We start from the raw sequence: 115,343 nt of genomic DNA, 5'->3' as shown, positions 1-115,343 counted from the left end.
TTTACCCTTTGGATACTTCTTATGTGACATGATTATGTTTTGCTACTGCCACAAATTAAATTAGGCTTCCAAAATTATTTAAAATGTGCCTTACCACCAAGTAATTTTGCAAGTAGAATCCTAAAAGCCACGTTTTTAAAGTATGTCTCCAAGATTACTGCGGTTTACGCATAAAAAAATCCATTTAAGACTTTGCCTAAATGGATTTTGTTTTTTTGTAATTAGCGTATTCGCAACTTACTAAAATGTTTTAAGCTTATGCAAGCACCTCTTTTTCAATGATCACCTGTCCTTTGTAGTACAGTTTACCGTCTAGCCAGTAAGCTCTGTGAGGAAGGTGGTACTCGCCAGTTGTTGGGCATTGTGCCAAACCAGGAGCGGTCAACTTATAGTGCGTTCTTCTCTTGTCTCTTCTGGTTTTCGAAATTTTTCGTTTAGGATGTGCCATCTCTATACAATTTTTAGATTAATCTTTTTTCTTAATACTTTTTAATGCTTCCCATCTGGGATCTACAAGGTCATCTGTGTTTTCAGGTTGGGCTGTTTCGTCAGCATCTCCCTCTTCTTCATCCGACCAATATACAAACTCGCCTTCACCATCCATTTCATCTTCCTCGTCCCTGAAGTCAGGATGAAGTTTCTTGGCTGGTAAGGCAAGAATAATAAACTCATAAATCAATTGGGCAACATTGATACTTGGAGTGTCCCTAGTGATCATGAATATTTCTTCATTGATCTCCTGCTCCTCAGGGCCATATTTGTAGATGATTTTTTGTTCTGTTTCCAGTATTTGGTCAAATTTTTCCAAACTCCTGTCACAGGTGAGTTCTACCGTGCCCTCTATTTTATATATTGCCTCAAGTACGTTTGCTTGCTTATTAAGCAAAACCGTGACTGTGATGTCACCTTTTTCTGCCATCTCATTATCCTTGAAATGGGAGAAGAAATCATCATCAATGTTGAAGGTAAATTCATGCTTTCCTTCATTTAGTTTGATGATCTCAATATCAAAAGCTCTCCAGAATTTCACTATTCCTCCTGCTAATTTAAGACCGCAAATTTAGTGAACTATTTTATAAATATAAAATATACCACTGATTTATTTATTTTACTCTTCTTCCCAATCGGTTTTTTGGGAGATTATATCTATAGCTGTAAAGATCGCAGCACGCATAGAACCTTCGTCAGCAACGTTTTTTCCTGCAATATTGTAAGCAGTTCCGTGATCAGGTGATGTTCTGATAACAGGCAAACCAGCGGTAAAGTTTACCCCGGATTCAAATGCCAATGTTTTGAATGGAATAAGACCTTGGTCATGGTACATGGCTAGTATGCCGTCAAACTTCATCTGATGCATCATCCCAAAGAAACCATCAGCTGCATATGGTCCGAAGATCATGTGTCCTTGGTCTTTGAATTCACGGATAGCTGGTTTGATGATTTCTTCTTCTTCTTTACCTAAAAGCCCGTCTTCACCGGCATGGGGATTGAGTCCCAATACCGCGATTTTAGGTTTTTGGATGCCAAAGTCATCTTTTAATGACTTTAACATTATTTTTAATTTTTGTTTGATTTTCTTGCCAGTCACATTATTGGCTACTTCTGCCAAAGGGACATGTCCGGAAACCAAACCCACTCGGATGTCCTCAGCGACCATAAACATCATGCTCTCCTTTGTCTCAAAAGCGTGGGTCAAGTACTCCGTATGGCCAATGAATTTGAGCTCTTCTGAGTTGATGTTGTTCTTGTTTAGAGGGGCAGTGACGATGCCGTTGATCTTTTCTGATTTGATATCTTCGATGGCTTTGTCCAGGGCTGCAAGTGCCATCTTTCCTGATTCTTGGGTTTCGACACAGGGCATGACCTCAGGACAATTTTCTGCTACGTTAATGACATTGATCTTTTTAGGATGGATTTCATCTATATTTCTAACTTGCATAAAATTGAAATCCTCCATCTTAAGCAACTTCCTGTAAAAGGTAATTGCTTTTCCGTGGGCATAAATAACAGGGGTGATTTGCTTTAATATCCTGTTATCCATCAAAGCCTTCATGGTGACTTCCGCACCTATGCCATTGATATCCCCGATAGTAATGCCAATAACGGGTTTATTTTGTTTCTGATTCATTCGTGATCAATTAGAAATGTTTTTCAAAAACTGGGTGATTAACCTTACGCCAAATCCAGTTCCGCCGGTTGTTCTATAATCTTCACCGGATTTTATGAATGCGGGTCCTGCAATATCTATATGTACCCAATTATAATCAATAAAATGTTCCAGGAACTTGCCTGCAGTAATTGCTCCTGCCGTAGGCCCTCCCAGGTTTGTGATGTCTGCAACGGATGATTTTAATTGCTTCCCATATTCCTCCCAAAGTGGGAATTCGACCAATCGCTCGAAGACTTCCTGACTGGCGATTTTGAGGAAACTTTTTTCTTCGTCATAAGCCTTGCCCATCATTACAGCACCTTCTTTTCCCAATGCACCTGCTGCAGATCCCGTTAAGGTCGCTAGGTCAATGACCAATTTGGGATCATACTTTTGGGCATAAATCAAGGCATCTGCTAAGATCAACCTTCCTTCAGCATCAGTATTAAGTATTTCAACTGTTTTGCCGTTTGCAAAGGTAATGATATCTCCTGGAGTTACGGCATTAAAACCCGGTCTATTATCAGTTGCGGGGATCAATCCTATCACTTCCATTGGTAGCTTTAATTGAGCCACGGCACAAATTGCCCCAATTACTGCGGCAGCTCCTGCCATATCCGCTTTCATGAAGTCCATAGCGTTAGGAGTTGGTTTGAGACTTAATCCACCAGTATCGTAAACTACTCCTTTGCCAACTAAGACAATGGGTTTTTTGAATTTTCTGCCGGTTTTGGGTTTATAATGTAAAATGGAAAATGTCGGAGGTATTTCACTTCCTGCATTTACCGCCATTAAACCTGCCATCTTCAGAGAATTGATTTGGGACCTGTCCAGAACTTCGGTTTCAAAGCCGTATTTTTCCCCCAGTCGTTTGATTTCCTCGCCAAGCTTGAGTGCGTTAAGATAGATAACAGGTTCATTGACTAGGTTTCTGGCCTCAAAAGTGGCTATGGTCAAATGCAGTAATTCCTCAAGATTACAGTCTTCAGAAATTGGAGAGTGGATTCCAAGCGTGTTGTTTGATTTTTTCTTATCACTTTTATATTTGTCGAATTGATAGGAAGCCAAAACAAGTCCCTCGACGAAAGCGAGGAATAATTTCTCGGATTTACCGAAATAGTAGAGGTTTGTTTGGCCGATATCCTTGAGGAAAGCCCAGCCCTTGGCTCCTGATTTTCTAGCCAATTCTAGCTTGTAAGCTCCCTCTTCATGTCTTTTAGGTCTAATAAATAGTAGCTTGCATTTATCATCCGCAAAAAGTAATTCTCTTTTCTTATTTTCAAAAAGTTCCTGTTTAATAAAGATTTTCTTATCATCGCCCAAGGGGAAGTTTTGAATTTCATCTTCATGGGAGATGAAAACAACACCGGTTGTAGAAAGAAGATTTTTTGGAGAGTCTAATAATCTTATGGCAGTTAGCATATATTGTCTTAATTTTGGAAGGCAATTTAGTATAAATTTATCAGAGAACTAAAGATGGAGAAAGTCAGAGCAAAAAAGCACTTGGGGCAGCACTTCCTAACCGACCTTGGTATTGCGGAAAAAATTGCCAAGTCTGTTTCTGGACACCAAGATGTCAGACAAGTGTTGGAGATAGGGCCTGGGATGGGGGTGTTGACGGACTTTCTTTTGGAAGAGCATTGGGATTTGTTCTTAGTTGATATAGATAAGGAATCTATTGCGTATTTGCATAAAAAATACCCGCAGTTAAGAGAACAGATTATTGATGCAGATTTCTTGCAATTTGATTTTTCGAAGGTCATAGATGGTGAATATATCATTGCAGGGAATTTTCCATATAATATATCTTCTCAGATATTCTTTAAGGTGATGGATGAGCGGAATAAGGTGACCGAAGTAGTTTGTATGCTTCAAAAAGAAGTGGCCAGAAGAATCGCCTCACCACATGGGAACAAAGACTATGGAATACTGAGTGTGCTATTGCAGGCATATTATGATATTGAATATTTATTTACGGTGCCTCCAGGGGTTTTTGACCCGCCACCTAAGGTAGATAGCGGAGTGATCAGGTTGAAAAGGAATGGTGTCAAAGTACTGGATTGTAATGAGAAATTGTTTTTTAGAGTGGTGAAACAAGGGTTCAGCACTAGGAGGAAAACCTTGAGAAATGCACTTAAGTCTTTGGGTTTGTCGGAAGATATGAAGTTAGATCCAATTTTGGACAAAAGAGCTGAACAGCTAGATGTGGCATCTTTTATTTCTTTAACCAATAAACTGGAAGCGTCTTGGAAAAAATAAAAGAGTTTGAGTTATCCAAAGAATACCTTGAGAGCTTAAAAGAGAGCATTGAGGCAGGGGACGCTGTGTCCATCCGTGAGTCTATAGATGGTGCCAATGAGGCCGATGTGGCATCATTGCTGGATGAATTGGACATGGAAGAGGCTCTTTTTGTGTTGAGAACACTGGACAAGGAATTTTCTGCAGATGTACTGATAGAACTGGATGAAGAGCCTCAGTTCAAGGTGGTGCAAGAGATGGATTCTGTCGAGCTGGCTGGTCTGTTGGATAATATGGAATCTGATGATGCGGTGGATATCCTGAACCAGCTAGTGGTCAAGGATAGGGAAGAGGTCATCAGTAATATCCAAGAAAAAGAAAAGTCGGGGTATATCCAGGAACTTCTTCGATATGAAGAAGGAAGTGCTGGCGCCCTAATGGCAAAGGAATTTATTAAGGCCAACCTTAATTGGACTGTGGTTCAGACAATTGAAGAGATCCGTCGACAGGCTGAAAATGTGGAGAAAATTTATTCCATCTATGTGGTGGATAATAAAGAGAGTCTGATTGGCAGGGTGGCTTTGAAAAAGATCATTTTGTCTGCTTCCAATACCAAAATCAAGGATATTTACGAAGACGATATTATTTCAGTTCCTACTTATATGGATGAGGAGGAAGTGGCTGAAATTATGCGTAGGTATGACTTGGAAGCTCTGCCCGTGGTGAATGCGAAAAACAAATTGGTCGGAAGGATTACTGTCGATGACGTTTTGGATGTGATCCGTGAACAGGCAGAAGAAGATATGCAGGCCATGACGGGTATTTCGGATGATGTGGAGGAATCCGATTCTGTTTTCAGACTTTCTAAGGCGAGGCTCCCTTGGTTAATGATTGGTTGCTTAGGAGGTTTGATGGGAGCTAAGATAATTGGAGTGTTTGAAGAAGGATTGGAAAAATATTTGCAGCTGGCCTCGTTCATCCCTTTGATTACAGCCACGGGAGGAAATGTGGGGATTCAGTCCTCATCTTTGGTAGTGCAGTCTTTAGCTGCTAAATCTGTTTTTGCCGAAAGTATAGGGAAACGGTTTGCAAAGGTGCTTTTGGTAGCCATTCTTAATGGAATAGTGTTGGGACTGATCGTTTTTGGAACGGTGATATTTGTGTATAAGGAAAAAGTTGAGTTTGGAGTCGTGGTAGGCTTGGCTTTATTTAGTGTTGTTCTTTTGGCATCCTTTATGGGAACAGTTACCCCTATTGTTTTGGATAAATTTGGAATCAATCCGGCGATGGCTTCAGGACCATTTATTACCACAGCCAATGACCTTTTGGGCTTGGCGGTCTATTTTCTAGTAGCGATGATGCTATTAAATTTATAATTTGTTTGCCATTGGCGGAATAGTCACCCTAATAGAAACTAATTAATATATGAGAATTCTAATTATTGATGATATGCATGAAAGCATTGTGCCTCTTTTGGAAGAGGTTGGCTTTCAGGTGGATTATAGGCCAGATATTAAAAGGCCGGAAATTGAAGAGATTGTGAGCGAATACGAAGGTCTGATTATTCGGTCCAAAACCCCTATGGATAAGCCTCTATTGGAAAAAGCTGCCCAATTGAAGTTCATAGGAAGGGCAGGTGCTGGGTTGGATAAAATTGACCTGGATTATATAGAAGAACATGGGATTAAGCTTTTTCATGCACCGGAAGGAAACCGTGATGCTGTGGGAGAACATGCCATAGGGATGCTTTTGGCACTTTTCAATCACTTTACCAAAGCTGATAAGGAAGTGAGAAGTGGGGTTTGGGACAGAGAAGGAAATAGGGGTGAGGAGCTGAAAGGTAAGACAATTGGGGTTTTTGGTTATGGAAACATGGGGAGTACTTTTGCCAAAAAACTTAAAGGTTTTGAGGTGAAAGTCTTAGCCTATGATAAATATAAAAAAGACTATGGAGATGAATTTGCCCAAGAAGCAAGTTTTGAGGAGATCCAAGAAAAGGCTGATGTTCTTAGTATTCATGTCCCTTTGACCCCAGAAACCAGAGATTTCTTTAGCATGGAGGTTTTGATGGGCTTCAAGAAGCCGTTTTACCTGATCAATACTGCTAGGGGGGAAGTGATTAGCTTTGAAACCTTGAACAAGGCCTTGTCCAATGGAAAGCTTAAGGGAGCCTTGTTGGATGTGCTGGAGAATGAGAAACTGGCTACTTTGACAGTGGAACAAAAAAGGTCTTTTGAAGCCCTTTGTGAAAGGAATAATGTGATTTTTAGTCCTCATATTGCTGGATGGACTTTCCAATCATATGAGAAAATTAATCAGGTATTGGTGGAGAAAATACAAACTGCCTTTCCTATAAAATAGGGTTTATGGAGATAACAATCTAAACCTTAAGATTGTATTATCGTTAGGTAATGATTATATTTGCCTTACACGCAAATAAAAGCAGGATTTTAATAACGGTCTTCAGTAATGAGACCGTTCTTTTATTTTTCAAGCTTTGTTAAATTAATTTGACTATGGGAAAAGTACAATATTATACTGAAGAGGGTCTAAGGAAGTTAAAAGATGAACTTCAGCAGTTGAAGACGAAGGGAAGGCAGGATATTGCCAAGCAGATAGCAGAAGCAAGGGACAAAGGAGACCTTAGTGAAAATGCAGAATATGATGCCGCTAAGGATGCTCAAGGTCTTTTGGAATTGAAAATTTCCAAATTGGAGGAAGTGGTTGGCAATGCACGTGTGTTGGATAATTCAAAAATGGATACATCTAAGGTGGGAATTTTAAGTACAGTTAAAATTAAAAATGTCAAAAATGGCATGACAGTAGCTTATACCTTGGTATCCGAAGAAGAGGCGGATTTGAAGGCAAACAAGATTTCATTGTCATCACCTTTTGGCAAAGGTCTTTTAGGTAAGAAAGTAGGTGAAATTGCACAAATCAATGCTCCGGCAGGAGTTATAGAGTTCGAAGTATTAGAAATTAATTACTAATTATATCAATCCCGATGGAATTTCAATCGGGATTTTTTATTTTTATCCCAATGTCAAGTATTTTCACAAAAATCATTAATAGAGAAATTCCCGGTCATATCGTGGCCGAGGATGAGAATTATATCGCCTTCCTTGATATCATGCCTTTGGTGAAAGGCCATGTGCTAGTTGTGCCTAAGAAGGAGGTAGATTATATCTTCGATTTAGAAGATGAATTGTTAGCAGGATTGCACCTCTTTTCAAAAAAGGTGGCAAAGGCTGTGGACAAAACGATCAAGTGTACCCGTGTAGGGGTAGCAGTGATTGGATTAGAGGTGCCTCATGTGCATGTTCATCTGGTGCCGTTGAACAGTATGGACGATATTAATTTTACCCGTCCAAAGCTGAAGTTGGAAAACGAAGAAATGGCAGCCATTGCTGAAAAAATCAAGAAGGAAGTAAAGCTCTAACTTTTTAACTGTTAACTGTAGAAAAGCCTTGCTAATATATGTTTAGCAAGGCTTTTTGTTTTTTTATTCATTTGGATAAGGGATATAGACAAAATTGGTGAAATCCTGATCTATGACAAATAAGCAACAAAATTCGTCTGGATCTTTATAGGATTTCTTGAAGTCTTCAATGGCTTTTTCATCCACTAGCTTTCTTTGAACAAATTCATCCAAATAGGTGATATAATAGTTCCAGTCCACTTTTATGTCTTTATTACCTATTAGCAGCTGCCCAATAGCTTGTTCCGTTTTGCAAACGGGAAATATAGGGTGGTCAGAGAATTTCCTGGACCGTATTTGGTAAGAAGCTTCCTTAAGAGTGTCTGCTACTTTGACAAAATCCTTGGTAATGGTTCCTAAGTATTTGCCATTCAATTCTGGGTCATTATCGTCTCTTATCATGATGATTTTAAGGTCAATAATACTACATTTTCTACATGGTAAGTCTGCGGAAACATGTCCACAGGCTGAACCTTGACTACTTGGTATTTTTCTCCCAATAACGCAACATCTCTAGCTTGGGTAGCAGGATTACAGCTCACGTAAACTATTTTGGGAGCCTCTAATTTTAATAACATATTGACTACGTCATCATGCATTCCTGCTCTAGGAGGATCTGTAATGATTACATCTGGTGCGGCATGTGCTGCAATGAATTCATCATTGAGAATGTCTTTCATGTCTCCTGCATAAAAGAGCGTGTTGTCAAGGCTGTTTACTTCAGCGTTAAGCTTAGCATCCTCTATGGCAGCTTCTACATATTCAATACCTATTACCTGTTTGGCTTTTTTCGCAACAAAATTGGCAATGGTTCCTGTGCCTGTGTATAAATCATACACAACCTCGTCACCATTTAGGTTTGCAAGTTCTCTTGCGACTTTATATAATTCGTAAGCTTGTTTGGAATTGGTTTGGTAAAAGGACTTGGGGCCCACTCTAAACTCCAGCTCCTCCATTTTTTCAATGATATAGTCTCGGCCTTTGAAGGTATGGATGTCCTGATCGTGGAAGGTTTCGTTTTTCTTGAGGTTGATGATGTAAAGCAGCGAAGTGATTTCTGGGAATCTCTCTGCCAAGAAATCCATCACTCTTTGAATTTCCTGAGGCTGGTTTTCGCCGAATTGAACAATGACCATCGTCTCTCCAGTGGAGCTTGTACGAATGATCAAGTTCCTTAGTAGTCCCACTTGCTGGATCATATCAAAGAAGCTGATGTCATTTTCTAATGCAAACTTTCTCAGCTCATTTCTCACGTCATTAGAAATCCCTCCCTGAAGGTAACAATGATCGATGTCAACGATTTTATCAAAACGCTTAGGGATATGAAATCCAAGGGCATTTCTTTCAAAATCCTTTCCAGAATCAATTTCTTCACGGGTCAGCCACCTGTTATTGGAAAAGGTGAAGTCAAGTTTGTTTCGGTAATACTGGGTGTCGGCAGAGCCAATGATGGGCATTACCTCAGGGATGGGCACTTTTGCAATCCTGCTAAATTGATCAAGTACTTGTTGTCTTTTGTAAGCGAGTTGAAGTTCATAATTGATATGTTGCCATTTACACCCTCCGCATACCCCAAAATGGGAACAGAAAGGATCCACTCGGTCTTCAGAGTATTTGTGGATCTTGATGGCCTGGCCTTCCATGAAACTACTTTTGCCCTTGGTAATGCGGACATCAACCACATCTCCTGGGGCTACTTGTTGGACGAAAACCACTTTCCCTTCATAATGGGTTACACATTTGCCCTCTGAGGCAATCCGCTCGATAGTAAGGTTTTCCAGAACCTTATTTTTCATCTTTCTCGACATAGGCTGCAAAATTAATCATAATCTTTGAAATGGGATAAGGTTTTGGAGGAAGAGAATTTTTCGGGTCCATGGAGCAGAAGAGATAAATAATTAAGTCCTGTATCTTAGTCTTTTGCGATATGAGTATCAGGAACTTCTTTTTCAAGAAATTTCCAAATAAGTTGAAATGATTATCTTTAGGTTTAAAGTAAAGTATTAGAATGAAATTTAAGGATAAAGTTGTGATTGTGACCGGTGCTACTTCTGGGATAGGAGAGGCATGCGCAGAGGCTTTTGGGAATGAGGGTGCCAAAATAGTGATTACCGGTAGAAACCAGGTTAAGCTTGATAATAGCCTTAAGAAGTTAGCGGATGCAGGTTTGGAGGCCAAGGGGATTTTGGCAGATGCTGGAGTAGAAGCGGATAACAAAAGAATGGCTGAAGAAGTAATTAAGCACTATGGAAAGATTGATGTTTTGGTCAATAATGCCGGTATTTCCATGAGGGCCCTTTTTGAGGAATTGGATACGGAGGTTTTTCATAAAGTTATGGATACTAATTTTTGGGGGACTGTCTATGCTACTAAATATTGTTTGCCTTCTATTCTAGAAAATAAAGGTTCGGTAGTCGGCGTATCATCTATTAATGGCTATCGAGGGACTCCGGCTAGAACAGCTTATACTGCCAGTAAATATGCCATGAATGGTTTTATGGAGTCTTTGCGGACAGAAGTAATGAAAAGGGGAGTACATATACTAGTGGCCTGCCCTGGCTTTACGTCCTCTAATATCAGGAATAATGCACTTACTGGGGATGGGAGTGCTCAAGGTGAATCTCCGAGGGATGAAAATGACATGATGAGTTCGGAGGAGGTTGCCAGACATATTGTTCATGCTACATATAAGCGAAAAAGGGATTTGGTCTTGACCAGAGAAGGTAAGCTGGCCGTGTTTTTGAACAAGTGGATTCCTGGGATAATGGACGGAATTGTTTATAATCATATGGCAAAGGAAAAGGATTCCCCATTCAAATAATTATTATGATACAAGATCTCTTTCAGGTTTATATGAATAGGCTGATGGATCTGTCTGCTAAAAACAGGTCCATTCATCTTCCACGGGTAATCAGTTCCCAAATGATAGACCTGAAAGACCTTGAGTTTTTGGAGCATCAAAATGCTTTCAACTATATTCAAGAATTGTTGGGGAGGAAGAAGAAAATTCCTTTACTCAAAATAGCTGATGCTCGGGATAAAAACACCAATGAGGTTTCAAACCGTATTAAGGGAATCAGTCAATATGCAAGGCTGACAGAAGAGGAGAGTGGAGAGAAGAGTCTCTTTGTGGCCTGGCCCTTCGTGGAAGGTAAGCTGCCCAATGACCAGATTATTAGATGTCCTTTGTTGTTTTTTCCCGTCAGACTGGTTCAAGAGGGGAATTATTGGTATTTGCAAAAAAAATCTGGAGATCAGCCTTTTATCAATAAATCCTTTTTATTGGCATATGCCCATGCCCATCAAATCAGTTTTAAAAAAGAATGGTGGGAAAATGCAATAGAAAATTTTTCCAAAGAACCCAGAGCCTTTTTGACTGAGCTTTACCATTATCTCAAAAAGGAACTCACGCTTAATTTCAATCAGGATTTGTTTGAGGGAAAGCTAGATGATTTTGGAGAAAGGAGTTCCAATGAAAGCGAGAAGCATTCCAAAACTGGTGTGTTGAAATTAAAGCCCAATGCGGTTTTGGGACAGTTTTCCCAGAAGAGTTCATTTTTGATACGTGATTATGAAGAACTGAAGGAAAAATATACTTCAGAGAATCTCGAGGAACTGTTTATGGACTGGTTTGTGCAGGATGAGGAACAGGTTTTGTCCTTAAAGGAGGGGAATTTGTTCAATACATTTCCCATGGATGCAAGCCAAGAAGAAGTACTCAAAACGGTGAGAGAGGGAGGTTCTTGCGTGGTTCAGGGGCCACCAGGCACAGGTAAATCACAATTGATCTGTAACTTGGTTATTGATTTTATTTCCCGGGGCAAAAAGGTCTTGGTGGTGTCTCAGAAAAGGGCTGCACTGGAGGTGGTGAACTCGAGATTAGCTCAGCAGGGTTTTTCAGCATTTTTGGCCTTGGTTCATGATTTTAGAGCTGACAGAAATAGGCTTTTTAAGAAAATAGGAGACCAAATTCAGTCTTTAGAACGCTATCAGGAACTTAACAGAAGTTTGGATGCAATTCAATTGGAGCGCAATTTCAGCCAGACTGTAAGAACCATCGAAACACATGCGGAATTTTTGGAAGATTATCGGCATGCACTTTTTAATACAGAAGAATGTGGAGTGCCCATCAAAGAGCTATATATCAGCTCGAGTTTTGAAGATGAGCATTTTAACCTGACGCAATATTATAAAAATTACCATTGGGATTCATTAGATGAATTCCTTCGGGATTTTAAGGAGTATAATTATTATCAACCGAAGTATGAAAGTCCGGATTCATTTTGGTTGCACAGGGTGGATTTTGCCCAGTTCACGCCTAATGTGATCAATCGCTTCAAAGAGAACCTACAGGAAATAAAAGAACTGAAGCAAACAGCAGAAAAAATTCTAGGTAATCTCTTGTATCAGCCATTTGAATTTCCATTAGTCTACCAGTCGTTTGAGCATAGGAATAGGTTGGAAGAGTTGGAGGCGATCGTTTCAAATAAAGAGATTTTCCAAACCCTTAAAAAGTTGATGATATATCCCAAAGGGGAACTGGATAGGTTATGGCTGGAGAATAAGGTGGATGTAGTGAAAAAGCTACTTTCTGAAGAAGGAATAGAGTGGACAGTCAGTGACAAGTATGTGGAAGCTGTATATGAAAAAGTGTTGCATGTGCTTCAGATGAAGGAGTCATGGTGGAAGTCAATTAGCTTGGTCTTTTACAGAAATGAGTACAAGGGGGTGTGGGATTTATTGAAAAAGAATGGGCTTAACAGAGATAGGGAGGGGTTAAATTTATTGGTGAAAATGTTGGAGAATCGTTTGAACCTGAATCACCAATATACATTATTAGATCGTAAGGAATGGGTGGATATGCCCACCAAACCATTTGATTTTACGACATTCAATCATCAATCACATATTTTGAAGGAGGCATTGAAGGCCAAGTTTATTTTGGAGGAGCTGGGTATGCTTTCTCCTTATTTGGTTTTTGAAAAAACTGATTTTGACCAATATCGACAGATACTTCAGGAATTGATTGGGATCAATGGTCTGATAGAGATGAAGACTACCCAATGGAAGAATTATTTCAGTCCTATTCAGATTAAGCATTTGCTTACAGCCTCTAACGATGAAAAACTGGAGATGGTAAAGCGTACAATCACTCAGGATTTTACGGAAATAGTAGCGCTGGACAGGCTAAAGAGAAAATTACGATCAGTGGATATAGAGGTCATCAATAAGCTTATTGATACCTATCCTGAAAAGTCTTTTGAGGAATTGCAAGAAGTTTTTTTGAAGGGCTTAAGGTTCAGTTGGATAGAGCATATAGAGGCAAAATACCCCGTTTTGCAGGAGATCAGCCTTCAGAAAGTGAAGGATATCCTTGAAGAATTTACTGCTTCTGTAGAAGAGAAGATAAAAATAAGCAGGTTTATTGCAGAACTGAGGTTAAGAGAAAACACCTTCAAAAAACTTGAATACAATAGGCTTAATAATTTGGTTACCTATCGGGACCTTTTGCATCAGGTAAGTAAGCAAAAAAGGCTTTGGACAATAAAGAAGCTAATAGAGGAGTTCGAGTCGGAAATATTTAAACTGGTTCCGTGTTGGTTGGCTTCACCAGAAACTGTTTCGGCACTTTTTCCTTTGGAAAACCGCTTTGATTTGGTGGTTTTTGATGAGTCGTCACAGTGCTTTGCTGAAAGGGGACTACCTGCTATGCTTAGGGGGAAACAAGTCGTCGTTGCGGGGGATAGTCAACAATTACAGCCTTTTGATCTTTACAAGATCCGTTTGGAATCAGATGAGGAAGGCCTGGAATTGGAATCCAATTCGCTTTTGGACCTGGCATCGAATTACTTTAAGAAATATGCATTGGAAGGCCATTATCGAAGTAAGAATTTGTCGCTGATAGCTTTTTCCAACCGATATTTTTATCATGATCAACTTAGCATGTTGCCAGATATGAATTCATTGAATGAAGCGGAAAATTCATATAAATGGGTGAAGGTAAATGGTGTGTGGGATAAGCAATCCAATAAGGTTGAGGCTGAAGCAGTGTTAGAAGAAATAAGGGGAATTATCAAAGATAGGCCAGAAGTTGAAATTGGGGTGATTACTTTTAATTACTTTCAGATGGAATTGATTTCAGCGTATATTTCTTCAGATAACGCTGTGTCCTCGGCAAAGGTGAAGGTGAAGAATATTGAAAATGTACAAGGGGATGAATTTGATGAAGTGATTTTTTCTATTGGTTATGCTAAAAATAAAGTAGGAAAATTTACTGCCAACTTTGGATTGCTATCCAAGGAAGGAGGAATCAATAGGTTAAATGTGGCTGTGACCAGGGCCAGAAATAGGGTGGTAGTAGTGAGCAGTATATCTCCCAGGGATTTTAAGGAGAGGCAAACTCTCAATCCTGGTGTTAAAATGCTTCGTGATTATTTGGCTTATGCTGAGGAAATAGCTTCAGGAGAGAAGGTGAGGCTCCAAGAAAAGGATACGGCTGGTTTTGCAAGTTCATGGTATTTGAAGGGGAAATTAGAGGGGATTTATGGAAATCATGAATTAAAGGACAGGTCTATTTCACGTGTGATGGATTTGGAATTGCTTGAGGGAGATAAGTATTTAGGGGCTATATTGACAGATGATGATAGGCTTTTTTCATCTAAGACTGCCAAAGAGGCCTTTGTATATCATTCCCAATTATTGAGGCAAAAGGGCTGGAATGTGGTTTTTGTTTTTAGCAGGCAATATTGGCTTGATCATGAAGATTTGTTACAGACCAAATTTGAAATGACAAATAAAAAGGAGTGATGTGTTCATCACTCCTTTTCTATTTTTAGTCCAATGGATTCAATCCCTTTGAGTTCTTTACTTCTCATGTATTGGATCAGTTGTACTTTTAATGGCATCTGTTGCCCCTTGTTTTTGAAAGGTATTGTGTCCAATTGGGTATAAGTATTTCCAAAACCATCGCCTAAAGGTTTTCCTGTCTTTGGATCGAAAAGGTAGATGTCCAAAAGTTGATTGTCTATGAGGCTATCAAGGCTGTCCTTCAGAATGTATTTGACATAAATATTATAATAGTCATAACTGTCATTATACTTGATTCTCAAGGTGGACATTGGCGAGGCTGATGCTGTTATGGGAGGCACTTCGAAAGTTAAAGTGTCTGCAACCGCCCAGGAATATTCAGAAAGCCCATGGTATTCCTCATAAATTCTCTTAGAATCGCAGGAGAATGCCCCAGAGGTCAATAGTCCTAAAATAATAAAATGGAGAAACGAAGGTTTCTTATTCATTGTTCTTAGGTCCTTTATTTTGGTTGTTTCTGTTGTTCTTTTTCCTTGGAGCATTTTTCCTTCTGTTACCTTTAGGCTTTTGAGAGGAATTGGAGGCATCCTTGCCTTCACTTTTTGGATCTGTGGCAGACGGCTTTTGAATAGTTTTGTTTTGGGAATTACCTTTTGCTTCGCTTCTTCTTTTGTTTTGTCCAGGGCTTTGTCCAGGACCATTTCGTCTGCTATTACGTCCCTTAGGAGAGCCTTGCTTTTCTTGTGGAGCACCTCCTTTTGAAGCGGTTTTGCTCTCCCCTTGTTGGGTAGACTGGTTTGGGTTTGGCCCTTTAGGTTTAGGTTTACGTCTTTTCTTTTTCTTTGTCTTGCTTTTAAACTTTTGGTCCAGCATTTCCAGATCCATATTGGACTTATTGCGATCGTCTTCCATGTCCATCATATCGTCCATTTCAAGGCTAAAAGGTTTTTTGCCCTGTTCATTCATTTCAATGATTTCCTGAACACGTTCACAATCTATGGAATGCCAGTTGTTTTCATTATTGTAGCTGAACCACATCAGTTTCCTAAAGATATCAGTCTTTTGGAGTTTAGCTGAACCAGCTTCTGTTAATAATGGTTTTTCGATATTGGGAATATCCTCCAAGGCAGACATATAAGTGTCCAATTCGTAATTAAGGCAGCACTTAAGTCTTCCGCATTGTCCCGAAAGTTTGGTAGGGTTAAGAGAAAGGTTTTGGTACCTAGCTGCCGAAGTACTCACGCTTTTGAATTCGTGTATCCAAGTAGAACAACATAATTCTCGTCCACAAACACCAATTCCACCAAGTCTACCGGCTTCTTGTCTGAGGCTTATCTGTCTCATCTCAACCCTGATTTTAAATTCAGAGGCCAAGATTTTGATCAATTCCCTGAAGTCCACTCGATCGTCTGCTGAGTAATAGAAAGTGGCTTTTGAATTGTCTGCCTGAAATTCAACATCAGACAATTTCATCTCCAGTTTTATTTCATCGATGATCTGTTTGGTTCGATAAAGGGTGGGAACTTCACGGTTTTTGGCTTCTTCCCATTTTTCAAGGTCTTTTTGATTTGCAAGTCGATAGATCTTGAGGATATTATCATCATTTTTGATTTTCCTCTTTTGCATTTGTAAGCGAACAAGCTCACCCTGCAATGAAACGTATCCTATATGATGTCCATTGGGGACATCTAACACCACAGGATCACCAGTGGTCAATTTAAGATGATTGACATTGCGGTAGTAATCTTTTCTTCCTCCCTTGAACTTGATTTCTACTATATCGAAGGTATCAATTGTCGGTATGCCCATATGGGATAGCCAATCAAATGAATTCATTTTATTACAATCGCTCGTACCACAAGTGCCATTATTTTGACACCCACCGCTTCCTGAAGTGGTAGAGCAGCTACTACATCCTGCCATAAAGCTAGCTATTATTTAGGGAGACTGAAGGCAGTCTCCTCGTGAATTGGTTATGGTATCATTTACCATAATTTAAAATGTCCTGACCGATATCTTTTCGGAAATAGACATCTTTCCAGGTGATTTCATTAACCCTGGAATAGGCATTGGAAAGTGCTTCTTCTACACTTTGTCCTTTGCCGGTAATCCCCATCACTCTTCCGCCATTCGTAAGCACATCTCCTTGCTCATTGTTTGTGGTGCCGGCGTGGAAAGTAAGGCTACTGTTATTCTCATTTTCAAGGCCACTGATTTTGTCTCCCTTAGGATAACTTCCAGGGTATCCTCCAGCAACCATTACTACAGTAGTAGCAGTGAAATCCTCTAATTCTAATGTATAGTTAGACAGGTTTCCAGTGCCAATGGCCAATAGCAAATCCACAAAATCACTCTTGATTCGTGGAAGTACCGCTTGGGTTTCCGGGTCACCCATACGTACATTGTATTCTATCACATAAGGCTCACCGTTGGTATTCATTAATCCAATGAATATAAAACCTTTATAATCGATGTTTTCTTTCTCAAGGCCGGCAATAGTTGGTTTTACTACCTTATCTTCTACTTTCTGCATAAAGGCATCGTCTGCAAAGGGAACAGGACTTACTGCGCCCATTCCGCCAGTGTTTAATCCTGTGTCTTTTTCACCGATGCGTTTGTAATCTTTTGCTTCTGGAAGGATTTTATAGCCTTTTCCATCAGTGGCCACAAATACAGAAAGCTCTATTCCTTTAAGAAATTCTTCAATAACAACCATGTCGGAAGCCGCTCCAAATTTGCTTTCGAGCAACATTTCCTTAAAGGAATTTTCAGCATCTTCTAGGCTTTCACAGATCAAAACCCCCTTGCCTGCAGCTAGCCCATCAGCTTTTAATACGATGGGTAAGTTTTGCGATTTTAAATATTGCAAACCTTCTTCAACTGTTTCTTTGGTGAAGGTTGCGGAAGCAGCAGTAGGGACATTGTTTCGCTGCATGAATTGCTTGGAGAAATCTTTACTCCCTTCGAGTGTGGCACCCAATTTTTTTGGTCCTACTACAGGGATGTTCTTTGTTTCTTCTTGCTCTGCAAAATAATCTGCCACGCCTTTTACCAAAGGCTCTTCCGGTCCAATAACGATCATTTCGATATTGTTGGATAGGACAAACTCCTTAAGTGCTGGAAAGTCTGTTATGCTCAAAGCAACATTATTGGCAATAGCTGCTGTTCCTGCATTTCCAGGGGCTACGAATAATTGGTCACACTTTGGGCTGTTAACAATCTTATAAGCAAAGGCATGTTCTCTGCCTCCACTTCCTAATAATAATATGTTCATGAAATTTAATCTAGTTTAATTGGCATGGTCTGAAATAAACTTGATTCTATACACTCGAATTTCCTCTTCGCCGAAGTCTTCGTCTTCAAGTTCATGTAATGCCTCTCTGATATTATCTGTTTCTGCGTTCATGAAATAATCGTGAAGGGTGTCCTCACGGTCTTCATCCATGATATTATTGATATAGTAATTGATGTTTAATTTTGTACCACTGTAAATTATTTGTTCTATCTCCTGCAATAACTCCGTCATGCCAATGTTTAGATTGGTGGCAATCTCATCCAGGTCCACTTTCCTGTCCACTTGTTGAATAATGGATATTTTGACTTTGGATCTGGTGCCTGCTGTTTTGACCACTACATCCGAAGCTGTAATGATGTCGTTCTCCTCAACATAATTTTCAATTAGTTTGAGAAATGGAGACCCAAATTTAGCGACTTTTCCCATACCAACCCCATTAATTTGTGCGAGTTCTTCACGGGTGGTAGGGTAGACCGTCGCCATCTCTTCCAATGAAGGGTCTTGGAAGATTACATATGGTGGCAATCCTTTTGATTTGGCAACCCTTTTTCTTTCTACTTTAAGCAGTTCGAAGAGCTTTTCATCGTAAGCTTTTTTGCCATTGCTGAATTCTTCTGATTCCTCATTTTCTATCATTTCCTCAAAATCATGATCTTTGCTCAACATCACTGGATGTGGATCTTTAAGGAAATCTTCGCTGATTGATGAAAGTTTGATGACACCATAATTTTCAATATCCTTATCCAAGAAGTGGAGGATCATGGCCTGTCTGATTACCGATTTCCAATGGCGCTCATCTTTGTCTTTTCCTTGTCCAAATACGGTAAGCCCATCGTGTTTATAGCTCTCCATATATTCGTTTTGCTCACCTTGGATGACTTTGACGATATGGTCGAGATTAAAACGCTGGTTGGTGGTCTTAACCGCTTCAATGGCTATTTGAATGTCCTTTTGGCCGTCGAAAGCATCTTTCTTTTTCTTACAGTTATCACAGTATCCACAGTCTTCATTGAGGCTTTCTCCAAAATAGTGGAGCAAAACCCTTCTACGGCACACAGAGCTTTCTGCATAGGCAGCCATTTCTTGCAGCAAGACTTTGGCATTTTCCCTCTCATTGACGGGCTTGTCCTTGTTGAATTTTTCTAGCTTGATGATATCATCGAATTTGTAGAACATCAAACAATGACCTTCGAGTCCATCTCTTCCTGCTCTTCCGGTTTCTTGATAGTAGCCTTCAAGGGATTTTGGAACATCATAATGGATGACATATCGGACATCCGGTTTGTCAATACCCATTCCAAATGCAATGGTGGCTACGACCACCTCGATTTCTTCATTGAGAAAATCGTCTTGGTTTTTTACTCTGGTAGCAGCCTCCAGTCCTGCATGGTAGGGGACAGCGTTGATTCCGTTGACCTTAAGCAGTTCAGCGATTTCTTGCACTTTTTTTCTGCTGAGGCAATAGATGATGCCAGACTTGCCCTTGTGTGACTTTACGTATTTGATAAGCTGCTTTTTGGTCTCATTCTTGACCTTAGGACGCACTTCATAAAAAAGATTGGTCCTGTTAAAGGAAGATTTGAAAAGATCAGCATCTTCCATATTTAGGTTTCGCTGAATATCTTGTTGGACCTTGGGCGTAGCGGTGGCTGTCAAGGCGATGATCGGTAGATTCTCTCCTATTTGGCCAATGATGGATTTTATTTTTCGATATTCAGGTCTGAAATCATGCCCCCATTCTGAAATACAATGGGCCTCATCAATGGCTACAAAGCTGAGTTTGGCAGACTTTAGGAAAGTTATGTTTTCTTCCTTAGTGAGGGATTCAGGTGCTACATAGAGCAGTTTGGTGTCTCCACTTAGGACTTGGCTTTTGACCCGGTTGGTTTCAGATTTACTGAGGGTAGAATTTAGGAAGTGGGCGTTTATCCCAAAAGCATTCAACTGATCCACTTGATTTTTCATCAATGCGATCAGCGGAGAAATGACTATGGCTGTCCCCTCGCTTGTGACAGCAGGTAGCTGATAGCAAAGCGATTTACCCGCCCCGGTGGGCATGATGACAAAGGTATTATTACCTTGTGAAATATTGTCAACTATTGCTTCTTGGTTCCCTCTGAATTGGTTGAAGCCAAAAATTTTCTTGAGGTTCTCTTTAATTTTTATATCCACTCCATTCTGTCTTTTTAATGATTTGCCGAATGCTTTTCATTAAATATTTAAAGTAAATAATTTTACCTTTGTACAAATTTAATAATAACCTCGGTAAAATTGAATATAATAAAAAATATTAAAAACAGTGCCATTCGTGTCCTCAAAATAGAGGCTGAAGCAGTACAGAATTTAATTGGTCAAATTGATGATGAATTTGAAGCTTGTGTAAATGAAATACTGCTTTCAAGAGGGCGAGTGGTGATTACCGGGGTGGGCAAAAGTGCCATTGTGGCTACCAAAATAGTGGCTACTTTGAACTCCACAGGAACACCTGCATTATTTATGCATGCCGCTGATGCCATTCATGGGGATTTGGGTATGATTCAAAAGGAAGATTTTGTAATTTGTATTTCTAAAAGTGGCAATACTCCTGAAGTGAAAGTTTTAGTGCCTATGCTCAAAAAAATGGGATCTAAGCTGGCAGCTTTGGTAAGTAACAAAGATAGTTATCTGGCTAAGCAAGCCGATTTTGTTTTGGATGCCACGATTGAAAGTGAAGCCTGCCCACTTAATTTAGCTCCAACCACAAGTACCACGGCTCATATGGCACTTGGGGATGCATTGGCTGTTTGTCTGTTGGAGGCAAAGGGCTTTGGAAGTGATGACTTTGCAAAGTTCCACCCAGGAGGTTCCTTGGGCAAACAACTTTATCTTACTGTCGAGGATTTAGTGGTAAAAGATACTCTTCCCCTTGTTTCGGAAAAGGATGATTTGGCCAAAGTGATATTGGAGATTAGTGGAAAAAGGCTGGGGGCAACTGCAGTCCAAAATGTTGAGGGGAGCTTGGTTGGCATTGTGACAGATGGGGATTTAAGGAGGATGTTGGAGCAAAAGCAGGACCTTTCTACTGTCAAGGCAAAGGACATCATGACCAAAGGTCCCAAGACCATAGGGGTAGGAGAATACGCCATTCGAGCCTTGAATATGATGAAGGAATACAACATCACCCAATTGGTCGTTATGGATAAAGAAAAGATTGTTGGGTTTATCCATATTCATGACTTGATGAAAGAGGGTATTGTTTAAAATGAATCATGCAAAAACAACCATATATTGTAGTACTCGCCGGAGGAATCGGGTCTAAATTTTGGCCTTATAGTAGGAATAATTATCCAAAACAATTTTTGGATATTTTAGGTACAGGAAGAACCTTGCTTCAAATGACCTTTGATCGGTTTGTGAAATTGTCAGACCCTGAGCACTTTTTGGTCGTTACCAATCAAATGTATGTAGATATTGTCAAAGAGCAGTTACCTGATATTTCTGCAAGTCAAATTCTTGCAGAACCGTTGAGAAGGAATACGGCTACTTGTGTGGCATATGCCAGTTATAAGATCAAACGAGCAGATCCAGACGCAAGGGTGATATTGACTCCATCTGATCATTTGGTGTTAGATGAGATTTCCTTTCAAAGGAAAATCAAGCAGGGCCTGGCTGAAGCTGAGCATCATCATAGGCTAATCGCGATTGGGATAGAACCCAATCGACCTGAAACCGGCTATGGCTATATCCAGTACAAAGAAGGTGCAAATGTGGGAGCACTGAAAAAGGTCAAGACTTTTACCGAAAAACCAAATGCCAAACTGGCGGAGACATTTTTGGAAAGTGGGGACTTTGTGTGGAACAGTGGGATGTTTGTTTGGAAAAATGCGTCTATTATAAAGGCTTTTGAAAAGCAAATGCCCGAAGTGGCCGAGGTCTTTGAAGAGGGGCATCATTTTTATGGCACAGAGAAAGAGTACGAATTTGTGAAAAGAGCCTATTCCTTAGTGAAAAATGTTTCATTGGATTATGGAATTATGGAAAAATCAGAGGATGTGTATTTACTGAAAAGCAACTTTGGTTGGTCTGATCTAGGTTCTTGGATGAGTGTGCACCAGATAAAGGAAAGGGATGAGGATAATAATGTTGTTGACGCCAATGCAGTGTTATATGATACTACCAACAGTTATATTAAGGTTTCTCCAAAAAAGTTGGTAGTTGTCCATGGATTGGATAATTACTTGATTAATGAAACCGAAAATGTAATTCTTATATGTAAGCTGGATGCTGAGAAGAAATTCAAAGAATTTGTTTCTGATGCCAAGAGTAAAGGAGAGGATTTTATTTAAGATGTGAACAGACTTGCTTGTACAATATGCATGAAAGGATTAATCCAATGAGCAATTTTTCTTTGGGTTGGTCCTTTTGAAGTTTATCGAGTCTTAAGTGAGAAGATTTTTTTTATTATCCGAAACTTGAGGTTTTAAGGTCGTAAAGGGCGAATAAAAGCCAAGGTTTCGACAACTTTTTTAGAAATTAAATTCTTCTTATTGGCTCAGTATTGGGCTGAAGCATTTTTTTTCGCCAACCTTATTACTGGCTTGTGTCTGATAGGGAAATTGCAGCTGTTGGCTATGAAACAATGTTTTTTGGCTTCTTCATGTAATTGCATGGCTTTAGTCTTCATGGATTCTGCTTCCACTGTAACCACAGGATAAAGTACGACTTCATTAAATTGGCCCGATCCATTCTTGTTTTCATGCATGATGCCTTCAGCGTGGTCTTCATATGCTACGACACTTACACCCGCTTCTGCACAGAGATGAAGGTACCACAGCATATGACAAGAAGATATACTTGCGAGAAACATCTCTTCCGGGTTGTGGCGGGTTTTATCACCCCTAAAACAGGGATCCGCACTTCCCAATAAATGAGGCTTTCCCTCTGTGATGATTTCAAAATTTCTTTGGTAGGCAAGATAGCCGCGAGTACCCATACCGGAATTTCCGGTCCACTCTAAGACGGTTTGGTAATGATGGAATTTTGACATGCGAATAAGATAAAAAAATAGCTTGAAATTTCTATGGTTAAGAAGGTGTTAAATGAAAAAAAACAAAAAAATATAAAACCCAAGACATCAATAGCTTGGGTTGTTGATGTCTTGGGAGGAATTAAAGAGAGAATTCAACCTCTAATTTTTTTCCGAGTTCTCTAAGATCATTTTCTACTGGTTTAAGGAGAGGAATGCCGTTCTTGATTCGTTCTTTCTCAAGCTCCCTTTCAGGATCACCAGGGACCAAAACTTTTTCATTTCCTGGAGTGGTTTTGGCTTTGCGGAATCTGCAGATCCAATTGTCCATATGGGCTTTGAATTCATCGGCCGGCCTGAAAGCATCTACTCTCATGGCTCCAAAGAAGTGTCCAATGCCTTCTCCAACTGGGTTTGGGTCTGGCTGTAAAAAGGCAACAAATGGAGGGACCCACGGGCCGTAATTGGCACCAGAAAGCACGGCAGAGAAAATGTCAACGATAGATCCCAGTGCATAACCTTTGTGGGAGCCGTGTTCCCTGTCGCCACCCAAAGGGAGCAGGGCACCACCTTCTTTGACACCATAAGGATTGGTGGTGGGGTTGCCCTCTTTGTCCTGTATCCAACCTGAAGGTGCTTGTTCCTCTTTTCTTTGTAGAATTTCCAGTTTGCCATTTGCAGCGGTGGTGGTGGCCATGTCTGCAACAAAAGCGGGTTGTTCATTGGCTGGTATAGCTACAGCTATAGGATTGGTACCCAATAATCTTTCTTTGGAGAAAGTGGGGCTTACCAATGGGCTAGCATTGGTCATGGACATGCCAATCATGTCATGCTTTAAAGCTTGCATGGCATGGTGTCCAGCAATGCCGTAGTGGTTAGAGTTTTTGACTGAAACCCAACCGGTGCCAGCATTTTTTGCTTTTTCAATAGCTACTTTCATGGCATATGGGGCGACTACCAAACCAAGGCCCCCGTCTCCATCTACCACGGCTGTGCTAGGGCTTTCATGGACGATTCTTATATTGGGTTGGGGATTTATCCGTCCAGCTTCCCAAAGTCTCACATAGCCGGATAAACGGGCTACGCCATGAGAGTCTACCCCTCTTAAGTCGGCAGATAGTAAAACTTCAGTGGCTGTTTGGGCGTCTTCTTCTGGACAGCCCATTTTGATGAAAATACTTTTGGTAAAGGCAAATAGCCCTTCAAAGTTAAAGTTCATGCTGATTTTTATTTGAAGGTCTGAGACCTGAAGGTCTATGATTTAAAATTTTATGGTCTGGCGTTTTCCATGTCTCCACATGGCAACATTTCATTCTTGTTGATCAGCCTGGAGATTACCCCCTCTTTTAAAGCGTAATTGGAACAAACAAGTTCGGGAGCGTCCACATATTGTAAGATAAATTCTATCAAACAGGAAGCGACTACGATCATGTCTACCCTCATTGGGATCATTCCTGGGATTTGGAGTCTTTGCGCTTTGTTTAGGGTGACCAGCTTTTGGGCTAATATTTCAAATGCGGCCCTGGGTAAGTGGAAAACACTTTGTCCTTGTATTTTTGAGAGTTTGGAAGAGGCATAGTACATGTCAGTGAGTGTGTCAAAAGTCCCGGATGCTCCTACCAGCCTTTTGGGTTTGTACTTTTCCAGGGCATTGATGAGATCAGTGAGCTTTTCTTTGAGGTACTGTGTAAGCTTTACAACTTCCTCTCCGAGGATGGGATCATGATAATGGAAAAGGTCAAGCATTCTTTGGCCCCCGATTTCAAAGCTTTGCTTCCATAAGACCTCTTTTTCGTTGCCGATGATAAATTCAACAGAACCGCCGCCGATATCCATCATAAGGCTGTTTTCGGCATTTAAGGATCCACTAAAATTAATACCTTCATATATCAGCTGGGCTTCCTGGTCCCCATCGATGACATTTACTTTTATATTGACCTTTTCTTTGATGTCTTTTACAAATTGGCTTCCATTTCGGGCATTACGTACAGCGCTGGTGGCAAAAGCATAAATTTGCTGGATACCATTTGCATCAATTTCCTTCCTGAAATGCGTAAGGGTATCGAGGGCTCTTTTCTCAGCATCCGGGTGGATAAAGTTTTTGCTTATTCCTTTTTGTCCAATTTTTACTGGGACCTTTTCCTTGTAGATGGTTTTAAAACCACCTTTATCAAGTTCTACTAACAACAAATGGAATGTGTTGGTCCCCATATCAATGATGGCTGCCTTTGCATCTCTCATAATGCCCTTCTTTTGGTTGTGCGAATATAAAAAGTTTATTTAAAAAGCTTAGTGATTGCCGGACTTTATGAGAGAAAGAGTGTAAATGGTTGCTGTAAAAAACAGGATAATTCAACAGTCATAATGAAGCTGAAAATTTCATCCCTATGGCCATCCTGATTATATTTGGTTAAAGCTACTAAAACATAAGCCCATGAAAAGTTCAACCAAAGGAGTGTATACCTTGCCAGGTAATCAAGAAAAATTGGATCTGTTAAAAAAGAAAAATGAGGAATCACTTCAAGGTGGAGGAAAGGACAGGATAGCAATTCAACATGAAAAGGGCAAGCTGACAGCGCGGGAGAGAGTAGATTTATTGATAGATGAAGGGACTTTTCAAGAGATAGACAAGTTTAAAATGCACCGTTGTAAGGACTTTGGACTAGATAAGGAATATTACCTAGGAGATGGAGTGATTACGGGTTATGGAGAGGTAAATGGAAGGTTAGTTTATGTGTTTTCCCAGGATTTTACAGTCTTTGGGGGATCCTTGTCAGAAACGCATGCAGAGAAAATTTGTAAAATTATGGATATGGCCATGAAAAATGGAGCTCCAGTAATAGGCTTAAATGACTCTGGTGGTGCTAGGATTCAAGAAGGGGTGAGTTCACTAGGTGGCTATGCAGATATTTTTTACAGAAATACCTTAGCTTCAGGTGTGATACCTCAGATTTCGGCCATCATGGGGCCGTGCGCAGGAGGGGCTGTTTATTCTCCTGCTATTACAGATTTTATTATGATGGTGGAGGAAACTTCTTATATGTTTGTGACAGGTCCAAATGTGGTGAAGACTGTGACCCAGGAAAATGTAACCGCGGAGGAGCTGGGAGGGGCGAGTGCACACAGTGTGAAAAGTGGCGTGACCCATTTTGCCTGTGCAAATGAGGTAGAATGTATTATGAATATAAAGCGGCTGTTAAGCTATATGCCTCAAAATTGTGAGGACGATGCTCCTGTATATTTTTATGAAATGAGAAGGGATGAAGCGAGAAAGGAATTGGATAGTATTGTTCCTGAAAATCCTAATCATCCTTATGATATGCGTAAGGTGGTAAGAGGAATTGTTGATGAAGACAGCTTTTTGGAGGTGCATAAGGATTATGCCGATAATATGGTCGTTGGATTTGGCAGGATAGCAGGAAGGAGTATTGGTATCGTCGGAAACCAGCCTCAGTCTTTGGCGGGTGTTTTGGATAATCATGCTTCTATTAAGGCCGCAAGGTTTGTTCGATTTTGTGATTGTTTCAATATTCCCTTATTGGTTTTGGTAGATGTGCCGGGTTTTTTGCCTGGGACTGACCAAGAGTGGAATGGTATTATTTCCAATGGGGCAAAACTGCTCTATGCCTTTTCGGAAGCAACTGTTCCCCGGATAACAGTGATAACGCGGAAGGCCTACGGTGGAGCTTATGATGTGATGAATTCCAAGCATATCGGTGCTGACTTGAATTTTGCATGGCCGACTGCTGAAATTGCCGTGATGGGAGCAAAGGGGGCGGCAGAGATCATTTTTAAGAAGGAGATTGCTAATGCAGAGAATCCCGAGGAAAAGCTGCAAGAAAAAATCGATGAATACACCAGGGAATTTGCAAATCCCTACAGAGCTGCGCACAGGGGATATGTGGATGAGGTGATTTTACCTTCGAATACCCGGAAAAAGTTAATTTCTGGATTTAAAATGTTGGAAAACAAGGTGGATGTACTGCCCAAAAAGAAGCATGGGAATATTCCTTTGTGAGAGAAAATAGGAGGTATTGGTAATGGGGTTATGGTAGTTTTTATAGATTTTAATTTATGAATAGTTTTGAGGAGCTCGAAGTATGGGGAAAAGCGAGAGATTTAAGGGTTTTTGCCGCTAACCTAGTAAGCGATTTCCCGGTTGAGGAGAAGTTTGTACTGGTCAGTCAGGTGAAAAAATCTTCAAGGTCTATAGGGAATAATATTGCGGAAGGGTTTGGAAGAGGAACTTATGATGAGAATATCCAATTTTGTAGACAGGCTAGAGGATCTCTTTTTGAAACATTAGACCATATGATTGTTGCTTTTGACGAAGGTTTGATTTCTATAGATGATCTAAAAGATTATCGAGATTATCATTATGATTGCTTGAAGCTCTTAAATGGCCATATTTCTTCTATAAAAAAGAGTAGAAAATTGTAACATAGTTACTTGATTAGAGTATTAATCAAGTAGTTTACATTTAACATAATAAGCAAATACCATATTAATTTAGTTTTATGACAAACGAAGAACAATTTCTCTATAAATACCTAAACAATGCCTCTCCCACAGGCTTTGAAGCTTCTGGTCAGCAAATCTGGTTGGATTATTTAAAGCCTTATGTGGATGAATATTTTACGGATGCTTATGGCACAGCAGTAGGTGTTATCAATCCAGAAGCCTCTTTTAAAGTGGTGATAGAGGCTCATGCTGATGAAATTAGCTGGTTTGTGAACTATATTACGCCAGAGGGATATATTTATGTAAGGAGAAATGGAGGCTCAGATCATATGATTGCGCCTTCCATGCGGGTAAATATCCACACAGATGAGAAGATAATCCCAGGGATATTTGGATGGCCGGCCATACATGTTAGGAAGGGAGATAAGGAAGATAAGCCAAGCTTGGAAAATATTTTTATTGATGTAGGAGCAAGGTCAAAGGAAGAGGTAGAAGAATTAGGGGTTCATGTTGGTTGTGTGGTGACCTTCCGAGATGAACTGATGGATCTAAATGGTAAATTTTATGCAGGAAGAGCGCTGGATAACCGAATCGGAGGTTATATGATAGCTCAAGTAGCCAAGAAGTTAAGAGACAGCGGAAGAGCATTGCCATTTGGTCTTTATATTGTGAATGCGGTACAAGAAGAAATAGGGTTAAGAGGTGCTGAAATGATCGCTGCCAAGATAAAACCCAATTTGGCTGTGATTACTGATGTATGCCATGACACTACAGCTCCCATGTATAATAAAATCACAAGCGGAGAACAGGTGGCTGGTAAAGGACCTGTGTTGACTTATGGGGCTTCAGTACATAAAAAGCTATTGGATTTGGTCATCGCTTCAGCAAAAAAAAGGAAGTTGCCATTTCAGAGAGCAGCGGCTTCCAGAAGTACAGGTACAGATACTGACGCATTTGCTTATTCCAATGATGGGGTGCCTTCTGCCTTGATTTCTCTTCCTTTGAAATATATGCATACTACTGTCGAGACAGCTAGTAAAAAAGATATTCAGTCAGTGATTGATTTGATTGTAGCATTTTTAGAGGATTTAGATCCAGGATTTAACTTCAAATACATCGAATAGGAGATAGTGAAATATGTTAAATATTAAAGGGCAGCCAAAAGCTGTCCTTTTTTTATAGGATAAAGATGTTTTTTACTTGTTTCAATTTAACGTAAGAAAATGAAAATTAAATGTATTGAAATAATTATTTTATTATTAATTTCTAATCGGTTATGTAAAGAATGATTTAAACTGATTTTTTCTCATTTTAGATAATAGTGGCCGAAAATCCTCGTTTTGATTCCTTAATATGAGTGGATAGGAGAGGAAGGCAAGGCTAGGTTCATGTTTGCAGCTTTGTTAAAAACGTATTGAAATTTTTTTGTTTCATTTTATTTCGTTTAATTTGAAGTAGTTATAAAACGAAAGGAAATTGGGCGTAAGTCGATTTCTGAGAGGTTTTTGTAATCAAAAGGTAATTAATAGGTTCTTGCATGAAGTTTTGTGCAGGTGAGGTTGCCCGATTAATTTGATTTTATAGAAAAAATAGATATGATACAAACCACTTACTTGACCCTTAATACTGAATTAGCAGAGAAAAAAGGGGCATTTCACACAGCAAAAGAAATAGCTGGGCAGCCAGAGCTATGGAGCCAGGTTTATGAACAAGTGGATCAAATGAAGGAGAAGATCCAGGATTTTGTTGATCCAATTTTTGAAAAAGGTAATGCTAGGATAATCTTGACTGGGGCAGGTTCATCGGCGTTTATCGGAGAATCAGCTCAGGGCATCGTTCAGCAAAAAACCGGTGTGTTGACTCAGGCCATTGCGACTACCGATTTGGTGACGCATCCGGAATTATTTTTCATGGCTGGTACACCAACAGTTTTGGTTTCTTTTGCAAGGTCAGGGAATAGTCCAGAGAGTGTGGAAGCGGTAAGATTGGCAGATAAGTTTTGTAATCAAATATATCATTTGGTCATTACATGTAATGCTGAGGGGCAATTGGCGGCTTATGCCAACGAGTGTGAAGGAAACTGTTTGGCAATTGTATTGCCTGAAGCAGCAAATGACAATAGCCTTGCAATGACAGGAAGTTTTACTTCTATGTTGCTGACTGTTTTGATGGTTGCGGGAATTAAAGCATTGGATAAGTTAAAACCAGCCTTTGATAATGCTGTTGCTACCGCTAATCATATCCTGCATCATCAATTGGAAGATTTTGAGGCTTTGGCAGAACGCGATTTCAAAAGAGTGATTTTCCTTGGATCGGGTTCAATGCTAGGGGTGTCAAGGGAGTGTCATTTGAAATTACAGGAGCTAACTGATGGTCAAGTGGTTTGTAAGCATGATTCTTTCTTAGGTTTCAGGCATGGACCTAGGGCAGTGGCCAATGAGGATTCTTTGGTAGTATATTTATTTGCAAAAGATGCCCATGTCGTCCAATATGAAAATGATTTGGCTTTGAGTATCGGACAGGATAAAAGAGATATTAAAACCGTTTGTTTCGGTGACGAAAATGTAGAAGAGTATAATTCTATTTTGAATATACCTGTTGAAGGAGCTGCTGAGGATGCGGTATTCAATGTGTTGCCTGCTACCATGGTAGGGCAGTTATTAGGTTTTTACAAATGTCTTCAATTAGGCTTGCAACCTGATAATCCTTCTGTAAGTGGAGCGATCAGCAGGGTAGTTCAAGGAGTAATTATATACAAAAAGTAAATTGACATGATCCTTTCAGTTTGTCCTAATCCTTCAGTGGATACTTATGCATGGTTGAATACGATGGAACTGGGTGTTGCCAATAGGATAACGAAACTACAGGAGTTTGCAGGAGGAAAAGGTGTTCATGTAGCCATGGCCCTTAATGAGTTTGGTTCAAAAACTGATTTATTGGGTAGTTGGGCTGGGCATTCAGGTAAATGGATAAGGGAGTTTTGTGAAGAATTGGGAATGAAAAGCTATGGGCCTGAATTGGTAGGTGCCAATAGAAAGTGCTATACCTTTCTTTCAGAGGACGAGGATTTGCATCATACAGAATTGTTGGAGCCAGGTCCCGAGTTAAATGAGGGACAGTATCTTGCATTTATAAAAAACTTCAGCGAGCATTTGGATAATGCTGGTCTTGCAGTCCTTTCTGGCTCTTGGCCTAAAGGAAGCCCAGCATTTGCTTATGCAGAAATGACAGCGATAGCAGAAGAAAAAGGCAAAAAAGTCATTTTGGACTGTAGTGGTATACAACTTGCCAATGCGCTGGAAAGAGGTTTTTTTGGATTGCATCTCAATGAACATGAAGCAAAGGAGCTTTGTGGAAAGGATGATCCTTTGGAGGCCATGCAGGTTTTAAGTGAGAAAGTGGATTTGGTAGCACTTACCCGGGGAAAGGAAGGACTTTATCTTGGCTATTTAGGAAAGATAATTCATGCCAATGTAGTGATTGATCAGGTAGTAAGTACTGTTGGAAGTGGAGATTGTTTGACTGCAGGGATAGCCTATGGGGTGAACCAAGGGTTTTCTGTCGAGGAGATCGCTAGGCATGGAGTTGCTTTTGGAGCTGCTAACTGTCTGAGAGAAGATTTGGGAATGTTGTATCGTTCGGATGTGGAGGAATTGCTTCCTAAGGTGTCAATAAAAGAATTAAGTTATGCATAAAAAAGACCTTTTAGTAGTAGGTGAACTGAATATAGATTTGATCCTAAATCAAATCAAAGGATTTCCTGAAATGGGTTCCGAAAAGGTAGCCGAGAAGATGGATGTGACTTTGGGGAGTTCTTCTGCCATATTTGCCTCCAATATAGCTACCCTGGGAATTGAGACTTCCTTTTGCGGAAAAGTAGGAAATGATGATTTCGGTCAGTTTGTGTGTGAAACTTTAAAGAACAAACAAGTCGGAGTGGAGCATATTTCGGTTTCCAAAGCGTTCAAGACGGGCTTGACAGTAGTGATGAATTATGATCAGGACAGAGCGAATGTGACTTATTGTGGGGCTATGGAAGATTTGACCATTGAAGACATTCCTTGGGAAAAGGCATCGGAGTACAAGCATTTTCATTTGTCCAATTACTTTCTTCAAAAGGGAATTCAAAAAGATATCACTGAGATCTTTAAAAAGGCCAAAGAAGCAGGGATGAGCACTTCACTGGATCTTCAAGTAGATCCGGATGACCAGTGGGATTTTGACTATAAGTCCTGTTTGCCTTATGTGGATATATTTCTACCGAATGAATCAGAGTTGCTTTCTCTTACAGGAAAGACTGAAATAGATGAAGCCTTGGCAGAGCTGAAGGACCATGCCAATATTATAGCCCTAAAGATGGGGATAAAAGGAGGACTGGTTTATCAAAAAGGGGAGATTATCAAGGCAGAACCTTATATCAATGATCAATTTGTTGATGCTATTGGAGCTGGGGATAGTTTCAATGCAGGCTTTATCTGTAAGTTTCTACAGGGAAATACCTGGGAAGAATGCCTGAAGTTTGCCAATCTGACCGGTGCACTCAATACTACTGCGGCGGGAGGAACCGGTGCTTTTGATAATATGGAAAACTTAAAAAGTAGGGCCAAGAGTATTTTAAATCAAGAAATCTAATCGTCATAATGAAAATAAAAGATCAATTAAGAGAGTTTACCACTAAGAAACGTGGCCTTTTAGCAACTAACTTCTACAACCTTGAAACCCTTCAGGGAGTATTGAAGGCCGCTTCAGCTTTGGACGAACCTATTATTCTTCAGTTGACCCAAAGTTCAATTGATTATATGGGCTTAAATACTGCCGTTGCCATGGGTAGAGCGGCATTGGAGCAATATGGAGTGAAAGGATGGATTCACCTTGACCATGGAGGATCAGTAGAATTGGCTCAGGCTTGTTTGGATGCTGGTTTTGATTCTGTGATGATCGATGGTAGTGAATTGCCTTTTGAGGAAAATGTGAAAATCACCCAAGAAGTAGTAAAAAGAGCCCATAAATATGGAGCGCATGTAGAGGCAGAATTGGGATATGTGGCTAAGTTAGGTCAGTCTCATGAGCACCAAGGCTTTACTACAGCGGAAGAGGCAAGCACTTTTGTGGAGCAAACAGGAGTAGATGCTTTGGCCATTTCAATTGGTACTGCCCATGGATTCTATAAAGAAGAACCTAAATTGCAGTTTGACTTATTGACTGAGATTGCAGCTGCTACACCAGCAACTTTGGTATTGCACGGTAGTTCTGGGGTGCCTGAGGCCCAATTGAGAGAGGCTATTTCTAAAGGTATCTGTAAGGTGAATCTTGCTACTGAAATCAAAAATATCTTCATGAAAACACTTCAGCAATTGTTGAAAGAAAATGAGGAGATCGACCTTAGAAAGGTGTTTCCTAAGGCTACAGAATCGGTTACCGGTTTGGTAACTAAGAAGTTGGAAATAATGAAAAACGAACAGTAAATGATACGCCCCTTTATTGACGCCCACGTACATCTGAACACTACTTCCACCCAAAAAATGGAAAAAGCGTTAGCGCATGGGGTATCGTTTCTTTCCATTATTACTGAGATTCCTTTTTTTGATTCTATTGAGGGACAAGAGCAGGTGATAAAGGAATTGGATAAAAAGTATCCCAATCAGATCAAATATATCACATCCTTCTCCACAGAGAATTGGGGTGAGTCTGATTGGGCTGATAAGGCCATTGCACAAATTCAAAGAGGTCTGGACAATGGTGCCGTTGGAGTAAAAATCTGGAAAAATATCGGGATGGACTTACAGGATAAAGATGGTAGGTTTATCATGATCGATGATGAAAGTTTAGCGCCTATATTCAAGTACTTGGAAGAAAATGAGATTCTTTTGATAGGTCATCAAGGGGAGCCTAGAAATTGCTGGTTGCCATTGGAAGAAATGACTGTTGATTCGGATAGGAATTATTTTCAGGGTCATCCAGAATATCACATGTACCTTCATCCAGAATATCCTTCCTATATGGCGCAAATGGATGCTAGGGATAATATGCTGGAAAAGTATCCGAAGCTTAATTTTGTGGGGCTTCACTTGCTAAGTATGGAATACAGCATTGATGAAGTAAGTAAGCGAATGGATAAATATCCTAACTTGCTCACAGACTTGGCAGAAAGAGTTTGTCATTTGCAATTGCAATCCAAGGAGAGATGGGAAGATGTGAGAAACTTCATGATCAAGTATCAGGACAGGATCATTTATGGAACGGATGTAATTGATGATGGGTCTTTTGGAGAGCAAGGTGTAGCAGATAGGCTGGAGCATTTGTGGAAATTCCACTGGGACTTCTTTGCAACGGAAAAGGAATTGGAAGCTCCTGAATTTTCAGGGACTTTTAAAGGACTAGCTTTGCCTGAGGAAGTTTTGGAAAAGATATTTTATTCCAATGCCGCAAGGATTTATCGATTTGGTCAGTAGAAGATGGTTTATTGTCCTGTCAATTAGGCCAAGGAAGAAATTAAAAAGAGAAAAATTACACTAACCATATAATAAAAATGAGCAATAATAGAAGAGACTTTCTTAAGCTGTCTGGATTGGCAGGCATGGGGTTGGTAGGAGCAGGTATGAGTGGCTTCACTCAAGCCGAAATGGATAATGTATTAAAACAAAGCAAAAGAAAAGCAAACCAGCGTTTCAATATGTCTGGTTATGCCGCTCCAAAACTAGATGTAGTTCGCGTAGGATTCATTGGTTTGGGGATGCGTGGTCCAGGTCACGTAGAGCGAATGAGCAAAATACAAGGTGTTGAGATAAAGGGTATTTGTGACCTTGTTCCTGAGAAGGTGGACAAGATGAAGGAAAAGTTAAAAGGAACGCCTCACAATCCTGATACTTATTCAGGGTCAGCATATGCATGGAAAGAAATGGTGGACAGAGATGACATCGATTTGATCTTCATCCTTACTCCATGGGATTGGCACGTACCAATGGCCGTATATGCCATGGAATCAGATAAACACGTTGCTATTGAGGTTCCTGCTGCGACTACTTTGGAAGGATGCTGGGAATTGGTGGAGACTTCTGAGCGCACTAAGAAGCACTGCATGATGATGGAGAACTGTTGCTATGACTTCTTCGAAATGATGACCTTGAATATGGCCAGAGATGGTTTCTTTGGAGATATCGTGCATGGGGAAGGCGCTTACTTACATGACTTGCTAGGATTGAACTTCAGCAAAACTGGTTATGAGGATATGTGGAGGTTAAAGGAAAACTTCCGAAATGGTAACCTTTATGCTACTCATGGATTGGGACCAATCTGTCAGATCATGGACATCAACAGAGGTGACCAAATGGATTATTTGACTTCCTTGTCAAGTAATGACTTCATGATGAAGAAGCATGCCCAGGAACTAGCTGAAGAGGATAATTTCTTTGCTTCTTATGCAGAAGAGGATTACAGAGGAAATATGAACACCACTATTGTGAAAACCAAGAAAGGGCGTTCTATCATGATCCAGCATGATGTGACTTCTCCAAGACCATATTCAAGAATCCATTTGGTAAGCGGTACCAAGGGGATTGCTAGAAAATGGCCAAAAGAAGGTGTCGCTACTGGACATAGGTGGTTTACAGAGGAACAAATGAATGACCTGAAGGAAAAATATACTCCAGAAATCACCAAGAAAGTGGGTGAAATGGCCAAGAAAATCGGAGGTCACGGAGGTATGGACTTTATGATGACATGGAGATTGGTGGATTGTCTTAGGAATGGACTTCCGTTGGATCAAGATGTTTATGATGCAGCCCTTTGGAGTGCTATTTCTCCATTGTCTGAATGGTCTGTAGCCAATAGAGCTACCTCTATTGATGTGCCAGACTTTACTGGTGGAGCTTGGAAAACCAATACGCCAGTTAGCATTACCCTAGAAGGTGGAGGAAATACCAAAGTAAGGGTTTAAAAGCAAATTAAATTGCCATATGGGAAAGTCCTCGCGGTTTTTGCGGGGACTTTTTTTGCCTTTTTTGGATTGATTGTGACGGTTTTTTGATTCTATAAAGTGGGAGCAGGAGAGCTTTTGTTGAGTGGATTCCAAATATTATTTCGAAATTTTCTGAAAGTACTTTTTCATTTCTTTAAGTGTGGTTAACTTTGCGCATGGCAGAACAGATATTAATCCTAGATTTTGGTTCGCAGTATACGCAGCTTATAGCCAGAAGAGTAAGAGAACTCGATGTGTACTGTGAAATTCATCCATTCAATAACATCCCAGAAATTACTCCAGATATAAAAGGAGTTATATTGTCCGGCAGTCCTTGTTCGGTTAGGGATGAAGGGGCTCCAGATTTGGACCTCGATCAATTCCGTGGAAAACTTCCTTTGTTGGGTGTATGTTATGGGTCCCAGTTATTGGCTCAGAAATATGGTGGGACTGTACTGCCTTCTGAGATCAGAGAATACGGCCGGGCAAATCTAAGTTATATAGATAAGCACGTAGATTTGTTCCATGAAGTATCCTATGATTCGCAAGTATGGATGTCTCATGGGGATACCATTAAGGAATTACCTGAGGGATTTGATGTTATCTCCAGTACTCCTTCAGTAAAGGTGGCTGCCTTTAAAGTGAAAGATGAAGACACTTATGGTATTCAATTTCACCCTGAAGTAACCCATTCCTTGGAAGGCAAGAACTTGTTGAGGAATTTTGTGGTCCAAATTTGTGGATGCAGTCAGGATTGGACATCAGATATTTTTATTGATTCCACCATAGAAGGCCTAAAAGAGAAGTTGGGAGAGGATAAAGTAGTGATGGGATTGTCTGGAGGAGTGGATTCATCAGTTGCTGCGATTTTGATTCATAAAGCCATTGGAGATCATCTTACTTGTGTTTTTGTAGATAATGGTTTGCTCAGGAAAAATGAATATGAAGAGGTATTGGAGTCCTACAAAGATCTTGGCTTGAACGTGATTGGAGTAGATGCCAAACAGCGATTTTATGATTCCTTGAAAGGCAAGACAGATCCTGAAGATAAACGTAAGGCCATCGGAAATACATTTATTGAAGTATTTGACGATGAGGCACACAAAATAGAGGGCGTTAAATGGTTAGGGCAAGGAACCATCTATCCGGACGTGATTGAGTCTGTGTCTGTCAATGGACCTTCGGCAACCATCAAATCTCACCATAATGTGGGAGGCTTGCCTGACTTCATGAAGTTAAAAGTGGTTGAGCCATTAAATACTTTATTTAAAGATGGCGTAAGAGCTGTAGGAAGAGCTTTGGAGATCCCAGAAGCAATTATCGGAAGACATCCGTTCCCTGGTCCTGGTTTGGCAATTAGGATTTTAGGTGATATTACTGAAGAGAAAGTAGCGACCCTTCAAGAGGTGGATCATATTTTCATCAAGGGTCTGAAGGATCATGGCCTATATGATGAAGTTTGGCAAGCTGGTGCTATTTTATTGCCAGTACAATCTGTAGGGGTAATGGGAGATGAACGGACTTATGAAAAGGTGGTTGCGCTGAGAGCAGTATCCTCAGTGGATGGTATGACAGCAGATTGGGTGCATTTGCCTTATGAATTCTTGGGTTTGATATCCAATGAAATAATAAATAAAGTAAAAGGAGTGAATAGAGTTGTTTATGATATCAGCTCTAAGCCACCTGCCACCATTGAGTGGGAATAAAATTATAAAGCCTGGTGTAAATCAGGCTTTTTTTATCTGGTTTTGTATCAAAATCAATTAAATTCGTAAACCTTCAAAGAAAGGTATAAAATTTGATTCAAAGCGTTCAGGAACAGGTTTAGTCATGAGCACGTCAATTGATGCTTGCTCTCATCCAATGAGGAGGTCTTTCCTTTTGTTCTGGTAAATCATTCTAAGTTAATCTTACCCATGAAAAAAAAATATCTAATAGTACTTTTGGGGCTGATATTCCATTTATCTGCTATGGCCCAACAAAAAGGGGAGGGATATAGTGGAGCAGTGCGCTTAATTGACCTTGGCAATCAGGAAGAGGCCATGGATCAGTTGAGGCCTTATTTGAATTATAAGGAGTATGGTAATTTGTCCTTATACGCCCGTTATCACTTTGCTAGGTCCGCCTATAAAAACAATCAATATCAATTGGCCCAGGCTACCTTACTTGATCTATTGGGTAACTATAATTGGGAGAGAGAAGACGATGGGCTTTATCTTTTGACACTGGTCTATTTTGCTCAAAATGAAGCCTATGATGGTCTAAGTCAAATAAGTAAAATAGATGGTGAGATGCTAAAAAAAGAGGGGTATAAAGCCAGTTATGATTATTTAAGCAAAAATGCAACTACCAGTTTTTTGGCGGCACATTGGGGGGCTTTTAAACAAAACAAAGGTTATACCCTTGCCTTGAAGGAGAAGCTGCTCAGCCAATCTGTTTTGACCAGTGGTGAGAAGAAGATTCTTGCTGAAATGGAGAATATGGATTTAGGGGAGGGGAATACCGGCACTGCCAGAATCAAGAATGAGACCTTAGATGTGGCAGTCGTTTTGCCATTTAACTATCAAGGAGGGGCTGGCGTCAGTGATCTGGAAGGAAATAATTTTATTTTTGAATTGTACCAAGGAATTAGCATGGCTATTGAGCGTGCTCGTTCGCAAGGAATGGATATAGAGGTCAAAACTTTTGATACAGAAAGGAAAAATGAAGTGGTAAACAAGATTTTGGCTGACCCATTTTTTTCTAAGGCTGATATAATTGTGGGGCCACTTTACCCTGAAGAAACGGAGATTGTTGCTGGTTTTGCACAAAATAATAGGATTCCATTTGTCAATCCCCTTTCTAATATCACAGATGGTTTTGATGGGATGGAGTATGCATATCTTTTTAGGCCATCCACCAAGGTGATTGTCGATAGGATTCTGAATTATAGCAGGTCACATGTTAAAGGTAACCGGATAGCATTGGCTTATTCTGGTTCTACCCGTGATGAACTGATGGCTCGTGAGTTTGCCGAGGAAGCATCCAAAAGAGGTTATAGGTTGGTCTTCAATCAAAAGGTGAATTCGAGTAGTATCAGGGGATTTATGGAAAATATAGGTGTTAGGCCAGGAAGCACAGCATCCGTAGATCAAATAGTGATTTTCTCGGATGATCCTTATATCGCGTCACCAACCCTTTCTTTATTAGAATCTCAGACAACAGAAACTCCAATTTTTGTGATGGACAGTTGGTTGTATTTCAATTTTGCCAATTTTGATATGTTAGATGGGAATGAATTGTATTTTGTAGGGAATAATACCATTGATTTGTCGAAGAAGGCGGTAGAGGATTATAGATATAGGTTCTTTGAACGATATCATGTATATCCCGGGACCAATGCCTATGTAGGGTATGATTTAATGAACTGGCTAGCAAAAACCATTAATAATCAGCGCGGGTTTGATTTTAGAAGAAACTTGGACCAAAATAATAATGTAGAAGGAAGTTTAAGTTTCGGTCTGAATTTTAACAATAGCCACTCCAATCAGTATGTTCCAGTATTGAAATTGAATGCTGGAAAACTAGAAGAAATTAAATTATAGTTTTAATGAATATCAATAATAGTAAGGCGCTTTTTGCTAAGGCCCAAAAATTTATTCCTGGAGGAGTAAATTCTCCAGTTAGAGCTTTCAAAGCAGTAGGAGGGGATCCTTTGTTCATAAAAAAGGCCGATGGTCCATATCTTTTTGATGAGGATGGAAATCGGTTCATAGAGTTGATCAATAGCTGGGGGCCGATGATCATTGGACATAATCACCCGATGATAAAGGAAGCGATTATTAAAGCAATGGAGGATGGTACTTCTTTTGGAGCACCTACTTCCAAGGAAATTGAGATTGCCGATCTGATCACCAGTATGGTTCCGTCTGTGGATAAGGTCAGAATGGTTAATTCCGGAACTGAGGCCACGATGTCCGCAGTTAGGTTGGCAAGAGGTTATACAGGTAGGGATAAGTTTATCAAGTTTGAAGGTAATTACCATGGTCATGGTGATTCTTTTTTGATTGCAGCCGGTTCTGGAGCGATTACAATGGGAGAACCCAATTCCCCCGGCGTCACCAAGGGGACGGCAAAAGATACTTTGTTAGCCCCTTATAATGACCTTGAAGCAGTTAAAGAATTGGTGGCGGCCAATAAAAATGAAGTAGCTGCAATTATTTTGGAACCTGTTCCCGGTAATATGGGGCTTGTATTGCCTAAAGAAGGCTTTTTGGAAGGCTTGAGGAAGGTTTGTGATGAAGAGGGAATTGTGTTGATATTCGATGAGGTAATGACTGGTTTCCGTCTTGCACAAGGTGGCGCTCAGGAAGTTTTTGGCGTTACTCCTGACTTGACTACCATGGGTAAGATTATAGGTGGAGGAATGCCTGTAGGTGCATATGGTGGCAAGAAAGAAATCATGGAGTTTGTTTCACCTTCTGGGCCGGTATATCAAGCTGGCACACTCTCTGGGAATCCAATTGCTATGGCAGCAGGTTTAGCGATGCTGCAATACTTGCATGATACACCAACTGTTTATAAAGATTTACAGGCCACGGGTAATGCTATAGTAGAAGGTATCAAAGAAAGTTTGCAGAAATTAGGACTAGATTATACAGCAACCCATTTAGGTAGTATGTACAGTTTGTTCTTCACAAATAAGGAGGTGACAGACTTTGAGTCTGCCAAGGAATCAGATACAACTTTGTTTGGGAAATATTTCCAGGCCATGTTGAAAAGAGGGGTTTATTTGGCGCCATCCCAATTTGAGAGTTTATTCCTTTCAACCTCACTGAAGCAGGAGCATATTGAGCATATTATTTATGCCAATGAGGAATCGCTTAAAGAGATCCACTCATAAGGAATTTAGGCCAGTTCAATCGAACTGGCTTTTTTATACCAATAGTAAGGAGAGGTAGAGCTCAACCAGAATTGCAATGGACAGGGTAGTGAAATAGAAGAATCCCAATAACCAGAATTTTACCATGGTTTTGAACCATCCTTGTTTTTGGGTTTTAAGAAGGGATATATAGGTGTAGGTGCTGACTACAATAAAACAAAGCCAAAAAGTCCATTCGCTGATTCCAGGAGTGAATTTTATCAATAATAGACCAAGTCCATAAATAAGGTAGGCAAAGCTGTGCAAATGTAAGCCTTCCACCAAATGCTCCACATAGAAACCAGGATTCCTGATGTATAACAGCTTCATGAATAAAGCAAAAAAAGGAAGCAGCACAAACATCATCACTGGAAGGTTTTTAGCTGATTCGATAAAAAACAGATTGGAATTGGCAATGAAATTTCGAACCATAGTGTCGTCCAGATCAGTCATGAAATTGTATTTGCTATGAAGCAAATCCATAAAAGTGCTGTCAGGGATTTCTTCATCCTGTGCCATGATTTTTAACTCCTGCCAATCGGATTTTGTGGGCAGTGGCGAAGAATCTAATGTGTCAGGCAGGTTAAGTTTTTTTGAAAGGCTATCTGTACTTATATCTCCAAAAATCTCTTTCAATTCCTGTATTTCTTTTTGCTCCAAAGAATCTGTGAGATTGATTACCGTTGAAGTGGATGAATCTGGAGGAGTGGAATTCATGTTAATGGCCTTGTCTATAAGGTTTTTTGGCAGGAGACTACTGATAATGAAAAAATAGAAAATAGACAGAATGAGGTACATTCTAATGGGGTGAATGTATTTCGTTCTTTTACCTTCGTTAAATTCAATACTTAGTCTTCCTGGCTGGCTGATAAAACCGGGATTGTTCTAAAAAGTTTGGTTTCAAAGCTGATATAATTGGAGAAAAAATCTTTGATAAAAAGCCCAATGGAGACATTTTTGTCCATGTTCTCCTGACCACAGTTAGGACAGAAATTGTCCTCAAGGTTTAAGTTTTGGTCACAATTTAGACATTTGGTTAATTTTCTGTTCTTTTTCATTCAATACAAATAAGTGGCTTACTTGGTTATTGTGTTAATGATTATTGATCAGCTTTTATGCTGGATATTTTAATGAAATAATTGCCCGGAAAAAGCCAGTCTATTACTTTTGATCTAATAAATTAGCATCAAAATAGAAAATATATGCAAGAAAAGATAAAAGTATATGGTATCAAGAATTGTGATACAATGAAGAAGACTTTTAAGTTGTTGGAAGAAAATGGGATGGAATACGATTTTCATGATTATAAAAAGGAGCAGCCAACAGCTGAACTTTTAGGATCCTTTCTTTCCAAGGTTCCATTGGAAGTTTTGTTGAATAAACGAGGGACTACATATAGAAAATTGAGTGATGAAGAAAAGGCCCAGGCAGAATCAGCCTCAAGCGCCATCCCTTTATTGTCAAAAAATAGTAGCATGATCAAAAGGCCAGTAATGGTTTTTCCTGATGGTGAGATTCAGGCAGGCTTTAAAAAAGAAGAAATATTAGGTAAAAAATAAAACCTGGCTAGCCAGGTTTTATTTTTGTGTCAAAGTATAGTTCAAATTCGAATCAATTTTATTTTTGTTTTTGTCCAAGAGGGTGAAGTGAATACCATCTTTTTCTTGAAGAAAAGTTTTGAATTGTTGGTCATTCTCATCAATTAAGCTTATCAACATGGCTCCTGGATCAGCTTTCATGCCATAGCTCACTTCGTAAGTGCCAGTGGTTTCAAAGCTTCTGTCACCTTCTGGAGTGTCTAGGTAAGTTTCTGTCAACCTAAACTCTCTAATGGTCTTGTCGGGATTGTTCTCCAGTTGAAGAACCATTTTTATGCCTTTACAGTCAGCACAAGGAATGGTTCCTTCGTAGGTGTACCAAGTTGAAGTTTTTTTCTCGAGGATCTTATCTGCTGCGGTGGAAATTCCTGTTTCCGGCTGTTCTTGGTTAGCCGTTTCATTTGCAGGTTGATCACAGGCAAATGTCAGATAGAAAAGAACAGCGATGCTTAGCAGATAGAAATTTTTCATCTTTAATTATTTAAAATTGACTAAAAACTCTGGTAAGTTAGTCAAAATATCTTTGGTCATCTCTTCCAACCCATAGGAATGTTTCCAATCCCAGTCTTTTTGGGCAGCACTATCGTCAATGCTGTCAGGCCAAGTGTCCGCGATGTTTTGTCTAAAATCCGGATTGTAACTAATATTGAATTTTGCGCCTTGACTAATGATACAATCATAAAGTTCCTTTGGGTTGAAGCTGATTCCTCCAAGGTTATAACTAGACCTGATTTTGATGTTTTCAGCAGGTGCGTGCATAAGGTCGAGGGTGGCTTTGATCCCATCAGGCATATACATCATGGGAAGATAGGTGTCTTCTTTCAAGAAGCACTCAAAATCTTCTCCTTCGATGGCTTTGTGGAAGATATCTACTGCGTAATCGGTTGTTCCGCCACCTGGCAATGATTTATAGCCAATCAATCCTGGATACCTGATGCTTCTTACATCTACATTGTGTTTTTGGAAGTAGTATTCACACCATCTTTCTCCAGCTTGTTTTGAAATGCCATAGACGGTGTTAGGGTCCATGATACAGTGCTGGGGTGTGTTTTGCAATGGCGTGTTGGGGCCAAAAACAGCAATGGAGGATGGCCAATAAATTTTATTCAGCTTTTGCTCTTTTGCCAATTCTAAAATGGAGAGCAAGCTTTCCATGTTGAGTTGCCAAGCAAAGAGAGGGTTCTTTTCACTTGTGGCAGAAAGGATGGCCGCTAGATGGTATATCTGTGTGATTTTTTCGTTTTTGACGATTTTTGTCAATCCTTCCCGATCCATTACATTTAGTGGAAGGAAATTGCAATAATCAAATTTGTGTGCTACTGACTCATTGATATCTGTGGCAAAGATATTCTCTCCACCATAAATCTCAGCCAATGCTAAGGTAAGCTCTGAGCCCAATTGTCCGGCTGCTCCGGTAATTAGTATTTTTTCCATAATTTTCCTGAGCTTAGCTAAATCATTTTAGCTTAATCTCTTTTAACGTTTAGGGTTTATATTTGTGTAAAATTAATAATTTCAATTTTACCATTTATAAATAATTTCAACTACATTTAGACGAAAGATTTCTCAAAGTAATAAATAGAATTTAAATCCAAATAAAAAATGTACGAAAGTTTGAAAGAGAAATTAGAAAAGGAACTGAAAGAAATTAAAGATTCAGGACTCTACAAGACCGAAAGAATCATTACTTCCCCACAGGGGGCTGAAATATCCACTGATGAAGGGAAGGTGGTTTTGAATTTTTGTGCCAATAATTACTTGGGCCTTTCCAGTCACCCCAAGGTAATTCAAGCTGCTAAGGATGCCATTGATAGCCATGGTTATGGTATGTCTTCAGTGCGTTTTATTTGTGGTACACAGGATATCCATAAGGAATTGGAAAGAAAGATCAGTGAGTTTTTGGGTACAGAAGATACGATTTTGTATGCGGCTGCATTTGATGCCAATGGAGGCGTTTTTGAGCCGTTATTAGGCCCTGAGGATGCCATTATTTCTGATGCCCTTAATCATGCTTCTATCATTGATGGGGTGAGACTTTGTAAGGCCATGCGCTTTAGGTATAAGCATAATGACATGGAGGACCTTGAAGAGCAGCTAAAGGAAGCTACCGAAAAAGGAGCCCAGCAGAAATTAATTGTGACAGATGGCGCCTTCTCTATGGATGGAACAATTGCGCAAATGGATAAAATCGTTGAACTGGCGGAGAAATATGGCGCAATAGTCATGTCTGATGAGTGTCATTCTACTGGGTTTATCGGTAAAACGGGGAGAGGCGTCCATGAATTAAAAGGTGTGATGGGCAAGATGGATATCATTACTGGTACCCTAGGTAAGGCTCTTGGAGGGGCTTCTGGTGGATTTACCTCTGGAAGAAAAGAAATCATAGATATCCTGAGACAAAGGTCCAGACCTTATTTGTTCTCCAATACACTGGCGCCGTCGATCACTGGAGCTTCCATAGCTGTATTTGATCTGCTTAGCAGTACTACCGAGCTAAGGGATAAACTGGAGGATAATACCCGTTATTTTAGGGAAAAGATGACAGAGGCTGGTTTTGATATTAAGCCTGGTGTGCATCCAATTGTACCTATTATGTTGTATGATGCAGTATTGTCGCAAAAGATGGCAGAAAAACTATTGGAAAGAGGGGTTTATGTAATAGGTTTCTACTATCCTGTAGTGCCAAAAGGTCAAGCAAGGATCAGGGTACAAATTTCAGCGGCTCATGATCGATCACATTTAGATAAAGCTATTGAAGCGTTTATCGCTGTTGGGAAAGAACTGGATGTGATTAAGTAAGTGAAAAAATAGAGGCAGTCAGCAAATAGTAGGCTGCCTTTTTTATACTTCAGTTGGACGCTGTTTTTAATTTTTTACTTTCAAAGGGGCTTATATATTCAAATTTATCATCTATATCCGTTCCGGTTAAGTAGGCGTTAATCATTTCTCTGACTTCCTGAAATGAAAGGTTGTGAAGGATATTTCCATTTTTGGCCATTGAAACTTGGCCAGTTTCTTCAGATACGATCAATACCAAAGTATCCGTAGCCTCTGACATTCCAATGGCTGCTCGATGCCTCAATCCAAAATGGGCAGGAAGTTCTTTTTCTGTAACAGGTAAAATACAACGGGCGGCTTTTACCTTTCCATTATAAATGATTGCAGCACCATCATGTAAAGGGCTGTACTTATTGAAAATGGATATCAATAATCTTTTGGATACCACGGCATCAATAAGGTCACCACTGTCAGCGTAAAATTTTAATTCTGAATTTCTGGAGATCACAATGAGGGCTCCGGTACTGGTCCCTGCTAAAGACTTGGATGCTTCAATGATTGGTGTGATGTTAAAGGCCATGGTTTCCTTCTTTCTCCAGAACAATAATTCCTGAAGTACATTTTCATTGGACAGGATGGAGGTTTTACCAATGATGAGGAGAAATTTCCTGATTTCAGGGGCAAATAAGATGATTGCAGCGATTACACCGACTCCCATGAATTGGCCTAAAATAATGGAAAGTAGCTCCATTTTAGCGGCATTAACGACCAAATAAACCAGATAGAGTGATAGGAATCCCAAGAAAATTTTGATCGCAACACTTCCCCGCATCAATTTATAGACTTGGTAAATCAGAACACTGACCAAGGTGATGTCTATAATATTGACGATAGATACGTCTAAAAAACCTATTTTAAATAGTAAGTTCAAGGGTAAATGTTTTTATATAATCTTATCGTTTCTTTAGCTTCTTTTACATCATGTACTCTTAGGATCTTAGCGCCATTAATCAGGGCAGCCATATTCAAGGCTGTAGTTCCGTTTAAGGCTTCTTCAGGAGTAATCTCTAGTGTTTTATAAATCATAGATTTTCTAGAGACTCCTGCTAATATAGGGCTTTTAATAGACTTAAAATAAGATAAGTTTTTAATAATCCTATAATTTTGCTCGATAGTTTTGGCAAAGCCAAAGCCAGGATCAAGGATGATGTCATGAATACCAGCTTCTTGGCATTGCTTTATCTTTTCGCTGAAAAAAAGTAAAACTTCCTTTTCAATATTATTATACTCCGTTTTGGCCTGCATGGTTTCAGGATTGCCCCTCATATGCATGCAGATATACGGGATTTTTAATTTCCCCACGGTTGGGATCATTTTTTGATCTAGCTCTCCTCCAGAAATATCATTGATAATATCAGCCCCTACATCAGCTGCGGCTTTTGCTACCTCATGTCTGAAAGTATCGATGGATAATAATGTGTCAGGGAAACGCTGCTTAATGGAATTTACGGATGGAATGACCCGTTGGATTTCTTCTTCTGTACTAATGTTTATTGCACCGGGCCTGCTACTATACCCTCCAATGTCAAGAATTTCGGCCCCCTCTTGAATCATTTTTTCAGCCTTATCCAAGATTTGGGATTCATTTTGATTGACTCTGCTTTTTGCATAAAAGGAATCCGGAGTAATGTTCAGGATTCCCATTACGCAAGGATCTTTTAAGAATAGGAGCTTTCCTTTGATTTGAAGTGTTATTTTTGAGGGAAATAATTTATCTTCGATTTCTAAAGAAGACTTTGGAGTATCTTTCATTAAATCAATATTGCTTTGAAAACGCAAACAGTAGGCGAATATAATCAAGTTATTACCCTTTGTAAAGAACTTTTTAAGAAGAAAACCATTGATTACGGAACAGCTTGGAGAATACTTCGTCTGCCCTCTATTACAGATCAGATATTCATCAAGGCTCAAAGAATTCGTTCCATTCAGGAGAAAGGGACTCAGATGGTTAATGATCCTATTCAAGATGAATTTATTGGGATTATCAATTATTGTATCATAGCGCTGATTCAGTTGGATCTAAAGGATGATGATAGGCTTGAACTTAGTTTTGAGGAATTACAGCCTTTGTATGATAAATGGGTGGATGCTACCCGTTCCCTTTTGGAAAACAAGAACCATGATTATGGGGAAGCATGGAGAGATATGCGTGTCTCTTCTATTACTGATATTATTTTGATGAAATTATATCGGGTTAAACAAATTGAAGACAATCAAGGTAAGACTTTGGCTTCTGAAGGCGTGGATGCCAACTATCAGGACATGATTAATTATTCCGTATTTTGTTTGATCAAGTTAAAGGAAGCAAAAAATGCTTAAAAAGATAATATTAAACTTGTTTCGCTTTTTGGTCGGAGGCTTGTTTGTTTTTTCAGGGCTTATCAAGGTGAATGATCCTGTGGGGACCTCTATTAAGCTGAAGGAGTATTTCGAGGTGTTTTCGCAGGATATAGCGGGTTTTTTTAAGGTATTTATACCTTATTCATTGACTATATCGGTTGTTTTGATTGTATTGGAGGTAGTTTTGGGTGTGATGCTGATTTTTAATGTCAAGAAAAACCTGACCGTTAATTTCTTGTTGCTGCTTATTGTGTTCTTTACATTTCTAACTTTTTATTCAGCCTATTTTAACAAAGTTACAGATTGTGGTTGTTTTGGAGATGCAATCAAATTAACTCCTTGGCAATCCTTTTATAAGGATATTGTTCTATTGGTGTTGATTGGGGTGTTGTTTTTATTTAAAAAGGACCTGTTGGATAGTAATGGAAAGTGGGCAAAAGTCGTTGTCATGTTAAGCTTCTTAGGAGCTCTGTTGGTGTCTATTTACGCCATTAGGAATCTTCCTATTATTGATTTTAGAGCGTATAAGGAAGGGGTAAATATTCAAAAAGCTATGCAGCCTTCTGGAACGCTAGAATACCGCTATATCATGAGCAAGGATGGGAAGGAAGTGATATTGGATGAGTACCCTACAGATGAAAGTTATGAGTTTGTGGATATGCAGCTTAAGAATCCTGAGTTTTTGCCCAAAATTTCTGATTTTGCAGTATGGACAGACCAGGGGGATTTTACTGACTTGATCCTTGAAGGAAACAAAGTGTTGGTTTTGTTTAATAACCTTGAGAAAGTTGACAAAAATGAGTTGGATAAAATTACCCCTTTGGTTAATGAATTGAAAGGTGATATAGAGGTGCTAGTTATTACGGCAAGTTCTGCTGAAGAAATTGAGGGCCTTTTGGCAGAAAAGGGGTGGGATATTCCATATTATTATGGGGATGCCACAGTGGTGAAAACAATGATACGTTCCAACCCGGGAATAATATTGATCCAAGAAGGAACTATAGTAAAAAAATATCACATCAATAATACTCCTCAATCAGAGGAAGTAAAAAGTTTACTCTCTCCATGAAGCACCATTCTAAGATTGTTTTGATAGGTATGCCTGGTTCTGGTAAATCAACCCTAGGTAAGCTACTGGCCAAACAATTAAATTTTGATTTTTATGATCTTGATGAAGAAATCGTCAGGGCGGAAGGGATGGAAATACCCAAGATTTTCTTGTCAAAAGGAGAGGGGTATTTCAGGAAGTTGGAAACAAAGGTGTTGGCTGCATTATTGGAAAAAGAATCTTCCTTTTTGCTCTCAACCGGTGGGGGAGCGCCTTGTTATAATGAGAATATGGAGCTGATCAACCAAAGGGGGATTTCAGTGTATTTGGAAGTAAGTGTCAGTGAGCTTTTGAAGCGTTTGACTAAAAATGAAGCCGACAAGCGCCCGATGTTTCAAGGATTGGATACGGCAGAAATTTCACAAAAGCTATATGATTTATTGACAGAAAGGGAGGAGTTTTATCAGAAGGCAAAAATAAAACTCAGCGGAGATGATATTACCACTGAGTTTCTTATTTCTGAGCTGATGACCTATTTTAGAAATTAAATCCAAAAGTAAGCATTCCTTTATTACTTTTATTATCAGTTGAAATGATATCAGTTCCAGGATATGGTAAATAAAAGGTGTCAAACTGACTGTGAACAAAAGCAAAGTCTATGTACATTTTAGCTAGTTTTACGCCTATTCCTCCAGTATATTGAGTTTTGGTCCTGTCAAAATCAGTGTTTTTATATGGATCACCATAAAGTGCTGTACCCGCCCTAAATCTAAATAAGTTCACCCTATACTCAGCTCCAATTCTGTAATTCAAAGCGTCTCCAGCGGAAATACTGATTTCATCATTTGTTCCCGTTAAGCTATAATCAGGAGAGGAGAGGTGCATGGAGCCATAATTAAGATAATCTATATCAGCCGTGATAAAACCATTCTTATTGATAAAGAAGGCTGCTCCTGCACTCAATTTACTTGGGGTTCTTAGGTTGATGGGGGAAGAATAAATATTGCTTTGTGCATATACTTCACCTTCTGACGCTCCATCCAAACCAAAAAACTCTGCTGTAATATCTGCATCAAAATTATCATCATACCTGTACCAAGTAGGAGAGCTATAAGACAGTCCAATATTAATTTGGTCTATAGGTTTATAGATTAAGCCTGCATTAAGGTTAATACCTGTGCCGCTTTGCCCAAGGTTTTCTCGCATGGTGTAATCCAAGGCTTTGATATTTTGGTTGTCAATAAATTCTTCATTAAAGGTTTTATAAGAAGAAAAACTGAAGGATGTAATACCGATTGACCCACCTATAAACAGTTTGTTTTTATAGTTTGAGCCGTAAGCAAAGGTAACTTGACTTAAACTGCCTTCTTTTTCTACAAGTTCAGACTGATTTGGGGCGATCGGGTCATTGTAGTTAGGGGTGCCGTCAGCATTATAATTATAGGTGTAATCTGAAGGGTAAAAGTTCTGAGTGGCATTGTCAAAGTATACCAGTTCCACATCTAATGGGAGTCCAGAAGGGTCTCCAACTGGTGGTTCTCCATCAATATAACTTGCCGCATAATAATCTAATAGTGAAGAAGGACTTTGGTTATGAGAGTAACTAAAAGTATTGTTAAAGTTACTGATCCTATTGATACTAATACCAAAAGAGTGGCCTCTCCAGCTGTCACGATTGAGAGGGTCTTTTGCCGTACTGAATACCATACTTAAATTCGGAAGGGAAAAATTCCCTGTGTTTTCAGACTGGCTTTGTCCATTGATACTGGAATTTGATTGCCAGTTTTCATAGGAAGGGGTAAAGCTGAATTCAGATTTTCTGAAGAATCCCAAACCTGCGGGGTTTCCGGAAATATTAGAAACGTCTCCTCCAAGGGCAAACTGGCTGCCTCCAATCCCCATTATTCTTGCAGAGCCTGTAGCATTATAATAACTATACCTCAATGCGTCATCGAAGGTTTGGGCTTTTGATAAATTGATAGACAAAATCCCCAAAAGAACTGTGCCCAAAATTTTTTTAGTACTAAATCTCATAAATTTTTCAAATGGAAATCCCACTGGCTAATAAAAGCCATTAAGTTTTGTTATCAGGATACTTGAATATTTAACGAAAGAGAAAGGAAATGTTGTAAAAAAAGGGGGATTAATTTCCCCCTCTTCTTGAACCTCCAGAGCTTCTGCTCACGCTTCCTGAGCTCCTGGAAGATGATGAGCTACTTCTGGATGGAGTATAGCTACTAGAACTTCTGGTTCTAGTAGGAGTCGAATAAGTACTACTGGACCTACTGGGCGTACTGCTTCTGTTATAAGAAGGGGAAGAACTCCTGTTATATGATGGTGAAGAACTTCTGGTTCTGCTACTTGGGGCAGAGTAAGTGGATCTAGTTCTGCTAGAAGGAGCCACAGAGCGGTTTGTGGTACTTCTGCTTGGACTGTAAGCACTTCTGGATCTTTCACTGCTGCTAGGACGTGTCATCACTGCAGAGTTAGCAGTTCTCCTGCTTGGCGTGGCGGAAGTAATTCTGCTTCTGCCATTGGTATAATCGTTTTGAGATCTGTTAAAATCTGTGGAAGATCTGCTACTACTAGCGTCGACCCTGTTGACCAAACTTCTTCTTGCATCGGTTCTTGAAGCTGTAGGGGAAGTGGCCCTTCTTGTACTGGCGGAAATTACTGAGCTACCTCTTCTTGAACTTGCGGCTCTTACAATTCTTCTGCTTTCATTTGAGTAAATATTATTGATGATAACAGGTCGACCATAATATCCGCCATAGTAACCTCCATAATATCCTCCGCCATAAGCGTAACTAGGTCCCCAGAAAGGATCGTAGAATGGACTATAAAACGGTCTGTAGCCCCATGGTCTTCCAAAACCGAACCCAAACCCAATAGATAGGTTGAATCCTGGCCTAAAACCATACCAAGGATCCCAGAAGGGGTCGTAAAATCCTCCGAAACCAAAGCTAGGATATAACCCATAAGGTCCGCCATAGAATCCTAAAGAGCTGTACATCCATGGATTAGTATTCCAAGAGCTATTGCCTTTCGGATTGCTATAACCATAAAAATTATTGTAAACATTGACATCTCCGCTTCCCTGGGTATTACCTTCAACTGGGGCATCGTCAAAATACACTATATCGTCTGTTATCGTGTCATTTTGGACTTGGTATTTTGCGATATATTCAGGATTAACATTTTTAGCTGAAAAATTTTCCTGAGCATATTGCTCTGTATCCTCGACTTCAGCATATCTGCTGAAGTTGTTTGGTGTATTATTGGAAACTGCATTTGCTGTTACTACTGCATCATCCGAAGCCATGAAATACATGTCGTCTGATTCTCCATTCATAGCACTATAACTACTGCTACATCCAACCATTCCCAGGGCGGCAAGGAAACCAAGGTATCGATATGCGAAAATTTTATTCATAATAGTTTAGTTTACAACACTCAACACTATATACGTGCTCTTCGGAAGATGGTTATAATTTTTTAATTTATATTTGCTTCCCAAAATAGAAACTAAAGTTAAATAGTTTTTTCAAAACAACAAATAATACAAATGAGCAAAGGTCTGCCAAAAAGAAGTGAGGATTACTCCCTGTGGTACAATGAACTAGTGAAAAGAGCTGATTTGGCGGAGAATTCCGCTGTGAGAGGGTGTATGGTCATTAAGCCCTATGGTTATTCGATCTGGGAAAAGATGCAACAGCAACTGGACCAGATGTTTAAGGATACAGGACATAGTAATGCTTATTTTCCGCTTTTTATCCCTAAGTCGTATTTGTCCAAAGAGGCAAGTCATGTGGAAGGTTTTGCCAAAGAATGTGCTGTGGTTACTCATTACAGACTAAAGAATTCGGAGGACAATAAAAGTGTAGTGGTAGATCCTGAGGCCAAGTTGGAGGAAGAGCTAATAGTCCGTCCTACTTCTGAGACGGTGATTTGGAGTACTTATAAGAATTGGATACAGTCTTATAGGGATTTACCTTTGAAGGTGAACCAATGGGCCAATGTGGTGAGATGGGAGATGAGAACCAGATTGTTTCTCAGAACAGCGGAATTTTTATGGCAAGAAGGACACACTGCGCATTCTTCACGTGAAGAAGCCATAGAAGAAACTGAGCAAATGATGAATGTATATGCCCAGTTTGCGGAGGAATATATGGGGGTGCCTGTCGTGAAAGGGCTAAAAACAGAAAATGAACGTTTTGCAGGCGCGGAGGAGACTTACTGTATAGAGGCGATGATGCAGGATGGCAAGGCCCTGCAAGCTGGAACCTCTCATTTTCTTGGGCAGAATTTTGCCAAAGCTTTTGATGTGAAATTTGCAACTAAGGAGGGGGGACTAGAATATGTTTGGGGGACTTCTTGGGGGGTGAGTACCCGCCTAATGGGGGCTTTGATCATGGCTCATTCAGATGATAAAGGACTGGTTTTGCCTCCTAAATTGGCACCCATTCAGGTAGTGATCATTCCTATATTTAGGAGTGAGGAGGAATTGCTGGCTATCGAAGAAAAGGCACATGAAATCATGAATAAATTGAAGCCATTGGGAATATCGGTGAAGTTTGATCATAGAGATACCCACAAGCCAGGCTGGAAATTTGCAGAGTATGAATTGAAAGGTGTGCCGGTAAGAATAGCAATGGGGCCAAGGGATTTGGCTAATAACACCATTGAAGTGGCAAGGAGAGATACCTTGACCAAAGAAATGGTCAATCTGGGGGAAGTAGAGATAGAAAAGCTTTTGGTAGATTTATTAGATGAAATCCAAGCTAATATTTATCAAAAGGCCTTAGATTTCCGTAATGAGAAAACCACTGAAGTGGATACTTGGGAGGAATTCCAATCTGTTTTGGAAGAGAAAGGAGGTTTTGTTTCTGCGCATTGGGATGGTACTTCTGAGACGGAAGAAAAGATCAAGGAATTGACAAAGGCTACAATTAGATGTATTCCATTGGATCAAATAGCAGAAGCAGGTGAGTGCGTGTTGACGGGCAAGCCATCAAAAGGAAGGGTTTTATTTGCCAAGGCCTACTAAGTAATCTTATGTTTATAAACTGGCTGCCTCAGAAGGTTCTTCAGGTCTTGATTTTGACTGAAAGGCCGTTTGAGGCAGTTTTGTTTAAGGGATGTACAAAAGTGATTTTTGGCTATTGTCAAACTTTTATTTTCATTTTATAATCCCGAAAAATCTCTCTATTTTCAGCAAATCAATTTTAATTTTTATGACTTGGGTAATTATAATAGGCCTTCTTTTGATAGGGCTGGCATTGGTCTTATTGGAAGTGATTTTTGTTCCTGGAACCACTTTGGTTGGCGTTTTGGGGTTCTTGTTTAGTGGATTGGGGATATTCTTTGCCTTCCAGAATTATGCCTCACAGACAGCTTTGATTGTCTTGGGGGCGACTGTGTTGGCCAATGTAGTGGTCATATTCTATGGTTTCAAATCCGGTGTTTGGAAGCGATTTTCTTTAAAGGATACTATTTCAAATAGAACTTATGATGATCGTTTGGTAGGATTGCAGGTGGGGCAGCGGGGTAAAACCCTTTCTGATATCAAACCTTATGGAAAAGCGGAATTTGGTGATAAAATATATGAAGTCAAATCAAATTCAGGATTTATCTCGGCGGGGGTAGAAGTAGAGATTCATCAACTTGAAAACAACAGAATTATCATAAAACAATAGACTATGGAATTTTCTAATTCAGCACTTATTCTAGTAGCAGCCTTTGGAGGGCTGATATTGCTATTTATTTTTCTTTATTTTGTCCCTGTCAATCTTTGGATTACAGCCATTTTTGCCAATGTAAAGGTGGGTATTGGGGAATTGATTGGTATGAGGATCCGTAAAGTACCGCCGAGCATTATTGTAAATTCGCTTATTACAGCTACAAAGGCAGGGCTTGCGTTGACGACCAACGAACTGGAGACGCACTATCTGGCAGGAGGAAATGTTCCTAATGTAATCCGAGCTTTGATTTCTGCAGATAAGGCTAATATCAACCTTTCCTTTAAGCAGGCTACGGCCATTGACTTGGCTGGGAGGGATGTATTTGAGGCAGTTCAGATTTCGGTAAATCCAAAAGTAATCAATACCCCAAGTGTTGCTGCTGTGGCCGCTGATGGTATTCAGCTGATTGCCAAGGCAAGAGTAACTGTAAGGGCAAATATCGCTCAACTTGTGGGTGGTTCAGGTGAGGATACCATTTTGGCAAGGGTAGGGGAAGGTATTGTTACTTCTATTGGTTCTGCCAAGACCCATAAAAGTGTATTGGAAAACCCTGATAAGATATCCAAGTTGGTGTTGGAAAGGGGCTTGGATGCGGGGACTGCATTTGAGATTTTGTCCATTGATATAGCAGATATTGATGTGGGGACAAATATTGGGGCCAAGTTGCAGATTGATCAAGCTTCTGCTGACCTTAAAGTAGCGGAAGCCAAAGCAGAAGAAAGAAGAGCTATGGCCGTGGCCTTGGAGCAAGAAATGAAAGCGCGTAATGTAGAGATGAGAGCTAAAGTCGTTGAGGCTGAAGCGGAAGTTCCAAAAGCTATCTCAGAAGCTTTTCGAAGTGGGAATCTTGGGATAATGGATTATTACAAAATGGAGAATATTAAGTCGGATACTGAAATGAGAGATGCTATTGCCAAACCTGATGAGGGTAAGAAAGGAGATGGTAAATCCAAAGGTGAAAAATAATTTCTATCATTGATTTTGTAACACACAAATAGAAAAGGCGCTAAAATCAAATTTAGCGCCTTTTCTATTTGTGTTACTTGTTTTTCTTCTTTTTATCCTTGGGATCTTCAAGTAAGGGTGGGGTATAAATGTCTTCAGCCAAAATTTTGTTAGTAGCATTATCTACCAAAATTGCCTGATAGTAAATTGGTAGGGCCAGTTCACCATCATCTTTCAAAATTCCAAATTTGTTGTTCCTTTGTACGATAATTCTATCGTAGCCATCTCTCCTGATAGATTGGAAGATAGGGGCGGTGATTTCCTTGCCTAGTGGGTCTACAATCCCATACAAGTCATTTTCTTCAGTGATATAGTACTGGTCATCAGAAAGCGAAATGGCATTATAATAATCCTTTAGGAGGAGGTTCCCTTTCGTGTCAATGAGATTGGATTTTCCATTTTTCTTTACGATGGCTAAGCCTCTATTGAATTCGCCTACTTCATCAAATTGATAATTGATGACCAAGTCTCCATTGCGGTCTATATAGCCCCATTGGTTGTCGGTTTTAACACCAGCAAGGCCTTCTGAGAATTTGTTGACTGCATTAAATTGGAATGGGATGACCAGGTTTCCACTTCTGTTTACAAAACCAAACTGATGGTCCTTAACAGCCCCAAATAGGTCTTCATTGCCGGGGTAGATCGCAGTAACTCCCTCCATTGGAATGACTCTCCAAACGCCTTTTTGATCCAATAAACCTACTTTTCCATTTTTGAAATAGACGTTATAGTGCTCAGGGTCTTTGCGGACAACTTCCTGCATGCCCACTATGTCCAGTAGGATGCCGTCTTTTTTCATAACCCTTCTCAGCTTTCCGTGGATATACTCCAAAATCACATCGTCATCTTCTAAGCTGATTTTATGATAACTGCTGTATCGGATATCTGCATCATCTTCCAAGGCCTTAATGAGCATGTATTGGTTTTCATTATAGCCATAGAAATATTCTCCTTCAATATGACTTAAGCTATCCAAAATAGGATCAAGTATGTATTCCCCTTTTCGGTTTATCATACCAAAACCACTTGGTTCATGGGATACGATTGTTCCATCGGAAACGGAAGATAAGTCTTGGTATTTCTGTTTGGGATTAGAGGATAGAGGTAGTAAATAGCCCGACGGGATTTTGGCGATGACTTGTCCATTTTGTGCAATAAATGCATCTTGAAAGGTGCCTAAGGTCTGAAATGTTTGGTTGCCAATGTCATAATGGAAATAGACATTGCCTTTGTTGGCCAATAGTTGATTATAGTGCGTATCTATATGGTCATATTCTGCTTTGAGGATTTGTTCACCATACTCATGGTAAGCACCAAATTTCCCTTCATTGGTCACTATGATCCAAGGCGCGAGATACTGATAGATTTCAGCGCCTTCCAGTTCAATAAAAGGCTCGTAACTATGGTTGAGGAGTTTTAACTTTTTATCCTTGTCGCTCACCCTGATGGACTCGCTCAAAAGGAAGATATGGTCATTGTTGATCTTTTGGACTAAATTATACTGCTGATCATAAACTTCGTAAATCTGGGATTGACAAAGATTGATACTCGTTAAAAACATTGAAATGGCCAAAGCCCATTTCCCGTAAATGTTCATAGGTACTTACTTATTAATGTAGAATTCCTAAAAGTATTAGGAATGTATGTATTTTCAAAAAATGTTTATTTGTGTGGCAAAAAAAACCTGAAATAGGAGAATCGGCTACAGGCTTTTTTTAGCCTGTTCACCCGTACAAATCGAAGATGTTGGAACCTTGTTAATGCTTGATATTTACTTTTTCCAGGTCAAATAAATCAGAGATAATGTCGATCATTTCTTCTGCTTGATCTTTTTTGCAGGCAGCCCTTAATTGTACCACGGGTACTTTAATGACCTTTTGCATCATGCTTTTGGTGATCTTGTCAATGATAGCATATTCTTTTTCGCTGGCATTTTTAAGGTAGCGCTCAAGTTCTTCTTTTCTGATTTGCTCTAGTGCATTTTTAAGTTTATTAATGGTTGGAGAAACCATCATTTCCTTTTTCCAATCGTAAAACTCTTCAATGCTTTGTTCTATGATGTTTTCTACCTGAGGGACAGAGGCCAATCTTTTTTCAAGGGTTGCTGTGGCCTTGCTTTGGATATTGTCCACATTATAAAGCAATACCCCAGGTACGTCTTCAATGGTGGTCTCAATGCTCCTAGGTACTGAAAGGTCCACAAAAAGCTTATAGCTTTTGATATCAAGTTTTTTTGCCAGTTCCTTGGTGATAAAAGGCTCTTTAGCGGAAATGGATGATACGATCACATCCGCAGATTCTATCGCTTCATAAACATCCTCAAAAGGAATAACCTTATATCCTAATTCAGCTCCCATATTCTGGGCCTTTTCGAAGGTACGGTTAGTTAAGGTGACTTCTGCCTCGGGTAGGTACACCATATTTTTTGCTACATCTTCACCGATTTCACCTAATCCCATCAATAGGATCCTTGGATTTCTAGTGTTAGAAGTGAGTTCTTCTATCAGTTCTACGGCAGCATAAGATACTGATGCAGCACCGTCACGGAAAGCAGTTTCCTGAACCACCCTTTTGTTGGTGAAAAAGATCGTGTGCATCAATCGGTGTAAAAATGGACCTGCCATTTCTTCATCTGCAGCTGCTTGGTAAGCTCGCTTTACCTGGTTGGAAATCTGCATATCACCCACAACCTGAGCTTCTAGGCCCATGGATACTTTAAAAAGATGCTGGATGGCCTTTTTATCATCATTGATGATATTGAAGAATTCAAGATAGGAGACGATGTCATGCACACACTTTTCAGAACCGATCAGTTTGATGATCTCTACACTCAAGTCCAATTCATGCGCATAATACACTTCTGTCCTGTTACAGGTAGATAAAATAAGGGTGTCTTTCACATTGAAAAATTCCTTTAACTTTATCAGAAGCGATTGTATGGCCTTATTGTCTAATGCAATGATTTCCCTGATTTCTACAGGTGCATTCTTGTATGATAGACTTATGGCTCTAAACTTATGCTGCATTATATAAGTGTTATTCAACTGCAAATTTATTACAGAATAGGGATCAAATGAATTATTTCGACCTTCTAAGTGTAATTTAAAATCTGTCTAAATAGCATGTAGGTCTTTTTTGAATTCCTAATTCAATGCAATAATGCTAAATCTTTGAAAATAATTCCAATACAATTATATTATGGGAGATAGTCAAAATCTATCACTACTCCAATTTATTGTTTTTTAGGAGGATAGCTGTTCATTTAAACGTCATTTTTATGAAGAAGAGAATTTTTTATTTTTTGAAGGCCTATTTAGGTTTTACAAAAAGAGAATCTAGGGGATTTTTATTGGTTGTCCCCATATTGTTTGTTCTTGTATGGATACCAAAAGTATTGGATTGGTATTCGGATAGAGCGGCTGAGCGGGAATATGAGAAGTACCTGGAAATGGTGGAAGCTAGAATCCATGACTTTGATAATCAAGATAATTTTGAGCAAGCTTCTAAGGTAAAAACAAGTGTTAGTTCTGCGCCTGATACTGGAAGGTGGGAAAGGCCTAAGCAGGAAAGGGAGTTGATCAATAAGCTTGATTTTTCAGAAGCAGATTCTTCTTTACTTCAGATAGTTCCTGGTATAGGAAGTGTTTTGGCAGCCAGGATTGTAAAATACAGGGAGCAGCTAGGGGGGATGTATGCAAAATCCCAACTTCTAGAGGTTTATGGTCTGAAAGAAGAGGTGGCCAAAGGGATTTTTGAGTACTTTATTTTTAAGCCAGCTGTAAAAAGTAAGATTGATATCAATCAAGTTTCAGTAAAAGACTTGGCTGCTCATCCATATGTCAAATATGGTGAGGCTAAGGTGATTATTGCCTATAGGAAGCAGCACGGTGATTACCAGTCCTTGGATGATTTATTGAATATCAAAATTTTCACCAAGGACTGGTTGGATAGATTGTTACCCTATTTGAGCATTTAGAAAAATTTGACTTGATTAATAAACTTTTTCACCACCGAGGTAAGTGGCCTGTATATTTAGGTTTCTCAGAGTGGTTTCAGGTGCTGTCATCAGGTCCCTTTTAAGGATAACAAAGTCTGCTAGCTTACCTTTTTCAATACTTCCTTTTAACTGCTCTTCAAAATTTGCGAAAGCCGCCCAGAGAGTCATTCCTTTCAATGCTTCTTCCCTACTCAGCTCATTTTCGGGCTGAAAACCTTTTTCTGGCCAGTTGTTTGCATCTTGTCTGGATACTGCTGCATGGAAACCGTATAAGGGATTAATGCTTTCTACAGGAAAATCACTGCCCAGTGCTATTTTTCCGTTTTGATCTAACAATTCTTTAAAAATATAGGCGGTCTTTATCCTTTCCGGGCCTAGTCTGTCTTCCGCCCAGTACATGTCAGAGGTCGCATGTGTGGGCTGTACAGAAGGAATAATATTGTATTTAGCAAATTTACTGAGGTCTTTAGGGCTGACAACCTGAGCATGTTCTATTCTCCATCTCATGTCATTTTTCCCTTTTAAAACTTTGGCATATATGTCTAGCAAAGTCCTGTTGGCCGAATCTCCTATGCAATGAGTATTCATTTGGAATCCATGGTCATGGATTTCCTCAGCAGTACTCAAGAAGTTTTCATAGGTGTTGAGTAGAAAACCAATTTCGCCAGGTCTGTCATGGTATGGAGCCAATAGGGAAGCCCCTCGCGATCCTAGAGCGCCATCTCCGTATATCTTAAAGCTTCTTACGGTTATGGACTCGTCTTGGTAGGGACCCCTCTCAAAATAATAAGCTTTGTTTTCTGCCGTGGGGTTGACCATAGCATAAATTCTCATTTTAAGTAGTCCCTCACTTTGCATGGTTTCCATTAGTTCAATGGTTTCCTTGTCTATTCCTGCGTCGACGACGGAAGTCAGGCCTACTTCAAAGCAATTTTTTTGAGCGTCCATTAATGCTTGTCGTGATTCTGCTTCGCTAATGTCAGGGATTTTAGCGCTGACCATCTCAATAGCATTATCTACTAGAAGTCCTGTGGTCTTTCCGTTACTAGTAATGACTTTACCTCCTAGGATTTCTGTGTTTTCATGGACACCTCCCATATCCAACGCTTTTTGATTGGCTAGTGCGGCATGACCGTCTATCCTGGTCAGTAGGACCGGGGTATTAGGAAAGGCTTGGTCAAGTGCGGATTTGTTGGGAAAGATTTTTTCTTCCCATTGATTTTGATCCCATCCTCTTCCTAAAATCCAAGCTTGGTTAGGGTGATTTTTTCTATGTGCTTTTACCCTTTCCAGCATTTCCTCTGGAGATTTCGAGTCGACTAAGTTGACGATTTTTAGACTCGTTCCATACCTGTAGAAATGGGCATGGGAATCTATAAATCCTGGATAAATAAACTGGCCGTTGAGGTCATAGGTGTTGGGGGCTTCGTATTGCTCCAATATTTCATTATTGCTACCTAAGTCCAGAAATTTTCCCTCTGAAATAGCCATAGCCTCGATTTTTGAAAAATCCTTATCAACAGTGTAAATGACCGCATTATGGATGATAAGGTCAACAGCTTGTTTCTCTTGGCAAGCAAAAATCAAAAAAGTAAGACCTGATAACAAAAATTTTGAAGCAGATGGTTTCATTTTTTTTAAGGTTAGTTTTATTTCCATTTTGAAGCAGTGATATTTGCAGCATGACAGCAGCCGATTACCCTTTTTTGAATAAGCCTCTTAATTTGCCAACTACGAACTTTCAGTTTTCTTCTGAGAATGGGAAGTTATGTGTTTTTGATTCATTAAGAAAGAAATATTTGGTTTTGACTCCTGAAGAATGGGTGAGACAGCATATCATTTTTTATTTAGTCAGCTATAAGAAATACCCCAAAAGCTTATTTTCATTAGAGAGGGGACTGAAGTATAATAAGCTGAACAAACGTTTCGATATTTTGGTGCTTAATCGGGAGGGGAAGCCTTTTTTCTTGGTTGAATGCAAAGCTCCTGAAGTAAAATTAAACCAAAAGGTGGTGGAGCAAGTATGTGTATACAATAAGACGATCGGGGCTGAATTTATGGCGATCAGTAATGGGTTAGAACATATCTGCTTACAGTATGATCAAAAATCAGGGGCTTACAAACAGCTACAAGAATTTCCTGTTTTTGTTTAAATAAATCGTTGATCCTAATTATCGGCTTTAATGTGAAATTTCAGCTCAGCAGGGCGGAGAGGCAGTGCCTCATTGTCCTGAATAAATAGAGAAGGTGTGCCATTTGTGAGATGATTCGATCTTATTTTTATATGAAAAACAATAAAACGAAAATTGGTTTTAAATAAATTGAAAGGTAATTTTTATTATATTCCTTTTTATTATAAATTGTGCCATAACTCCTTTCGATAAATTTGTTTTTTGAAAGCGTTAAATGTTGCAAGCGGATTCTTGGGGTTTCCAAATAGGATTTTCAGAGAAAAAGTAGCGAACAAATTTCTTTATGCGGTTAATTGGTATTAAAAAAATCCCTGAATTTTTCAGGGATTTTTTTGTGTACTGCTGTTTTCTGTGTTATGCAGCAATAAATTTCGATAAGGGTGATTTTGGTCTTTTTTAGTTCAACTATGTTATTTAGCAGGGGGCGCGATTCTTGCTAGCTGACGTGTTTATATTTGTGGGGTGGACTTGAGTAGGAATGTTTTTTAGTATTAAATTGGATGAAAAATGGTGAAAGAGCTTTATAAAGATCAAATGGGGAGGGAGGTAACGCTTGCAAAAATGCCAAAGCGAATTGTTTCCTTGGTGCCTTCCCAGACGGAATTGTTGGTGGATTTAGGTTTGGAAGATCAACTGGTCGGTCTTACCAAATTTTGTGTTCGTCCCAAGGGCTTAAAAGAGAAAAAAACCATTATAGGTGGGACTAAGCAATTCAAGTTTGAGGTGATTAAGGCTCTAGAACCTGATTTGATTATCGGTAATAAGGAAGAAAACTACAGAGAGGGTATTGAAATATTGGAGCAGAGGTTTCCTGTATGGATGAGTGATATTTATAATTTGTCGGATGCTTTTAAAATGATATCCGATATTGGAGCACTGACAGGTAAAGAGGGAGAAGCTCAGAAGTTAATTGGTAAAATACAGCAAGACTGGTTGAAAAGAGTGGCGCGAATAGGTACAGTGCTGTACCTGATCTGGCAGGAACCGATTATCGGCGTAGGAAAAAAGACTTTTATAGATGAGATGCTTAAATGGAACGGGCTTGAGAATGTATTGGAAAGTGAAAGATACCCTAGTTTAAAAATAGAAGAAATCGAAGACCTCAATCCAGATTTCATTTTTCTAAGCTCTGAACCATTTCCGTTTAAAGAAACACATTTGGATGTCTTCCAGAAGCTGTTTCCGCATAGTAAAGTGGTTTTGGTGGATGGTGAAATGTTTTCTTGGTATGGTAGCCGGCTGCAATATGCGCCTGCTTATTTCAAATCACTGTCAAAGCGATTGGTCTAACTTTTCAGATCTAAAATTTCCCCAATCTGATTGGTCTTTTTCATTATTTTACGCAGGTCTTCAAATTGTTCATAAGCCAAATGATCCCTGAATTCTGTTAGGTTTCTGATATAGCCATTGAGAGCTTCTAGCACATTGTCTTTATTTTCCTGAAGTATGGGGGCCCACATGTCAGGAGAGCTTTTTGCTAGCCTTACCGTGGAGGCAAAGCCACTTCCAGCCATATCAAGGATGTTTTTATCATCTTGCATTTTATCAAGCACGGTTTTGCCGAGCATAAAAGAGCTGATATGGGAAAGGTGGGAAACAAATGCCAGTTGATTGTCATGTTCATGTGGTTCCATGAACCTAATCTTCATGTTGAGGGCTTCAAATGCTGTATAGGCTTTGGACTTAAGGTGCAGGTCTGTTTTCTCCAGTTCGCAAAGGATCATGATTTTGTCTTGTAGCAAGCCTGGAAAAGCAGCGCTTGGGCCTGAGTATTCTGTACCTGCTATTGGGTGAGCTGCAAGAAAGTTTTTCCTTTTAGGGTGATCCTCGAGACTGGCACAGATATTTTCCTTTGTGGATCCAAAGTCCATGATGAGGGTTTGTTCACTGACCTTGTCCAATAAATCTTCTAGAACAGGAATGATTGTATGTACCGGTATGGCCACTACCACAATATCAGTGTCCCGGTCAGGAGTTGCTTTTGCTTCATCAATAATCCCTAAACTAAGGGCTTGATCTAGGTGAGTTTGATTATGGTCCATACCCGTAATAGTCAGGTTAGGTAGCGCTGCTCTTAATCCCAATGAAAAGGAGCCGCCCAAAAGGCCAAGGCCTATTATGTGTATTTTCCTCATGATGATTAGTTTATTTGGTCCAAGCGCTATTTATTCTCTCGAATGCTTTTTGAATAATATCTTCCGGCACGCAAAGTGAAAACCTGATATATCCATTGCCATTGCTGCCAAAGATATCTCCGGGTGTAATGAATATTTGGTTTTCATACAATAGTTTGTCAACCAAGGAGTGTGGGTCTGTTCTATCTGCAAGCTTTGCCCATACAAACATACCAGAGCTTTTTTTGTCACATACAGCACCAATTCTTTCTGCTAGTTTCCATATCAATTCCCTTCTTTTTTGGTAGATGTTGTTCATCTGTTCAAACCAGGAGTTGTCTAGGCTTAATGCGGCAATGGCCCCTTGTTGGATGCCCAGGAACATACCTGAGTCCATATTGCTTTTCACCTTTAAGACTTCTTTTACAAAATGGCTGTCTCCACAGAGCATTCCTACTCTCCAACCCGGCATATTATACGTTTTGCTCAATGAGTTTAATTCCAAAGCGATTTCCTTTGCTCCCTCAATGCTTAAAATACTGAGGTGTTCCTCCGTTAATATAAAGCTGTATGGATTGTCGTTAACCAATAGGATTTGGTGTTTTATAGCAAAATCCACCAACTGTTTTAGTGTAGTTTTATTGGCGTTTGCACCAGTAGGCATATGGGGGTAATTGATCCACATCAATTTAATTCCTTGGCTAGCGAATTCCTCTAGCTGATCCATATCTGGCAGCCATTGGTGTTCTCCCTTAAGATCATAATAGATAGCTTCAGCTCCCACCAATTCTGTTACAGAAGTATAGGTAGGGTAGCCTGGGTTTGGGATAAGCACCTTGTCACCGGGATTCAAGTAAGCCATGGAAATGTGCATGATGGCTTCCTTGGATCCCATCATGGGTAGAATTTCATGAGCCGGGTCCAGATTGACACCATAATGTTTTTCATAGAATGAAGCAATGGCTTCCCTTAGTGCCGGAATCCCCTGATAGCTTTGGTAGCCATGGGAGTTGTCCAGCTTACTGGTGTTATTTAATGCTTCTATTACTGAAGGATGTGGAGGAAGGTCAGGACTTCCTATTCCCATATTGATAATGTCATGACCTTCTGATTTTAACCTGGCCACTTCTCTTAATTTTTTGGAAAAATAGTATTCCTTGACCTTGTTCAGGCGATTGGCTGCTTGGATCATGTTTAGGCAATTTTGGTGTTTTTGTACTCTCCCATGATTTTGATCTGATGGCCTGCATCTTGGATTTGCTGCATGGCCGTTTGATAATCGGAAAGTTTCTCAAAAATTAAATCTATGAAGAAGGCATAATGCCATGGTTTATCAATAACTGGCAGGGATTGGATTTTTGAAAGGTCAAGATTGTTTTTACTCATGATGTTGAGTACTTTGGCCAAGCTCCCCTTTTCATTTTGAATGACTAATTTAAGAGAAACTTTGTCAAATCCTTCTGCTGGAACTTGTTCCTTTTCCTTGGTGACTATGCAAAAACGGGTAATATTGTTTTTGATGGTTTGAATGTCAGAGGCCAAAATGTCCAACTTATAAAATTCAGCAGCTGATTTACCGGCAATAGCCGCTACTCCTTTTAGCTGTTCTTCATGGATGGTCTTCGCTACTGATGCAGTATCCAAATCTTCTACCAAACGGATATGAGGGTACTCTTCAAAAAAAGCTTTACACTGTAATAGGGCCATTGGATGGGAGCGAACCTCTTGGATTTCTTGGATGCTCTGTCCCGGCCATGCCATAAGTTGATGGGAGATGGGAAGATAGAATTCACCAGTTATTCTGAGGTTATTTCTATCCATAAGGTCATAATTCGGCAAGATGGCTCCTGCGATGGAGTTTTCCAATGCTAATACACCGATGGTGGCTTCCTCAGTGGTGATTTTCCTGACCAGTTCCGTGAAGGTCAGGCATTCCAGTATTTCTGCCTCTGGTCCAAAAGTAGTACGGGCCACCTGATAATGGTATGAACCTTTGATACCTTGTATGGCTACTTTTTCTTGGGTTGCTTTCAATTTAGTAGTTGTTGAGGATTGGGCGGTGAACCGCTGATTTTTTTGTTGTGAAATTAGATGAAGGATGCCAGAAAGTCAAAAACAATCGATGCCTTTATTCCATAAAAAATGACATGAAAGAAAACTGCCTGACTTTTTAAGGTCAGGCAGCAATCAATTTTATATGGTTTCCAGTCCGGCCAATTGGCAATGTTTCCAAAAGCTCGGGTAGGATTTGTTGACTACTTCCATGTCATCGAAGGAGACCTTGGTTTTAGTAGCCAAAGGCATAAAGGCCATGGCCATGCGATGGTCATCGTAGGTGCTGATGTTGACTTCAGCAGGAATGCCAGTGGAAGGTATAAGTGTGAATACCTCATTTTCTCCTTCTACCAATTTGGCGTTGAATTTAGCCAATTCCTGTTGTAGAGCGAAAATACGGTCTGTTTCCTTGATTCTTAGGCTTTCCAAGCCGGTGAATTTACTTGTCTGTCCAATTAATGCGCAGGTTACAGCCACAGTTTGAGCTAAGTCAGGACAATGGGTGAAATCAAAACTTTCCAAGCCGCATACTGCTTTCTTGGTCAATTGTATGCCCTCTTCGTTAAATTCACTGTTTATCCCTAAGTGATCCATGATCTCCACTATCTTTGAGTCTCCTTGTAAACTGTCTTTTTTAAGCCCTTTAAGGAAGAACTGCCCCTCATCTGCACAAGCCAAGAGACTGAACCAATAACTTGCTCCTGACCAATCGCTTTCTACAGCAAAATTAGTGTTGTGGTAATCTTGATGAGCGACTTTTATAATGTTTTCTTCAAAACTATATTGGATGCCAAATTGCTCCATCAATTTCAGGGTCATTTCTATATATGTCCTGGACCCTATTTTCCCTGTTAACTCTAAAGTTAAACCATCAGGCAGTAGCGGAGCGTTCATGACCAGTGCAGATATGTATTGGCTACTTACATCTCCTCTGATTTTGATGTGATTAGTCAACTGTTTGGAGAAGCCTTTGGTTTCCATTGGAGGGTAGCCCTCTTTGCCTTTGTATTCTATTTCAGCTCCAAGGCTTCTCAATGCATCCACCAAAATGCCTATGGGGCGCTCGCACATCCTAGGAGTACCGGTCAAAGTTTTGTTTCTATTCGTAAGAGCAGCATAAGCCGTCAAGAACCTCATGGTAGTCCCCGCATCCAAGACATCCAGAATATCCGGATCCTCTTCCAATAATCGGATCATTGTTTGAGTGTCTCTGGCTTCAGCTAGGTTGGAAATATGATTGCCTCCCTTAGTCAAGGCGTCAATAATCAGAACCCGGTTGCTTTCGCTTTTTGAAGATGGCAAAGGGATGTTTACTTCTCCAAAGCTGGCTTTGGTGCTTAGTGTGATTTTGTTCATGGGTGTTGTGAATTGTAAAAATTCAAGGAAGAGATGATGTCCTCAAGGCTCACTGCAATATTATAATCACATTCACCTATTTTATTTAGCAAGGAACAGTTGATGGTTTTTCCATCATTCTTTTTGTCCTGGAAGCAAAGTTGCGCAATGGCGTCAAGGTCTTTATTGGGGATTTCCACTTTGCCAAAAACCTTAAGCAATGTTTCGGTAATGGTGTCCAAGTCTTCCTTAGGTAATCTGATGTGTTTATGGGAAAGATATGCTTCGGCAATCATACCGATGGCAATGGCTTCTCCGTGCAAAAGGTGTCTTTCTGTATCCAGATAGAATGACTCTACTGCATGTCCCACGGTATGTCCGAAATTGAGGATTTTTCTTAAGCCTTCTTCCTTTGGGTCCTTGGTGACTACTTCTTTCTTAATTTGTACGGACTTTTCTATGATGTCCTTCCAGCTTTGGTTCTCCCAGTTGTCAATCTTCAAGCTATTGAAATAATTGGCGTTTTGGATCAAACCGTGCTTGATGACTTCTGCATAACCAGACCTTAATTCAGGTACGGGTAGTGTTTTCAGAAATACGTCTGAAATGATAACAGTTTCAGGTTCATTGAATACACCGATATGGTTTTTGAAACCATTAAAGTCCACTCCAAGTTTTCCGCCTACACTGGCATCCACCTGAGAAAGAAGGGAGGTGGGGATATTGATGAATTTTACGCCACGCTTATAGGTGCTGGCACAAAATCCACCCATATCTCCAGTTACTCCACCTCCTAAATTGATGATCAGTGATTTTCTGTCAAACCCACAATCAGTCATCCATTGCCATATTTCAGTGCAGGTGGTCAAAGTCTTGTTGACTTCTCCTGCTTTGAACTGGAAATGCTCATGCTCAGGGAGGATTTCCTGGATCAGTGGATAACAAGCTTGATAGGTATTGCTATCAGCTATTAGGCCTAGTTTGGAAAAGCTCTTTGTTTTTAGGTACCGCTCTAGGTCTGCAGCAATTTGAGTCGAGAAAATTATTGATTCCAAGGGATTGATACTTTATATATAAATAATTTTTTACGCTTCTTTTTTTACAGCGTCACCTTCTCTAAGTTGTTTTTCTTGTCTTTTCACAGATTCCTCATGAATAGTAAAAAGCAATTCCTTCATGAATTTTTCACTCATGCCTTTTTTAACACCTTTTTCAGTTCTGGACTCCATTACGTTTTTCCATCTGTCAGACTGAAATACGGTGAGCTTGTGTTCTCTTTTGTGTGCGCCGATTTGATCGATTACGGAGAATCTTTCTGCAAATAGATCCAATAATTGATCGTCAAGGTGGTCAACGGCAGTTCTTAGGTCGTTAAGCTGTTCATCTGGATTCTGTGTATCCAAGGTGTTCTTGAAATCAATTTTAGAGAGGATTTCTTTCAACTGGGCAGGAGTAACTTGTTGTTTGGCATCACTCCATGCGTTGTCTGGATCATGGTGAGTTTCGATCATCAAACCGTCCAGGCCGAAGTTGATAGCTCTTTGGGAAACTTCCAAGATACCATCTCTTTTACCTACGATATGGCTAGGGTCATTGATCACTTCCATGCCTTTCCATTCTCTTTTCAAGTGGATTGGCATTGACCAGTTTGGCTTATTTCTGAAACGCTTGTCGTAAGCATCGCTGAATCCTCTGTGGATAGCAGCTAGTTTGTTGATGCCTACTGCGTGAAGTCTTTCCAAAGCACCGATCCAAAGCTGAAGGTCCGGATTCATTGGGTTTTTAACCATCACTGGAATATCTGTGCCTCTTAGTGCTTCAGCAATTTCCTGTACAGCAAAAGGGTTAACGGTAGTTCTTGCACCGATCCAAAGTACATCTACTTTGTGCTTAAGGGCTAACTCAACGTGAGCAGTGTTACCAACTTCAGTAGTGATAGGGATGTTAAGGTGATTTCTAACAATCTCCATCCACTTAAGGCCATCTTCACCGATTCCCTCGAAGCTTCCTGGTCTGGTTCTTGGCTTCCATATTCCAGCACGGAACATTGAAGGAATGATGTTCTCTTTTTTCATTTCCAGGCAAACTTTTTCAACTTGCTCAGGAGTTTCTGCACTACAAGGCCCCGCGATAATTACATGACCGTTAAGTCCTAAGCCCCATTCTGACGTTTTTAAGTGATCTTTCATTTGTTTGATTGAAATAAAAAAGCCCGACTCTTTCGAATCGGGCTTTTTGGTTTATGTATGAATTTTATTTTTTATCCAGACAATAAGCAGCTCCGATTCGGCCTTGAGGTCGAAAGTAAAAGAAAAAGAAAATAAAATATGTAGCTGCTTGTTTAATCATTGGCCCAAAAGTAAGGGCTTGATTTTAAATAACCAATAAAACATGAATTAATTTTTTATAATATTCTACTTTTCCTCCTTAGCATTGTGAATACTTTAAAAAAAGCCAATTATTTTAAGGTAATTGCATTGGTTTATTTCAGTATTATCTATTGTGTTTAAAGGTTAGGTATTGTGTTTTTTGAAATCCTGTTTTGAGTTTTTTGGATTTTCTTTATTGGAATTCTAAAAGTATTGGCAGTTAAGGTGTAAGGTATGTATGAGGCTATTGTATGAGATTATTTATAGCTTAGAATGGCAAGTTTCTTGCATCTTATATATAGGGAATAAAATTAAAGTCAATAGACGTTTTTTTAATATATTTGCACCTTGATTCAAAATGATGAATACTAAGCCCAATATTTCTTTTGAAAATACTGAAATAGCCTTTTCATCCAGGACGGATGTGGAGCTCAGAAAAATGTACCTGATATTTGCCGTCATGGACAGTAATATGGCTGTGAAGCTGGGGACAAGCCTAGCAGATGTAGCATTTAAACTGAGACTGCCGGTAAAAGGGATCATGAAAAAAACAATGTTTGGCCACTTTTGTGGGGGAGAGAGCATTGAAGATTGTAAAAAGTCTATCAAGGAGTTAGAGCGATATGGAATAGGGACTATTCTGGATTACTCAGTAGAGGGGAAAGGGACAGAAAAAAGTTATGACTTTACACGTGATGAAATCCTCAGTACCATAGAAAGGTCTGCAGGAGCTAAGGAAATACCTTTCACGGTGTTTAAGGTAACAGGTTTAGGGTCCTCCAAGATTATGACTAAGGTTCAGGAAGGAAAGCAACTTTCTGAGAGAGAAGCTATGGCATTTGAAAAAACAAGGGCCAGGGTAGACAGTTTATGTAAGGCAGCCCATGAACATGATGTAAAGATCATGATAGATGGGGAGGAAAGTTGGTTCCAGGATGTGATAGATGATATGACCTATGAGGCGATGGAAAAGTACAATCGTGAAAAAGCCATAGTCTATAACACTTACCAGATGTATCGAAAGGATATGTTGGGACTATTAAAGCAGGCTTATGCAGAGTCAGAGGAGAAGGGGTATTATATAGGTGCTAAACTTGTAAGGGGAGCCTATATGGAGAAAGAAAGGGAGAGAGCAGAGGATAATAAATATCCAAGCCCTATTCATGAAACCAAGGAGGATTCAGACAATGCTTATAATGATGCATTGAAATTCTGTATGGAGAATAAGCAGGGTATTTATTTAGTGAGCGGTTCTCATAATGAATTGAGCAATATCATTTTGACAGAGCTCATGAATTTATATGGGGTCAAGCCTTCTGATGATAGGGTGTTTTTCGCTCAGCTTTACGGTATGAGCGATAATATTTCTTATAATCTGGCTTTTGCAGGATACAATGTGGCCAAATATGTGCCTTATGGTCCAGTGGAAAAGGTGATGCCTTATTTATATAGAAGAGCTGCAGAAAACACCAGTGTTTCCGGGCAGAGTAGTCGAGAGTTTGAATTGATAAAGAAAGAAATGGCACGAAGAGCGGCCATTAAAAAATAAAAATTAATATATCCAAGTCTATGCAATTACTGAGCGAACAAGAGATAGAAAGAAGAAAAGACAGGGAAGCCTTGATAAAAATGGGGATAGATCCATATCCTGCAATTAAGTTTCCTGTAAATGTCACTTCTAAGGACATCCACAAAAATTATGAAAATAATAAAAATGACTATAAGGATGTTTCTATAGCTGGTCGTTTGATGAGCAGAAGGATTATGGGCTCAGCATCATTTGCTGAAATTCAAGATGCTTCAGGAAGGTTGCAGATTTATGTCAGAAGGGATGATATTTGTCCCGGTGAAGACAAAACCTTTTATAATACAGTCTTCAAAAAGCTCTTGGGAATTGGTGACTTTATAGGTGTAAAAGGATATATTTTCACCACTCAGACAGGGGAAATTTCTCTTCATGTGACTGAGCTTACTTTGCTTTCTAAGTCTATTAAACCTCTACCTGTGGTGAAGAGAGATGAGCAAGGAAATGTGTTTGATGGTTTTACTGACCCTGAATTGAGGTATCGTCAACGCTATGTCGATTTGACAGTTAATCCAGAAGTAAAAAATACTTTTATAACCAGAACAAAGATCATCTCCAATATGAGGAGGTATTTTGATGATCACGGCTGGTTAGAGGTAGAGACACCGATATTGCAAGCGGTGCATGGGGGAGCTGCTGCGAGGCCATTTGCAACTCATCATAATTCTTTGGATATGCCTTTATATCTGAGAATTGCCAATGAGCTTTATTTGAAGCGTTTGATCGTGGGAGGATTTGATGGAGTTTATGAGTTCGGAAAAATGTTCCGAAATGAAGGGATGGACAGAACCCATAATCCAGAGTTTACTTCCATGGAGATCTATGTAGCCTATAAGGATTATATATGGATGATGGAAATGGTAGAAGACCTTTTGGAGAAAGTGACTCTTTCCGTTCATGAGCGTACTAAAGTGAAGGTAGGAGAGAATGAAATAGATTTTGCTGGCCCATATAGAAGGTTGTCCATGTTTGATTCCATCAAGGAGTATGCAGGTGTGGATGTGAGCAAGATGAATGAGACAGAATTGCGTGAGGTTTGTGCTGGAATGGGGATTGAGGTGGATGACACCATGGGCAAGGGTAAGTTGATTGATGAGATATTTGGTGAGAAGGTGGAAGCACATCTGATCCAGCCTACATATATTACCGATTACCCTATAGAAATGACCCCTTTGGCCAAAAAGCACAGAACAGAAGAAGGCTTGGTGGAGCGATTTGAACTGTTTGTTAACGGAAAGGAAATTGCCAATGCCTATACAGAGCTTAATGATCCTATTGATCAAAGAGAGCGGTTTGAGGATCAGTTGAAGTTAGCTGAAAGAGGAGATGATGAGGCCATGGCCATGGATGAAGATTTTTTGAGGTCATTGGAGTATGGTATGCCTCCTACATCAGGTTTGGGGATTGGTATTGATCGGCTGACGATGATGCTTACGGATAAGTCTACTATTCAAGAGGTATTGTTCTTTCCACAAATGAGACCTGAGAAGAAGGTGAAGATTGCCACAGATGAGGATTTCGTGGCACTTGGAATAGATCCAGAATTGATTCCAGCGATTCGTGATTTGAACATTCATACCATTGATCAACTGAAAGAGCAGGATGTCAATAAATTGTTCAACGATGTATGTGGAAGAAGGAAAAAGTTGAAGTTAAAAGCCAATAATCCTAGTAAGGAAGATGTAGCCAGTTGGTTGGTATAATGATTTAAGTTATTCAGAATAACTAAAAACCGAGCAAAAGTTGCTCGGTTTTTTTTATGTTTATTTAATTTGGAATGTTGCTTGTATTGTTTTTAGTTATCCGGTTTTTTCACAGACTTTGGTTGCAGTATCACTAAGAATAAGTGTTTATTGTTTCGATTATATTAAAACGTGTGTTATATTATTAATTGATTTATAATAAGCGCGTTTTGAAATGATTGATTTAAGAATAAATTCAGAATTTGGTACTTTGAAGGCTGTCTTGATGCACAGGCCAGGCAAGGAAATAGATAGGTTGACCCCCTATAATAAGGAATTGTTATTATTTGAGGATGTGCCCTATTTAGAGGCCATGCAATTAGAGCATGATTATTTTACCAATGTAATTAAGCAAACTACCGGGGCAAAGGTTTTAGGACTTCATGAGCTTTTGATGGAGACCATGGCTGATGAAAAGGTCCTGTTTAATATGATGGAGGAAGCTTTGGGTTTTTCCAGACTCTCGCAGTATACGGAAAGTATTTTAGGTAGGCTTTCTACGTCTGAATGTGCCACGGCCCTCATAGCAGGGATCAAAGTTCATGAGCTCAAAAGAAAAATTACCAAATTACCTTTAGAGGACTTGATGGATTTTGCCTTTATTATTCCACCATGTCCAAATCTATATTTCCAGCGTGACCCTGCCGCTTTGACACCCGGAGGAATGATTTTTTCAAGTATGAAAATGGAAGGCAGGCAGAGGGAGGCCAATGTCATTAGGGCGATTTTTGAAAATCACCCCGAGTTTAAAGATAAAGTCAATAAGGTTTATCCTATTGATGGACATAATACCCCGGCTTGTATTGAGGGGGGGGACGTGATTGTTTTGTCCAAAAAAGCGGTGGCCATAGGTAACTCTGAACGAACGGATGAGAAAGCCATTTACCATGTTGCGAAGTCTCTTTTGGCAGAAGGAACAGTGGAAAGAGTCTATGAGGTGCATCTCCCTAAACAGAGAAATTTTATGCATTTGGACACTGTGTTTACAGTTTTGGATGAAAACCTGGTGCTTACTTATCCAGATGCGTTGGAAGCAGTTCTTAAGACTTCCTTGTATACATTGAAAAGTAATGATGGGGATCAGGTACATATAAAGCGAACCGTTTTAAAAGAATCTTTACTGACAGTTTTGGAGAAAGAAATCCCTTATTTGGAGATCATCCATATGGGCAATGGCAATAAGGATTATGCTTTGCGCGAACAGTGGTATGATGGGGCCAATGTCTTTGCTATTGGGCCTAGAAAAGTGATTTCCTACAGACGGAATAAGCATACCAATAGGGCTTTGAGGGATGCAGGGGTGGAAGTATTGGATATTCCCTCTTCAGAACTTTCAAGAGGTCTAGGTGGTCCAAGATGTATGACCATGCCACTCAGTAGGGCAAAGATTTAAGCTAATATTTAATTGTTTATCTGTCAAAGAAGGACCTCCTTCTTGAGACTTTCAAGTCTTGGAGAATGCTAGCTTTGACCCTGATATCTATGCTATAGCTGGTAAATGTACCAAAAGGAATCCAGCTTACATTCATCTGCCAGCAGTGAAGATCCCTTGCGATTCCAATCATGGATTGCGTGATTTTGCTGGTGGAAATATCATAGCCTGTATTGAAATTTACTTTCCATTTTTCAGAAAAGCTGACATCGCCAGACAAGTTGATGGCTTGGGTGATGTTGGTTTTTCCAGTTCTGTCGCTTTTGCTATAGCTAAGGTTATAGCTGTAATTAATGTTCCATGGAATACTCCAATCAATATACTGGCTGGGGTCATTGGCGATCCTGTTAATTTCGTTCTCAACAAAGTCATTCAGCTGTCCCCCTTGTTCAAGAAAATCATTGGTCAACTCTTCCCTAGTATCTGCTGGGGTTTTTTCTGCCCCTCTTGGATTATAACTACCGTTAAGGTTTAAGTTAGCCCTACTGATAGATCCGATTCCTTGGCCATTATTCCATGCATATTCATTGATTTTACGGAAATAGGTATTGCCGTCACTGTCTGTATATGCTTTAGTGGCATAAGGGTTAAGGGTGGCTGAAAGTGCTACCGAAATTTTATTGTCGAAGAAAGAGGTTCTCGTGCTCATATTGATAGGAGCAAGCTGGAAGGAGTCAGCTACAAAGTTATAGCTTGTAGAAAGGTTTAATGATTGCAAAAGCGGGAATTTTTCACTTTTTGCTTCCGTACTGTCATTTTCCACCTTTTTCTTCCCTTCCAAGGTGTTTCTGATCGATATGTTTAATGATCTTGATTCGCCCCGTGGAGCTCCACCGTATAGGAAGCCTTGAAAACGACTGTACAATTGCTCATTTCCCTCTTCGTCTACTTGAACACTTTGATAGTAACCGTATCTAGGATCGGAAAAATCTGGCGTAAAGGACATGCCTATGGTAGGCTGCACATGATGCCTGATGGCTTCTAGGTTTGATTTATTTCCAAATGTATAAAACCCATAAATATTTGTAGCCAAATTGAAGGAGGTGCTATAATGTCCGACACGACTAAAACCTTTTTCCAAAATCCTATCAACTCTTTCCTCAGGAGCATTATAGAAATAATTGATCCTGTCAAAATACCAGAGTTCATTATAATTGAAACTGGCAGTACCTGTGAAATATTTAAATAGGGTAAAATTAGAAGATACTGGCACTGTATGCCTGAAGCCATTTTCAGCTTGTTTCAATAATTCTGGCAAATTGGCCCAATTAAAGGGGATAATGTCTGGGTTGGTGTCTTCATCCAAAACCTCGCCTTGTAAAGATTCCTGTTCTACACCAAGTTGCTGGACTACCTTATTGTTGATGGAGTTTTGGGCATTGAAATTCCATGCAAAATTCAGCGTTTTCAGTGGTTCAAAGCTAGAATTTCTGAATGGGGTTTGACGGTTCATATTCACCGAAATATCGGGAAGGATCAATCGCACTTCTTCCGTTCGGACATTTTGGGAATGTCTCAAATTGGCAGACATACTAAAAGGAGTGCCCGTAAAGGTTTTACTGTAGGAGATATTTGAAGTGAATTCAGAGTTGGTATTTCTCATATAGTTATTGGGATTAACCACCAGGTTATTATAGTTAGTGGATCCTGCATTTACTGAAGCAGAGAACCTGGAATTTCCCCTAGATTCAGGACTATGACTCCAATTGACCCATAATGTGGTGTAATCCAAAGGCGTTTCATCCGTTTCAGGACTTCTGAACTGTTGGAAGTCCACATTGAATCCCCCGTTGAAGCGATACCTTTTCTTATAGACTGTGGCAGCTTTTACCCCATAACCTCCTTTGGAAAATATTTCTCCAGTAAGTCTAGAGTGGATATAATCATTAAAGGCAAAATAATAGCCAAAATCCCTGAGGAAGAAACCTCTTCTTTTTTCTTCCCCGTAAGAGGGAATGATAATCCCTGAAACCTGTTCTTCCTTTTGATTAGGAATAAAGCCAAAGGGTAGGCCTGCAGGGGTAGGGATTCCATTAAAGTAAAAATTGAACGGCCCTGATATGGTTTGCTTACCGCTTACTGATTTGATTTTATTGGAGGATATGTGCCAATGAGGTTCTGCTAAATTACAAGTGGTATAGTAACCATGGCTAAGGTAGACATTGCCCTCTTCGTCCTTTTTGACTTTTTCTCCCCTTAATAGTCCATCCTGCTGCTCTGTTACTACATCCGAAATGATAGCTTTCCGTGTTTTGAAATTGTAGCGCATATCCTTCCGGATTTCGTAGGTACTATTCCCCTCTTTGAACAAAGGACTTCCTTGTACTGCTCCCGTGGAGTCTTCCACACCCGAGGCATACAGTTCGTTGGTCTCCCAGTTGATTTCTATATAATCTGCATCTAGTCGGATATTGCCATATTCGAACCAAGCTTGGTTATAGAGGTAAACCTTTTTTTCTTTAAAGTCCGAAAGTATGCTGTCTTGAGCGGCATATTTAATGGTAGTTTCTATATCTCCTTTGGGCACAACCTTTGTGGTGTCAGCTGAAGGTATAGTATCATTCAAAGTGAGACTATCCAGTAAAACGGGGGGGATGGTATCAGAAATAGGCGTAAGATCTGGAGCTATAATTTCTATTTCCTTAGGTCTCTTTTGCGTCCTTTGGGCCAAAGAGCAGTGTAGAGAAATTATAATTAAGATGAAGGAAAGATAAGCTACCTTAATATTCTGCACCGATTTACTTCTATTTACTTCAAAAATTTATAAATTTTGCGTAAAGTTAACGTTATTAATCTTTATGAAACCAAGGACTGCTAAAAATGTTGTAATAATTTCTTTCTTGACCTTATTGTCATTTCTATCAGCCTTTTCTCCAGCAGGTGAACGGGAACGGGAGTTTAGGCTGAGAAGGGTGGTGATTGATGCGGGGCATGGTGGAAAAGATCCTGGTACTAGTGGGAGGACCTCAAGGGAAAAAGATGTTGCATTGGCCATAGCCCTTAAAGTAGGGGGGTATATAGAGGAGAATTTACCAGATGTAGAAGTGATTTATACCCGTAAATCAGATGTTTTTATTGAGCTAAAAGAACGGGCCAATATTGCCAATAGAAATAAAGCCGATCTTTTTGTTTCTATTCACTGCAATGCGGTGAGTGGCTCAAATGCTTATGGGACGGAAACTTATGTGATGGGCGCCAACCACTTTGAACGCAATTTTGATGTGGTGAAGAGAGAAAATGCGGTGATCTTAATGGAGGATGGCTATAAGGAAAACTATGAAGGTTTTGAACCCAATTCCCCAGAATCCTACATGATGTTTAACCTCATGCAAAAAGCCTATTTTGCCAATAGCCTTTCTTTGGCACAGAAGGTCGAACGTGATTTTAAAACACGTCTCAATCGCCATAGTAGAGGGGTAAAACAATTGCCACTATACGTATTATGGACTACCAGCATGCCAAGTGTTTTGATAGAGACAGGCTTTTTGTCCAATTCCAATGAGGAAAGGTACTTGAATAGTAAAAATGGACAGGTTTACCTGGCTTCAGCCATTTACAGGTCTATAAAAGCATATAAACAAGAAATTGAAGCGATATGATCATCATGCCCGATCTATTGTAATTCTTTCAGACCGGTCAATAATGGCCGGTTTTTCTATTTTGCAAAGATGTTGAATACGTAAAAGTATTTGATTTTTTTTTATATTGAGATAGGGACTTTTGAGAAATCCAGTCGATGATTTTACGCTATATAGAATGTTTGAATCAGAATAATAACCCATGAATAAAACCAATAGCAATCAGGAAATGCATATGTCCTTTGTGAAGGAGTTGCAGGAAAAGATAAACCAGGTAAAGCAGGGGGGAGGTGAGCAGCGGATAGCGAAGGAACATGCCAAGGGAAAAATGACGGCGAGGGAACGAATTGCATATCTTATGGATGGTGGAGTCCAATTTTTGGAAGTGGGTACATTGGCAGCTGATGGAATGTATGAAGAAGAAGGGGGCTGTCCTTCTGCTGGTGTCATTACGGGTATAGGGCAGGTGAGTGGGAGAATGTGTGTGGTAGTGGCCAATGATGCTACTGTCAAAGCCGGTGCTTGGTTTCCAATGACGGCTAAAAAGAACCTTCGGGCTCAGGAAATAGCCATGGAGAATAGATTGCCCATAATATATCTAGTGGATAGTGCGGGGGTGTTTTTGCCCAAGCAAAACGAAATTTTTCCAGATAAAGAGCATTTTGGAAGACAGTTTAGAAATAATGCCATGATGTCTTCCATGGGCATTGTTCAAATTGCCGCCATTATGGGAAGTTGTGTGGCAGGAGGAGCTTATTTGCCTATTATGTCTGATGAGGCGATGATTGTTGATAAAACGGGCTCTATATTTTTAGCGGGCTCCTATTTGGTGAAAGCGGCTATAGGAGAGACCGTGGACAATGAAACCTTAGGTGGAGCCACTACCCATTGTGAGATATCAGGAGTGACTGATAATAAATATGAAAATGATGAAGATTGTCTGGATGCGATTAAGGGAATATTCAATACGCTAGGAGCCAGTGATAAAGCAGGCTTTGATAAAATAGCTGCTAGGGCTCCTAAAAGGACCATTGAAGAACTTTTCCAGCTTTTTCCAACAGATCGGGTAAAACCTTATGATATGCATGAGGTTTTGGATTGTCTGATAGATGCAGAAAGTTTTGAGGAGTACAAACCAGGCTTTGGGCAAACCTTGGTTTGTGGTACTGCGAGAATTGAAGGTTGGGCTGTCGGTATCATTGCAAATCAGCGAAAAATGGTCAAGACCAAAAAGGGAGAAATGCAAATGGGTGGAGTGATCTATTCAGATTCTGCCGATAAAGCAGCGAGATTTATCATGAACTGTAACCAGCGAAAAATCCCTTTATTATTCATTCAGGATGTGAGTGGTTTTATGGTGGGCAGCAGGGCTGAGCATGGCGGAATTATTAAGGATGGTGCCAAGATGGTCAATGCTATGGCTAATTCGGTTGTTCCTAAATTTACTTTGATCATTGGAAATTCCTATGGTGCGGGAAATTACGCCATGTGTGGGAAAGCTTATGATCCTAGGTTGATTTTTAGTTGGCCTACCGCCCAGATGGCGGTGATGAGTGGGGTATCAGCAGCAAAGACATTATTGCAAATTAAAGTAGCCTCTTTAAAAAAGGCAGGAAAGGAAATTACCAACGAAGACGAAGCTAAATTACTAAAAGATATTACAGATAAGTATAATAAAGAATTAAGTCCTTATTATGCTGCCGCTAGATTATGGGTAGATGGCGTGATTCATCCTGAAGATACCAGATCGATCATATCCAGGGGGATTGATGCAGCCAATCATGCTCCCATCACGGAGCGATTTAATGTAGGAGTTATTCAAACTTGATCGTAAATTTGGGCGTAAATAAAAGTATAAGAAACCCGGAAATATAAGTTCCTACGATTGAGTGGCTATGGAGAAGCTTAGTAAAAAAGAATTGCATGCATTGGTTTCCTTATTGGATGATACAGACAGAGAGGTAAAAGAACATGTGAAGGACAAAATCATCTCTTTGGGCAATGATTTGATTCCGTTTTTGGAGGAAAAGTGGGAGAGTAGCTTTAATCCAGACTTGCAGAAAGAAATCGAGGAATTGGTTCATGAACTTCAGTTTTCATTGTTAAAAGAAAGATTGCAATACTGGAGAGATTCGGAGGATAAGGATTTATTAAAGGGCCTTTGGATCATTAATACCTATCAATACCCTGATCTTGATTTTGAGTCACTGAATTCAGAGATGCATCAGATTTATTTTGAAGTATGGACTTCCTTTAAAAGTGATATTTCTCCCTATGACCAGGTCCGACTGATCAATAATGTGCTTTTTAATCAATTGAAGTTTTCTGCTAACACTAAGAACTTCCATTCCCCTGCCAACAGCATGATCAGCAATGTAATAGATGCCAGAAGGGGCAATCCAATCAGTTTATGCTCTATCTATTATTTGGTTGCCAAAAAGCTGGGTTTACCTGTTTATGGCGTGAATTTGCCCAATTTATTTGTCTTGACGTATAAGTCTAATGAGGCTACTTTTTATATCAATGCCTTTAATAAAGGCTTGATATTTAGTCGTCAAGATATCAATAATTATTTGGAGCATTTGAAAATAGAACCCAAGGAAGAGTTTTTTGAACCTTGTGGGCATGTAGATATTGTCAAACGAAGCCTAAGAAACCTAATTGTCTCATTTGAAAAATTGAGTGAGCCTGAAAAGGTGGAAGAGGTCAGGCAGTTATTGGCTATTCTTGAGGAGCATTAATTTTGGATTTTGATATTGCAGCCAATGGCCCTGACAAAGTTGGGGACAGGATTTTCTTTTTTAAGTATTTGGTTGAGGGCATTTTCAAGATGCTTTTTTGTGACACTATTAGGTGCTTGTGGGTTGTTGTCGATAGCGCCATGGTAGGCTACTCCAAAACCAGTCGGGCTAGGGATAAGTACAAATACTTCGGGTATTTTTGTAGCGTCCAGCGCTTTGTTCAGGGATTGGTTTGGGTCTGATAAATAGCTGAATGTGATGTTTTTTTGATTGATTTTTGTATGGATTTGATCAAAATTTTCCTCTTCGGACTGACCAGCATGGGGATTGACCATGGCAAAGGTGATGCCCTTATCATTAAATTGTTTTTGGAGTTGGATGATCCGATCTTCATAAAGTTTGGCATAGGGACAGGCATTAGAGGTGAATATCAATACCAGGGCCTTGTCCTTTTGGTGGTCTTTCATTTTGAAAATTGTGGACAATGCAAGGTCTTCCAATTCAAGCATTTCTAATTGTTGGGCCTGAATGGGAGAAAATGCAGCTATAAATGCAATGATCAGTATTAAGACGCTTTTCATACCCTTACTTTTTCTTAATCTACTAAAAAGTTGGGATAAATTAACCAATTTACCAGATAGTATAAGTTAATACCAGATCGTTTTGTCTTTCCACTTTTACCGTATAGAAATGGTCTGCAAAGTCTGTTCCGTGAATTTTTCCTTTTATGATATTGTCGTCTATATTGAATGGATTGAGAAGAATATGTTGTCTTAAGCTGATGCCTTTTCTTCCTTGACATTTAAAAATAGATTCTTTCGCAGACCATGCGATGGTATACAATACAGGGTCATTATTAAGGAATTCAATTTCCGAAGGGTCGAGGAATTTAGGTCCTAACCTTACCACTTTTTCCTTGACATAATCCAAGTCTATACCAACCGGCATTTCTTTATGAAATATGGCGGCGGCCAAGCCTTGTGTATGGGTAAGGGAAACATTTCCATATCCATCCATAGGGTAGGATTTTCCGTGTTCATCCTTATAGAAGCCAGGGTAGCTCATATTGATGGTGTCCAAAGCCGTTTTGATGGCCAGTCTTGCCCCTTTCCATTCTTTCTTTTTTTCAGGATGACTTATATTGGCAAAAGAAAGCTTTTCCCTGAAGCTTAGGAAGTCTACAGGTTTGTTCTCCTGTTCATCAATATTCTTGACAGCCAAGGCCGATAAAGGGTTAATTTTTTCTATTTTTGCTTGCATTGAGTTGGTGTGGTGAATAAGATGTTGAAAGTGCAATATATGTCAAAAATTCAAGTAAGTAAACTATATACCCTAACTGGGCACAACGATAGTATTTATGCCTTGGCCGAGGGGAAAAATCCACGATATTTTTATACAGGAGCTGGAGATGGGATGGTCGTGCAGTGGGATCTTGATGCTCCCAAAGATGGGAAACTCATCGCCAAACTTCCCCATTCTGTGTATGCTTTGGAAGTGGATCAGGAGCGGAACCTGCTTTTTATTGGTCATAATTTTGAAGGGGTCCATGTAATTGATTTAAATACAAATCAGGAAATTTGGTCATTGAAAATCACCGATCAATCTATATTCGATATTAAAGTTTATAATGATAAGGCATTCGTTGGTACAGGTGATGGTATTATTACTGTCTTGGATGTCAATGAACGGTCCGTTATAAAGCATATTAAATTGGGAGAAAAAAATATCCGTGTAATGGATATTGATCAAGGAAAAGGCCATTTAGCCGTGGGAGCAAGCGATAATACGGTTAAGGTTTTTGATCTGAAAGATTTTTCACCCATTGTCAAATTGGATGGTCACACAAATTCGGTTTTTGCTTTGTCCTATTCTCCCAATGGTGAATTTTTGATAAGTGGGGGGCGAGATGCGCAACTTAAAATCTGGAATGCCGGACTATACCAAGAGCTGGAAAGTATTGTGGCGCATATGTATGCGATCAACTATTTGGACTTTCGAGAAGATGGCAAATATTTTGTAACTTGTAGTATGGACAAGTCCATCAAGCTCTGGGAAAGTGCTACTTTTCAGCTGAAAAAGGTGATAGATAAATCACGGCATGCTGGGCATGGGACATCCGTAAACAAGGTACTATGGAGTAGGTACAGTCAGCAAATTATCGCTATTAGTGATGACCGTACCATTTCCATTTGGGAAGTAGAACTTTAATCATGTATATGAAAATAACACCATTAGAAATTCGCCAAAAATCCTTTGAGAAAAATTTTCGTGGATACGATAAAGATGAAGTAAGCTCTTTTTTGGTTTCTCTTTCTCAGGAATGGGAAAAAGAAATGGATGAGAAAAGGGAGTTGAAAATCAAGCTTGATCAGGTAGAAAAGGAATCTGCCAAACTCAGGGAAGTAGAGGATTCGCTTTTTAAAACCTTAAAGGCCGCGGAAGATACTGGTGCCAGCATGATCGAGCAGGCCAATAAAACGGCAGAACTCATTCTCAAAGAGGCGCAGATGAATGCTGATGCCATGATCTCTGAAGCGAAATCCAAGGCAAGGAATATTATAGATGAGGCAGACGGCAGGGCTAAAAATATCGTAGAAGACTTGAAAGCAGAGGTCAATTCTCTTGTGGAAAGTTATGAAGATTTATTGGCCCAGAGGGAAATTGTTGTGCGAAATTTGAAAAACTTGGCTACAGATAGTCTTGAAAATGTAAAACAATCTCAAGAGGATATTAAGCGGATCAACTTGGAGGTGCATACCAAGGCTGTGAAGGAATTGAGTAGACAGATGCCAAATTTTAAATCCGAGGAGGAGAAGGCTGTTTCAATGCCTAGAGAGAAATCACATACTTTTGTCATTGAAACCAAAAAAGAGGAGTCTCCAGCGCCAATTGAAGCTCTAGAGCAGCATGAAGAGGTAAATGCGGTAGAAAATGAACCTGTAACAGAAAGCCAGGAACCAACCAACGAAGAAGAGCAGGATACATCTTCCAATGAAGTACAGGTGAAAGATGAAGTTCCTAATGAGGCGGATGAGACCTCGAAATACAAAGAGAGCATACTGCCAGAAAAGAAGGAAGAAAAACCAGAAATCACAGAGAATAAAAAGACTAGCGGATCATTTTTTGACCAATTTGATTAATGGGAAAAGTATCATTAGAAGGGATTGAGTTCCATGCTTTCCATGGTGTTTTTACTGAGGAGAAGAAGCTTGGAAATAGGTTTACGGTTGATATCCATGTTGATACCAATTTTAGAAAGGCCATGTTGGAGGATGACTTGAGTGAAACGGTGGATTATGCCAAGCTGTATCAGATAGCCAAATCACATATGGAAGAGCCCGTGAAGCTTTTGGAACATCTAGGCCATTTGATGTTGCAGGATATCTTGAAAGAATATCCCGCTTTGAAAGGAGTGGATATAATTATTAAAAAGCATAATCCGGCACTTGGCGGAGTGGTCAATTACTCTGTAGTAAAAGTTTCTTATCCAGAAGATTATCAATAAGTGTACAAGCGAGCAGAGATTACAAAAACCAAAAAGGATTTTTGGACCACTTTTGGGCAATATATGAAACCCGTCCCCTCAGCTGATGGAATTCGTGTCAACTGGCAAAATTACAAAACCCATGTCAGTCAGGTGTTTTTCAGGATGAAAGCAGAAAGAGACTTTTGCTCCATTGGAATCGAGATCAACCATAATGATACCGAATTGCAGGAATTGGTGTTTGAACAATTTGAGTCTTTTAAGAAAATACTACATGCTACCCTTGAAGAAGAATGGGATTGGCAGCTTCATTCAGTGGATGACTATGGAAAGGTTACCTCAAAAATTGAAAAAAGACTGGATGGGGTCAATGTGATGGATAAGGATCGCTGGTCTGATATTATCTCCTTCTTAAAACCCCGTATTATTGCCTTGGATGAATTTTGGTCCAATGTCAAACCGGCTTTTGAAGGTTTATCATAAATTAACCTTTTTATACTCAAAAGTGGTAATGGAAGATTTTCCATCATGCTTCATGGACAGTTTTATGGTCATTTGATCACCAACTCTTTGAATGGTCAAGCCATTAAAGTAAGCAGTTTGTCCTTCAGTTTTTATCAGCGGAAAATTAATCCATTCGTCTTTTTCTTCCCAAGGAGAGAAATTAGCACTAAAGTGTTTGACTTTTAGGTTTATCTTTCCTGCTTCTTCAGCAATAGCCATATATTCTGTGAAGATCAGCTTACCCTCTTCGATATAGCGGAATACTCCCATCATGGTATTGTCCTGTTGTGGCATCCACAGTTCTTCACATTCTCCATTGAGTCCAGGACCTTTCCAGAAACCAACCATCCAAGCTAAATCTGTCATTTTACCCTTGGAGAACCCAACATCATCTTGTTGAATAATTTCTTGGGCCGAGGAATTGTAATGGACCAGGGCTAAGAACAGTAGTGAAAACAGGATGTTTTTCATCATGATAATCGTTTAATCTTCCACATCATGTCTTTTGGGGATATCAGGATTAACGAAAGTAAAGCCCCTAGCTTCACTGCCTTCGTAAAAATCAATTTCCATGCCCATTAGGAACATGATATGCCTCTTTTCAATGAGCACTTGGATGCCGTGAAGTTCAAACTGTTGGTCGTCTTCCTTAGCTTTGTCAAATCCCAAGGCGTAGGACATTCCACCGCAGCCACCACCTTTTACACCGACCCTCAGCGCGTAATCTCCGGGGATGTTTTTGTTATTGATGATATTTTTGATCTCTAATTGGGCTTTATCTGTAATGGTAATCGGTATTAGCATGCCTGATTAATGTTCTAGATGATTCTTTAGTTCAAAAATAATCACAAATAATCAACTTCTCTTTGAAATATTTTAGATATTCGAGTATAAATCAAATTAAGTAAATGGAGTATTTTGTTGAACTAATGAAGATCATCATTCCTGCTGGATTGGTGATTTATGGCATGTATTTGGTAGTGGTGTCTTTTTTATCCAAGGAGAGAGAGGCAAGATTAATTACTTTAAAAACCAAAAACACAGATATTATACTTCCTTTGCGCTTGCAGGCAAGTGAGCGGCTTTGTTTGTTGTTAGAACGGTTGACTCCTAATAATCTGGTGAGAAGGGTGAATAATCAGCCTTATTCTGCCCGAGAACTTCATGGATTGCTGTTGAGTGAGATCAGAGAAGAGTTTAACCATAATATGGCCCAGCAGATTTATTTTTCTGATGAAACATGGGATAGTGTAAAAACGGCCGTGGAAGAAGTGGTAACCTTGGTCAATCGTTCCATGCAGGAGGTTAATCCTGATGAAAAGGGCGTTGAATTGGCTAAAAGAGTGTTTCAGCATTCTTTAGAGCAAAAAAATGATGGCATTTCTTTTGCACTTAAACAAGTGAAATCTGAAATCAGGGTATATTTCTAAATTATAATATAATGCGATACAGAAACCTGGAACCAAGTAAGCTGTTAGATAAGGCCAAAGGATTGTACCAGTCCAAAGCGGACAGGATCGCCAGAAGCAAGGAAAAACTGGAAAACCTTGTCCATAAGGTCAGTGACAAACTGCAAGTAGTTGCAGACAACCCGACGGTCCAAGAAGCTAAACTCTATATATCAGTATTAGTCAGAATGGTAAAAGCTTACTGTAATAATGAATACAGAAGTTTTTCCCCAAAGACTTTGACCTTATTGGTTTTGGGCTTGCTGTATTTTATTATGCCTTTGGATTTAATTCCGGATTTTATTCTGGGACTAGGCTATTTGGATGATCTTTCTGTTTTGCTGGCGATCACTAAAAGCATACAGCATGATATCCAAAACTTTTTGGATTGGGAAAGAACCAAGATTTAATAATTATCGTTAAGTCCTGAAAATAAATAGGACGATATGAGTATTTCAACTTCCGTAATTACTCCTGAAGTAATTTCAAATGCTATGAATTACTCCCAGTACAGGGAATTGATTGACCAACTATTATCAGAAAATAAAACTACTGGGGAGAATCATTCTGAAGGGATGTTGGACTTTACCCTACTGAATTTGCAGAGAATGAAAAGGTGGGATAAAACGGCGAAGGTGAGCGAAGAAGCTGCCAATCTGGTAAAGTCGATTAATAGAAAACAAATTTGGTTGGTCATCACGGAAGGTTGGTGCGGAGATGCCGCCCAAATTGTGCCTTATTTTGAAAAGCTGGCAGCGAATACTGATAAAATTGAAGTACGATATATTTTGCGTGATCGGCATCTTGCAGTCATGGACCAATATTTGACCAATGGAGGAAGATCCATTCCAAAGTTGATAGCTTTGGATGCAGGGGATTTAGAAGAGCAGTTTGAGTGGGGACCGCGTCCAAGGGAATTACAGGAAATGATGTCAGAATATAAAAAGGATCCAAAAGGAGTTTCTCCAGAAGAATTTAAGAAGAAAATCCATCTTTGGTATGCCAAAAATAAAAACAAAGCGCTTGAGGAGGAGTTGATAGCGCTAATAAGCTAATACGATCCATATGAAATCCATAGCCTTAGTTTCTGGAGCCTCTGGCCTGATTGGTGTTCAGCTGTTACACCAGTTGTTTAAAGCGAAAGAATACGATTATGTGCTCACTATTGCCCGTAGGGAATTGGCTTTTAAGCATCCCAAACTGGTGCAGTTGCAAGTGGATTTTGACAAGATCGAACAAACTAGTTTACTTGATAAATTGAGAGAGGATGATTTTGGAGGCGGAAATCATGGGTTGATAGCTGTTTTGGAAGCTAAGGAAGTGAAGATGCACGCCTTTTGTGCCTTGGGTACTACTATCAAAAAGGCAAAGACAAAAGAAAATTTTTATAGAATTGATCATAACTATGTGATTGATTTTGCTAAATGGGCGCATCGTTGGGGAGCAAGTAAGTTCCTTTATGTAAGTGCACTTGGGGCGGACCAGCTTTCCTCTATATTTTATAATAAGGTAAAAGGAGAGGTAGAAGAAGATTTAAAAGTGATTCCTTTTGAGTATTTGGGGATTTTCAGGCCATCCATTCTTCTGGGGCACAGGAAGGAAACCCGAATCGGAGAGTCTATCGGGAAGGCAGTGATGAAAGCCGTTACCTCGGTGGGCCTGTTCAAAAAATATAAGCCTATTTACGATCATCAGGTGGCTAAGGCCATGGTGCACCAAGCACTCAATGATGAGTTGGAAATGGTGAAGGTGATAGAGTCAAAACAGATGCAAATCTTTGAATAATTTACACTGGCGGCCTCAAAAATCCACATTATTGCGACTTTAGGAGAAATCTCTGTATTTTCTTGTTGTTGAAAATCAGTTGTATGAGATTCTTCCTTGCGTCAGAATGATACAAAAAATGGTAAATGAGATTACCTCATTTTTGTTTTCCCCTGCTGTCAAATCAATTAGGGCCAATCAAGTTAGATCAGGATTCATATGCTCAGGCTTTAGCCATATTTTACTTATCACTGCTACCAATAGCGTATATGCTCCATAAATGATAAGCCAATTCGCTGGGGCGTATTCAGGATACCATTTTTTCCAATTGCCAAAGTCCGCTCCTCCATCAGGAATAAATTCAAACAATCTCATTGCTGGAAGACTTACGGCCAATAGTATGATCCACTGAAGGTAAGAAAGTTGAAGGTTCCGTAGTAAAAACAATAGGACAAATGGAGCACCTAAAAATGCGATCCTCGTAAAATCTCCTCCGGCGAAAAGACTGAAAAAGCCATAGACCAAGATAAGCGGCACAAGAAACTTTTGCTTATTATCAGGCTTGGTCAAAAACGGTTTAGGGTACCAGATAAATACCCACAGGAAGGCCGCATAGGCTATAGTGAGGGAGAATACCCATCTTAGGAAAAGATCAGGATGTCCCAATAGACCAAGGGTGTTATTAAATAAATTGACTAATGCGTTTTTCCCAGTATTGGCACTTGGGAAATACATGCTGGTGATTTTTAGGCTGATATAGCTTATTAGAAGTGCCAGTAAAAGGCTTCCGAAAGCCTTTTTATCATGCTTTCGATATAGGGGGATTCCTGGATAAATGCATAGGGCTAGAAGAATCGGTAAGATAGATTCCTTTTGAATGATGGAGATTGCTGCCACTAGGCATAGTAGCCACCATTTATTTTCAATTAAAGCCAATAGTAAAAGTAATTGGAGCAAATAAAGGGGTAGGTCAACCGTGATAGGATCAGAAAGGTTGGCTTTCCAAATGCCTACCCAGTGAAAACTGATCCAGAACCAACCGATCCATGTTTTGAATCTTCCTAGACTCAGTTTTTTTCCAAGATAAAACCAGAAGGGAATCCAAGCGATTCCAAAAAAGAGGTTTACGATTTTAAAATTGGTGAACATGTTGTCGAATGGCAACTGGGCTGCGAGCCAAGGAACCAAAATCCTTACACTAAAGGGGTAATTGACCCTATAGGTTTCCAATTTCCCCCTAAAGAATTCATAGACCTTTTGATATTGGTTGGCATCAAACAGTCCGTTCAATTCGTGCTGTAGAGGTTGCTGAAACCAATTGAAAACGATAAAGCCCATCAAGCTGATGAAAATGGCCAAAATGACATCCGGAAAACTGTAAATCTTAGCTGATTTCAATTAACTTCAAGGTTTTATTTTAAAAATAGTATTACAATGATAGCAGTTATTCAGCGGGTTTCGGAATCTTCAGTGAAAATTGATGGAGAAATTAAAGGAAAAATAGGACAAGGCTTAATGGTTTTGTTGGGGATTGAGGAGGCAGACAATGCTGAGGATATCACATGGCTAAGTAAGAAAATTGTCAATTTGAGGATTTTTGGTGATGAGAATGGTGTGATGAACAAAAGCTTGTTTGATGTGGATGGAGAGCTGCTTTTGATCAGTCAGTTCACCTTGCATGCCAGTACCAAGAAGGGAAACAGGCCATCATATATTAAGGCAGCCAAACCGGATATTGCGATTCCATTATATGAATCATTTATCCAACAAGTGGAAAATGACTTGGGCAAAACCATTGAAACAGGAGAGTTTGGAGCAGATATGAAAGTGGCTTTGGTGAACGATGGACCTGTAACCATCTGTATTGATTCAAAAAATAAAATATAAAAGGATGGGTTCATTGTTTCTATCAATCGAAAATGCTCATGTCAGGTATTTGGACCGGAATATTTTTCAGGATATTAATTTCCAAATGAAAACAGGGGAGAACTGGGCGATACTGAGTGCTTCAGGTTCTGAGAAAACTGCATTTTTGGATACCATTTTGGGTAAGACTGTACTTTCAGCGGGTAGGGTTACCCGGGATTTTGCAGTGGATTACCAAAAGGAAATGACTTCACAGGGTAAGATCAATAGCTTTAGGGATTTGATTGCCGTAATTTCTCAGAAATACACTTTTACCAATAAGTCCAACCTTCAAAACTTCTATTATCAGCAACGCTTCAATTCATCCGAATCAGAAGAGGCAGCTACGGTAATAGAGCACTTATGTGAAGTAGAAGCCAAGCAGGAAGGCCCTTGGACAGTTGAAAAGGCAATGGAATTACTGGATTTGGAGGTGCTAAAGGATAAATCTCTGATCAAGCTGTCCAATGGAGAAAGCAGGAGGTTGGCCATTGCAGGAGCGCTCTTACGCAATCCAAGGCTTTTCCTTATGGACCAACCCATGACCGGTTTGGATGTAGAAACCAGAAAGCATTTTGGAGAAGCATTGGAGGCCATGGTGGCATCTGGTATTCAGGTGATCATGACAACGTCTCCAGACGAAATCCCTGATGCAATTACCCATGTTGCCATAGTAGATGGAGGGAAAATTGTGCAAGTCGAGAAGAGGGAGGATTTTCACGAAAGAGATCTGGTTAACCATGCAGCGCTTTCACAATTTGATCATAAAAAGTTGGATGAATTGATTCAGAATAAACCTGTTAAGCGATTTGATACCATGGTCAAGATGAACCAAATCCATATCCAGTATAATGGCAAGGTTATTTTGGACCAGGTCAACTGGGAGATAAAACAGGGAGAATGCTGGGTGTTGAGAGGACATAATGGCGCTGGGAAATCTACTTTGCTTAGTTTGATCAATGGAGAGAACCCTCAGGCTTATGCCAATGATATTGTGCTTTTTGGGAGAAAGAGGGGAACTGGTGAAACGATTTGGGATATCAAGCGCCCCATTGGTTTTGTGTCACCAGAATTGGCCAGGTATTTTCCCAGAAACCAGACCTGTTTGAAGGTGGTACTTTCGGGATTATTCGATTCCATTGGCTTGTTCAAAAAAGTTAGTGAGGAGCAAGAACAAGTTGCCATGGAATGGTTGAAGCTGTTTAGGATAGAACATGTGGCCCAAATGCTTTTGCACCAGATCCCTTTGGAGAATCAACGTTTTTGTCTTTTGGCCAGGGCTTTGATAAAATCGCCAGCCTTACTGATCCTTGATGAGGCTGCTCAGGGTATGGATGATGAGCAAAGGATTTTGTTCCGTGAGACGATTGACCATATCGGAAGGCATCCTGATGTTTCGATGATCTATGTAAGCCATTATGAAGAAGATATTCCAAAAGTAGTTGATAGAGAATTAGTATTGGAAGATGGGAAGGTTATAAGAAGTATTTAATGAAATAAAATGACAATAGAAGAAGCACAAGAAAAGGTAGATCATTGGATCAAAACGGTTGGGGTAAGGTATTTTAATGAACTGACCAATATGACTATCTTGACGGAAGAAGTGGGAGAGTTGGCGCGGATCATGGCCAGGAAATATGGTGAACAGTCCTTTAAGGAAAGCGACAAGGGAAAGGACCTAGGGGATGAAATGGCAGATGTGCTATGGGTGTTGATCTGCTTGGCCAATCAAACAGGTGTTGACCTTACCAAGGCCTTGGAGAAAAATTTTGAAAAGAAAAATATCCGGGATATCGATCGGCACAAAAACAACGATAAGTTGAAGTGAAAATAGTACTTAGTCTTTAGTATGGAGTCTTGAGACATTAGATGCTGGAAGTAGAGTTTTTTTCTAAAATCTGGCGTCTAATGTCTCAATTCTATTTTTCAATTACCGCACAGATAGCCTGTCCGCCAAAGCCCAATGCTGTGATCAAAATCCTATTGATCGTTTTAGGCGGGGCAGCTTCATTCTTGATGTAATCTGGTAATGGTGGAAGTTCCTGATTTTGCAAGATGGAAATGGCTAGATCCAAATTGGCCGCTAAGCTGGAGCCTAGTGAGTGCCCAATCTTCCACTTGTTGGAAATAGTATAAGGAATCTTATTACCAAAGACAGTTTGGTAAGCATTTTTTTCAGCTATATCTCCCAGTTTGGTACCGGGGAAGTGTCCGATTATTAAATCAATATTTGGATCAGATTCAGCGTTAAAGGCCCTTTTTGCTGCAGTTACTATGCAATTTCCTTGGGAGGATAATTCTGTGGAATGGTGGATTTTTTCTACAGCAGATCCCACGCCATCCAAGTAGGCAAGTATATTGTTGTTGGTTTTCTTTAGTTCGAAAACATAAGCCCCTTCACCTAGCACCATGGTGTTTTGTTCCTTTTCAAAGTCCATGGACCTGCAAGGGTAGTTGTTGTTTGCACCATTGGCATAAATCCGGATGGCCTTCATCTGGTCTATGGTCAATTGACCTGTGGGGCATTCCACTGCTGCGGCGATAAAACTATCCGCCATACCACTATTCAGCCAAGCAAAGGCATTTTGTAAAGTCAGTCCAAAGCTACTGCAAGTGGAGGATTGAAAGAAAAGGGAACTATCCGATTCATGCAGTAAGCTGGGCCAACTACTGGCAAAGCCCAAGGTAGAATGTGGGGAGGTCCAAACCGGCAGGTTTGGGTTTTCCTGCTGCATTCTGGATAGAAAATCAATGCTTCCTCTTGAAGTGGCCGCATTGATCATTTGACCTTCTGAAGGCTGTAAATCCATTTTGTGAATCAGGTAGGAAAGCAATTTGGCTTCCTCTGGAAAACGTTCTGGTTTGTGACCTAGGTTTTGGATATATCCGTTTATTTCATTCCACAAGCTGGTAGAAACACTTGCTTTCCAGTCTCCATTGGTATTTAGGTCAAAAGAATGTTCCTTCGTAGTATATCTTTGGTCTTCTGTGGATTCATATAGCCCCAAAGAGTTTATAGCCATGGCTTTAGTGATGCCAATTTTATTCTTCTCCGATCTCATCTCTTCACTATAATTCATCTCAGCCGATTTGTTTAAGATGCGGCAATTCATTTTTCTCCATGTCCCATTCCTCCATCCTATATTGTTCGATAGGTGCGAAGCGCTTCAAAATAGCGCTTTCAGAAGAAGCATTTTCTTCACCGTTCCAGATAATGGTGAAATCCTTAATTCCTGCCGAAGCCAATGCTTGCAGCGTTAGTAAACTATGATTGATGCTGCCCAAATAATGTCTAATGACAATTACAGGATGTAGTTTTGAATCCAATAGAAAATCAAGATAGGTTTGGCGCTCATTGAAAGGAACCATTAAGCCTCCAGCGCCTTCTACACAGAGTTTTTTTGAATCCCTTGGGATAAGTGATTCAGGAAGGGAAATTTCAACATTCTCCAGCTTTGCAGCCAAGTGAGGTGATTGTGGAGTTTTTAGCCTGTAAGCTTCCTGGTGAATATGGGTTCCTAGGGAATGTTTAGAAATAAAAATAGTGTCAGATTGGTCTAGATCACCACATTGTACTGGTTTCCAGTAAGCATGGCCAAATGTCTTGCATAGGGCCGCTGAACAAACTGTTTTGCCTATTCCTGTTCCTATTCCCGTAACAAATACCTTATTGTTCATTTTATTTATTCAACAAGCTGATAAGCTCTTGTATTTCTTTTTTAGTGTTAAATGCGTGTAGCACCAGTCGAATTCTTTCTTCTCCAGCTTTTACTGTAGGTGAAAGAATTGCATAGCAATTGACGCCTGATTGTTCTAATAATTTCACTTTTCCCTTTAATCTGGGGATATCAGCACATTGCCAATATTGGATTGGACTTGGGTTTCGGGAAAAGTTATCAGGTAATTCTTTGACCATGTCCAAATAGGTTTCGATGGCCTGATCCAGTTGGTCGAAATTGCTTTTCTTTTTAAATAGGGCTAAAGCAGCCTTAATGCTGTTTACCTGGTCTATAGATGGAGCTGTGGTATAAATAAAGGCCCTGCTAAAGTTAATCAGGAAATCCCTGAGCTTGTTAGAACCCAATACCATTGCTCCATGTCCTCCGGCAGCTTTGCCAAAGGTAATGACCCTGGCAAAAAGATTAGGGTGATTGTGGAATGAAGCTGAAATTCCTTTTTTATCCTGTCCCAAAGTTCCAAGAGAATGGGCTTCGTCAATGATCAAGGCTGCTTGGTACTTTTGACAAAGTATGAGCATTTCTTCTACATCTGGGATATCCCCATGCATAGAAAATAAACCTTCTGATAGCACCAATAGCCTTTTGTTATTGTCAGATTGCTGCTTGAGTTTTTTCTCTAAATCATCAAGGTCATTATGTTTAAAGGATGTTTTTTGTCCAAAGCCCAGACGCATTCCTTCTTTAATACTTGCGTGGACATGCTCATCAAAAACAAAACAGCTTTCCTTGTCTCCCAATGCAGAAAGTAGACCTACATTGGCCATATAGCCGGAATTGTAAAGTAGCGCTGCAGGGCTGCCCATAAAATCAGCAAAATCCTGCTCCAAAAGCTCTATTTCAGGATGATTTCCACTGATTAGCCTAGAGCCAGTGGCGCCAGTCCATTGAGGAATTGAAGTTTGGGGAATTGCATGGTTAAGCAGTCCTTTTGTGGAGTAGCCAAGGTAATCGTTGGAAAAGAAATCCACTTTTTCAGGGGAAGTTGTTTTAAGCGTCCTCAGTTTATTGGAAGAGGCCGCTTGATCCAATTTGGACTGGATAAATTGGTAGTGCTTTTCCATGGAGCACAAAGGTAAATCCTATTGACCGAATTGCAAAGGATAAACCACAAAGGACAAGGAGAACAAAGGATATTAACCGCGGAGGACTCAGAGAGCGCAGTAGAGGGAACCACGATGAACACAGAGAGGTCACAAAGGGCTCAGAGGTTTAGTTGAAGAAGGATGAAGGAAAGAGTTTAGTTTTGTAAGATTTTGATAACGGGTGTTTTAATTATTATATGATTATCCGTTATCACTCCAGTAAACTTGTTTCTCACGGATTCCACAGATTTGCACGGAATAAAATCTCGTTTCTCGGGGCTTTCGTATGCTTTTTGAAAGATTATCATACTAAAAGCTACTGCTGCAATTGCGGATATACATATTTAGAGCATGTCTATCAGGAGTGTCTTTTTTATAAGTTAAAAAGTACAGGAATGCTAGTGGAAAAAGAGGTGGGCTTGCCTGTGGTTTTTGAAGAGGTAAAGATTGAGTGCGGTTATAGATTGGATTTGCTGGTTGAAAATAAGGTTGTTATAGAATTAAAAAGTGTAGAAACCCTAAATGATATTCATTTAGCCCAAACATTAACCTACCTTAAATTGGGGCATTATAAATTGGGACTTTTGATGAATTTTAATGTGTTACTTTTAAAGAACGGAATCAGGAGGGTGATTAATGGTGATTTATAATTTGCCCAAGCTAAAGGTTAAGCCTTTAAAGTGGATATTTGAAAATAAAAACTTTGTGATCTCTGCGAATCCTTGGTGTTCTCTGTGGTTAAACCACCTTATTGTGTACTACTCTTACTAGCTCTTCACCTTCAAGTTTTCCTACGAAGTTGTATTTGTCCAAAGTCAGGCAGAAGTCTATATCAGCTTCGATATTGTGGTTTTGTAGCCTTTTTGCATGGGAGGCTTGGCCTAAAAATCCCTTTAGGTCGGCTTTATTACTTTCGTAAAGGGCCTTCATGGCAATGGCCCCATCACAATCAAAATTGAATTTTTCCGCCAATGAGCTAATCAATGCGCCCGCATAAAGAGAGTCTTCTAAATTAAACATTCCTTTCCAGCCTGCGCAATGTATCAATATATCCTTTCCCTTATTGGCCAGATAATCAGCGGTGGCTTGTAGGTTTAAAAAAGCACCAATCAGAACCTCTGCAGAACCCTTTTTGGATTTCTCAATTGTCAGTGTTCCATTAGTGGTTGTCACGGCAATTTTTTCGCCAGCAAAGGCATTGTTCAAATAGCTCAGAGGTGAGTTTCCCAATTGAAAGCCTTCAGCTGTCTTTCCGTTCCTTTCACCGGCGATAATGTAGCCTTGTTCCTTCATGGACCTGCAAGTCTCTAATCCTGCTACTGGTGTGATGGAAGCTACATTATTGGCCAATCCAGTGACCATAGTGGAGGTGGCGCGGAATATGTCCACTACAACTACGATTTTATCAGTCAAATCATGCAGATGAATCAGTTCTGGGCTAAGGCAAACTTCAATTTTACTCATGGGAAAGAAACAGGCTCCTGAACAGTTCAAGAGCCCGATTTATTTTTAATTAGAATATTATTTCTTCAATAAGGGTAACTTTTCAACTACTGCTGATAAGTTTTTGTTCCTTACACTTACTGCTATTTCTGTACCCGGCTTTGCATATGCAATATCTACATAGCCAAGCCCGATTCCAATATTCATGCTAGGGGACATAGTTCCGGAAGTAACTTCGCCGATTTGAGCTCCAGCCTCATTGACAATCGGGTAATGGGCCCTTGGAATCCCTTTGTCCTTGAATTTGAAACCAACAAGCTTTTTGCTTACCCCTTCTTCTTTTTGTTTTTTAAGATTATCACTGTTGATGAAATCCTTGGTGAATTTGGTGATCCAGCCTAATCCTGCTTCGAGTGGAGAAGTGCTATCATCAATATCATTTCCGTATAGGCAGTATCCCATTTCCAGTCTGAGTGTATCGCGCGCACCTAAGCCGATAGGTTGGATATCAAATTCAGCTCCAGCTTCAAATATGGCATCCCAAACGGCAAGGGCGTCCTCATTTCTTACATAGATTTCAAACCCACCTGCTCCAGTATATCCTGTACCAGAAATGATTACATCCTGAATACCTGCAAATTCTCCAACTGCAAAATGATAGAATTTGATGTCATCCAAGTTTACAGGAGTGATTTTTTGAAGAGCTGCAGTAGCTTTTGGGCCTTGCACTGCAAAAAGAGACATTTCATCAGAAATGTTCTTTAATTCCGCTCCCATTTCATTGTGTTGGTTTACCCAAGCCCAGTCTTTATCAATATTAGAGGCATTCACCACCAATAAATATTCTTCTTCAGCCATTTTGTAGACGAGCAAATCATCTACAATACCGCCTTTTTCGTTTGGAAAACATGAATATTGAGCTTGTCCAATTACTAATTTGGAAGCATCATTGGAAGTCACCTTTTGGATTAATTCCAAAGCATGTGGTCCGGTAACCATGAATTCTCCCATATGGGATACATCAAAAACACCTACCCCATCTCTTACCGTATTATGTTCCTGCTTGTCAGAAGTGTACCTCACAGGCATATTATACCCTGCAAAGGGAACCATCTTTCCTCCTAGTTCAATGTGCTTATCATTAAGCGCAACTTTTTTGATTGTGTTTTCCATTTATACTTGGGTCTTATTTCGGTTTCGGCAAAGGTAATAAATGAGGCCTAAAAAACGAGTGGACATACAAAAAAGACCGACTGAATTGGTCGGCCTTTATGATTTAACTTAATAAGGTAATTCTTATATAGAGAAGCTTTCTCCACAACCACAGGTCCTGGAAGCATTAGGATTGACAAATTGGAATCCTTTGCCATTAAGGCCATCTGTAAACTCTAGGGTAGTACCAGCGAGATATAGCAAGCTTTTCTTATCTACAATGATTTTAACTCCTTTGTCCTCGAAAACTTGATCGCTGTCTGAGATGTTTTCATCAAAACCTAAATCATACATCAGGCCAGAGCATCCCCCACCTTTAACAGAAACTCGAATGTTTTCATTTTCCTTTCTGCCTTCATCCTGCTTTAATTTTAGAATCTGCTCCTTAGCGTTGTCCGAAACTATGATCATATTTTCTGTTTATTAATGTTCTTATGTTTTTCGATTAAGCATAAAACATGCTTACCTTAGAAATAATTCCTACTACAAATATACAAAATTAGCGCATGAGAAAAATTGAGCACTTGGGAATAGCTGTAAAAGACCTTAAAAAATCCAATGAATTGTTTGAAAAGCTCCTAGGAAAGGAAGCATATAAAGAAGAGTCTGTGGAAAGTGAGGGAGTGATCACTTCTTTTTTTAAAGTAGGTGATACCAAAATTGAATTACTTCAAGCCAATGAGCAAGAAAGTGCCATTTCAAAGTTTATTGAAAAAAGGGCAGAGGGAATTCATCATGTGGCTTTTGCAGTAGATGATATTTATGCAGAAATCAAACGTTTAAAGGCTGTGGGCTTCGAAGTACTCAATGAAGAGCCAAAAAGAGGGGCAGATCATAAATTAGTTGTATTTTTGCATCCGCGTTCTACCAATGGTGTATTGGTAGAGCTTTGTCAAGATGTTGGAAGTACAAAGTACAAAGTAGGAGGTACGAAGTAGCGGTGGTCAGTGGACTGTTGACTGTGGGCGGATTATAAATATAGTTTTCCGGAGTCAGGACAAACTTTTAATGAAATATAATTATGAGTGAAAAGAGAACAGAAATAGGAGAAATCGGGGAATTTGGCCTGATAGATCAATTGAATAGTAAAATACAAATAAGGCATCAGGATACTTTGAAGGGAATTGGTGATGATGCTGCAGTATTGGATGCTGAAGATAAGGTAAAGGTGGTGACCACCGACCTGTTATTGGAAGGAGTGCATTTTGATCTTTCTTATGCTCCCTTGCATCATTTAGGATTTAAAGCTGTGGCGGTAAATATTTCTGATATTGCAGCCATGAACGCCATCCCCAAGCAGATAACTGTAAGTATTGCCCTCAGCAATAGGTTTTCAGTAGAGGCAGTAGAGGCTTTGTATGCAGGAATAAATGCAGCTGCAGAACATTATAATGTGGATGTGATTGGTGGGGACACCACTTCTTCCAGGTCTGGTCTGGTGATTTCTGTGACAGCCATTGGCGAGGTGGAAAAAGGAAAGGAAGTTTATAGGTCTGGAGCCAAAGTTAATGATATCATTTGTGTGACAGGTGATCTTGGAGGGGCTTTGATAGGCTTGCAAGTATTGGAGAGGGAAAAGGAGGTTTTTATGGCTGACCCAAACATGAAACCTCAATTAGACAAATATGCCTATATCACAGGAAGGCAGTTGAAGCCAGATGCAAGAATGGATATTATCCACGAGTTAAAGGAATTGGGCGTGGTACCTACTTCCATGATGGATGTTTCTGATGGCTTGGCATCTGAGCTATTCCATATTTGTAAGCAGTCCAAGGTGGGGGTGATGATCTATGAAGATAAACTACCAATAGATAAGCAGACTTATGATACTGCAGTGGAGTTTAATTTAGATCCAATTACTTGTGTGTTGAATGGTGGTGAGGATTATGAATTGGTATTTACCATCAACCAGGATGATTTTTATAAATTGGAGAAGCATCCGGATATTCATTTTATCGGTCATGTAACGAAGGAAGAAGAAGGTAAGTTTATGGTCACCAAGAGTGAAACCGCTGTTCAGTTAAAGGCTCAGGGCTGGGTGCATTTTTAAAAGCGAATTAATTCCCAGAGAGGGAAAAATAAAAAGGCCACAAAGTAAGCTTGAAAACAAACTGCTTTGCGGCCTTTTTGTTTCTTATAATTTCTATTTAATCCTGTCGGGGTTTTCTTCAAGGAATGATTTCCAACCTGCTGATCGGCCACGACTTTGTAGTCTACCATCATGAAAATGGTGACAAAGGGCTACCGCCAAAGCATCGGTGGCATCCAGTAGTTTGGGGATGGATTCTATTTTTAGGAGGGTTTTGAGCATTTCAGCGACCTGTTCCTTGGAGGCATTGCCATTGCCAGTTACAGATTGCTTGACTTTCTTGGGAGAATATTCGGCTATGGGTATATCTCTGGCTAGTGCTGCTGCCATTGCTACTCCTTGGGCCCTGCCTAGCTTGAGCATGGATTGGACATTTTGACCATAAAAGGGAGCTTCAAGGGCTACTTTGTCCGGGAGAAATTCATCAATGATCCCTGTGATGCGCTCAAAAATCTTTTTGAGTTTAAGTTCATGGGAACCGTATTTCTTCAGGTGTATCACGCCATATTGAAGGGTTTCGTATTTGTTGCCTCTTACCAAGATCAGGCCATATCCCATAATATTGGTGCCTGGATCAATTCCCAAAATGATTTGTTCTTTAAGCTCCTTTTTCGCTATTTTGCCCATTAGCGCAATTTACTAGAAATCCTCCCATGGACATGAATCTTTTGGTATTTTTCTTTTTTGGAGTTTTGGCAGTTTATTCAGCTGTTCTTTTGCTTTTGGTCCATTACTGGGGGAAAGACAAATCATCAGACACTGGGATTGAGCAGGCCTTTGAATATCCAGTTTCTTTGATCATACCTTTTAGAAATGAGGTCAATAATCTACCAAAACTATTGTCAAATTTGGCAAAGCAGGAATACGCTAGTTTGCAGGTTGTTTTGGTGGATGATCATAGTGAAGATGGAGGAGGAGAATATGTGAAAGAGTGGCTTAAGAGCAAAGCCCAAGACAATTTTCTGTTGATCCAAAGCCAAGGACAAGGAAAGAAGGCCGCCCTTGAAAGTGGAGTGGCAGTCTCCAATGGGCTGATTGTGCTAACCTCAGATGCAGATTGTAAGTTGCCTGCCCAATGGGTGAAGTATATGGTGAAGCCCTTTGATGATCCAAAGGTGCAAATGGTAGCTGGGCCAGTGATATCAAAGGGTGGAAAGAAAATGTTTGAGGATTTTCAACAGATAGAATGGGGAAGTGTTTTATTGATGACCAAATTCTTTTTTCAAATGGGCCGGCCAGTGATGTGCAGTGGTGCCAATATGGGCTATAGAAAAGCAGCTTTTCTACATTTGAGGGGATATCAGGGTAATCATGATTGTGCTTCAGGAGATGATTCCTTTTTGCTTGAAAAAATGAGCAAGCGCTTTGGTACTGATGCTATCAAGTATCTTTCTGGAAAAGAGATTTTGGTGCGCACCAAGGCCCAGCAAAACTGGAAGAAACTATTGTTTCAACGTGCCAGATGGGCCAAAAAATGGAATAAACACCAAAAATGGGAAAATGCAGCAGGAGCTATCATAAGTGCTTTGTTTACCATCTTCAGTTTGTTAAGTGTATTTTTATTATTTGGAGGAGCCTGGATGCCCTTGCTGTTTTTGCTTTACTGGTCAATAAAGGTTTTGGTGGAGTATTGGTCCTTGAATAAAGTATTAAAGGAATACGAAATGAAATTGCCCTTTTTAAGTTTTATGTACACCAGTTTCATTCATCCATTATTTGTGGTTGCTGTCGTGTTTTTGGCTTTGTTTGGAAACTTGACTTGGAAGGGGAGATAATGCCCAATATTTAAATTTAACTGGTAGAAGAGGAATATAATGTCAGAAGAAGAATACGAATTGCTAGATGAACTTTACTTTGTTCAGCCATATGGCTATTTAAAAGAAACTTTAAACTGGGAAGATGAAGCGCTTTTGGCTACCTTGCAAGAGTTGTATTCCCGAGAACTTATCAAGTGTATGATAGGGCCTGATGAGGAACTATTTGAGGGAGTCGACATAGTGGGGCAGGGAAAAAACTATTATTTCCTGGCTACCAAAAAAGGACTGATGGAACACAATACATTGTAAAAAACAGAAGGGAAATTGACCACCGAAACCTTAAAATATCAAAGAAAAGAACTTGAGCTAAAAGCATTGTTGGAGATTACACAGGCCATCAATGAAAATAAAACCGAATCGGTATTGCTCAATATATTCAAATTTACCTGCTTGGTTCATTTGAATATAAAGGCTTTGGTGTTATATCTGGCCAATCAGGATGGTTTTCAGGAAAGAGTAAAACATGGCGTGAAGCAAAATATCCCCAAGCTGATACCTTATAAAGATGTGGATGACAATCCTGAGATAGGAAAACTCAATTTGGTTATGCCCAGAGAGTATTCCTTTAACGAGCTGGATATTTATGTCCCGGTATATCATAAGGATAAAATGCTTGCCATACTCCTTTTGAAGACAAAGGATGTAGACCGAGAATTGGATTTGGATTTTACCCAAGCCCTTACCAATATCTTGGTGGTGGCCTTAGAAAATAAGCGTTTTGCAAGAAGACAGTTGGAGCAGGAGAGATTGAAAAGAGAAGTGGAGATTGCGAGTAATGTTCAGCGTATGTTGTTCCCAGACAAGCTTCCGGTGACGGATAAGTTAAAAGCTAAGGTTACTTATTACCCTCATAGTACAGTGGGGGGGGATTATTATGATCTTATCCAGAAATCGGATGATGAGGTGTTTTTCTGTATTGCCGATGTGTCCGGAAAGGGCATGCCTGCTGCTTTGTTGATGTCCAACTTTCAAGCAGCATTAAGAACTTTATTATTGAGTTCCTCGGATCTTTCCATGATAGCCAAGCAGTTGAACACTACCATTTTTGACAATACAAAAGGGGAGCGGTTTATTACGTTTTTCTTGGGTTACTATAATTATAAGGCCAATTGTCTGAAATATGTGAATGCAGGGCATAATGCACCGTTGTTATGTGGGGGAATGGCAGATAGATGTGAGTTGTTAGAGGCTGGTACTACCATTTTGGGGGCTTTTAAGGAATTGCCCTTTATTGAAGAAGGAAAGAGAGAAGGGCTTAAGGATTTCAGCATTCATATGTATACAGATGGGCTTACCGAAGCGATCAACAAGGCTGAGGAAGAGTATGGAGAAGAAAGGCTTTTGAATATCGTGAAAAAAGAAGGAAATATTGATCCTGAGAAATTTCATGAAATACTATTTAGTAGTTGGGATAGTTTCTCTACTGGTGTGGAGCGAAGGGATGATACCACCATGCTAAGTATAAAGTTTCACTAGCTCAAGGTCATGATGATCCATTTTGTCCCCAAGCCAGTAAAATGGCTTTTCCCAAAATATGTTTGGAACAAGTCAAGAGCAAAAAAGGAGGTCTATTTGACTTTTGATGATGGTCCTGTTCCAAGTATAACCCCTTTTGTTTTGGATGAATTGAAAAAGAGGGGGATGCATGCAACTTTTTTTATGGTGGGAGATAATATCTGTAAGTCTCCTGATCTGGCGAGGAGGGTTATAGCAGAAGGTCATCAAATAGGAAATCATACCTATAATCACTTAAACGGGGCAAAAGAAGGACATGATAGTTATATCAATAACCTGCAAAAGTGCCAACAAACCATTAAAGCGATTTTGGGTATAGATACCTGTTTGTTTCGACCGCCATATGGAAGGTTAAGTGGCAATCTGTCAAAGTCCATCTCCAAAGATTTTCAGATTATAATGTGGGAGGTGTTGTCTGGAGATTTTATACAGGGAATTAGGTCTGAACAATGTTTGCAAAAGACAATAAAGTATACCAAAAGCGGTTCTATAATTCTTTTTCATGACCAAGAGAAAACCGAAAAAATAATCAACGAAGTTTTACCCCCGTATTTGGATTACTTGAAGTCCAATGGTTTCAAAACTGCTTTATTATGATCGTTTGGGTGGCAATTATCCTTTTGGTCCTTATATTAATACAGGATGTGTTGCTGCTTATTCTCTTTGTGTTTAATTATAGGGACCATATTGTTTCAGGTCAGCAGGAGGAAGGATGGCCAAGTGTATCTGTGGTCATGACAGCAAGAAATGAAGCTGATGTCTTGGCAGCCTGTTTAAAAGCCTTCGAAGAGATCGACTATCCCAGAGAAAAAATTAGTTTTATCGTTGGTAATGATCAAAGTTTGGATAAAACCTCTGAAATACTGAGCACTTGGGCTAAAAAGGATAGTCAAAGAGTATTTATGGAGATTCGGCCTTTGTATCGTCATATCAATGGAAAGGCCAATGCCCTGGCCCAGTTAATAAAAATGGCTAAAGGCGAATTACTATTGCTAACTGATGCAGACTGTAAGGTGGGGAAATACTGGGCGAAAGAGATGGTGAATGCTTATCAACCCAGGTTTGGAATGGTGGTTGGCTTGACTCAGGTGACCGGAGGGAATGTGTTTGAAAAGCTTCAAGGCCTTGAGTGGTGGCAAATATTGGGGATGATAAAAGTGACTTCAGATCTTGGACTTTTATTGACTGCTGTTGGGAATAATATGCTGGTTAGCCGAGAAGCCTACGAAAAAGTTGGGGGCTTTGAAGGGTTGAACTTTTCGGTTACTGAAGATTTTGCCCTGGGAGAAGCGATCAAAGCAAAAGGCTATAAACCTGTTCACCAATTTAGTGCTGCTAGTTTAATAGAGACAAAAGGTGAAAAGGATTTGTCGTCATTGCTGCTCCAAAGGAAAAGATGGATGCGAGGAGCGAGGACTTTGCCCCTTCATTGGCAACTATTATTGTTGGTTCAAGTAATGTTTTATCCTAGTATTATTGTGTTGTTGGCCAGTTTTCCTTTTTTGGCAGGGGTTGTTTGGGCGGTTAAATGGGGATTACAATCCATGTTCATTAGGTCCTTGGCAAAAAGGGCAAGAGTGAATATTCCATTGTCACAGTTAATAATATTTGAACTTTATTATCCAGTAATTTCATGGTCCACAATAGTGTATTATTTTTGGCCTTCGAAAATTAATTGGAAAGAAAGGAAGTACTGATGCAATTTATTGATACCCACGCCCATATTTATTCCAAGAAGTATGATAGCGATCGTGATGAGGTGGTTCGTCGAAGCCTAGAGAATGGCGTTCAAAAGATTTATATGCCCAATGTGGATGTAGAGTCTATTGATGCCATGTTGGAGGCTGAGCATCGCTACCCAGATATTTGTATTCCAATGATGGGATTGCATCCCTGTGATGTGAAAAAAGGCTTTGAGAAGGAATTATATGTGATGGAGGATTGGTTGAATAAGCGGTCTTTTGTTGCTGTAGGGGAGATTGGGACAGACTTATACTGGGATAAAAGTTTGTTTGAAGAACAAAAGGAAGCTTTAAAAATCCAGGTCACTTGGGCAAAGGAAAAGGGATTGCCTATTGTATTACATTGTAGGGAGTCAATCGATGAAACGATTGAGATCATTGGAGCGCTCAATGATGAAAAGCTAACAGGGATTTTTCATTGTTTTACAGGTAGTGTAGAGCAGGCCAAGAGAATTACAGAGATGGGCTTTTTATTGGGAATAGGAGGTGTTTCAACCTTTAAAAATGGAGGGTTGGACAAAGTTTTGCCAGAAATAGGTCTTGATAATTTGGTTTTGGAAACAGATGGGCCATATTTGGCTCCAGTGCCGCACAGAGGCAAGCGCAATTCTCCAGAATATATCCCCTTAATTGCACAGCGAGTAGGAGATCTTACAGAGAATACACTGGAAAAAGTTTCCGAAATCACTAATTTAAATGCCAATAAAGTTTTTAACCGGTCTGAACTATGAATTATAAGATCGTAAGATTAAATACAGCCGCCAAGAGTGAAATCAAATCTTCGGTTTTGATAATCTATACAGGAGGAACTTTGGGGATGGCCTATGACGAAGATGGTTCCTTGGTACCATTTAATTTTGGGCAGATATTGGAGAAAATCCCCAATTTGACCAATATGAATATTGCCATTACGGTAATCAGTTTTCCAGAACCAATAGATTCTTCCAATGTTAATATGCAGCATTGGGTGGATATGGCTTACATTATATATGAAAACTACGATACTTACGATGGTTTCGTAGTGCTTCATGGTACTGATACCATGGCCTATTCAGCATCTATGTTGAGCTTTATGTTGAAAGGCTTGAGTAAGCCTGTGATATTTACCGGTGCGCAATTACCGATCAGTGCAATGCGCTCAGATGCACGGGAAAACTTAATGACTTCTTTGGAAATAGCCATTTCGAAAGCCAATGGTAAGCCCATTGTGCCGGAAGTCTGCATTTTCTTTAATCATATGCTGCTTAGAGGGAATAGGGCCAAGAAAATGCAGAGTGTACATTTTGATGCTTTTGAATCTGAAAATTACCCACCATTGGCGGAGGCAGGGATAGTAATAGACTTTAATTATGCGGCCATCAAACCGTATAAAGAAGGTGTGCAATTAAAATACCTCAATAAGCTGGACAAAAGTGTCATGATCCTAAAACTTTTCCCTGGCATTACCGCCGAGGTGATGGACAGTTGTTTTAATACCAAAGGGCTAAGAGGGGTCGTGATGGAGACCTATGGTTCAGGAAACAGCCCGACGGAAGCTTGGTTTGTAGAATGTGTGGACAGGGCAGTTAAAAAAGGTATTATCATACTGAATGTGTCGCAGTGTAATGGCGGTAGAGTGATTCAGGGGAGATATGAGACCAGTAAAGAGCTGAAAAGGATTGGTGTTTTAAGTGGAGGTGATATTACTTCGGAAGCAGCTATTTGTAAGATGATGTTTTTGTTGGCTAACGAAACAGATGATGATGAAATCAGAAGGAAACTGATTACTCCTATAGCAGGTGAAATGTCCTTGACCAGTATCTAGGTTTTAGTTAGCCAAAAAAATCTATTATAAGATTAAAGTAGTAGAAAAAAATCACGAAACATCAAGCGCTTGATTTTCAGTATTATATTTAAAGTGAAGTTTGAGTCATGTGTTTTAGACGCTTATTTTTGCTTAAATAAGCGTTAGTATATTTGCAGGAGGAAAATATTATATTTTTATTTGTCGCTTCGATTGTTAGCGAAATATACAGAGAGGTGTCCGAGCGGTCGAAGGAGCACGCCTGGAAAGCGTGTATACCCCTAAAGGGTATCGAGGGTTCGAATCCCTTCCTCTCTGCATTTTATTATTCGGCCAAATTTGCCACCGACAAGTCTACGTTCTTTCTTTCTTCATGTCCTTCTCATTATAGTAATTGGTATACTTGATCATCCGTTCATACGACTAAAGCTTTTTTAGTTTATGAAAAGTTAACTAACTTGTAGGGGAATGAAAAGAAATGGGCGTAGTGGATGAACTGCTGAAAAAAAAAATTATAGTAACATCCCTTGTCATTTGATTTGAAAAAATTATATCTTTAAAAGCTCAATATTAAAATTAGAAACCGTTTAACCTTTATTTAAAGTCTATTAAAAACTAAATTATGAAAAAGTTAATCGCTTTGTTCATGCTTACCGGACTACTTCTATCTCCGGTTATTACAAAAGCACAGGATGCCACAGAAGAAGCTTCTGCTGAAGACACTACTGAAATGGCAATGGAAGAAGAAGCAGTTGAGGAACCTGCACCAGTTGTTGCTGACGACGAGATTGTAGTGGAAGATCAACCATTCCATCAAGTAATCAAAGACAAGTTCATTGAAGGTGATCCTACATTCATGACTCCGGTATTGATTTGTTTGATCTTGGGTTTAGCAGTAGCTCTTGAAAGAATTATTACCCTAAACCTTTCAACTACTAACACTAAAAAGCTTCTTGCAAAAGTTGAAGATGCTCTAGATCAAGGTGGAATTGAAGCGGCAAAAGACGTTACAAAAAGCACTAAAGGTCCAGTTGCCTCTATCTTTACGCAAGGCTTGATGAGATACTCAGAAGGTATCGAAATGGTTGAAAAGTCAATCATCGCTTATGGTTCTGTTGAGATGGGACGTTTGGAAAAAGGTTTGGTATGGATTTCACTATTCATCTCTCTTGCTCCAATGCTTGGTTTCATGGGTACAGTAATTGGTATGATTGGTGCCTTTGACTCAATTGAAGCAGCAGGTGATATCTCTCCTTCTTTGGTAGCAGGTGGTATTAAAATCGCCCTTTTGACTACTGTAGCTGGTTTGATCGTAGCGATTATCCTACAGTTGTTCTACAACTACTGTGTGGCCAAAATCGATTCATTGGTGAACGATATGGAGGATGCTTCTATCACTTTGGTTGATATCCTTGTAAAGCACAAATTGACTAAATAATAGTCAATCTAGCTTTAACAATTAAATTATTAATTAACCAACCAAAGAACTAAACGATATGGATTCTTACGATATCATGCTATATGTAAGTTATGCATTGATCGGATTCGGGGTGTTATTTGCAGTAGTAATGCCTCTAATCAAGTCAATTGATAACCCAAAAAGTTTGCTTAAGATAGGTGTCGGTGTAATTGGTGTTGCGGTATTGTTCTTTGTTGCCTACTCTATTTCTGGTGACGAGGTATTGCCTAAATATGCAGTTGAACCGTTTAACCTGACTCCAGGAGCTTCAAAAGCTGTTGGTGGAATATTGCTAACTACTTATATACTTTTCGCACTTTCATTAGTGGGTATTGTATATACCGAATTAAGTAAAATTATAAAGTAATTTACGATGGCAAGAAAGAAAAACCGAATGAGTCAGGAGGTAAATGCAGGTTCCATGGCGGATATCGCCTTCTTGCTACTTATCTTCTTTCTTGTAACAACAACAATTGCTTCTGACAAAGGTATCACTAACATCTTGCCTCCAAAGCAAGACCCTAATGTGCCACCACCTGATATTAAAAAGAACGAGAGAAATATCTTTAAGATATTGATCAACTCTAATGACCAGTTACTGGTTGAAGATGATTTCAGGGATAACACTGAAGGATTAGATCAGGATATTAAGGCGTTTGTCTTGAATTTCGGAAATCCTAACCAAGAGAATGTAGATCTTTATAACAGTCTTCCTCCTTCCTTGAAGGGTATTTCTGCTAAAGATCCTGAATCTTCTGATCACCCTAATGAAGCAGTAGTATCAATCAAGACCAATCGCGGTACTAGCTATGAACTATATTTAGAAGTACTTGATTTGGTGAAGAAAGCTTATTTTGAAATCTATGCCGAAAGAGTAGGTTTGACAGCAGATGAATATAGGGCATTGTCCAGTAGAGATGCTGCAGAAAAAGAACTTATGCAAAGAGGGAAAGAAGATATCCCTATGGCGATTTCAATTGCAGAACCAGATAAAACAGGAGGAGAATAATTATGGCAAAGTTTAAGAAAAAAACAAAGACCGAAGAGAATATTCCTACGTCAGCCTTGCCGGATATTATCTTCATGCTTCTTTTCTTCTTTATGGTGACCACTGTATTGAGAGAGCAGGAATTATTGGTAGAACAAAAACTTCCTCAAGCTACTCAACTTCAGAAATTAGAGAAAAAATCCTTGATTTCTTATCTATATGTAGGAAAGCCCAAGAATACAAGTCTCTATGGTACCGAACCCATTATTCAGGCAAATGATGTTCCTATTACTACGAATGACATTCTCCTATGGGTAAATCAAGAGAAAGATAACTTATCTGAAGCTGAAAGAGACCAAATTACCATTTCCTTGAAAGCAGATAGGGATGTTAAGATGGGACCAATTGCAGATATTCAGTTTGAGCTGAGAGAAGCTGATGCTAGAAAAGTACTTTATGCATCAGTAGGAAAGACAAAATAGTAATTGAATAATATCAATATAATTAAAAGCTACCTTAGCAATTAGGGTAGCTTTTTTTGTGTTTAATGCAAGAGAATTTCAATGTCAAAGAGTAAAAAAAAGACACATTTAGCTTGGGCAATGTATGACTGGGCCAATTCTGTGTACAGTTTGGTTATTACATCCACTATTTTTCCTGTCTATTACAATAATGTGACCCAGAAGGATTCCAGTAATGATTTGGTTTCGTTCTTTGGGGTTGAGGTGGTCAATACGGTACTGTACTCTTGGTCCATTTCTTTTTCCTTTCTAGTGATTGCTATTTTATCTCCATTATTGTCTGGTATGGCGGATTCAGGCGGGAAAAAGCTGACTTTTATGAAAATCTTTGCTACCATTGGATCAGTATCTTGTATGGGGCTTTTCTTCTTTGATGGGAGTAATTTAGAGTTCGGTATCATTTGCAGTGTTTTAGCCAGTATAGGTTATGCGGGTAGTATCGTTTTTTATAATGGATTCCTTCCAGAAATTAGTGATGTGGACGAGTACGATCTGTTGAGTGCTAAAGGGTTTGCGTTGGGATATATAGGTAGTGTGATACTTTTGGTGATCAATTTATTAATGATTGAGATGCCCGAATTGTTCTATATTAATGACGGGGGACAAGCGGCTAGATGGTCATTTCTGATAACTGGGATATGGTGGCTAGGATTTTCTTTGATTCCATTTAGTGTATTGGAAGATAATCCTTATGGTAGAATATATAATATATCTCTTTTGTTGTTAGGATATAAGGAAATTAGGAAAGTTATTAATGAACTTAAAGGTAAGGTCCAACTGAAGCGTTTTTTGCTTTCTTTTTGGTTTTACAGTATGGGAGTTCAAACAGTGATGTATATGGCTGCTTCTTTTGGCGATAAAGAGCTGGAGTTGCCTGGAGACAAATTGATTTTGACTATACTAATTATTCAAATAGTGGCCATCCTTGGAAGTTATTTGTTTGCTTATATATCAATGAAAAGAGGTAATAAAGTAGCTTTAGTGTGTATGGTCACGATTTGGATTATGATATGCTTTGCTGCTTATTATGTATATACAGAATACCAATTTTATGCATTAGCTTTTATGGTTGGAATGGTTATGGGGGGGATTCAATCTATCTCAAGGTCTTCGTATTCAAAACTTATTCCTGCGGAAACGGTTGATCATGCTTCCTATTTTAGTTTCTATGATGTTACTGAAAAGATGGCTATTGTATTGGGGACATTTTCCTATGGCTTGATAGAACAATTTACCGGCAGTATGAGGGTTAGTTCTTTGGTTTTAGGTATGTTTTTTGTTATTGGTCTAGTCTTCTTGTTGCGGATGAGGTTTCCAAGTAATAAATTGCTTAAAGTTTAATAAATATTATAATGCTTGAAATTATTTCTGGTGCTTCTGTTAAAAAGCTGGATGCTGATTTTATCCACGAAAAAGGAATATCATCGCATCGTTTAATGGAGTACGCTGCTACTGCCTTTTGTGATTTCTTTGAAAGTAACTTTCATAGAAGTGATAAAGTTGGAATTTTTTGTGGGCATGGAAATAATGGAGGAGATGGGTTGGCGATTGCGAGATTACTGTGGCGAAAGGGGTATGACGTGATGGTTTTTTATATAGGTGACTTCAGTAAAGCCAGTCCTGACTGTAGACTGAATAGAGAATTGCTCCCAGAAAAACTTCCTTCAATAACTGTCTGTGATGAAAGGATTAAGTTGATTGATTATGATTTTCATGTCCTTATTGATGCTGTGCTCGGTATTGGTGTAAACAGACCTTTGGAAGGTCTTTATCTTGACGTTGTCGGCAAACTTAATAGGATTAATGATGTCACTAGAATTGCTGTAGATATCCCATCAGGACTCCCTGCGGATGGTTGTTTGGAGGGGGACGCTTTTAAGGCAGATATTACTGTTAGTTTTCAGTTTCCTAAGTATTCACTAATGTTTCCGGAGCATGCCGAATATGTTGGTAAACTTAAGGTGGTCAATATAGGTATAGATCAGCCGTTCTTTGGGCAGTTTTCTGAAAAGAAATATTTTTTACAATATAAGGATATTAAAAATCGACATAAATCTTTTAATAGGTTTGCTCATAAGGGGGATTTTGGGAAAGTATTGTTGGTCGGGGGGAGTTATGGTAAAATAGGCGCCATAAGGATGAGTTCTGAAGCGGCTATGCGGACTGGTAGTGGTCTGGTGACCTGTTTTAGCCCGAAATGTGGAGTTGCTGTGTTGCAGTCTAGTTTACCGGAATTGATGGTGATTGCTTCAGAAAGCGAAGCTTATTTGAGTGATTCTCAAGAAGTGGCGTTTGATAATTATGATGCTATTGGTTTAGGTCCTGGAATGGGACAGGAAGCGCTTACAGCTGATTTGGTTGAGGTAATATTAAATAGATATTCAGGACCTATGGTGATTGATGCAGACGGCATCAATATCATCGCTAAGAATGAAAATCTTTTAAAGTTATTGAGAGAGAATATAATTCTTACCCCCCATTTGAAGGAATTTGAGCGTTTGGTAGGTGCATGCAAGAACCATCAGGTTCGATTAAAAAAGGCAAGTGAATTTGCCCAGAAATATAATTGTGTTTTAGTTTTAAAAGGTGCCCACACAGCGATCAACTTGCCCAATGGAAAGCAATATTTTAATTCTACAGGGAATCAGTATATGGCTACAGGAGGTGTAGGTGATGTACTTACAGGTATAATTACTTCATTTTTAGGACAAGGATATGGTGCTGAAGATGCCGCATTATGTGGAGTATATCAGCATGGTATTGCTGGTGAGCTGGCTTCTGCCAAGAAGTTGCGAGGAACCATTGCCTCGGATGTAGTTAAGGCTATTCCAAAAAGTTTCGTTAAATTAAGGATTAAATAAAAAATGTCCCTTGAAGATTCAAGGGACATTTTTTATTTAAAATTCTGCATTTCCAGGAGTTCTTGGGAATGCAATTACGTCTCTGATATTTCCCATTCCGGTTACAAACTGGACCATTCTCTCAAAACCAAGTCCAAAGCCTGAATGTGGAGTTGCACCAAATCTACGGGTGTCAAGATACCAGTAAAGTTCTTCCTGTGGAATGTTCATTTCATCCATTCTCTTGGTTAGTTTTTCTAAGCTCTCTTCTCTTTGCGAACCACCGACAATCTCTCCGATTCCAGGGAAAAGGATATCCATAGCCGCAACGGTCTTTCCATCTTCATTTTGCTTCATATAGAATGCCTTGATCTCTTTTGGATAGTCAGTTAGAATAACCGGTTTTTTGAAGTGCTTTTCTACCAAGAACCTTTCATGCTCAGATTGGAGATCCGCACCCCAGCCTTCAATCAAATATTTGAATTTCTTTTTCTTGTTAGGTTTTGAATTCCTTAAGATTTCAATGGCTTCAGTGTAAGTAAGTCTTTCAAATTCATGTTCTACCACAAATTGAAGTCTCTCCAAAAGTCCCATTTCAGCTCTTTCATTAGCAGGTTTCTTTGCGTTCTCTTCTTCTGCCCTTTTATCCAGGAAATCTAGATCGTCCTTACAGTTTTTCATGGCATAAGAGATAATATACTTAAGAAAATCTTCTGCTAGATCCTGATTGTCTTCTGCATCATAGAAGGCCATTTCAGGCTCGATCATCCAAAACTCTGCCAAGTGCCTGGTAGTATTTGAGTTTTCGGCTCTGAAAGTAGGTCCAAATGTGTAGATTTCTGAGAGGGCCATGGCTGCCAGCTCACCTTCAAGCTGCCCGGAAACTGTTAGATTGGTTTCTCTTTCAAAGAAATCTTCCTTAAAGTCGATGTCACCATTTTCTGTCAATGGAGGGTTTTTTAAGTCCAAAGTTGTCACCTTGAAAGTTTCTCCTGCACCCTCTGCATCTGAAGCAGTAATAATTGGCGTATGAATATAGAAGAAACCTTTGTTGTTAAAATATTGATTGACAGCGAAGGCCAAGGCATGTCTAATTCTAAAGACCGCTCCAAAAGTATTTGTTCTCATTCTTAGGTGCGCAATATCTCTAAGGAATTCCATGGAATGTTTTTTTGGCTGTAACGGGTATTTTTCCGGGTCAGCTTCTCCTAAAACTTCTATGGATTCAGCGGCAAGTTCTGAAACTTGGCCTGATCCTTGTGATGCGACTACTTGGCCAGTTACTTTAATACAGGCTCCTGTGGTAATTCTTCTAAGAATATCTTCGCTTATGACATTCGGGTCAGCAACAATTTGATAATTTTGGATGACAGAGCCATCATTAAGGGCAATAAAGGAAACGCTTTTATTACTTCTTTTAGTTCTCACCCAGCCCATAACAGTGGCTTTTTTACCAATAATATCATTGTCAAGCAAGAATTTAATCTTAGATCGTTTGTTGAATGCCATAGGAATTGAATTTATGATTTTACCCCTTAAAGGTAAGTTTTAATCATTGATTTAAAATGGAATGCAAAAAACGATATAATAAGCTTTTTATCAAAATTTTGCTGTAATTTCCTAAATTTGAATAATAATCGTTTACCTTAATTAGGCTTGCCTAAAGTGGTGTCTAATTTTTAAGAAATAAGGAGTTCTAGAGTACGGAATATGCAGAAGCTTAATTTAAATCAGGTATTGTCCCAAAAATTGTCTCCTCAACAGATTCAGTTTATAAAACTGTTGCAGGTACCAACGGCTGAATTGGAGGCAAGGGTAGAAGAAGAGTTGGAAATTAATCCAGCATTAGAAGAAGGGAGAGAGGAAACAGGGGAATCTCATGAAGAGGAAGTCCTTCCTGACAATTATGAAGAAGAGAAAAAAGAAGATAAGGATCTTAACCTTGATGATTATTTAAATGATGATTATGGTGGATATAAAATGCAAGGAGATGGAAACTATTCTCCAGATGATGAAGAGAGAGAAATGCCTCTTTCTAGCGGTACTTCTTTATCTGAACAACTGATTTCCCAATTGAACTTTTTACGTCTGGATGAGCATCAGCGAACTATAGGCAGGCAGCTTATTGGTAGTATAGAGAGTGATGGCTATATCAGAAGGGATTTGGAAGCTATTATTAATGATTTAGCTTTTAGCCAAAATATTGAGACTGATTTGGATGAGGTTGAAGAGGTTTTAAGAAAGATTCAAAACTTTGACCCTGCAGGCATAGCTGCTAGAAGCCTTCAAGAATGCCTTTTGATTCAATTGGAGAGAAAAGAACATCAGGATGATGAGATCGTCCAAAAAGCTTTGGTTGTTATATCTGATTGTTTTGAGGAGTTTACCAAGAAACATTATGATAAGATACTTAAAAAATGTAACCTAGCGGAGGAGGATTTAAAGGAAGTGATCCATATGATTACCCGACTTAATCCTAAACCAGGGGGCGGGGCTGATGGCTTAATGCGTACCCAGTATGTTATTCCGGATTTTATTTTGAATAATAATAATGGGAAAATGGAGATCAGTCTTAATTCCCGGAATGCACCAGAATTAAGGGTAAGCAGGTCTTATTCCGAAATGTTTGAGGCTTATGATAAAAGCGATAAGAAGGATAAGAAATTAAAGGATACCGTAAGTTTTGTGAAACAAAAGTTGGATGCAGCGAAGTGGTTTATTGATGCCATAAAGCAAAGGCAGCAGACTCTCTTGAAGACAATGCAAGCTATACTGGATTATCAAACGGAATTCTTTATAGAGGGAGACGAGACCAAATTGAAGCCCATGATTTTGAAAGATATTGCAGAAAGAATCGATATGGATATCTCAACGGTATCAAGGGTGGCTAACAGCAAAGCGATTCAGACCGAGTTCGGAGTGTTTCCGTTGAAATATTTCTTTTCTGAGGGGATTTCTACTGAAGGAGGTGAGGATGTGAGTAACCGGGAAGTGAAGAGCGTTTTACAAAAGTTGGTGGATGAGGAAGAAAAGAGAAAGCCACTTTCGGATGATAAGTTAGTGAAATTGCTTAATGATAAAGGTTATAATATAGCAAGAAGGACCGTGGCAAAATATAGGGAGCAGCTTAATATTCCAGTAGCGAGACTAAGAAAAGAATTATAGTGTATAGAAAAATAGCGCTCACCCTTTCGGTGATATTTCAGCCTTTATTAATGCCTAGTTTGGTTTTTGCTTTGATACTTTATGGGGTTCCTGAGTCCACCAAGGTTCCTCATGAATTAAAGCTTTCTGTTTTTTTATTGGTAATCGTGTCTACCTTGATGATCCCTATGTTTGCCATTTTAGGTATGAAATATACCGATGCCATTCCTAGTGTTCATATGGCTAAGAAAAAGGAGCGATTTGTCCCCTTTACGGTTGTGAGCTTATTTTATATTTTGGTGACCTACCTTTTTTACTTAAAACTTAATTTTGACGAGCTCATAGTATTTAGTTTGGCCACAATTACAATGTCCATTATACTGTTGACCTTGGTGACATTTTTTTGGAAAGTGAGTGCTCATTTGACTGGTTTGTCTGGGCTGATAGCAATTATTATTGTGTTGAGCTGGAAATTTCCGCAATCACATTTGTTATATCCGTTGATTTTCACCATTATCCTTAGTGGAGTGGTGGCTTCATGTAGGTTGTATTTAAATGCCCATCGTCCATTGGAATTGCTAGCTGGTTTTTGCCTTGGCTTTATAACTTGCTTTGGCGCCTTCTTTTACTTCTTGATGATTTAGCGATTATGGAAAATAAGTTCATTATAGTAACCAAAGGAAATGGATGGGTAGAAATTGCTCTGAACAGGCCAAAGGTTTATAATGCACTAAATAAAGAACTGCTTGGAGAACTGTTAGAGGCAATTACCGAGGCAGATAATGATGAGAAGCTTAAGTGTATTGTTATTACTGGTAGAGGAGGGGCTTTTTGTAGTGGTCAGGATTTGAAATCAGTAGGAG

General features: G+C 39.6%; 111 protein-coding genes, 1 tRNA gene and 1 pseudogene (1 of these 113 only partly in view). 69 read left to right on the top strand and 44 right to left on the bottom strand.

Going from position 1 to position 115,343, the window contains the following annotated elements; translation table 11 throughout:
- Positions 1-256 precede the first annotated feature (256 nt).
- The 4 genes from rpmF to KZP23_RS00865 form a co-directional block, all read right to left on the bottom strand.
- Positions 257-448 carry a 50S ribosomal protein L32 gene (rpmF, locus tag KZP23_RS00880; protein ID WP_015264052.1) on the bottom strand — a complete coding sequence of 64 codons (192 nt, stop codon included), beginning with the start codon at positions 446-448 and terminating at the stop codon, positions 257-259.
- Positions 449-466: 18 nt separating this feature from the next.
- On the bottom strand, positions 467-1,030 hold the full coding sequence (locus KZP23_RS00875; protein ID WP_226334300.1) for a YceD family protein: 564 nt from the start codon (positions 1,028-1,030) through the stop codon (positions 467-469).
- Between the two features lie 78 nt (positions 1,031-1,108).
- Complete coding sequence (gene pdxA, locus KZP23_RS00870; RefSeq protein WP_226334299.1) at positions 1,109-2,128, bottom strand: 4-hydroxythreonine-4-phosphate dehydrogenase PdxA; 1,020 nt, start codon at positions 2,126-2,128, stop codon at positions 1,109-1,111.
- Positions 2,129-2,134: 6 nt separating this feature from the next.
- On the bottom strand, positions 2,135-3,571 hold the full coding sequence (locus KZP23_RS00865; protein WP_226334298.1) for a leucyl aminopeptidase family protein: 1,437 nt from the start codon (positions 3,569-3,571) through the stop codon (positions 2,135-2,137).
- A 54-nt stretch (positions 3,572-3,625) separates the two neighbouring features.
- Between KZP23_RS00865 and rsmA the strand changes: the two genes are divergently transcribed.
- From rsmA to KZP23_RS00840, 5 genes are all read left to right on the top strand, one after another.
- Complete coding sequence (gene rsmA, locus KZP23_RS00860) at positions 3,626-4,408, top strand: 16S rRNA (adenine(1518)-N(6)/adenine(1519)-N(6))-dimethyltransferase RsmA (RefSeq protein WP_226334297.1); 783 nt, start codon at positions 3,626-3,628, stop codon at positions 4,406-4,408.
- The gene (gene mgtE / locus KZP23_RS00855) at positions 4,396-5,763 is read left to right on the top strand and encodes a magnesium transporter (RefSeq protein WP_226334296.1); all 1,368 of its coding nucleotides are present in this window, start codon (positions 4,396-4,398) and stop codon (positions 5,761-5,763) included. The genes rsmA and mgtE overlap by 13 nt, the downstream gene beginning before the upstream one ends.
- A 49-nt stretch (positions 5,764-5,812) precedes the next feature.
- On the top strand, positions 5,813-6,748 hold the full coding sequence (locus KZP23_RS00850) for a 2-hydroxyacid dehydrogenase (RefSeq protein ID WP_226334295.1): 936 nt from the start codon (positions 5,813-5,815) through the stop codon (positions 6,746-6,748).
- Between the two features lie 155 nt (positions 6,749-6,903).
- On the top strand, positions 6,904-7,377 hold the full coding sequence (gene greA / locus KZP23_RS00845) for a transcription elongation factor GreA (protein WP_226334294.1): 474 nt from the start codon (positions 6,904-6,906) through the stop codon (positions 7,375-7,377).
- A 50-nt stretch (positions 7,378-7,427) separates the two neighbouring features.
- Positions 7,428-7,826, top strand: a complete 399-nt coding sequence (locus KZP23_RS00840) for an HIT family protein (RefSeq protein WP_226334293.1) — start codon at positions 7,428-7,430, stop codon at positions 7,824-7,826.
- A 63-nt stretch (positions 7,827-7,889) separates the two neighbouring features.
- On the opposite strand, the gene KZP23_RS00835 is transcribed toward KZP23_RS00840, so the two are convergent.
- Together KZP23_RS00835 and rlmD are read right to left on the bottom strand one after the other, a co-directional pair.
- The gene (locus KZP23_RS00835) at positions 7,890-8,267 is read right to left on the bottom strand and encodes a hypothetical protein (RefSeq protein ID WP_226334292.1); all 378 of its coding nucleotides are present in this window, start codon (positions 8,265-8,267) and stop codon (positions 7,890-7,892) included.
- Positions 8,264-9,673 carry a 23S rRNA (uracil(1939)-C(5))-methyltransferase RlmD gene (rlmD, locus tag KZP23_RS00830; RefSeq protein ID WP_226334291.1) on the bottom strand — a complete coding sequence of 470 codons (1,410 nt, stop codon included), beginning with the start codon at positions 9,671-9,673 and terminating at the stop codon, positions 8,264-8,266. The genes KZP23_RS00835 and rlmD overlap by 4 nt, the downstream gene beginning before the upstream one ends.
- Positions 9,674-9,873: 200 nt before the next feature.
- Here rlmD and KZP23_RS00825 point away from each other — a divergent pair, with 200 nt between their 5' ends.
- Positions 9,874-10,686: an SDR family oxidoreductase gene (locus KZP23_RS00825; RefSeq protein WP_226334290.1), complete on the top strand. Its 813-nt coding sequence runs from the start codon at positions 9,874-9,876 to the stop codon at positions 10,684-10,686.
- A 5-nt stretch (positions 10,687-10,691) separates the two neighbouring features.
- Positions 10,692-14,672 (top strand): AAA domain-containing protein, encoded by a 3,981-nt coding sequence (locus tag KZP23_RS00820; RefSeq protein WP_226334289.1) that lies wholly within the window; start codon positions 10,692-10,694, stop codon positions 14,670-14,672.
- Between the two features lie 8 nt (positions 14,673-14,680).
- Here KZP23_RS00820 and KZP23_RS00815 read toward each other — a convergent pair whose 3' ends face one another.
- From KZP23_RS00815 to recQ, 4 genes are all read right to left on the bottom strand, one after another.
- Positions 14,681-15,160, bottom strand: coding sequence for a gliding motility lipoprotein GldH (locus KZP23_RS00815; RefSeq protein WP_226334288.1), 480 nt, complete (start codon positions 15,158-15,160; stop codon positions 14,681-14,683).
- Positions 15,153-16,508 (bottom strand): PSP1 domain-containing protein, encoded by a 1,356-nt coding sequence (locus KZP23_RS00810; RefSeq protein WP_226334287.1) that lies wholly within the window; start codon positions 16,506-16,508, stop codon positions 15,153-15,155. The genes KZP23_RS00815 and KZP23_RS00810 overlap by 8 nt, the downstream gene beginning before the upstream one ends.
- A gap of 145 nt (positions 16,509-16,653) precedes the next feature.
- The gene (gene purD / locus KZP23_RS00805; protein WP_226334286.1) at positions 16,654-17,946 is read right to left on the bottom strand and encodes a phosphoribosylamine--glycine ligase; all 1,293 of its coding nucleotides are present in this window, start codon (positions 17,944-17,946) and stop codon (positions 16,654-16,656) included.
- Positions 17,947-17,961: 15 nt separating this feature from the next.
- A complete protein-coding gene (gene recQ / locus KZP23_RS00800; RefSeq protein ID WP_226334285.1) occupies positions 17,962-20,139 on the bottom strand; it encodes a DNA helicase RecQ in 2,178 nt (725 codons plus the stop codon).
- A gap of 99 nt (positions 20,140-20,238) precedes the next feature.
- Here recQ and KZP23_RS00795 point away from each other — a divergent pair, with 99 nt between their 5' ends.
- A complete protein-coding gene (locus KZP23_RS00795; RefSeq protein WP_226334284.1) occupies positions 20,239-21,207 on the top strand; it encodes a KpsF/GutQ family sugar-phosphate isomerase in 969 nt (322 codons plus the stop codon).
- Between the two features lie 8 nt (positions 21,208-21,215).
- Entirely contained in the window at positions 21,216-22,292 is a 1,077-nt protein-coding gene (locus KZP23_RS00790) for a mannose-1-phosphate guanylyltransferase (RefSeq protein ID WP_226334283.1), read from the top strand.
- 206 nt (positions 22,293-22,498) lie between these two features.
- Here the strand turns inward: KZP23_RS00790 and KZP23_RS00785 are convergent, their stop codons facing one another.
- The 3 genes from KZP23_RS00785 to KZP23_RS00775 form a co-directional block, all read right to left on the bottom strand.
- The gene (locus KZP23_RS00785; protein WP_226334282.1) at positions 22,499-22,993 is read right to left on the bottom strand and encodes an OsmC family protein; all 495 of its coding nucleotides are present in this window, start codon (positions 22,991-22,993) and stop codon (positions 22,499-22,501) included.
- A gap of 121 nt (positions 22,994-23,114) precedes the next feature.
- Positions 23,115-24,191: an Ldh family oxidoreductase gene (locus KZP23_RS00780; RefSeq protein WP_226334281.1), complete on the bottom strand. Its 1,077-nt coding sequence runs from the start codon at positions 24,189-24,191 to the stop codon at positions 23,115-23,117.
- 50 nt (positions 24,192-24,241) lie between these two features.
- Positions 24,242-25,213 (bottom strand): Ppx/GppA phosphatase family protein, encoded by a 972-nt coding sequence (locus KZP23_RS00775; RefSeq protein WP_226334280.1) that lies wholly within the window; start codon positions 25,211-25,213, stop codon positions 24,242-24,244.
- A 193-nt stretch (positions 25,214-25,406) separates the two neighbouring features.
- On the opposite strand from KZP23_RS00775, the gene KZP23_RS00770 reads away from it, so the two are divergent.
- From KZP23_RS00770 to hemL, 12 genes are all read left to right on the top strand, one after another.
- Positions 25,407-26,990, top strand: a complete 1,584-nt coding sequence (locus KZP23_RS00770; RefSeq protein WP_226334279.1) for an acyl-CoA carboxylase subunit beta — start codon at positions 25,407-25,409, stop codon at positions 26,988-26,990.
- A 56-nt stretch (positions 26,991-27,046) separates the two neighbouring features.
- Entirely contained in the window at positions 27,047-27,412 is a 366-nt protein-coding gene (locus tag KZP23_RS00765; RefSeq protein WP_226334278.1) for a four helix bundle protein, read from the top strand.
- Between the two features lie 77 nt (positions 27,413-27,489).
- On the top strand, positions 27,490-28,557 hold the full coding sequence (locus tag KZP23_RS00760) for a M20/M25/M40 family metallo-hydrolase (protein WP_226334277.1): 1,068 nt from the start codon (positions 27,490-27,492) through the stop codon (positions 28,555-28,557).
- Positions 28,558-29,028: 471 nt separating this feature from the next.
- Positions 29,029-30,198, top strand: a complete 1,170-nt coding sequence (locus KZP23_RS00755; protein ID WP_226334276.1) for an SIS domain-containing protein — start codon at positions 29,029-29,031, stop codon at positions 30,196-30,198.
- Between the two features lie 6 nt (positions 30,199-30,204).
- The gene (locus KZP23_RS00750; RefSeq protein WP_226334275.1) at positions 30,205-31,128 is read left to right on the top strand and encodes a 1-phosphofructokinase family hexose kinase; all 924 of its coding nucleotides are present in this window, start codon (positions 30,205-30,207) and stop codon (positions 31,126-31,128) included.
- Positions 31,121-32,065: a carbohydrate kinase family protein gene (locus KZP23_RS00745; protein WP_226334274.1), complete on the top strand. Its 945-nt coding sequence runs from the start codon at positions 31,121-31,123 to the stop codon at positions 32,063-32,065. The genes KZP23_RS00750 and KZP23_RS00745 overlap by 8 nt, the downstream gene beginning before the upstream one ends.
- A gap of 8 nt (positions 32,066-32,073) precedes the next feature.
- Positions 32,074-32,898, top strand: a complete 825-nt coding sequence (locus tag KZP23_RS00740) for a class II fructose-bisphosphate aldolase (protein WP_226334273.1) — start codon at positions 32,074-32,076, stop codon at positions 32,896-32,898.
- A complete protein-coding gene (locus KZP23_RS00735) occupies positions 32,899-33,885 on the top strand; it encodes an amidohydrolase family protein (RefSeq protein ID WP_226334272.1) in 987 nt (328 codons plus the stop codon).
- A 77-nt stretch (positions 33,886-33,962) separates the two neighbouring features.
- Positions 33,963-35,369 (top strand): Gfo/Idh/MocA family protein, encoded by a 1,407-nt coding sequence (locus KZP23_RS00730; protein ID WP_226334271.1) that lies wholly within the window; start codon positions 33,963-33,965, stop codon positions 35,367-35,369.
- Positions 35,370-35,566: 197 nt separating this feature from the next.
- Positions 35,567-37,096, top strand: a complete 1,530-nt coding sequence (guaA, locus tag KZP23_RS00725) for a glutamine-hydrolyzing GMP synthase (RefSeq protein ID WP_226334270.1) — start codon at positions 35,567-35,569, stop codon at positions 37,094-37,096.
- Between the two features lie 210 nt (positions 37,097-37,306).
- Complete coding sequence (locus tag KZP23_RS00720; protein WP_226334269.1) at positions 37,307-38,974, top strand: ABC transporter substrate-binding protein; 1,668 nt, start codon at positions 37,307-37,309, stop codon at positions 38,972-38,974.
- Positions 38,975-38,979: 5 nt separating this feature from the next.
- A complete protein-coding gene (gene hemL / locus KZP23_RS00715) occupies positions 38,980-40,272 on the top strand; it encodes a glutamate-1-semialdehyde 2,1-aminomutase (protein ID WP_226334268.1) in 1,293 nt (430 codons plus the stop codon).
- 33 nt (positions 40,273-40,305) lie between these two features.
- On the opposite strand, the gene KZP23_RS00710 is transcribed toward hemL, so the two are convergent.
- Complete coding sequence (locus KZP23_RS00710) at positions 40,306-41,007, bottom strand: hypothetical protein (RefSeq protein WP_226334267.1); 702 nt, start codon at positions 41,005-41,007, stop codon at positions 40,306-40,308.
- A 63-nt stretch (positions 41,008-41,070) separates the two neighbouring features.
- Positions 41,071-41,160, bottom strand: a pseudogene (locus tag KZP23_RS23105) (DUF3667 domain-containing protein); the annotation flags it as partial.
- Between the two features lie 332 nt (positions 41,161-41,492).
- On the opposite strand from KZP23_RS23105, the gene KZP23_RS00700 reads away from it, so the two are divergent.
- Complete coding sequence (locus KZP23_RS00700; protein WP_226334266.1) at positions 41,493-41,849, top strand: Spx/MgsR family RNA polymerase-binding regulatory protein; 357 nt, start codon at positions 41,493-41,495, stop codon at positions 41,847-41,849.
- A gap of 18 nt (positions 41,850-41,867) precedes the next feature.
- Here KZP23_RS00700 and KZP23_RS00695 read toward each other — a convergent pair whose 3' ends face one another.
- Complete coding sequence (locus tag KZP23_RS00695; protein WP_226334265.1) at positions 41,868-42,359, bottom strand: copper resistance protein NlpE; 492 nt, start codon at positions 42,357-42,359, stop codon at positions 41,868-41,870.
- Positions 42,360-42,365: 6 nt separating this feature from the next.
- Complete coding sequence (locus KZP23_RS00690) at positions 42,366-43,322, bottom strand: NAD-dependent epimerase/dehydratase family protein (protein WP_226334264.1); 957 nt, start codon at positions 43,320-43,322, stop codon at positions 42,366-42,368.
- 168 nt (positions 43,323-43,490) lie between these two features.
- On the opposite strand from KZP23_RS00690, the gene kbl reads away from it, so the two are divergent.
- A complete protein-coding gene (gene kbl, locus KZP23_RS00685; RefSeq protein WP_226334263.1) occupies positions 43,491-44,687 on the top strand; it encodes a glycine C-acetyltransferase in 1,197 nt (398 codons plus the stop codon).
- 49 nt (positions 44,688-44,736) lie between these two features.
- Here kbl and cdaA read toward each other — a convergent pair whose 3' ends face one another.
- Both cdaA and folP read right to left on the bottom strand, forming a co-directional pair.
- Positions 44,737-45,597 carry a diadenylate cyclase CdaA gene (gene cdaA, locus KZP23_RS00680; protein WP_226334262.1) on the bottom strand — a complete coding sequence of 287 codons (861 nt, stop codon included), beginning with the start codon at positions 45,595-45,597 and terminating at the stop codon, positions 44,737-44,739.
- Positions 45,594-46,478 carry a dihydropteroate synthase gene (folP, locus tag KZP23_RS00675; protein WP_226334261.1) on the bottom strand — a complete coding sequence of 295 codons (885 nt, stop codon included), beginning with the start codon at positions 46,476-46,478 and terminating at the stop codon, positions 45,594-45,596. Before folP ends, cdaA begins: the two co-directional genes overlap by 4 nt.
- Positions 46,479-46,493: 15 nt before the next feature.
- On the opposite strand from folP, the gene KZP23_RS00670 reads away from it, so the two are divergent.
- From KZP23_RS00670 to KZP23_RS00660, 3 genes are read left to right on the top strand one after another with little or no spacing between them, the layout of a single operon-like run.
- Positions 46,494-47,045, top strand: a complete 552-nt coding sequence (locus KZP23_RS00670; protein WP_226334260.1) for a DUF1599 domain-containing protein — start codon at positions 46,494-46,496, stop codon at positions 47,043-47,045.
- On the top strand, positions 47,038-48,135 hold the full coding sequence (locus KZP23_RS00665; protein WP_226334259.1) for a BT_3928 family protein: 1,098 nt from the start codon (positions 47,038-47,040) through the stop codon (positions 48,133-48,135). Before KZP23_RS00670 ends, KZP23_RS00665 begins: the two co-directional genes overlap by 8 nt.
- The gene (locus KZP23_RS00660) at positions 48,132-48,662 is read left to right on the top strand and encodes a shikimate kinase (RefSeq protein WP_262904778.1); all 531 of its coding nucleotides are present in this window, start codon (positions 48,132-48,134) and stop codon (positions 48,660-48,662) included. Before KZP23_RS00665 ends, KZP23_RS00660 begins: the two co-directional genes overlap by 4 nt.
- On the opposite strand, the gene KZP23_RS00655 is transcribed toward KZP23_RS00660, so the two are convergent.
- Together KZP23_RS00655 and KZP23_RS00650 are read right to left on the bottom strand one after the other, a co-directional pair.
- A complete protein-coding gene (locus KZP23_RS00655) occupies positions 48,652-50,148 on the bottom strand; it encodes an OmpP1/FadL family transporter (protein WP_226334258.1) in 1,497 nt (498 codons plus the stop codon). The two genes, KZP23_RS00660 and KZP23_RS00655, sit on opposite strands and share 11 nt — an antisense overlap.
- A 109-nt stretch (positions 50,149-50,257) precedes the next feature.
- Positions 50,258-51,547 carry a hypothetical protein gene (locus KZP23_RS00650; protein ID WP_226334257.1) on the bottom strand — a complete coding sequence of 430 codons (1,290 nt, stop codon included), beginning with the start codon at positions 51,545-51,547 and terminating at the stop codon, positions 50,258-50,260.
- Positions 51,548-51,679: 132 nt separating this feature from the next.
- On the opposite strand from KZP23_RS00650, the gene proS reads away from it, so the two are divergent.
- The 3 genes from proS (at position 51,680) to floA (ending at position 54,821) form a co-directional block, all read left to right on the top strand.
- Positions 51,680-53,161, top strand: a complete 1,482-nt coding sequence (gene proS, locus KZP23_RS00645) for a proline--tRNA ligase (protein WP_226334256.1) — start codon at positions 51,680-51,682, stop codon at positions 53,159-53,161.
- Positions 53,162-53,348: 187 nt separating this feature from the next.
- Positions 53,349-53,810 carry an NfeD family protein gene (locus KZP23_RS00640; RefSeq protein ID WP_226334255.1) on the top strand — a complete coding sequence of 154 codons (462 nt, stop codon included), beginning with the start codon at positions 53,349-53,351 and terminating at the stop codon, positions 53,808-53,810.
- Positions 53,811-53,813: 3 nt separating this feature from the next.
- Positions 53,814-54,821, top strand: a complete 1,008-nt coding sequence (gene floA, locus KZP23_RS00635) for a flotillin-like protein FloA (RefSeq protein ID WP_226334254.1) — start codon at positions 53,814-53,816, stop codon at positions 54,819-54,821.
- A 73-nt stretch (positions 54,822-54,894) separates the two neighbouring features.
- On the opposite strand, the gene KZP23_RS00630 is transcribed toward floA, so the two are convergent.
- Together KZP23_RS00630 and hemA are read right to left on the bottom strand one after the other, a co-directional pair.
- A complete protein-coding gene (locus KZP23_RS00630; protein ID WP_226334253.1) occupies positions 54,895-56,457 on the bottom strand; it encodes a WG repeat-containing protein in 1,563 nt (520 codons plus the stop codon).
- Between the two features lie 160 nt (positions 56,458-56,617).
- On the bottom strand, positions 56,618-57,886 hold the full coding sequence (gene hemA, locus KZP23_RS00625; RefSeq protein ID WP_226334252.1) for a glutamyl-tRNA reductase: 1,269 nt from the start codon (positions 57,884-57,886) through the stop codon (positions 56,618-56,620).
- A gap of 251 nt (positions 57,887-58,137) precedes the next feature.
- On the opposite strand from hemA, the gene KZP23_RS00620 reads away from it, so the two are divergent.
- The gene (locus KZP23_RS00620; RefSeq protein WP_226334251.1) at positions 58,138-58,836 is read left to right on the top strand and encodes a ComEA family DNA-binding protein; all 699 of its coding nucleotides are present in this window, start codon (positions 58,138-58,140) and stop codon (positions 58,834-58,836) included.
- A gap of 15 nt (positions 58,837-58,851) precedes the next feature.
- Here the strand turns inward: KZP23_RS00620 and KZP23_RS00615 are convergent, their stop codons facing one another.
- Positions 58,852-60,489 (bottom strand): amidohydrolase, encoded by a 1,638-nt coding sequence (locus KZP23_RS00615; RefSeq protein WP_226334250.1) that lies wholly within the window; start codon positions 60,487-60,489, stop codon positions 58,852-58,854.
- A 92-nt stretch (positions 60,490-60,581) separates the two neighbouring features.
- Between KZP23_RS00615 and KZP23_RS00610 the strand changes: the two genes are divergently transcribed.
- Both KZP23_RS00610 and KZP23_RS00605 read left to right on the top strand, forming a co-directional pair.
- Positions 60,582-61,010 carry a type I restriction enzyme HsdR N-terminal domain-containing protein gene (locus KZP23_RS00610; RefSeq protein WP_317198028.1) on the top strand — a complete coding sequence of 143 codons (429 nt, stop codon included), beginning with the start codon at positions 60,582-60,584 and terminating at the stop codon, positions 61,008-61,010.
- A 546-nt stretch (positions 61,011-61,556) separates the two neighbouring features.
- A complete protein-coding gene (locus KZP23_RS00605; RefSeq protein ID WP_226334248.1) occupies positions 61,557-62,339 on the top strand; it encodes an ABC transporter substrate-binding protein in 783 nt (260 codons plus the stop codon).
- On the opposite strand, the gene KZP23_RS00600 is transcribed toward KZP23_RS00605, so the two are convergent.
- The 6 genes from KZP23_RS00600 to KZP23_RS00575 all read right to left on the bottom strand — a co-directional run bounded on the left by KZP23_RS00600 (position 62,336) and on the right by KZP23_RS00575 (position 68,742).
- Entirely contained in the window at positions 62,336-63,184 is an 849-nt protein-coding gene (locus KZP23_RS00600; RefSeq protein ID WP_226334247.1) for a prephenate dehydrogenase, read from the bottom strand. The two genes, KZP23_RS00605 and KZP23_RS00600, sit on opposite strands and share 4 nt — an antisense overlap.
- A gap of 10 nt (positions 63,185-63,194) precedes the next feature.
- Complete coding sequence (locus KZP23_RS00595) at positions 63,195-64,355, bottom strand: pyridoxal phosphate-dependent aminotransferase (RefSeq protein WP_226334246.1); 1,161 nt, start codon at positions 64,353-64,355, stop codon at positions 63,195-63,197.
- A 2-nt stretch (positions 64,356-64,357) separates the two neighbouring features.
- Entirely contained in the window at positions 64,358-65,197 is an 840-nt protein-coding gene (locus KZP23_RS00590; protein WP_226334245.1) for a prephenate dehydratase, read from the bottom strand.
- A 159-nt stretch (positions 65,198-65,356) separates the two neighbouring features.
- Entirely contained in the window at positions 65,357-66,574 is a 1,218-nt protein-coding gene (locus tag KZP23_RS00585) for a 3-phosphoshikimate 1-carboxyvinyltransferase (RefSeq protein ID WP_226334244.1), read from the bottom strand.
- Entirely contained in the window at positions 66,571-67,608 is a 1,038-nt protein-coding gene (gene aroB / locus KZP23_RS00580) for a 3-dehydroquinate synthase (RefSeq protein ID WP_226334243.1), read from the bottom strand. Before aroB ends, KZP23_RS00585 begins: the two co-directional genes overlap by 4 nt.
- 30 nt (positions 67,609-67,638) lie before the next feature.
- Positions 67,639-68,742 carry a chorismate mutase gene (locus KZP23_RS00575; protein WP_226334242.1) on the bottom strand — a complete coding sequence of 368 codons (1,104 nt, stop codon included), beginning with the start codon at positions 68,740-68,742 and terminating at the stop codon, positions 67,639-67,641.
- Between the two features lie 541 nt (positions 68,743-69,283).
- On the opposite strand from KZP23_RS00575, the gene KZP23_RS00570 reads away from it, so the two are divergent.
- From KZP23_RS00570 to KZP23_RS00560, 3 genes are all read left to right on the top strand, one after another.
- Positions 69,284-70,471 carry a proline dehydrogenase family protein gene (locus tag KZP23_RS00570; RefSeq protein ID WP_226336456.1) on the top strand — a complete coding sequence of 396 codons (1,188 nt, stop codon included), beginning with the start codon at positions 69,284-69,286 and terminating at the stop codon, positions 70,469-70,471.
- A gap of 20 nt (positions 70,472-70,491) precedes the next feature.
- Positions 70,492-72,210 carry a lysine--tRNA ligase gene (lysS, locus tag KZP23_RS00565; RefSeq protein WP_226334241.1) on the top strand — a complete coding sequence of 573 codons (1,719 nt, stop codon included), beginning with the start codon at positions 70,492-70,494 and terminating at the stop codon, positions 72,208-72,210.
- Between the two features lie 217 nt (positions 72,211-72,427).
- Positions 72,428-73,642, top strand: coding sequence for an arginine deiminase (locus tag KZP23_RS00560; RefSeq protein ID WP_226336455.1), 1,215 nt, complete (start codon positions 72,428-72,430; stop codon positions 73,640-73,642).
- 16 nt (positions 73,643-73,658) lie between these two features.
- On the opposite strand, the gene KZP23_RS00555 is transcribed toward KZP23_RS00560, so the two are convergent.
- Entirely contained in the window at positions 73,659-76,415 is a 2,757-nt protein-coding gene (locus KZP23_RS00555; RefSeq protein ID WP_226334240.1) for a putative LPS assembly protein LptD, read from the bottom strand.
- A 64-nt stretch (positions 76,416-76,479) separates the two neighbouring features.
- On the opposite strand from KZP23_RS00555, the gene KZP23_RS00550 reads away from it, so the two are divergent.
- The 3 genes from KZP23_RS00550 to KZP23_RS00540 all read left to right on the top strand — a co-directional run bounded on the left by KZP23_RS00550 (position 76,480) and on the right by KZP23_RS00540 (position 80,000).
- Positions 76,480-77,280: an N-acetylmuramoyl-L-alanine amidase family protein gene (locus KZP23_RS00550; protein WP_226334239.1), complete on the top strand. Its 801-nt coding sequence runs from the start codon at positions 76,480-76,482 to the stop codon at positions 77,278-77,280.
- Positions 77,281-77,488: 208 nt separating this feature from the next.
- Complete coding sequence (locus tag KZP23_RS00545) at positions 77,489-79,087, top strand: acyl-CoA carboxylase subunit beta (RefSeq protein ID WP_394370977.1); 1,599 nt, start codon at positions 77,489-77,491, stop codon at positions 79,085-79,087.
- 67 nt (positions 79,088-79,154) lie between these two features.
- Positions 79,155-80,000: a transglutaminase-like domain-containing protein gene (locus KZP23_RS00540; protein ID WP_226334237.1), complete on the top strand. Its 846-nt coding sequence runs from the start codon at positions 79,155-79,157 to the stop codon at positions 79,998-80,000.
- Here KZP23_RS00540 and KZP23_RS00535 read toward each other — a convergent pair.
- Together KZP23_RS00535 and KZP23_RS00530 are read right to left on the bottom strand one after the other, a co-directional pair.
- Positions 79,997-80,581, bottom strand: a complete 585-nt coding sequence (locus KZP23_RS00535) for a redoxin domain-containing protein (RefSeq protein WP_226334236.1) — start codon at positions 80,579-80,581, stop codon at positions 79,997-79,999. The genes KZP23_RS00540 and KZP23_RS00535 overlap by 4 nt on opposite strands.
- Positions 80,582-80,630: 49 nt before the next feature.
- Positions 80,631-81,260 carry a 4'-phosphopantetheinyl transferase family protein gene (locus KZP23_RS00530; RefSeq protein ID WP_226334235.1) on the bottom strand — a complete coding sequence of 210 codons (630 nt, stop codon included), beginning with the start codon at positions 81,258-81,260 and terminating at the stop codon, positions 80,631-80,633.
- A gap of 39 nt (positions 81,261-81,299) precedes the next feature.
- On the opposite strand from KZP23_RS00530, the gene KZP23_RS00525 reads away from it, so the two are divergent.
- The 4 genes from KZP23_RS00525 to KZP23_RS00510 are packed head-to-tail and all read left to right on the top strand — an operon-like array spanning position 81,300 to position 83,967.
- Positions 81,300-82,208: a WD40 repeat domain-containing protein gene (locus KZP23_RS00525; RefSeq protein WP_226334234.1), complete on the top strand. Its 909-nt coding sequence runs from the start codon at positions 81,300-81,302 to the stop codon at positions 82,206-82,208.
- A 2-nt stretch (positions 82,209-82,210) separates the two neighbouring features.
- On the top strand, positions 82,211-83,140 hold the full coding sequence (locus KZP23_RS00520) for a DivIVA domain-containing protein (protein WP_226334233.1): 930 nt from the start codon (positions 82,211-82,213) through the stop codon (positions 83,138-83,140).
- Entirely contained in the window at positions 83,140-83,505 is a 366-nt protein-coding gene (gene folB / locus KZP23_RS00515; RefSeq protein ID WP_226334232.1) for a dihydroneopterin aldolase, read from the top strand. The genes KZP23_RS00520 and folB overlap by 1 nt, the downstream gene beginning before the upstream one ends.
- Complete coding sequence (locus KZP23_RS00510; protein WP_226334231.1) at positions 83,506-83,967, top strand: DUF4268 domain-containing protein; 462 nt, start codon at positions 83,506-83,508, stop codon at positions 83,965-83,967.
- Here KZP23_RS00510 and KZP23_RS00505 read toward each other — a convergent pair.
- Together KZP23_RS00505 and KZP23_RS00500 are read right to left on the bottom strand one after the other, a co-directional pair.
- Positions 83,962-84,462, bottom strand: coding sequence for a DUF6265 family protein (locus tag KZP23_RS00505; protein ID WP_226334230.1), 501 nt, complete (start codon positions 84,460-84,462; stop codon positions 83,962-83,964). The two genes, KZP23_RS00510 and KZP23_RS00505, sit on opposite strands and share 6 nt — an antisense overlap.
- 9 nt (positions 84,463-84,471) lie before the next feature.
- Entirely contained in the window at positions 84,472-84,792 is a 321-nt protein-coding gene (locus KZP23_RS00500; protein WP_226334229.1) for a HesB/IscA family protein, read from the bottom strand.
- 104 nt (positions 84,793-84,896) lie between these two features.
- Here KZP23_RS00500 and KZP23_RS00495 point away from each other — a divergent pair, with 104 nt between their 5' ends.
- From KZP23_RS00495 to KZP23_RS00480, 4 genes are read left to right on the top strand one after another with little or no spacing between them, the layout of a single operon-like run.
- Entirely contained in the window at positions 84,897-85,418 is a 522-nt protein-coding gene (locus KZP23_RS00495) for a DUF7935 family protein (RefSeq protein ID WP_226334228.1), read from the top strand.
- Between the two features lie 11 nt (positions 85,419-85,429).
- Complete coding sequence (locus tag KZP23_RS00490; protein WP_226334227.1) at positions 85,430-85,846, top strand: YkvA family protein; 417 nt, start codon at positions 85,430-85,432, stop codon at positions 85,844-85,846.
- Between the two features lie 36 nt (positions 85,847-85,882).
- Positions 85,883-86,491 carry a thioredoxin family protein gene (locus KZP23_RS00485; protein ID WP_226334226.1) on the top strand — a complete coding sequence of 203 codons (609 nt, stop codon included), beginning with the start codon at positions 85,883-85,885 and terminating at the stop codon, positions 86,489-86,491.
- Between the two features lie 10 nt (positions 86,492-86,501).
- Positions 86,502-87,221, top strand: coding sequence for an NAD-dependent epimerase/dehydratase family protein (locus KZP23_RS00480; protein ID WP_226334225.1), 720 nt, complete (start codon positions 86,502-86,504; stop codon positions 87,219-87,221).
- A gap of 177 nt (positions 87,222-87,398) precedes the next feature.
- On the opposite strand, the gene KZP23_RS00475 is transcribed toward KZP23_RS00480, so the two are convergent.
- A complete protein-coding gene (locus KZP23_RS00475; RefSeq protein ID WP_226334224.1) occupies positions 87,399-88,598 on the bottom strand; it encodes a hypothetical protein in 1,200 nt (399 codons plus the stop codon).
- Positions 88,599-88,634: 36 nt separating this feature from the next.
- Between KZP23_RS00475 and dtd the strand changes: the two genes are divergently transcribed.
- Genes dtd through KZP23_RS00460 form a run of 3 tightly spaced genes read left to right on the top strand, consistent with a single transcriptional unit; the run spans position 88,635 to position 90,933 of the window.
- Positions 88,635-89,087: a D-aminoacyl-tRNA deacylase gene (gene dtd / locus KZP23_RS00470; protein ID WP_226334223.1), complete on the top strand. Its 453-nt coding sequence runs from the start codon at positions 88,635-88,637 to the stop codon at positions 89,085-89,087.
- A 4-nt stretch (positions 89,088-89,091) separates the two neighbouring features.
- On the top strand, positions 89,092-90,597 hold the full coding sequence (locus tag KZP23_RS00465; protein WP_226334222.1) for an ATP-binding cassette domain-containing protein: 1,506 nt from the start codon (positions 89,092-89,094) through the stop codon (positions 90,595-90,597).
- Between the two features lie 9 nt (positions 90,598-90,606).
- A complete protein-coding gene (locus tag KZP23_RS00460; protein WP_192011275.1) occupies positions 90,607-90,933 on the top strand; it encodes a nucleotide pyrophosphohydrolase in 327 nt (108 codons plus the stop codon).
- Between the two features lie 91 nt (positions 90,934-91,024).
- Here the strand turns inward: KZP23_RS00460 and KZP23_RS00455 are convergent, their stop codons facing one another.
- The 3 genes from KZP23_RS00455 to KZP23_RS00445 are packed head-to-tail and all read right to left on the bottom strand — an operon-like array spanning position 91,025 to position 93,906.
- The gene (locus tag KZP23_RS00455) at positions 91,025-92,185 is read right to left on the bottom strand and encodes a beta-ketoacyl synthase N-terminal-like domain-containing protein (RefSeq protein WP_226334221.1); all 1,161 of its coding nucleotides are present in this window, start codon (positions 92,183-92,185) and stop codon (positions 91,025-91,027) included.
- 1 nt (position 92,186) lies between these two features.
- Positions 92,187-92,783, bottom strand: coding sequence for a dethiobiotin synthase (gene bioD, locus KZP23_RS00450; RefSeq protein WP_226334220.1), 597 nt, complete (start codon positions 92,781-92,783; stop codon positions 92,187-92,189).
- 1 nt (position 92,784) lies between these two features.
- A complete protein-coding gene (locus tag KZP23_RS00445) occupies positions 92,785-93,906 on the bottom strand; it encodes an aminotransferase class I/II-fold pyridoxal phosphate-dependent enzyme (RefSeq protein WP_226334219.1) in 1,122 nt (373 codons plus the stop codon).
- 218 nt (positions 93,907-94,124) lie between these two features.
- Here KZP23_RS00445 and KZP23_RS00440 point away from each other — a divergent pair, with 218 nt between their 5' ends.
- Positions 94,125-94,577: a GxxExxY protein gene (locus KZP23_RS00440; protein WP_226334218.1), complete on the top strand. Its 453-nt coding sequence runs from the start codon at positions 94,125-94,127 to the stop codon at positions 94,575-94,577.
- Between the two features lie 88 nt (positions 94,578-94,665).
- On the opposite strand, the gene KZP23_RS00435 is transcribed toward KZP23_RS00440, so the two are convergent.
- From KZP23_RS00435 to KZP23_RS00425, 3 genes are all read right to left on the bottom strand, one after another.
- Positions 94,666-95,391: a 2-phosphosulfolactate phosphatase gene (locus tag KZP23_RS00435; RefSeq protein ID WP_226334217.1), complete on the bottom strand. Its 726-nt coding sequence runs from the start codon at positions 95,389-95,391 to the stop codon at positions 94,666-94,668.
- A 57-nt stretch (positions 95,392-95,448) separates the two neighbouring features.
- A complete protein-coding gene (gcvT, locus tag KZP23_RS00430) occupies positions 95,449-96,543 on the bottom strand; it encodes a glycine cleavage system aminomethyltransferase GcvT (RefSeq protein ID WP_226334216.1) in 1,095 nt (364 codons plus the stop codon).
- Between the two features lie 123 nt (positions 96,544-96,666).
- Positions 96,667-96,993 (bottom strand): HesB/IscA family protein, encoded by a 327-nt coding sequence (locus tag KZP23_RS00425; RefSeq protein WP_226334215.1) that lies wholly within the window; start codon positions 96,991-96,993, stop codon positions 96,667-96,669.
- A gap of 95 nt (positions 96,994-97,088) precedes the next feature.
- Here KZP23_RS00425 and mce point away from each other — a divergent pair, with 95 nt between their 5' ends.
- Together mce and thiL are read left to right on the top strand one after the other, a co-directional pair.
- Positions 97,089-97,520 carry a methylmalonyl-CoA epimerase gene (mce, locus tag KZP23_RS00420; protein ID WP_226334214.1) on the top strand — a complete coding sequence of 144 codons (432 nt, stop codon included), beginning with the start codon at positions 97,089-97,091 and terminating at the stop codon, positions 97,518-97,520.
- 83 nt (positions 97,521-97,603) lie between these two features.
- Entirely contained in the window at positions 97,604-98,632 is a 1,029-nt protein-coding gene (gene thiL, locus KZP23_RS00415) for a thiamine-phosphate kinase (protein WP_226334213.1), read from the top strand.
- A 93-nt stretch (positions 98,633-98,725) separates the two neighbouring features.
- Here thiL and ruvC read toward each other — a convergent pair whose 3' ends face one another.
- Positions 98,726-99,298 carry a crossover junction endodeoxyribonuclease RuvC gene (gene ruvC / locus KZP23_RS00410; RefSeq protein WP_226334212.1) on the bottom strand — a complete coding sequence of 191 codons (573 nt, stop codon included), beginning with the start codon at positions 99,296-99,298 and terminating at the stop codon, positions 98,726-98,728.
- A 26-nt stretch (positions 99,299-99,324) separates the two neighbouring features.
- Here ruvC and KZP23_RS00405 point away from each other — a divergent pair, with 26 nt between their 5' ends.
- The 14 genes from KZP23_RS00405 (at position 99,325) to KZP23_RS00340 (ending at position 111,357) form a co-directional block, all read left to right on the top strand.
- A complete protein-coding gene (locus KZP23_RS00405; protein WP_226334211.1) occupies positions 99,325-100,446 on the top strand; it encodes a glycosyltransferase in 1,122 nt (373 codons plus the stop codon).
- 39 nt (positions 100,447-100,485) lie between these two features.
- On the top strand, positions 100,486-100,737 hold the full coding sequence (locus KZP23_RS00400; RefSeq protein WP_226334210.1) for a hypothetical protein: 252 nt from the start codon (positions 100,486-100,488) through the stop codon (positions 100,735-100,737).
- 15 nt (positions 100,738-100,752) lie between these two features.
- A complete protein-coding gene (locus KZP23_RS00395; protein ID WP_226334209.1) occupies positions 100,753-101,964 on the top strand; it encodes a GAF domain-containing SpoIIE family protein phosphatase in 1,212 nt (403 codons plus the stop codon).
- Positions 101,965-101,973: 9 nt separating this feature from the next.
- Positions 101,974-102,600, top strand: coding sequence for a polysaccharide deacetylase family protein (locus tag KZP23_RS00390; RefSeq protein ID WP_226334208.1), 627 nt, complete (start codon positions 101,974-101,976; stop codon positions 102,598-102,600).
- Positions 102,597-103,700, top strand: a complete 1,104-nt coding sequence (locus tag KZP23_RS00385; RefSeq protein WP_226334207.1) for a glycosyltransferase — start codon at positions 102,597-102,599, stop codon at positions 103,698-103,700. The genes KZP23_RS00390 and KZP23_RS00385 overlap by 4 nt, the downstream gene beginning before the upstream one ends.
- A complete protein-coding gene (locus KZP23_RS00380; RefSeq protein ID WP_226334206.1) occupies positions 103,700-104,476 on the top strand; it encodes a TatD family hydrolase in 777 nt (258 codons plus the stop codon). Before KZP23_RS00385 ends, KZP23_RS00380 begins: the two co-directional genes overlap by 1 nt.
- On the top strand, positions 104,473-105,549 hold the full coding sequence (locus KZP23_RS00375; protein ID WP_226334205.1) for an asparaginase: 1,077 nt from the start codon (positions 104,473-104,475) through the stop codon (positions 105,547-105,549). The genes KZP23_RS00380 and KZP23_RS00375 overlap by 4 nt, the downstream gene beginning before the upstream one ends.
- Positions 105,550-105,758: 209 nt before the next feature.
- Positions 105,759-105,846, top strand: a tRNA-Ser gene (locus KZP23_RS00370).
- Between the two features lie 304 nt (positions 105,847-106,150).
- The gene (locus KZP23_RS00365) at positions 106,151-106,966 is read left to right on the top strand and encodes a MotA/TolQ/ExbB proton channel family protein (RefSeq protein ID WP_226334204.1); all 816 of its coding nucleotides are present in this window, start codon (positions 106,151-106,153) and stop codon (positions 106,964-106,966) included.
- A gap of 58 nt (positions 106,967-107,024) precedes the next feature.
- Positions 107,025-107,354, top strand: coding sequence for a hypothetical protein (locus tag KZP23_RS00360; protein ID WP_226334203.1), 330 nt, complete (start codon positions 107,025-107,027; stop codon positions 107,352-107,354).
- A 6-nt stretch (positions 107,355-107,360) separates the two neighbouring features.
- On the top strand, positions 107,361-107,996 hold the full coding sequence (locus KZP23_RS00355; protein WP_226334202.1) for an ExbD/TolR family protein: 636 nt from the start codon (positions 107,361-107,363) through the stop codon (positions 107,994-107,996).
- A gap of 2 nt (positions 107,997-107,998) precedes the next feature.
- Positions 107,999-108,457, top strand: a complete 459-nt coding sequence (locus KZP23_RS00350; RefSeq protein WP_226334201.1) for an ExbD/TolR family protein — start codon at positions 107,999-108,001, stop codon at positions 108,455-108,457.
- A gap of 81 nt (positions 108,458-108,538) precedes the next feature.
- On the top strand, positions 108,539-109,837 hold the full coding sequence (locus tag KZP23_RS00345; RefSeq protein WP_226334200.1) for an MFS transporter: 1,299 nt from the start codon (positions 108,539-108,541) through the stop codon (positions 109,835-109,837).
- 11 nt (positions 109,838-109,848) lie between these two features.
- Positions 109,849-111,357, top strand: a complete 1,509-nt coding sequence (locus KZP23_RS00340; RefSeq protein WP_226334199.1) for an NAD(P)H-hydrate dehydratase — start codon at positions 109,849-109,851, stop codon at positions 111,355-111,357.
- A gap of 36 nt (positions 111,358-111,393) precedes the next feature.
- Here the strand turns inward: KZP23_RS00340 and asnS are convergent, their stop codons facing one another.
- On the bottom strand, positions 111,394-112,845 hold the full coding sequence (gene asnS / locus KZP23_RS00335; protein ID WP_226334198.1) for an asparagine--tRNA ligase: 1,452 nt from the start codon (positions 112,843-112,845) through the stop codon (positions 111,394-111,396).
- A gap of 201 nt (positions 112,846-113,046) precedes the next feature.
- Between asnS and rpoN the strand changes: the two genes are divergently transcribed.
- The 3 genes in view from rpoN to KZP23_RS00320 are tightly spaced (at most 5 nt apart) and all read left to right on the top strand, a layout consistent with a single transcriptional unit that may run on beyond the window.
- Entirely contained in the window at positions 113,047-114,501 is a 1,455-nt protein-coding gene (rpoN, locus tag KZP23_RS00330; RefSeq protein WP_226334197.1) for an RNA polymerase factor sigma-54, read from the top strand.
- A complete protein-coding gene (locus KZP23_RS00325; protein WP_226334196.1) occupies positions 114,501-115,124 on the top strand; it encodes a PA-phosphatase in 624 nt (207 codons plus the stop codon). The genes rpoN and KZP23_RS00325 overlap by 1 nt, the downstream gene beginning before the upstream one ends.
- 5 nt (positions 115,125-115,129) lie before the next feature.
- On the top strand, positions 115,130-115,343 hold the start of the coding sequence (locus tag KZP23_RS00320; RefSeq protein ID WP_226334195.1) for an enoyl-CoA hydratase/isomerase family protein. The gene runs 569 nt beyond the window's last position; the window shows 214 of its 783 coding nt (coding positions 1-214); its start codon is at positions 115,130-115,132; its stop codon lies beyond the right edge, outside the window.

Source organism: Echinicola marina (genome assembly GCF_020463795.1).
Taxonomy (GTDB): Bacteria; Bacteroidota; Bacteroidia; order Cytophagales; family Cyclobacteriaceae; genus Echinicola; species Echinicola marina.
The sequence above is the reverse complement of the archived record's forward strand: the minus strand, read 5'-3'. Positions and strand labels throughout refer to the sequence as shown.

What these genes read in the sequence shown, in the direction of transcription:
- KZP23_RS00495 (WP_226334228.1), top strand. Translation starts at nt 84,897, where the DNA reads ATGGAGTATTTTGTTGAACTAATGAAGATCATCATTCCTGCTGGATTG.
- KZP23_RS00790 (WP_226334283.1), top strand. Translation starts at nt 21,216, where the DNA reads ATGCAAAAACAACCATATATTGTAGTACTCGCCGGAGGAATCGGGTCT.
- KZP23_RS00750 (WP_226334275.1), top strand. Translation starts at nt 30,205, where the DNA reads ATGATCCTTTCAGTTTGTCCTAATCCTTCAGTGGATACTTATGCATGG.
- KZP23_RS00600 (WP_226334247.1), bottom strand. Translation starts at nt 63,184, where the DNA reads ATGAGGAAAATACACATAATAGGCCTTGGCCTTTTGGGCGGCTCCTTT.
- hemA (WP_226334252.1), bottom strand. Translation starts at nt 57,886, where the DNA reads ATGCAGCATAAGTTTAGAGCCATAAGTCTATCATACAAGAATGCACCT.
- KZP23_RS00575 (WP_226334242.1), bottom strand. Translation starts at nt 68,742, where the DNA reads ATGAAAGATCACTTAAAAACGTCAGAATGGGGCTTAGGACTTAACGGT.
- pdxA (WP_226334299.1), bottom strand. Translation starts at nt 2,128, where the DNA reads ATGAATCAGAAACAAAATAAACCCGTTATTGGCATTACTATCGGGGAT.
- KZP23_RS00770 (WP_226334279.1), top strand. Translation starts at nt 25,407, where the DNA reads ATGAAAAGTTCAACCAAAGGAGTGTATACCTTGCCAGGTAATCAAGAA.
- KZP23_RS00865 (WP_226334298.1), bottom strand. Translation starts at nt 3,571, where the DNA reads ATGCTAACTGCCATAAGATTATTAGACTCTCCAAAAAATCTTCTTTCT.
- folB (WP_226334232.1), top strand. Translation starts at nt 83,140, where the DNA reads ATGGGAAAAGTATCATTAGAAGGGATTGAGTTCCATGCTTTCCATGGT.
- folP (WP_226334261.1), bottom strand. Translation starts at nt 46,478, where the DNA reads ATGAAAGATACTCCAAAGTCTTCTTTAGAAATCGAAGATAAATTATTT.
- mce (WP_226334214.1), top strand. Translation starts at nt 97,089, where the DNA reads ATGAGAAAAATTGAGCACTTGGGAATAGCTGTAAAAGACCTTAAAAAA.
- bioD (WP_226334220.1), bottom strand. Translation starts at nt 92,783, where the DNA reads ATGAACAATAAGGTATTTGTTACGGGAATAGGAACAGGAATAGGCAAA.
- KZP23_RS00465 (WP_226334222.1), top strand. Translation starts at nt 89,092, where the DNA reads ATGGGTTCATTGTTTCTATCAATCGAAAATGCTCATGTCAGGTATTTG.
- KZP23_RS00375 (WP_226334205.1), top strand. Translation starts at nt 104,473, where the DNA reads ATGAATTATAAGATCGTAAGATTAAATACAGCCGCCAAGAGTGAAATC.
- lysS (WP_226334241.1), top strand. Translation starts at nt 70,492, where the DNA reads ATGCAATTACTGAGCGAACAAGAGATAGAAAGAAGAAAAGACAGGGAA.
- purD (WP_226334286.1), bottom strand. Translation starts at nt 17,946, where the DNA reads ATGAACATATTATTATTAGGAAGTGGAGGCAGAGAACATGCCTTTGCT.
- greA (WP_226334294.1), top strand. Translation starts at nt 6,904, where the DNA reads ATGGGAAAAGTACAATATTATACTGAAGAGGGTCTAAGGAAGTTAAAA.
- KZP23_RS00445 (WP_226334219.1), bottom strand. Translation starts at nt 93,906, where the DNA reads ATGGAAAAGCACTACCAATTTATCCAGTCCAAATTGGATCAAGCGGCC.
- KZP23_RS00500 (WP_226334229.1), bottom strand. Translation starts at nt 84,792, where the DNA reads ATGCTAATACCGATTACCATTACAGATAAAGCCCAATTAGAGATCAAA.
- KZP23_RS00435 (WP_226334217.1), bottom strand. Translation starts at nt 95,391, where the DNA reads ATGAGTAAAATTGAAGTTTGCCTTAGCCCAGAACTGATTCATCTGCAT.
- KZP23_RS00755 (WP_226334276.1), top strand. Translation starts at nt 29,029, where the DNA reads ATGATACAAACCACTTACTTGACCCTTAATACTGAATTAGCAGAGAAA.
- KZP23_RS00480 (WP_226334225.1), top strand. Translation starts at nt 86,502, where the DNA reads ATGAAATCCATAGCCTTAGTTTCTGGAGCCTCTGGCCTGATTGGTGTT.
- KZP23_RS00695 (WP_226334265.1), bottom strand. Translation starts at nt 42,359, where the DNA reads ATGAAAAATTTCTATCTGCTAAGCATCGCTGTTCTTTTCTATCTGACA.
- rpoN (WP_226334197.1), top strand. Translation starts at nt 113,047, where the DNA reads ATGCAGAAGCTTAATTTAAATCAGGTATTGTCCCAAAAATTGTCTCCT.
- KZP23_RS00405 (WP_226334211.1), top strand. Translation starts at nt 99,325, where the DNA reads ATGGACATGAATCTTTTGGTATTTTTCTTTTTTGGAGTTTTGGCAGTT.
- KZP23_RS00810 (WP_226334287.1), bottom strand. Translation starts at nt 16,508, where the DNA reads ATGAATTCATTTGATTGGCTATCCCATATGGGCATACCGACAATTGAT.
- ruvC (WP_226334212.1), bottom strand. Translation starts at nt 99,298, where the DNA reads ATGGGCAAAATAGCGAAAAAGGAGCTTAAAGAACAAATCATTTTGGGA.
- proS (WP_226334256.1), top strand. Translation starts at nt 51,680, where the DNA reads ATGAGCAAAGGTCTGCCAAAAAGAAGTGAGGATTACTCCCTGTGGTAC.
- KZP23_RS00535 (WP_226334236.1), bottom strand. Translation starts at nt 80,581, where the DNA reads ATGAAAAGCGTCTTAATACTGATCATTGCATTTATAGCTGCATTTTCT.
- KZP23_RS00345 (WP_226334200.1), top strand. Translation starts at nt 108,539, where the DNA reads ATGTCAAAGAGTAAAAAAAAGACACATTTAGCTTGGGCAATGTATGAC.
- KZP23_RS00455 (WP_226334221.1), bottom strand. Translation starts at nt 92,185, where the DNA reads ATGAATTATAGTGAAGAGATGAGATCGGAGAAGAATAAAATTGGCATC.
- gcvT (WP_226334216.1), bottom strand. Translation starts at nt 96,543, where the DNA reads ATGGAAAACACAATCAAAAAAGTTGCGCTTAATGATAAGCACATTGAA.
- KZP23_RS00775 (WP_226334280.1), bottom strand. Translation starts at nt 25,213, where the DNA reads ATGAGAGATGCAAAGGCAGCCATCATTGATATGGGGACCAACACATTC.
- floA (WP_226334254.1), top strand. Translation starts at nt 53,814, where the DNA reads ATGGAATTTTCTAATTCAGCACTTATTCTAGTAGCAGCCTTTGGAGGG.
- KZP23_RS00815 (WP_226334288.1), bottom strand. Translation starts at nt 15,160, where the DNA reads ATGAATAAGAAACCTTCGTTTCTCCATTTTATTATTTTAGGACTATTG.
- asnS (WP_226334198.1), bottom strand. Translation starts at nt 112,845, where the DNA reads ATGGCATTCAACAAACGATCTAAGATTAAATTCTTGCTTGACAATGAT.
- KZP23_RS00745 (WP_226334274.1), top strand. Translation starts at nt 31,121, where the DNA reads ATGCATAAAAAAGACCTTTTAGTAGTAGGTGAACTGAATATAGATTTG.
- KZP23_RS00655 (WP_226334258.1), bottom strand. Translation starts at nt 50,148, where the DNA reads ATGAGATTTAGTACTAAAAAAATTTTGGGCACAGTTCTTTTGGGGATT.
- KZP23_RS00540 (WP_226334237.1), top strand. Translation starts at nt 79,155, where the DNA reads ATGGAGAAGCTTAGTAAAAAAGAATTGCATGCATTGGTTTCCTTATTG.
- KZP23_RS00340 (WP_226334199.1), top strand. Translation starts at nt 109,849, where the DNA reads ATGCTTGAAATTATTTCTGGTGCTTCTGTTAAAAAGCTGGATGCTGAT.
- hemL (WP_226334268.1), top strand. Translation starts at nt 38,980, where the DNA reads ATGAATATCAATAATAGTAAGGCGCTTTTTGCTAAGGCCCAAAAATTT.
- guaA (WP_226334270.1), top strand. Translation starts at nt 35,567, where the DNA reads ATGGCAGAACAGATATTAATCCTAGATTTTGGTTCGCAGTATACGCAG.
- KZP23_RS00710 (WP_226334267.1), bottom strand. Translation starts at nt 41,007, where the DNA reads ATGAATTCCACTCCTCCAGATTCATCCACTTCAACGGTAATCAATCTC.
- KZP23_RS00440 (WP_226334218.1), top strand. Translation starts at nt 94,125, where the DNA reads ATGATTATCCGTTATCACTCCAGTAAACTTGTTTCTCACGGATTCCAC.
- KZP23_RS00840 (WP_226334293.1), top strand. Translation starts at nt 7,428, where the DNA reads ATGTCAAGTATTTTCACAAAAATCATTAATAGAGAAATTCCCGGTCAT.
- KZP23_RS00630 (WP_226334253.1), bottom strand. Translation starts at nt 56,457, where the DNA reads ATGAACATTTACGGGAAATGGGCTTTGGCCATTTCAATGTTTTTAACG.
- KZP23_RS00460 (WP_192011275.1), top strand. Translation starts at nt 90,607, where the DNA reads ATGACAATAGAAGAAGCACAAGAAAAGGTAGATCATTGGATCAAAACG.
- KZP23_RS00355 (WP_226334202.1), top strand. Translation starts at nt 107,361, where the DNA reads ATGGCAAGAAAGAAAAACCGAATGAGTCAGGAGGTAAATGCAGGTTCC.
- KZP23_RS00525 (WP_226334234.1), top strand. Translation starts at nt 81,300, where the DNA reads ATGTCAAAAATTCAAGTAAGTAAACTATATACCCTAACTGGGCACAAC.
- KZP23_RS00545 (WP_394370977.1), top strand. Translation starts at nt 77,489, where the DNA reads ATGCATATGTCCTTTGTGAAGGAGTTGCAGGAAAAGATAAACCAGGTA.
- KZP23_RS00585 (WP_226334244.1), bottom strand. Translation starts at nt 66,574, where the DNA reads ATGAACAAAATCACACTAAGCACCAAAGCCAGCTTTGGAGAAGTAAAC.
- KZP23_RS00605 (WP_226334248.1), top strand. Translation starts at nt 61,557, where the DNA reads ATGGTGAAAGAGCTTTATAAAGATCAAATGGGGAGGGAGGTAACGCTT.
- KZP23_RS00785 (WP_226334282.1), bottom strand. Translation starts at nt 22,993, where the DNA reads ATGTCAAAATTCCATCATTACCAAACCGTCTTAGAGTGGACCGGAAAT.
- thiL (WP_226334213.1), top strand. Translation starts at nt 97,604, where the DNA reads ATGAGTGAAAAGAGAACAGAAATAGGAGAAATCGGGGAATTTGGCCTG.
- KZP23_RS00665 (WP_226334259.1), top strand. Translation starts at nt 47,038, where the DNA reads ATGCTTAAAAAGATAATATTAAACTTGTTTCGCTTTTTGGTCGGAGGC.
- KZP23_RS00505 (WP_226334230.1), bottom strand. Translation starts at nt 84,462, where the DNA reads ATGATGAAAAACATCCTGTTTTCACTACTGTTCTTAGCCCTGGTCCAT.
- KZP23_RS00365 (WP_226334204.1), top strand. Translation starts at nt 106,151, where the DNA reads ATGAAAAAGTTAATCGCTTTGTTCATGCTTACCGGACTACTTCTATCT.
- KZP23_RS00740 (WP_226334273.1), top strand. Translation starts at nt 32,074, where the DNA reads ATGAAAATAAAAGATCAATTAAGAGAGTTTACCACTAAGAAACGTGGC.
- KZP23_RS00765 (WP_226334278.1), top strand. Translation starts at nt 27,047, where the DNA reads ATGAATAGTTTTGAGGAGCTCGAAGTATGGGGAAAAGCGAGAGATTTA.
- KZP23_RS00425 (WP_226334215.1), bottom strand. Translation starts at nt 96,993, where the DNA reads ATGATCATAGTTTCGGACAACGCTAAGGAGCAGATTCTAAAATTAAAG.
- KZP23_RS00530 (WP_226334235.1), bottom strand. Translation starts at nt 81,260, where the DNA reads ATGCAAGCAAAAATAGAAAAAATTAACCCTTTATCGGCCTTGGCTGTC.
- KZP23_RS00720 (WP_226334269.1), top strand. Translation starts at nt 37,307, where the DNA reads ATGAAAAAAAAATATCTAATAGTACTTTTGGGGCTGATATTCCATTTA.
- KZP23_RS00825 (WP_226334290.1), top strand. Translation starts at nt 9,874, where the DNA reads ATGAAATTTAAGGATAAAGTTGTGATTGTGACCGGTGCTACTTCTGGG.
- kbl (WP_226334263.1), top strand. Translation starts at nt 43,491, where the DNA reads ATGTACGAAAGTTTGAAAGAGAAATTAGAAAAGGAACTGAAAGAAATT.
- dtd (WP_226334223.1), top strand. Translation starts at nt 88,635, where the DNA reads ATGATAGCAGTTATTCAGCGGGTTTCGGAATCTTCAGTGAAAATTGAT.
- KZP23_RS00380 (WP_226334206.1), top strand. Translation starts at nt 103,700, where the DNA reads ATGCAATTTATTGATACCCACGCCCATATTTATTCCAAGAAGTATGAT.
- KZP23_RS00660 (WP_262904778.1), top strand. Translation starts at nt 48,132, where the DNA reads ATGAAGCACCATTCTAAGATTGTTTTGATAGGTATGCCTGGTTCTGGT.
- KZP23_RS00690 (WP_226334264.1), bottom strand. Translation starts at nt 43,322, where the DNA reads ATGGAAAAAATACTAATTACCGGAGCAGCCGGACAATTGGGCTCAGAG.
- KZP23_RS00650 (WP_226334257.1), bottom strand. Translation starts at nt 51,547, where the DNA reads ATGAATAAAATTTTCGCATATCGATACCTTGGTTTCCTTGCCGCCCTG.
- KZP23_RS00490 (WP_226334227.1), top strand. Translation starts at nt 85,430, where the DNA reads ATGCGATACAGAAACCTGGAACCAAGTAAGCTGTTAGATAAGGCCAAA.
- KZP23_RS00400 (WP_226334210.1), top strand. Translation starts at nt 100,486, where the DNA reads ATGTCAGAAGAAGAATACGAATTGCTAGATGAACTTTACTTTGTTCAG.
- KZP23_RS00350 (WP_226334201.1), top strand. Translation starts at nt 107,999, where the DNA reads ATGGCAAAGTTTAAGAAAAAAACAAAGACCGAAGAGAATATTCCTACG.
- rpmF (WP_015264052.1), bottom strand. Translation starts at nt 448, where the DNA reads ATGGCACATCCTAAACGAAAAATTTCGAAAACCAGAAGAGACAAGAGA.
- KZP23_RS00520 (WP_226334233.1), top strand. Translation starts at nt 82,211, where the DNA reads ATGTATATGAAAATAACACCATTAGAAATTCGCCAAAAATCCTTTGAG.
- KZP23_RS00700 (WP_226334266.1), top strand. Translation starts at nt 41,493, where the DNA reads ATGCAAGAAAAGATAAAAGTATATGGTATCAAGAATTGTGATACAATG.
- KZP23_RS00550 (WP_226334239.1), top strand. Translation starts at nt 76,480, where the DNA reads ATGAAACCAAGGACTGCTAAAAATGTTGTAATAATTTCTTTCTTGACC.
- KZP23_RS00385 (WP_226334207.1), top strand. Translation starts at nt 102,597, where the DNA reads ATGATCGTTTGGGTGGCAATTATCCTTTTGGTCCTTATATTAATACAG.
- KZP23_RS00595 (WP_226334246.1), bottom strand. Translation starts at nt 64,355, where the DNA reads ATGATCCAAGCAGCCAATCGCCTGAACAAGGTCAAGGAATACTATTTT.
- KZP23_RS00760 (WP_226334277.1), top strand. Translation starts at nt 27,490, where the DNA reads ATGACAAACGAAGAACAATTTCTCTATAAATACCTAAACAATGCCTCT.
- KZP23_RS00850 (WP_226334295.1), top strand. Translation starts at nt 5,813, where the DNA reads ATGAGAATTCTAATTATTGATGATATGCATGAAAGCATTGTGCCTCTT.
- KZP23_RS00485 (WP_226334226.1), top strand. Translation starts at nt 85,883, where the DNA reads ATGAGTATTTCAACTTCCGTAATTACTCCTGAAGTAATTTCAAATGCT.
- KZP23_RS00835 (WP_226334292.1), bottom strand. Translation starts at nt 8,267, where the DNA reads ATGATAAGAGACGATAATGACCCAGAATTGAATGGCAAATACTTAGGA.
- KZP23_RS00615 (WP_226334250.1), bottom strand. Translation starts at nt 60,489, where the DNA reads ATGAAACCATCTGCTTCAAAATTTTTGTTATCAGGTCTTACTTTTTTG.
- KZP23_RS00820 (WP_226334289.1), top strand. Translation starts at nt 10,692, where the DNA reads ATGATACAAGATCTCTTTCAGGTTTATATGAATAGGCTGATGGATCTG.
- KZP23_RS00620 (WP_226334251.1), top strand. Translation starts at nt 58,138, where the DNA reads ATGAAGAAGAGAATTTTTTATTTTTTGAAGGCCTATTTAGGTTTTACA.
- KZP23_RS00780 (WP_226334281.1), bottom strand. Translation starts at nt 24,191, where the DNA reads ATGAACTTTAACTTTGAAGGGCTATTTGCCTTTACCAAAAGTATTTTC.
- KZP23_RS00730 (WP_226334271.1), top strand. Translation starts at nt 33,963, where the DNA reads ATGAGCAATAATAGAAGAGACTTTCTTAAGCTGTCTGGATTGGCAGGC.
- rlmD (WP_226334291.1), bottom strand. Translation starts at nt 9,673, where the DNA reads ATGTCGAGAAAGATGAAAAATAAGGTTCTGGAAAACCTTACTATCGAG.
- KZP23_RS00640 (WP_226334255.1), top strand. Translation starts at nt 53,349, where the DNA reads ATGACTTGGGTAATTATAATAGGCCTTCTTTTGATAGGGCTGGCATTG.
- KZP23_RS00570 (WP_226336456.1), top strand. Translation starts at nt 69,284, where the DNA reads ATGAATACTAAGCCCAATATTTCTTTTGAAAATACTGAAATAGCCTTT.
- rsmA (WP_226334297.1), top strand. Translation starts at nt 3,626, where the DNA reads ATGGAGAAAGTCAGAGCAAAAAAGCACTTGGGGCAGCACTTCCTAACC.
- KZP23_RS00390 (WP_226334208.1), top strand. Translation starts at nt 101,974, where the DNA reads ATGATGATCCATTTTGTCCCCAAGCCAGTAAAATGGCTTTTCCCAAAA.
- KZP23_RS00360 (WP_226334203.1), top strand. Translation starts at nt 107,025, where the DNA reads ATGGATTCTTACGATATCATGCTATATGTAAGTTATGCATTGATCGGA.
- KZP23_RS00735 (WP_226334272.1), top strand. Translation starts at nt 32,899, where the DNA reads ATGATACGCCCCTTTATTGACGCCCACGTACATCTGAACACTACTTCC.